The organism is Micropruina sp., assembly GCF_047602085.1.
GTDB lineage: Bacteria > Actinomycetota > Actinomycetes > Propionibacteriales > Propionibacteriaceae > Micropruina.
Genome location: NZ_JASGID010000007.1, coordinates 1 through 115,343, shown reverse-complemented (window position 1 = coordinate 115,343; position 115,343 = coordinate 1). Strand labels below are relative to the sequence as shown.

Here is a 115,343-nt window from a genome sequence, read left to right as displayed (position 1 = left end):
ACCTCGATCGGCACCTGGTAGGTGGCACCGCCGACGCGGCGGCTCTTCACCTCGAGCGTCGGACGGATGTTGTCGAGCGCCTTCTTCAGCGTCTGCACGGGGTCGACGCCGGTCTTGGCCCGGGTGCCCTCAAGTGCGGAGTAGACGATGTTCTGAGCGGTGGTCTTCTTGCCGTCCAGCAGGATCTTGCTGACCAGTTGGGAAACCAGGGGCGAACCGTAGACCGGGTCGACAACGACCGGACGCTTCGGGGCGGGACCCTTGCGAGGCATTACTTCTCCTTCTTCGCGCCGTAGCGGCTGCGAGCCTGCTTGCGGTTCTTGACACCCTGGGTGTCGAGCGAGCCGCGAATGATCTTGTAGCGCACGCCGGGCAGGTCCTTCACACGACCGCCGCGCACCAGCACCATCGAGTGCTCCTGCAGGTTGTGGCCGACGCCGGGAATGTACGCCGTGACCTCGACACCCGAGGACAGCCGGACGCGAGCCACCTTGCGCAGTGCGGAGTTCGGCTTCTTCGGGGTGGTGGTGTACACACGCGTGCACACGCCACGCCGCTGCGGCGAACCTTTGAGCGCGGGCGTCTTGTTCTTGCTGACCTTGTCAGTGCGGCCCTTACGGACCAACTGCTGAATGGTGGGCACCGGCTGGTATCACTTTCCGTCGTGGTTGAAGGCACGTCCTGGCGAACGTGATTCGCTGTTGGGGTGTCGCGTCACAGACGGAAGTCGTCGCGACGGGCACACACGGATGGTTCGGTCGCCCGAACACAACCACCAAGGTTACCCGCTGCCGTCCGTCAGCGCAAAAACGCGTGCTCCGCTATGCCGCTTGCATGGCGGTGAGGGGTGTGACTGTGGCGGCGCGTAGTGCGGGGATCAGGCCACCGAACAGACTGGCGGCGACCCCGCCCAGTGCGACGAGCCATGGCAACGGTGGCCAGACGATTAAGGTCCAACCCTGCTGCGCACACCAGATCGCGGCGGCGGCAAGGCCGACCGCAGCACCGATCAGGCCGGCGATCAGGCCCGCAAAGGCAGATTCGGTCAGGATCAGGACGCCGATGCGGCGCCGGCTCCAGCCCATCGCCGAGCGCAGGCCAAGCTCGCGGCGGCGGTTGTTCACCGCGAGCATCAACGTATTGGCGATCGCCACCATGCCGACCAAGCCGATGAATCCGCCGAGCGCGGCGCCGATCCGGCGCAGGTCGTCGGTCACATTGCCGAGCAACTGTTGCCCGTCGGGTGGCGTGACGTCGCGGAGTTGCAGGGTGTGGTCATAGTCCATGGCGGCCAGGGCGTAGGCAGCCACGGCGGCGGCAGACCCTGGCCGGACATGGATGAGGAGGCGAATGTTCGCGGCGCCGTCGGAGGGTAGTTCACCGGCGGCCTCGCGGGGGATCACGACCGAGTTGTCGACATAGTCGAAACCAGTCGCATTCGCCACGATCCCGGCCACGCTGAACGGTCGACCGTCGAGGACGACCTGCGCATCGGGAGTATTGGCGGTACCGTCGGCGGGACGCACCCCCAGATCGGCAGCGAGTTGGCGTCCGACCCAGGCCAGCGGGAGACGGCCCGCGGTCAGGAGTTGCGGCGCGGCACCGCTCAGCACGGTCGTCTCGCTTGCTGCCAGTCCGCCGGCATCGGCAACGATCACCGGCGCCGAAACCGGATGGGAGGCGAACGACCGGGTGACGTTCGTGCGCGTGCTCCACAACGAGAACTCCCCGGCTGCACTGACCGGTTCCAGCGCGGTCACCTGGTGAACCCGGTCAGGCGGGAAGCCGTCCGGAGCCTGCGCCTGGGACCACAGCACCACGTGTTGGGATCGCTGCAGGTCGAATCGCAGGTCAATCTGCGCCTGCTGGGTGTCGGCGATCACGACTGCGGCGGTGGCGCTGGCCACGCCGAGCAGGATGCCGGACATCATCCCGATTGCGTGCCAGGGCCGGGCGAGCAGCGACGCGCCGGCATCGGCTGCCACCACCCACAGCGGACGCAGCCGATCGCGCAGCCCAGACCACCACCGGCCCTGCCTGCCCGCGGGGGTACTGGCGGGGCTCGCCGCGCTCATCGGAGCCGTCCGTCCACGATCGACACCACCTGGTCGGCCATCGCAGCGGCTCGGGAGTCATGCGTAACAACGATCAGGGTGGTCCCGTCGTCGGTCAGGCTGCTGAGCAGATCGAGGATCGCCTGCCCGGTGGTCTGGTCGAGCGCGGCCGTCGGCTCGTCCGCGATCACCACCTCGGGTCTCTTCACCAGCGCTCGAGCCACCGCAACCCGGTGGCGTTCGCCACCCGAAAGGTGCGCCGCCTTGCGGCCAGCCAGCGGAGCGAGCCCGACGACATCCAGCGCATCGATGCAGCGTTGGACGCGGACCGCGCTCGGCATCCGGGGATCGGTGATGCCCAGGTCGACATTCGCCGACGCGGTGCGCTCGTCGATCAGGTGCGAGTTCTGGAAGACGAAACCGAGCCGTTCGGACCGGAACCGTGCCAACTGCCCCAGGGAACGTCCGGTCACCGGCTGCCCCGCGTAACGGTAGGTGCCTTCGGACGGCTGTTGCAGGGCACCGATCAACGACGCCAGGGTCGACTTCCCGGCACCGGACGGACCCACGATCGCGACCGACGATCCGGCCGCGATATCCAGGTCGAGAGGGTGCAGGATGCGCGTGGGAACGGGGGCGGTCACGGCGAAGCCGACCTGTCGGAGTTCGATCAGCGGTGAAATGACTGGTTCCGCGTGACCGCCGCCGACCCGGACGGGTGCCGGCTCGCTCACCGAGGGCCACTCGGGGTCGGGGTCGGCTCAGCGGGTGAACGGCCCGACGGCGCGGCGGAGGCCTGATCGGAGGATTCGAACAACAGCACCTGGACACCCGTGGCAATGCCGTCACCGGCGATCTCCACCAGGCCTTGTGCCGTCACGCCCAGGGCGACCGGGGTCTCACGCTGGGACTCCCCGTCGACGACGACCACCGCGGGCCGGCCACCCGCATCCACCCGGACCGCGCTGAGCGGCACTGCCAGCACAGGCTTGCCGCTGCCCGCTGATTGCACGCCGAGTCGGCCCTGACCCTCATCGACCGCCGTGCGCGGTATGACCAGCACGTAGCCCGGCTCGTCGTTCGTGCGCGTCCGAACGGTGACGGACGCCACTTTCACCGTTTTGTCGGCCACCATGAACGTGGTCGCTGCCGGCGTCACCTCGGATCCGGCGTTGGGCACCGCACAACGGAACTCCTTGGTACCGGCGTTGACCTCCAGCAGCACGGCGCCGGGCTTCACCACCTCACCCACCCGGACCTTGCGCACCCCCAACTCAGCCCCGTCCGGTACAGCCACGAGGCTCTGCTGCCGGACGCGGTCACGCGGACCGGTGGGATCGAACCGTCGCCAGGCCGCCAGGGTCGCCGCATCGAGCACCGCATTCGCCGTCCGGATCACCCCGGCGTGTTGCAGCGCCTTCTCGAATCCCCGGACGTCCGGTCCACGGTCTCCGACCCGAAGGTCGCGATAGAACACAGCATCGGTGACCACCGCGATCAGCGGAATGCCGGAGACCTGTGCCAGTTCCGTCCCGGTCCGAACCCGTACGACGGTGCCGGGCAGCCTGGTCACGACGGGACGTGACCCCTTCGGCACGCTCGGCGCCACGACGTTGACGGTCACACTCTGCTGGACACACGGAAACCAGGCCACCTGCCGCAACTCGACCTCCTGCACCACCGCCGTCGGCGGCGGCAGATCCGGCGCTGCCCGCCGTTGCGCCGCCTGCTCGGGCGACAGCGAGAACGCCAGCACGGCGACCAGCCACACCACTGAGGCAAGCGCCGCCCCGACGATCCCCCAGGCAAAGCGGCCGTTCAGGCTGGCCCATCTCGTCGAGCTACGGGACATACCCAGCCTTGACGATTCCCACGGCAAACTCGGTGAGCACCTCGCGGTTGCGTTCGATCTGCTCCGGGCGCTGCTTCAGCAATAGTTCACCGAGCTTCGCGAAGTACTCCTTGCCACAGTCGGCATAGGCCGCCGCGTACTTCTGTTCGCCCCCGGTCTCCCAATCATCGGTCTCCAGCATGGTGTCGTCAGCGATGCGCAGAAAGCTGACTGCCGGATCTGCGGGGTCGACGTCCTTGCCGATGCGGTCGGTCAGGCACCGGGCCATTGAATCCTTCGACTTCGCGAGCGTAGAATTCGCTGCGGCAACGTATGCATCCTTCTCCCAAGCTGCCTGAAGATTGTGCCAATCCTCCACACGAGGGATGCTTGGTATCAAATTGGGACAACTCGTGGGCAACCGCTCGATCCTTGCGTCTTCCTCAAGGCTCTCCTTGTTCTCAGCAAAGCCACGTTCTCGAATGAGTTCCAGATTCGGATAGAGGTGCTGCGCCGGCCTATTCATCGTCGCTTCGACCCGCCCAGGCTCTCCCCCGCACTTGCGGATTCCCTCATTGCGTGCAAACTGCTGCACTCGCATGCCGCGCAACACGCCATCCCCAGGAACCATGAATGTCGACTCGATCACGTCCTGCATAACTTGCGGATCGACAATAGTAGGGATCACTGGCTCAGGAGTGGGAGACACTCCGCTACATGCAGCCAGCGTCACGCACATCAGAAGGCACGCCACACGCGGCACAAGCCAGTTCACCCTAGCCCTGTTCTTTCAGCAGACGCGAGCACATTCCATACACTAAACCGACTACACGATCAGAACTCGTAGACTGCGTTCTGGTTGTAGTTTGCGGACTGTCCCTTGATGTCGCGTCCCGTAGTCGTATTGCCGACGATCTTCGGTACGGAAGCTCCCGACGGGTACACCCACTGCCATGAGTACGAACTCTTCTGCCACGTAGCGTCCTTATAGTACCAGCCGCGGATCTGGTCAGCGTAGGCCGACGTGTAATGCACCCACACGCCGTCGCACCCCGAATTGGCATCGAACTTCTGGGAACTCGAGAGTGTCGTCGAGGTCCACTTCAGTCCGAAGTCACAGCTGGCCGCCATTTACTGCGTAGCTGGCCCGAAGACGGGCAACAGCAGGGCGAGTGCTGCGGCCGAGGCCATCGACACTGTTCGTCGCTTCATGGAAGATCCCTTCATACTGTCCGAGCGGCCCGCACTCGAACCTCGTGAGTGCCGCTACCTCGAACGCATCGTCACGTCTCGAACGCATCGTCACGTCCGCGCCACTTGACGCTAGCCACACGGCTCGCTCCGTGGCCATTCTCAGGCCGCCAGTGCTTACTAAAGTCAGCACCGCTCCACAGTCGTAGCCAGGGTCGGAAGGGATGCCCTAGCCTCTGATCGCAGACAAGCCGGAAGGGTGTGTGCAGATGTTCGTACTTGCTCTCAGGAGCACTGCAGTCATACTGGCGCTCCTTCTCTCACGTGATGAGTCTGGTACTTGGCAACGAACGTGGGAGATGGACCCATTATGTGTGGTCTTCCCATGGCTCTGCGCCTAGTCTTCTGAAGTGGCGTCGTCTTCTCAAGTGGCGTCCAGGCTTCGCCGCCGTATCGGTCCATGGGAGATACCGGAATGGCTCGTGTGGCTATGGTCCACATTCTGGGCCCTCACCTACCTGAACGATGTTCGGGTGCTTTGGCTGCAACCAGAGCAGGCACACGTGTCACACGGGTACCCCGAGCTTCTGGTAGTCCAGTCGGTGTTGACGGGAGCCCAACTCTGCCTGATCGCGATCAGGCCCGCGTGGGGCGCCGCACTCGTCTGGTTGGTCATGGCGCTCGCGACGGTGACTCGGATCTCCACGGTGGCAGCAATGGGCCTACCGCTGGCCACGCTCGCACTGATCGTCTGGGGACGGCGAGCATGGCTGACAACCCACGCGGCTATGACCGTGGTGTGGCTTGCGATCGGGACGGTTCGCGACACCACCGGCATGTTCTTCTGGACGACAGCATTGCTACAACTGGTGGCGATTGCGATCGGTCTGCTACTGCGCTGGGTGCGGGCGAATCGGGCTCGGGAAGCGCTCGCCAAAGCGGAAGCGGAGCGGGCCCTTCGGGCAGAGGTCGAGCGGCGGGAGCAACTCATGCATCAGCTCGCCACCGAGCTCCACGACGCTGTTGCCAGCGAGTTGACCATGATATCGCTGGAGTCGTCGCATCGTGCGACCGTCGACGATCCGGCCGAGTTGCGCGAGGCACTCGCGGCCACCGGGGCCAGCGCGCGCTTGGCGCAGGCCGAACTCCGCGCCCTTCTGGGGCTACTCCGACAGCCTCAAACCAACGAGGAATCACCGACACCCGCGGAAGCTCTCGGGGAAGTGGAAGGCCTATCGAACGAACTCGCTCGCTTGGCCACGGTGCTGCGCGGCCATGGTTTCGTCGTGGAAGAGCACGTCGTCGCGCCTGATGCCGCAGCGGATCGTCGAGCTGCCGCCTCTCGTCCGGCTCACGGTGCAGCGCATCTTGCAGGAGGCCGTCGCGAACGTGATCCGGCACGCGTCAGCCGGTGCCGAGTGCAGGCTCGCCCTACGGCAGGACGAAGCGAACATCGAGGTCACGGTGAGCAATCGGGTCCGAGCAGCGGACGCAGCGCCCAGCCGCTCCGTCACCTCCGGCGGCATGGGCTTGGCCAGCCTTGCCGAGCGGGTCTCCCTGCTGTCGGGCACGTTGACCACCGGGGTGGAGCATGATGACTGGGTGGTGCGCGCGAACCTCCCGCTCACGACTCAGAGCTAGACGTGCCCGGCCGATCAGCCGCCGCAAGGCGGAGTTCGACGAGCCCAAGTTCGTGGCACCTGATCACGACCTGTACTCGATCGCGCACGCCAGTTTCGCCATCACCCGTCCGAGGGCAATCTTCACCGAGTTCTCCGTGATCGTCATCGCCTTGGCGATCAGGCGATTACTGAGGCCCTGCGCGAGCCATCCGACCAGTTCGAGTTCCCGCTCGGTCAAACCGCCGTCCACCGAACCGCCCACGAGCGGACGCTCGCCCAGGTTGGAGGTGACCAGATGCCGTCCGAGAGCGTTGACCACTCCTGGCGAGAGTGCGTAGGCGCCCTGCCGCTCAAGCACGGAGCGCAGCGCATCGAACAGCTCCGCCGGAGTGGACTCCTTCGCGAGGTAGCCGCAGGCCCCGGCGCGAAGCATGCGGACCAGCCAATCCGGATGGGCGAACGAGGTCAGCGCGACCACCTTCGTCCCCGGGAGCCGTTGCATGACTCGCCGGGTTCCCTCGATGCCGTCGACCGGCCGCATCACCACATCCATCAGCACAAGATCCGGGGTCGTCCGCTCACACACATCCGCCGCCTCGGCACCGTCAGAAGCCAAGCCAACCACCTGAAAGGCGGGGTTGGAATCAATGATGGCGGCAAGTAGCTCCCGGGTGCGGCCACGATCCTCCGCCAGAACTACTGTCCACGACACGCCAACCCCCTGCCTCCGGCGCTCACCCCAGCGTACCGAGCCCTCGAGTGCCTCACGGTTCACCCAACCACGCGGGCATCTTGACATGAGCATCCCCGCACCGACCCGATCCTGCACAGCAGGCCTGACCATACCAACAAGGTATTGTATTGGTATGACCGTACAGATCACCGTCCGGATCGCCGACGACGCCGCGGCATTCCTCGATCAGGAAGCCAGCGCTGCAGACATCAGCCGCGCGGCCGTCATCACACGCGCGCTGCGTCGTGAGGCGCGCCGGCGCCGGGCCGAGGCCGACGCCGCGATCTATGCCGCCGAGGGTGAGAGCACAGAGCTGGCCGGCTGGCAACAAGCGAGGGAGGACGCCGTCGGTGCGGTCTGGCAGGAACTGGACTGATGCACCCGATCCACCTCGCCGACATCCCCCATGACAAGGTCAGGCCAGTGCTCGTGCTCACTCGCGACGCCGTCCGGGAGCATCGCAGGTTCGTGACCGTCGCACCCATCACGTCGCGAGTCCGCGGACTGGCAAGTGAGGTTCTGGTGGGCCCTCGCAACGGTCTCGACCATGAGTCCGTGGTGAACTGCGATTCCATCGCGACCATCGACAAGGCTCTTCTCCGCCGGCGGGTCGGATCGCTTCATCGGGATCAGGAGGCCGATCTCGCCCGAGCCATCACCGAGGCGTTCGACCTCGATCTCGAGTTGCCCTCGGCCAGTTACCGGGGGTAGAGCAGCACCTGGCTGGCCTTGACCGAGAGCCACACGGCCAGGCTGGGGGTCAGCCCGAGTTCGGCGACGGCGGCGAGGGTCAGATCGACGGCCAGCGGGGGCTCTCGGCCCGGCAGCTGAGCCGGGCGGCGTCGCCCCGCGGTTCGACGCCGGTCACCACGGCCGGCCAGACGTTGCGCGGACTGCCCTCCGGACGTCCGAGATGGACGGCGATGGCCGCCGGATCGAGCAGCGCCAACGTGTCGTCCCCCCTGGTCAGCGGCGCGTCGCTGACCCCGTGCACGACCAGACCGCCGACCTGCAGAGCGTCCTGTTCGAGTGCCACACCGGCGATCAGATTGCGTCCGCGGAGGTGGGCCAGGAACTGGTTGCGGGGCCGGCCCAGGACGTCCGCGACCGTGCCGGACTCGACGATCCGTCCGTCGGAGAGCACCAACAGCCGGTCGGCGAGCCGCCACCCGGGACGGCCCGGCGCCCAGCGTCGCGGCCATCAGTTCGGCGTCCGGGTCGATGCTGCGCAGCGCCCCTTCGACCGCGACCACCAGGAACGGCATCGCCACGAAGGTCTGCGCGATCACCACCGCTGCGGTGGTGAAACCGATCTCGATCCCGCCCAGGCTGAGCACCTGGCCGACCAGCCCGCGGCGGCCGAGGGTGACCAACAGCGCCAGGCCCGCCACAACGGGCGGCAGCACCAGCGGCACTGTCGCCACCACCCGTCCGACCGCCATCCAGTGGCCGCGCAGCCGGGACAGCACCAGCGCCACCGGCAGCCCCAGCACCAGCGACAGCACCGTGCTGGCAAGGCAGGTCTGCAGACTCAGCGCCAGCGCGTCCCGGGCGGCGGCACCGGCTAGCAGAACCGGCACCCGCGACCACGGGACGCGCAACAACAGGCCCAGCAAAGGCACGCCGATCAGCAGGCCGCCCAGGACGGCGAGTGCCCCGATCCAGCGGGGCACAGGACGGGTCACGGCGTGATGAACCCCGCCGCGTTCAGCACGTCCTTGCCGGTCTGCGACGTGACGAGCGTCACGAACTCGGCGGCCAGCGCCGGCTCCGGCGCGCTCGCGAGCACAGTGATCGGGTAGTTGTTGACCACCTGATCGGCGTCCTTGATCGCCACCGTCTGGACCTTGTCGCCGGCACTCTTGGCGTCGGTGACCTAGACGATGCCGGCGTCGGCCTCACCCGAGGTGACCTTGCCGAGAACGTCAGTCACCTTGGTCTCTTCCGAGACCGGCTTCAGCTTCACATCCAACTTCTGGGCTAGCTGTTCGGTGGCTGTGCCACAGGGCACCGGCGTCGCGCAGATGACCAGCTTGACGCCGTTCAATGAGTCGTCCATCCCGGTGATCTTCTTCGGATTGCCGGGCGCAGTCACCAGGGTCAGGACGTTCTTGGCGAAGATGGTCTGCTCACCCGTGGTCAGCTTGGCGTTGACGGCCTTGTTCATGTTGTTCTCGTCGGCCGAAGCGAAAACGTCGGCCTTCGCCCCACCGGTGAGCTGGTCGACCAGGCCCGACGACCCGTCGAAGTTGAACTTCACCGTGACCCCCGGATGGGACGCCTCGAATTTGCTGCCCAGTTCGGTGAAGGTCTTGGTCAGGGACGCCGCGGCGAACACCTGCAGGGTCTTCTCGCTCGCAGCCGGCGTGGCACTGCTCGCGCAGCCGCTGGCCGCCAGGCCGAGCACGAGGGCCGCGATCAGCCCCACCCGTCGTTTCATCGAAATGCCTCCACTGTCACGTTGGTTGCCTTGACCACGGCGGTGGCCAAGGAGCCCACCTCAAGCCCCAGTTCCCGGACGGCCTCGGTGGAAATCAGCGACACGACCCGGAACGGCCCGCACTGCAACTCGACCTGGGACATCACGACGTCCGAGGTGACCTTGGTCACCAGGCCGGTGAATTGGTTGCGCGCCGAGCGATGACCGGCGGCCGGGTCCAGCGAATCGGTACTGCCGGCCAATTCCTGGGCCAGCGCGGCCAACTGCGCACCGGCGACGACCTGGCGTCCCGAGGCGTCCTGAGACAGGCCGAGGCGCCCCTGCTCGGCCCAGCGACGCACGGTGTCGTCGCTCACCCCGAGAAGAGAAGCCGCCTCCGAGATCCGCAAATTCGTCACGAGCAGGACAGTAGCGCCGTAGACACGGCACTCTCGGAGGGCGAAAACCCAGCTCGGCTCAGTCGGCCGGCCCCGCTCGGCCGGCGTCAGCCGCGCGCGGCGACACCCGCCCCACGCTCAGCCGCTGCAGGCCGGACCCATCTTCCGCAAGTCCTCCAGGCTGATGTCGCCGTCCAGCGCCTTCAGCATCTCGACCCGCTGCGCGTGGCGACCGCCGGCGGGCTCGGTGGTGAGGAATGCTTCGACGATCATCCGGGCCTCCCCCGGGCCGACCACCCGCTCACCCACCGCAACGATGTTGGACGCATTGTGCTGGCGGGAAAGCCGGGCCGTGTAAGGCTCGGAGCACACCACCGCGCGGGCCCCGGCCATCTTGTTCGCCGCCATCGAGATGCCGACCCCGGTGCCGCAGACCAGAATGCCCAGGTCGTACTCCCCCGCGGCAACCTTGTGTCCGACCACTGCGCCGGCGTACGGGTAGTCGACCTTCTCGCCCACCGCCGGACCGAGGTCGTCCACCTCGTGCCCCATCCCCCGTGCCTGCTCGACCATCTCCAACCGCAGCCCCACCCCGGCGTGGTCACTGTGCGCAACGATCTTCATGCCGCCCACCTTAGGCCGCCGGACGACGCCCCCACAGGCCCCCGTCCATCGCACCTGGCAGCGGCTCGTGCGTTGTCACGATGCCCCCGGCCAGCTCCCCCAGTTCACCGGGAAGCTGGAGGGGTTCCGCCCGGCGGCACAGTCGATCACATCGTGGTTGATGAGCTCGCTACCGTTGTCGAAGTCCAGCCCGACCACCCCAGGCAGACGATCACCGTTTCGCGGGCAACCGAATCGAGGCTCCAAGTGCGTTTCGCGGGCCTCTTTCGCGTCTCGTCGACTCGCACGCTTGACGGCAATGGGTGGCCTATCCGGCTCAGCCATAGGCCCAGCCCCACAGAAGCCGTGGTCGCCTGACCTTTCACATCAGGGAGGGCTTTTGGGGTGATACGGGGCGGACAACGGCGGACGGCCCCGGGGAATCCCCCGGGGCCGTCCGTCAGCGATCGCTCAGCGCAGATCACCGATGTCGAACTCGTCCAGCGACACCGCCATGCCCGCACCGGCCATGTCGTAGTCGTAGGGGTCGTAGCTGAGCTCGTACGCCGCGGCCCGGGCCTCGGCGGTGGGCTCGACCCGAATGTTGCGGTACCGCTCCAGGCCGGTGCCGGCCGGGATCAGCTTGCCCAAGATCACGTTCTCCTTCAGGCCCAGCAGGCTGTCGGACTTGGCGTGAATCGCCGCGTCGGTGAGCACCTTGGTGGTCTCTTGGAACGACGCCGCCGACAGCCATGACTCGGTGGCCAGCGACGCCTTCGTGATGCCCATCAGCACCGGACGGCCCTGGGCCGGCCGGCGACCCTCGGTGACCATCTGGCGGTTCTGAGTCTCGAAGGTGTTCCGGTCGACCAGCTCGCCCGGCAGCATCGAGGTGTCACCCGACTCGATCACGGTGATTCGCCGCAGCATCTGCCGAATGATGATCTCGATGTGCTTGTCGTGAATCGGCGCACCCTGGGTGGCGTACACCGCCTGCACCTCTTCGACCAGGTGCTCCTGCACCTTACGCAGGCCGCTCACCCGCAGCACGTCCTGAGGATCAGGGGTGCCGGCGTACAACTGCTGCCCGGCGGCGATGTGGTCGCCGTCGACGATCGAGTGTCGATCGCCGGCGTTGTCCTCCCACTCCAGGCGCACGCGCCGGGGCAGCAGGTACTCAACGTCCTCTTCGCCGTCATCGCGCACGATGACCAGCTTGCGGTTACGCTCGCCGTCCTCGATGCGCACCCGGCCGGCGGCCTCGGCGATCGGGGCCTTGCCCTTGGGCTGACGGGCCTCGAACAACTCGACCACACGCGGCAGACCCTGGGTGATGTCGTCACCGGCCACACCACCGGTGTGGAAGGTACGCATGGTGAGCTGGGTGCCGGGCTCGCCGATCGACTGCGCCGCGACGATGCCCACCGCCTCGCCGACATCGACCAGCTTGCCGGTGGCCAGCGACCGCCCGTAGCACATGGCACAAGTGCCGGAGGCCGCCTCGCAGGTGAGCACCGAACGTACCTTCACCTCGGTGATGCCGTTCTTCAGCAGCTTGCGAATATTCACATCGCCCAGGTCGACGCCGGCCTTGACCAGCACCTTGCCGTCGGCTGCGACCACGTCGGTGGCCAGCGTGCGGGCGTAGACGGCGGTCTCGACGTTGCCGGCCGCGACCAGCTTGCCGTTGCGTCCCTCGGCTGAGATCGGTTTGGTAAGGCCGCGCTCGGTGCCACAGTCCTCTTCGCGAATGATCACGTCCTGCGACACGTCCACCAGACGCCGGGTCAGATAACCCGAGTCGGCGGTGCGCAGCGCGGTGTCGGCCTGGCCCTTACGACCACCGTGGGTGGAGATGAAGTACTCCAGCACGCTCAGGCCCTCACGGAAGTTGGACTTGATCGGCCGGGCGATGATCTCGCCCTTCGGGTTGGCCACCAGGCCTCGCATGGCGGCGATCTGGCGCATCTGGGTCATGTTCCCTCGCGCGCCGGAGTGCACCATCATGAAGATCGGGTTGTCGCGGGTGAAGTTGGCCTCCATCGCGGCGGTCAACTCGGCCGTGGCGTCGGTCCAGAGCTGGATCAGCTCCTGATGGCGCTCCTCCTCGGTCACCTTGCCGCGCTCGTACTGCTTGGTGATCTTCGCGGCCTTCGACTCATAGGTGGCCAGAATCTCGGGCTTGCTCGGCGGGGTCTGTACGTCAGAGATCGACACGGTGACGCCGGAGCGGGTGGCCCACTTGAAGCCCAGATCCTTGAGCCGGTCAAGGGTGGCAGCCACCTCGATCTTCGGGTAGCGCTCGGCCAGGTCGTTGACGATCTGGCCCAGCTTCTTCTTGCCCACCTCGACGTTCACGAACGCGTAGTCGGTCGGCAGCGCCTCATTGAACAGGGCGCGGCCCAGCGTGGTGGCCAGCATGATGCTGCCGTCGGCACGCACCTCCTGACCCTCCGGCGGAACGATGTCGCGCAACCGGATGGTGATCGGCGCACCGATCGCCAGATCGCCGCGGTCGAACGCCATGATCGCCTCGGACACCGAGCCGAACACGCGCCCGGCGCCCACCTTGCCCTGCTGCTCGAGGGTGAGGAAGTAGTGGCCGATCACCATGTCCTGGGTCGGCATGGTGACGGGGCGCCCGTCGGCCGGCTTCAGGATGTTGTTGGTCGACAGCATCAGGATCCGGGCCTCGGCCTGCGCCTCCGCGCTCAGCGGCAGGTGCACGGCCATCTGGTCACCGTCGAAGTCGGCGTTGAAGGCGGTGCAGACCAGCGGGTGGATCTGGATCGCCTTGCCCTCGATCAGCTGCGGCTCGAACGCCTGGATGCCGAGGCGGTGCAGCGTGGGTGCGCGGTTCAGCAGCACCGGGTGCTCGGAGATGACCTCTTCGAGGACGTCCCACACCACCGGACGCTGCCGGTCGACCATCCGCTTGGCGCTCTTGATGTTCTGCGCCAGGTTCAGGTCGTCCAGCCGCTTCATCACGAACGGCTTGAACAGCTCCAGCGCCATCGCCTTGGGCAGGCCGCACTGGTGCAGCTTGAGCTGCGGGCCGACCACGATGACCGAACGGCCCGAGTAGTCGACGCGCTTGCCCAGCAGGTTCTGCCGGAACCGGCCCTGCTTCCCCTTCAGCATGTCCGAGATCGACTTCAGCGGACGGTTGCCCGGCCCGGTGACCGGACGCCCGCGGCGTCCGTTGTCGAACAGCGAGTCGACGGCCTCCTGCAGCATCCGCTTCTCGTTGTTCACGATGATCTCGGGAGCACCCAGGTCGAGCAGTCGCTTCAACCGGTTGTTCCGGTTGATCACCCGGCGGTACAGGTCGTTCAGGTCGGAGGTCGCGAACCGGCCACCGTCCAGCTGCACCATCGGGCGGAGATCCGGCGGGATGACCGGGACGGCGTCCAGCACCATGCCGGACGGGCTGTTGACGGTGTTGAGGAACGCCGACACGACCTTCAGCCGCTTCAGTGCCCGGGTCTTGCGCTGGCCTTTGCCGGTGGCGATGATCTCGCGCAGCAACTCCGACTCGGCCTGCAGGTCGAAGGTGGCCAGGCGGTTCTTGATCGCCTCGGCCCCCATGAAGCCCGCGAAGTACTTGCCGAAGCGCGTCTTCATCTCGCGGTAGAGGATCTCATCGCCCTCCAGGTCTTGCACCTTGAGGTTCTTGAACCGGCTCCATACCGCGTCCAACCGGTCCATCTCGCGCTGGGCGCGGTCGCGGATGGCCTTCAGCTCGCGCTCGGCACCGTCACGCACCCGCTTCTTGATGTCGGCCTTGGCGCCCTCGCTCTCGAGCTGCGCCAGGTCTTCTTCAAGCTTGGCCAGCCGGTTGTTCACGTCATTGTCACGACGCTGCTCCAACTGCTTGCGCTCCACCTCGACCTTCGCCTCGAGCGAGGGCAGGTCGCGGTGCCGCGCGTCGACGTCGACCTGGGTGATCATGTAGGCGGCGAAGTAGATGACCTTCTCCAGGTCCTTCGGCGCGATGTCGAGCAGGTAGCCCAGCCGGCTCGGCACACCCTTGAAGTACCAGATGTGGGTGACCGGCGCGGCCAGCTCGATATGCCCCATGCGCTCACGGCGCACGTTGCTACGGGTCACCTCGACGCCGCAGCGCTCACAGATGATGCCCTTGAAGCGCACCCGCTTGTACTTGCCGCAGTAGCACTCCCAGTCGCGGGTGGGGCCGAAGATCTTCTCGCAGAACAGCCCATCACGCTCGGGCTTCAGGGTGCGGTAGTTGATCGTCTCGGGCTTCTTGACCTCGCCGTGGCTCCATTCACGGATCTGATCCGCGGTGGCCAGACCGATGCGCAACTCGTCGTAGACGTTGACGTCCAGCACGTGGTTTCTCTCTTTTCTTCGAACTCTGTTGTTTCGAAAGTGGGTCTGAGTGGTGGGCGACTGAGCGTGAACTCAGACCTCGTCGAGTGCGGCGAACGAGTCGGCACCCGGGCGACGGGACAGGTCGATTCCGAACTCCTCGGCGGAGCGGAAATCGTCCTCGGAATCACGAAGCTCGACGACCTGGCCGTCGGAGGACAACACCTCGACGTTCAGGCACAGCGACTTCATCTCTTTGACCAGAACCTTGAACGACTCCGGGATGCCGGGCTCGGGAATGTTCTCGCCCTTGACGATCGCCTCGTAGACCTTCACCCGGCCGGGCACGTCGTCGGACTTGATGGTGAGCAACTCCTGCAGCGCCCAGGCGGCGCCGTAGGCCTCGAGTGCCCACACCTCCATCTCACCGAACCGCTGGCCACCGAACTGCGCCTTACCACCCAACGGCTGCTGGGTGATCATCGAGTACGGACCGGTCGAGCGGGCGTGGATCTTGTCGTCGACCAGGTGGTGCAGCTTCAACATGTAGATGTAACCGACACCGACCCGCTCGGGGTACGGCTCGCCGGAGCGTCCGTCGAAGAGTTGCGCCTTGCCGCCGGCATCGACCAGCTTGAGGCCGTCGCGCTGCGGCAGGCCGTGCTCGAGCAGACCGGCGATCTCGTGCTCGTTGGCACCGTCGAACACCGGAGTGGCCAACCGGGCATCGCCCTCGACCCGGCCCAGACCGACGTCCTTGAGCCGGTTGGCCCAAGACTCATCGACGCCGTCGATGTCCCAGCCGGTCTTGGCCACCCAGCCGAGGTGGGTCTCGAGCACCTGGCCGACGTTCATCCGGCTCGGCACGCCCAGCGGGTTGAGCACGATGTCGACGGGGGTGCCGTCCTCCATGAACGGCATGTCTTCGACCGGCAGGATCTTCGAGATGACGCCCTTGTTGCCGTGCCGGCCGGCGAGCTTGTCTCCGTCGCTGATCTTGCGCTTCTGCGCCACGTAGACCCGCACCAACTGGTTCACGCCGGGGGGAAGCTCGTCGCCCTCTTCGCGATCGAACACCCGCACGCCGATCACCGTTCCGGTCTCGCCGTGCGGCACCTTCATGGAAGTGTCGCGCACCTCGCGCGCCTTCTCACCGAAGATCGCACGAAGCAGCCGCTCCTCGGGGGTCAGTTCGGTCTCGCCCTTGGGGGTCACCTTGCCCACCAGGATGTCGCCGGTGCCGACCTCGGCGCCGATCCGGATGATGCCCCGGTCGTCGAGATTGGCGAGCATGTCCTCACCGATGTTCGGAATGTCGCGGGTGATCTCTTCGGCGCCCAGCTTGGTGTCGCGGGCGTCGATCTCGTGCTCCTCGATGTGAATCGAGGTGAGCACGTCGTCCTGCACCAAGCGCTGGCTGAGAATGATCGCATCCTCGTAGTTGTGGCCCTCCCACGGCATGAACGCGACCAGCAGGTTGCGCCCCAGTGCCATCTCGCCGGCGTCGGTGCACGCACCATCGGCCAGCGGCGAGCCGGCCTCGACTCGGTCGCCCTCGGCGACCAGCGGACGCTGGTTGATGCAGGTGGCCTGGTTCGACCGGGTGAATTTCTCGAGCCGGTAGCTGCGGTAGGTGCCGTCGTCGTTGGCCACGTCGATGATGTCGGCGCTCACCGAGGTGACCACGCCGGCCTTCTCGGCCACCGTCACGTCACCGGCGTCGACCGCACCGCGGTACTCCATGCCGGTGCCCACGAACGGGGCCTCATTGCGAATCAGCGGCACCGCCTGACGCTGCATGTTGGCACCCATCAGGGCGCGCGAGGCGTCGTCGTGCTCAAGGAACGGAATCAGCGCAGTGGCCACCGAGACCATCTGGCGCGGTGAGACGTCCATGTACTGCACGTCGGTGGGCGCCACCTCGTCGGCGTCGCCGTGCTTGGTGCGCACCAGCACCCGGGCCTCGGTGAAGTGACCGTGCTCGTCGAGCTGCGCATTGGCCTGCGCGATGACGTAACGGTCTTCTTCGTCAGCGGTCAGGTAGTCGATCTGGTCGGTGACCCGGCCTTCGACGACCTTGCGGTAGGGCGTCTCGATGAAGCCGAACGCGTTCACCCGGGCGAAGCTGGCCAGCGAGCCGATCAGGCCGATGTTCGGGCCCTCAGGGGTTTCGATCGGGCACATCCGGCCGTAGTGGCTGTGGTGCACGTCGCGCACCTCCATGCCGGCCCGGTCGCGCGACAGGCCGCCGGGGCCGAGCGCCGACAGCCGCCGCTTGTGAGTCAGGCCCGAGACCGGGTTGGTCTGGTCCATGAACTGCGACAACTGCGAGGTGCCGAAGAACTCCTTCAGCGCCGCCGACACCGGACGGATGTTGATCAGCGTCTGCGGCGTGATCGCTTCGATGTCTTGGGTGGTCATCCGATCGCGGACGGTGCGCTCCAGCCGGCCCAGGCCGATCCGGAGCTGGTTCTGGATCAGCTCGCCCACGGTGCGCAGCCGGCGGTTGCCGAAGTGGTCGATGTCGTCGGTCTCGGCCAACAGGTCGCCGACGGTCTCGCGACCCTCGTGCAGCGCGACCACATAACGAATCGCGGCCACGATGTCGTCGACGGTCAACACCTGCTTGTCGAACGGCTCCGACAGGCCGAGCTTCTTGTTGATCTTGTACCGGCCGACCTTGGCCAGGTCGTAGCGCTTCGGGTTGAAGTAGTAGTTCTCGAGCATCGCCTGCGCGGCCTCACGGGTCGGCGGCTCGCCCGGGCGCAGCTTGCGGTAGATGTCGAGCAGCGCCTCGTCGGTGTTGGCCGTGTGGTCCTTCTCGAGGGTGAGTCGAATCGACTCGTACTCGCCGAACTCCGAAAGGATCTGCTCAGTGGTCCAGCCGAGGGCCTTCAGCAGCACAGTGACGTTCTGCTTGCGCTTGCGGTCAAGCCGCACGCCGACCATGTCACGCTTGTCGACCTCGAACTCGAGCCAGGCGCCGCGCGAGGGAATGATGCGGCAGGTGAAGATGTCCTTGTCGGACGTCTTGTCGGGGGTCTGCTCGAAGTAGACGCCCGGCGACCGCACCAACTGCGACACAACGACGCGCTCGGTGCCGTTGATGATGAAGGTGCCCTTGTCGGTCATCAGCGGGAAGTCGCCCATGAACACCGTCTGGCTCTTGATCTCGCCGGTGTCGTTGTTCATGAACTCGGCGGTGACGAACAGCGGTGCCGCGTAGGTGACGTCGCGATCCTTGCACTCCTCGACCGAATGCTTGGGATCCTCGAAGCGATTGTCGCGAAACGACAGCGACATGGTCTGAGACAGATCCTCGATCGGCGAGATCTCTTCGAAGATCTCTTCCAGGCCGGACTTGGTGTTGACGTCCGTTCGGCCTTGAGCCAGTGCGGTGGCCACGCGGGCCCGCCAGGCTTCGTTGCCGATCAGCCAGTCGAACGATTCGATCTGCAGATCGAGCAGGTTCGGCACCTCGAGAGGTTCGGCGATCTTGGCGAACGAGATCCGCCCGGAGGCGGAGACGACGTTGGTGTTCTTCGACGCAGAGCGCGAGACGGCCAAGGTGATGGTCCTTCCAAGAAACCCGGCGTTCAGCCGGTTCTTTGCACGCAGAACGGCCCGCGTCAAATCACGGGTCGTTGGTGAGCGATGGGCAAATAAGCACTTTAGTACACTCAGGACGAACAGGCAAGTCAATCGAGCTGGCCACCTTCGACCCTGGCTCCAGGCGGTACTGATGAATGCCTCCACCGCTGGTGCAGCGTGTCGGAACCCCTAGTAGTGAGTGCACTCCGTTTGAGGTCTCGACAAGCTCGACCAGCGCATGCTGAAGTCTCGACACGCTCGACCAGCGCATCCTGAAGTCTCGACACGCTCGACCAGCGCATCCTGAAGTCTCGACACGCTCGACCAGCGCATCCTGAAGTCTCGACACGCTCGACCAGCGCATCCTGAAGTCTCGACACGCTCGACCAGCGCATCCTGAAGTCTCGACACGCTCGACCAGCGAAAGATCAGCGTTTCCCGACGTGCGCCATCGCCCCACGCTCGGCCGCCGATCGCCCGTTCACACCGAGGCAGGCCACCGAATCACAATCGTCATTCTTCGAGCCCGCCGACCCCACGGCCGCCATGCGCCATGCTTGCCGGGCCTGGTTCCGAACCTTCTTCGCACTCAATCCCCGCGCCACCACCCCGCACGCCTGGGCGCCGAAGCCTCCCAGGCGATCTCGGGCCACGCTCGCGCAGGCCCCGCGACAAAGGCCGGCCGGACAAATTTCGATGTCCACAAGACTCGATACCCACAGACTCGATACCCACAGTCATGACTTGACAGCCTCAACATGACTTGACAGCCGCCGCTCACCCCAACGCGGCCCGTCAAAACGGGGTAGCGGTAGGCAGCGGGCCCAGCTACACCCAGGAGTCGCGGGCAGATTCCTGGCCGGACTGGATCGAGAAATTGGAGGAGCCGCCGTCGGGGGAACGGCGGCTCAAACTCCGGGGGCGGGAAAACCCCTGTCACACCGAATCGGTGTTCGCCTCGGGCAACGGGAGGAAACTCACAAGGCGAACACCGATCAGCAGTGCCTATCAACGACGCTTTCGGGGGGTTGTGCCGTCGACAGGATTAATCACATCATCACTTGACGCCGTTGTCAACTATGCGTGCGATCCGTGTCCATATTGTGGACACGGATCTCTTCGAGGTCAGCCGCACGCTGCCAGCACTGGTTGGCCATGCGGTACTTCTCCTGCTTGCCATAGAGGCCCGCCGCCCGAATGAAGGCTGCCCGCGCTGCGTCAGGCCGACCCAGATCGAGCTCGATGTCAGCCAGCAACTCTTCTGCACGACCGTTGGTGCGCGTGGCCGGCCGCATGGCTGGATCGGCAAGCAGCCGCAGAACCAACTCACGCGCCTGGTGAGGATGCCCTTCGAGCAGGGTCAGCTTGGCCTCCGCATGGCGCCACTCGAAGAAGTCGAACGCGCTGCCGATCATCTTCAGCCCTTCCCGGGACGCCTCCAGAAGCTCCCGGACGCCGTCCACCATGCCCACCTCAAGCCGACAGGTGGCTGCCGATCGGTTGAGCCGGAGCCACATCCGAAGATCGCGGCGCGGGTTCAGCAACTCCATCGCCAACTCATACAGTTCCAAGCCCTTGCCAGCATTACCCGATCGGTACGCCACCGTGCCCAGCGTCCAGTAGATCACTCCCCTGGCCTGCCCTGACTCGACGCGCAGCGAGACCTCCTCGAGCCTGCGGAATAGCCGGTCGGACTCGGCCGTCGGACGCCCCGCTTCCATTACGGCGGTGATCAGGCACGTCAGCGCGTCAGCAAGCACGATCGGAGGGGCATCCTTGGCCAGCTCGACGGCCTGGCCTGCGTGAACCAAGGCCATCGGCAACTCGTCACCGACCCGGTGCGCAGTGGCCGAAAGACACAACGCCTGGGCGCGTAGGGTGGGCGATGCCGCTGCCACTTCGTGAGCGGCAAGTTGCTCCGCGAAGTGGATCGCGTCGCCGTAGTCACCCTCCGCGATTGCTGCCTGAGTACGCACATAGAGGGCCTGCCAGTGCCGCTCCGGCTGCCCGGCCTGTAGCGCCGCCGCCGCCGCGCGGGTCGCCAGCGTTCCCGCCGTCGCCCAATCGCGGTCGTACCAGGCTCGCTCGGCAACCAGCAGGTGCGCGAGGGCCTGAGCGTTGTCGGGGCCGTCAAGAGGCACCGTGAGGGTCGGTTCCATGCCCAACTCATCGCAGGTGACACCCAGCCGCATGGCCAGGAACTCAATAACGTCAGCCGACGCCGCCCGCCGCCCACTCTCCAGATGGGAGATGTAGCTGCCCGTAAAGCGATCACCGCCCAGTTCTGCCTGTGACATGCCGAGACGCTTGCGCGTCTCGCGCAACCGGGTGCCGAACCCACTCTGGGCTAGCGAAGCCGTCAAAGTACACCTCCTCGGAGAAAATCCAGTACCTATCTGACCACTAAGTTGACAGATTCGTCAAGTCTGCTACCTTGTTGTCAAGAGAACACAATCCACATTGATGGGGGAGATATGAACAAGACTTTCCGCAAGGTTCTGGTGGCTGCGGCGGCTCTGATTGCTGTCGTCATCGTGCCCGTCAGCACCGCAACCTCTGATCACGCCGGCGGCTTCGGCGAATACCCGTACGCCAAGCACCTGACGAAGTAAGCAGCACCACCGAGCTAGCCCCTCCCACCCCCGCAGACAGATCGGCGGCGGAACCAACGGTTCCGCCGCCGATTATTTGTGCCCGAATGGGGCGTCCGATGCGACGGGCGCGCATTCCCGAACACACCTCGTTGCGGGTGGAGTGCCAGCGAGCCGTGTGCGAGGCAGAGCTACACACAGGACGAGTTGCGCCCGAGGGTGACGCGGTGCAAACCAGTCGACGGCACCCAATGCAGTCAGAAGCATGCCGTCCGCGGTGAGGCAGGGCTGGACAAACTCCACCCCGAGGGCTGGATGGTGCGCAAACCGCTCCGCGGCGCCGCACAGCAATCAGAAGGCGCCAAGGCGCTTGCCAAGACCCCTCTTTAAGTGCTCTCACTAGGGGTTTTCGACAAGCTCAACCCGCGGTAGGCGCCTCGATCAGCAATTCCTTAGCCGCGCACGGCCCTTGCCAGGGCGTCCGCCCGGTCGGTGCGCTCCCAGGTGAACTCGGGCAGCTCGCGTCCGAAGTGGCCATAGTTGGTGGTCAGCGAGTAGATCGGCCGCAGCAGGTCGAGATCGCGAATGATCGCCGCCGGCCTCAGGTCGAACACCCGGAGCACGGCCTCGGTGATCTGGTCCAGCGGCACCTGCTCGGTACCGAAGCAGTCGGCGTAGAAGCCGACCGGGTGAGCTCGTCCGATGGCGTAGGCCACCTGCACCTCGCAGCGGGTGGCCAGCCCAGCCGCCACCACGTTCTTGGCCACCCAGCGCATCGCGTACGCCGCCGAACGGTCGACCTTGGAGGGATCCTTGCCCGAGAAGGCGCCGCCGCCGTGCCGCGCCATGCCGCCGTAGGTGTCGACGATAATCTTTCGACCGGTCACCCCGGCATCGCCCATCGGGCCGCCGATCACGAATTTGCCGGTCGGGTTGACGAACACCTTCTTCTGGCCCGCGGGCACGTCGTACTCGGCCAGCACCGGCTCGATCACCTCACGAACGATGCCGGGCCTGATATCGGCCTCGTGTGAAGCCTCGGCGACGTGCTGCGACGACACCACCACGGTGTCGACCCCGACCGGCCGGTCGTCGTCGTAGGCGATGGTGACCTGGGTCTTGCCGTCGGGCAGCAGAAACGGCAACGCGCCGTTCTGCCGCGCCTGGGTGAGTCGCTGCGCCAGCCGGTGTGCGATGTGAATCGGCAGCGGCATCAATTGCGGGGTGTCGGTGCACGCGTAGCCGAACATCAGCCCCTGGTCACCGGCCCCCTGGGCGTCGAGCGCGTCACCCGAGCCGCCCTCGCGGTGCTCGCCGGCGTCGTCGACACCCTGGGCGATGTCGGGCGACTGGGCGCCGATCGACACCAGCACGCCGCAGGAGGCCCCGTCGAACGACTTGTCGGACGAGTCGTAGCCGATGCGCAGAATCCGGTCGCGGGCCAGCCGCGCGATGTCGACGTAGCCGTCTGTGGTCACCTCGCCAGCCACGTGCACGGTGCCGGTGGTGACCAGCGTCTCAACCGCGACCCGGCTGGTGATGTCCTGGCCGAGCAGCGCGTCCAGCACGGCGTCCGACACAGAGTCGGCAACCTTGTCGGGGTGCCCTTCGGTGACGGACTCCGAGGTGAACAGGCGGCTCATCGGTTGCTCTTTCTGCTAGTGGCGACGGCATCGAGAATGCGATGCGCGACGATATTCTTATCCCCTGCGACAGTGTCGACCACACCGCGGGGGTCGAGGATGACGACCCTATTGTCGGCGGCTCCGAAGACCGCTCCCCCGCTGACGTCGTTCAGCACCAGCAGGTCGCAGCCCTTGCGGGCCAGCTTGGCGCGGCCCAGCTCCATCAGTTCGGACGCCGACCCGGCCGTCTCTGCGGCGAAGCCGACGATCACCTGATCCGGACGGCGCCGTCGCACCAGGCCCGCCAGCACATCGGTGGTCTGAGTGAACCTCACCGTCAGAGGGGCGTCGCCCTGTTTCTTCAGCTTGCCCTGGCTGGGCGAGGCCGGGGTGAAGTCAGCGGGGGCGGCGGCCATGATCAGCAGGTCGGAATCGGCCGCCGCCACGGTCATCGCCTCGGCTAGGTCGGCTGTGGAGACCACCTCAACCAGTTCTGCGCCGCCGGGCACGGCGGCAGTGATCGCTCCCGCGACCACGCGGACTTCGGCACCCCTCAGCAGCGCCGCCCGGGCCAGCGCCAGGCCCATTCGCCCCGACGACGCGTTGCCCAGGTAGCGCACCGGGTCGAGCGCCTCGCGGGTGCCGCCGGCACTGACGGTGAGCCGGACGCCCTCCAGGTCGCGCGACCGTGCCACCCCAGTCACCGACGAGTCGAGCAGCGACAGCGCCACCTGTTCGATCTCGGACGGCTCGGGCAGGCGCCCCGGGCCGGTGTCGGCACCAGTGAGCCGTCCGGAGTCGGGGTCGAGGACGATCACGCCGCGTGCCCGCAGGGTGGCGACGTTAGCCTGGGTGGCCGGATGCAGCCACATCTCGGTGTGCATCGCAGGCGCCATCAGCACCGGGCAGGTCGCGGTGAGCAGCACGTTGGTGAGCAGGTCGTCGGCCCGTCCGGACGCCGCCCGCGCAACCAGGTCGGCGGTTGCCGGAGCAACCACCACCAAATCGGCGGCACGGCCCAGCGTCACATGGGGGACGGCGTGCGCGTCGGCCCAGACCTGGGTGTGCACCGGACGGCCAGACAGCGCCGCCCAGGTGGTTTCGCCGACGAAGTTGAGCGCGTTCGGCGTGGGCACGACGGTGACCTCGTGCCCCACCTCGGTGAACCGCCGCAGCAGCAGGCACGCCTTGTAGGCGGCGATCCCGCCCGCAACCCCGAGCAGGATCCGGCTCATGGGTGGCTCAGGCCAGGTCGTCGCTGAACGGGTCGAGGCTGGTGAAGTCGGGGTCAGCCTCGGCCTCGGCGCGCGCGGCGGCCTCGGCCTCGGGGTCGATCTCGGTGCACTCCAGCACCCCGGCGTTCACCTCGCGCAGCGCGATCGACAGCGGCTTCTCTTGCACGCCGGTGTCGACCAGCGGACCGACGTTCTCGAGCAGGCCCTCGCCGAGCTGGCTGTAGTAGGCGTTGATCTGCCGGGCACGCTTGGCGGCGAACAGCACCAGGCGGTACTTGGAGTCGACCTGGGCCAGCAGCTCGTCGATCGGCGGGTTGGTGATGCCCTCGGGAATCTGTGTGCTCAAAGGATGACCTTCGGTTAGTGCGGCGCGGCCAGCAGTCGGCCAGGCAACGCCAGCGGTGGTGACAGCCTGCAAAAATCACAAGCCAAGCAAGCTTACCAACTCATCGACCGCCCTGCCCAAATCGTCATTTACCACGACGTGGTCGAACTCGTCGGCGGCGGCCAGTTCGATCTGAGCGGTGCGCAGCCGGCGTTCGCGTTGCTCGCTGGTCTCGGTGCCGCGACCGACCAGCCGGTTGACCAGTTCGTCCCAGCTCGGCGGGGCGATGAACACCAGGCGGGCTCCGGGTAGCCGCTGCCGCACCTGGCGGGCGCCCTGCAGATCGATCTCGAGAATCACCCGTTCACCCCGCTCAACGGCGGCCCGGACAGGCGCGGCAGGCGTCCCGTACCGGTCACGGCCATGCACCGTGGCCCATTCGAGCAGGCCATCGCTGGCGATCAACTCGTCGAACGCATCGTTGCCGACGAAACAATAGTGCACGCCGTCGACCTCACTGGGGCGCGCGGGACGGGTGGTGGCCGACACCGACACCCACACGTGCGGATGGCGCGCCCTCAGGGCCTGAACAACGGTGCCTTTGCCAACGGCCGTGGGGCCCGAGATGACGGTGACGTCACCGCTCACCGAACTCGGCCTTCAGGCCGGCGAGTTGGTGCCGTCCGAGCCCGCGGATCCGCCGGTTGGCGGCGATGTCGTAACGCTCCATCACCAGCGAGGCGCGCTTGTCTCCTACCCGGGGCAAGGCCTTGAGCAGGTCGACCACCTTGACGTGGGCCAGCACTTCGTCCTGGGCGGCCTCGTCGAGGGCCTGCGCCAAAGTCAGCTCGCCCGAGCGGACCCGGGCCTTAAGTGCCGCCCGCGAACGGCGAGCCTCGGTGGCGGCCGCCCGGGCCGCCTGCAACTGCTCCGTCGTCAGTTGGGGTATCGCCACGGTGACCTCCGGGACCGCTCGTTCAATGATTGCCACAATTTACAAGTAAACCAGAGCCCTGAAAACCCTTATGACAGGCCCATTCGAGGGTCAGCGCGAAACAGCGAGCAGCCGGTTAACCCGATCGTTGAGCGCGCCGGCGTCGGGCCCGGCGGCAATCACGTCGCGACTGACCGACGGCAGCGTCAGGTCGACCGCCGCCCCGAAAATACCCGGCAGCTCATCGATCCGGCCGCCCTGAAAGCCGATGCCGGGCACCAGAATCGACCCGTTGAACCCCGACACGTCACAGCCCAGATCGTCGTGGGTGCCCCCCACCACCAGCCCGATCGCGCCCAATCCGGTCTCGCTGTTGGTGCGCCGCGCCGCATCGATCACCTCTTGGGCCACCGACCCCTCATGGTCTTCGCCCAGCGCCAACTGCACCTGGTGCCCTTCGGGGTTCGAGGTACGGGCCAGCACGTAGACGCCCCGGTCGTAGCGGTGGGCCCGGTCGAAGGCGGGCTGCAGCGCACCGAAGCCCAGGTAGGGCGAGACAGTGATCGCATCGGCAGCCAGTGGCGAGCCGTCGGCCAGGTACGCCTCGGCGTAGGCGTCCATGGTGGAGCCGATGTCGCCACGCTTGACGTCGAGCAGGCTCAGCGCTCCGGCCGCCGCGATGTCGGCCAGCACCCGTTCGAGCACCGCGATACCGGACGAGCCGTGCAGCTCGAAGAACGCCGACTGGGGCTTGAACACGGCGATCCGCTCACCCAGCACCTCGACGATGCGCCGGGCCAGGGTTTCGACCCCGGACGCGTTCACAGCCAGACCCCAGGCCTTGAGCAGGCCGGGGTGCGGGTCAATGCCCACGCACAGAGCACCTCGCTGGGCGGTGCGCTCGTTCAGCCGTTGCCAGTAGGTCGTCATTGGTTGTGTCTCCTGGTCAGCGTGGGTTTCGGGTCACGGCGTTGATCCGAGCCGGCAGAGCCGGGCCGGCGTAGATGAAGCCGGTGTAGAGCTGCACCAGCGGCGAGCCCAGATCGAACATGGCCTGGGCGTCAGCCGCGGTCATGATGCCGCCGGCGGCGATCACCGGCAGCTCGGTGTGCCGGGTCAGGTAGCGCACCACCTCACGGGCGCGCACCGTCAGCGGGGCCCCCGACAGCCCGCCGGTCTGCTCGGCCAGCGCCTGGTCGGCCGGGTCGAGCCCGTCGCGGCGCAGCGTGGTATTGGTGGCGATCAGCCCGGCCACGCCCGCCTCGAGGCAGGCCGAAAGCACCTCGTCGAGTTGCGGCTCGGTCAGGTCGGGGGCGATCTTGACCAGCAACGGGAGCCGTCCGGCCGCCCGGTCGACCAGCGCGGTAAGCAGGGTGAGCAGCGCTCCCCCGTCCTGCAGGCTGCGCAACCCCGGCGTGTTCGGGCTCGACACGTTGATCGCCACATAGTCAGCGTGCGGTGCCACCAGGTCGAGCGAGGTGAGGTAGTCGTCGACGGCGTTCTCGACCGGCACCACCTTGGTCTTGCCGATCGAGATGCCGATCGGAATACCCGCCCCCTCGTTGCCGCGGTACACGCCGAGCAGTGACAGCTCGTGGTGCAGCCGGGACGCGCCGGCGTTGTTGAAGCCCATCCGGTTGATCAGAGCCTTCGACGGCTTCAACCGGAACACCCTCGGACGGTCATTGCCCGGCTGCGCCTGGGCGGTGACGGTGCCGAGTTCGGCGAAGCCGAAGCCCAGCGCCTGCCAGGCCAGCACCGCCCGACCGTCCTTGTCCATGCCAGCGGCCAGCCCGACCCGGCCCGGAAAGCGGATGCCGGCCACGGTGACCGGGGCGCCGCGGCTGCCGGCCAGCAACCGGGTGGCAGCCACCGCGAGGGGGGAGCGGCTGAACCGGGCCAGGTTCGCGATCATCACCTCGTGAATAGCCTCGGGGTCACCGTGGTACGAGCCGAACATCACCGGACGGACGATCGATCGATAGCCGGCATCAACCAGACTTACCCGCGGGTTCACGCTCATGCCGTCGTGCGCTCCCCCGCCAGTTCGCGGCGCATGCCGGCGCTCCACTGCTGCAGCGGACGCACCGTCAACCCGCCCCGGCGCAACGCCTCGATGCCTTGGACGGCCGCCGACAGCCCGGCCACCGTGGTGACGCAGGGCACGTCGCACAGGATCGCGGCCGAACGGATCTGCCAGCCGTCGCGCCGGGGGTCACCACCCTCGCTGACCCCCAGCGGGGTGTTGAAGATCAGGCTGATCTCGCCGTCGGTGATGGCCTGAACCACCGTCTTGGTGCCGTCTGCGCCGGGCCCCTGAGTCTCTTTGCGCAGCACCGTGACCTCGACGTCGTTGCGCCGCAGCACCTGCGCCGTGCCCTCGGTGGCGTATACCCGAAAACCCAGGTCGGCAAGGCGTTTCACCGGAAAGATGGCGTGCCGCTTGTCGCGGTTGGCGACCGAGACGAACACCGACCCCTCGGTCGGCACATCGCCGTACGAGGCGGTTTGGCTCTTGGCGAAGGCGACCCCGAAGGTCTTGTCGAGGCCCATCACCTCGCCGGTGGACTTCATCTCAGGGCCCAGCAGGCTGTCGACCCAGGCGCCGTCGGCGGTGCGGAACCGGTTGAACGGCATCACCGCCTCCTTGACCGCCAGCGGGGCCGACTCGAGGTGGGCCGTGCCGTCGACGCCGCTGCGCAGGGTGCCGTCGGCCCGCAACTCGGCGATGCTGGTGCCGAGCATGATCCGGGCGGCGGCCTTGGCCAGCGGGGTGTCGGTGGCCTTCGACACGAACGGCACCGTGCGAGAGGCCCGCGGGTTGGCCTCAAGCACGTACAACACGTCGCCGAGCAGGGCGAACTGAATGTTGATCAACCCGCGAACCCCCACACCGCGAGCGATCGATTCGGTGGCTGCCCGAATCCGGTCGACGGTCTCGTTGCCCAGGGTGATCGGCGGGAGCGCACAGGCCGAGTCTCCGGAATGGATGCCGGCCTCCTCGATGTGCTCCATCACACCGCCCAGGTACAGCTCGGTGCCGTCGTACAGGGCGTCGACGTCGATCTCGATCGCGTCGTCGAGGAACCGGTCGACCAGCACCGGCGAGTCGGGCGTGATGTGGGTGGCGCGCTCGATGTAGCCGACCAGCGCGGTGTCGTCGTAGACGATCTCCATGCCGCGGCCGCCGAGCACGTAGCTGGGGCGGACCAGCACCGGATAGCCGATCTCGTGGGCGATCTCGAGAGCATCGGCAGCCGAGGTGGCCATGCCGTAGCTGGGCGCGGTGAGGCCGTTGTCGGTCAGGATCTGGCCGAAGGCGCCGCGTTCCTCGGCCAGGTGGATCGCCTCGGGCGGAGTGCCGACGACCGGCACCCCGGCGTCCTTCAGCGCCTGGGCGAGCTTCAGCGGGGTCTGCCCGCCCAGTTGCACGATCACCCCGGCCACCGGCCCGGCAGCGGCTTCGGCATGGTAGACCTCGAGCACGTCCTCAAGCGTGAGCGGCTCGAAATAGAGCCGGTCTGAGGTGTCGTAGTCGGTGGAGACAGTCTCGGGGTTGCAGTTGACCATCACGGTCTCGTAGCCGTATTCGCTCAGGGTGAGCGCGGCGTGCACGCAGGAGTAGTCGAATTCGATGCCCTGGCCGATCCGGTTCGGGCCCGAGCCCAGAATCAGCACCGCGGGCTTCGTGCGTGGCGCAACCTCGGTCTCGTCGTCGTAGGACGAGTAGTGGTAGGGGGTCCGGGCGGCGAACTCGGCGGCGCAGGTGTCGACGGTCTTGAACACCGGACGCACCCCGAGCGCCCAGCGCAAGCCGCGCACCACGTCGGTACTCAGGTGCCGCAGCCGGGCAATCTGCTCATCGCTGATGCCGTGCCGCTTGGCCAGCTTCAGCACATCGGTGGACAAGTCGGGGGCCGTGCGGACGCGCTCGGCGACCTCGGCGATCAACTGCAATTGGTCGAGAAACCAGGGGTCGATCTTGGTGGCGTCGAACATTTGCTGCGCGGTGGCGCCAGCCCGGAACGCCTTCAGTACCAGCCCGAGCCGACCGTCGTGCGGGCGGGACGCGGCTGCCAGCAACTCGTCGACCGACTGCGTGATCTCGCCGGTGAAATCGAAGGTCGACTTAGGGTCCTCCAGGGAGCGCAGCGCCTTGCCGAGCGCCTCGGTGAAGTTGCGGCCGATCGCCATCGCCTCGCCGACGCTCTTCATGTGCGTGGTGAGGGTGTTCTCGGCCGTGGGGAACTTCTCGAAGGCGAACCGCGGGGCCTTGACCACCACGTAGTCGAGGGTGGGCTCGAAAGAGGCCGGGGTCTGTTCGGTGATGTCGTTGGGAATCTCGTCCAGGGTGTAGCCGATGGCCACCTTGGCGGCGATCTTGGCGATCGGAAAGCCGGTCGCCTTGGACGCCAGCGCGGACGAGCGAGACACCCGCGGGTTCATCTCGATGACGATCATCCGGCCGTTATCGGGGTTGATCGCGAACTGGATGTTGCAGCCGCCGGTGTCGACGCCGACCGCCCGGATCACGCCGATGCCGACGTCGCGCATCGCCTGGTACTCGCGGTCGGTGAGCGTCATGGCGGGGGCAACGGTGATCGAGTCGCCGGTGTGCACGCCCATCGGGTCGAGGTTCTCGATGGAACACACGATCACGACGTTGTCGGCCTTGTCGCGCATCACCTCGAGCTCGTACTCCTTCCAGCCCAGGATCGACTCCTCGATCAGCACCTCGGTGACCGGGGACGCCGACAGGCCAGTGCCGGCGATCCGGCGCAGCTCGTCCTCGTCGTGGGCGAAGCCGGAGCCGACGCCGCCCATGGTGAAGCTGGGCCGCACCACCAGCGGGTAGCCGAGGTCGGCGGCGGCGGCCAGCACGTCGTCCATCGAATGGCAGATGCGGCTGCGCGCCACCTCCGGGTTGGTGCCGGGAATGTCGAGGGCCTCGACGATCTCTTTGAACTTCTCCCGGTCCTCGCCCTTCTGGATCGCCTCGAACGAGGCGCCGATCAACTCCACGCCGTACTTCTCCAGCACACCGTTGTCGTGCAGGGCGACGGCCGCGTTGAGCGCGGTCTGCCCGCCCAGGGTGGCCAGCAGCGCATCCGGACGTTCGGCGGCGATCACCTTCTCCAGAAAGTCGGGCTGGATCGGCTCGATGTAGGTGGCGTCGGCAAACTCCGGGTCGGTCATGATCGTGGCCGGGTTGGAGTTCACCAGGATCACTCGGTAACCCTCTTCGCGCAGCACCCGGCAGGCCTGGGTGCCCGAATAGTCGAACTCGCAGGCCTGGCCGATCACGATCGGGCCGGAGCCGACCACCAGGATCGAAGAGATGTCGGTACGTTTCGGCATCAGTTCTCCTGCGTGCTGGGTTGATCGGCGTGGACGTCGGAGGCCGGGGCGGCCCGGCCCTCGCGGCGGCGTTGCATCACCTCGACGAACCGGTCGAACAGGTAGGCCGAATCGTGCGGACCCGCCGCCGCCTCGGGGTGGTACTGCACCGAGAAGGCCAGCAGGTTGTCGGCGTCGTCGGTGAGCTCCAGGCCCTCGACCACGTCGTCGTTGAGACAGATGTGGCTCACCTTGGCGTTGCCCCAGCGGGTCGGGGTGGCGGCATGCAGCGGGGCGTCGACGGCAAAGCCGTGGTTCTGCGCGGTGATCTCGACCTTGCCGGTGCGCAGGTCTTTGACCGGCTGGTTGATGCCGCGATGGCCGTACTTCAGCTTGTAGGTGCCGAAGCCGAGGGCGCGGCCGAAGATCTGGTTGCCGAAGCAGATGCCGAAGTACGGAATGCCCGCGTCGAGCACGCCCTGGAGCAGGTGCATCGGGCCGTCCGCGGTGGCCGGGTCGCCGGGGCCGTTGGAGAAGAACACGCCGTCGGGGTTCACCGCGCGGAGGTCGTCCAGGGTGACAGAGGCAGGCAGCACATGCACCTCGATGCCGCGCTGGGCCATGCGAGTGGGGGTCATGTCTTTGATGCCCAGGTCTACCGCGGCCACGGTGAACCGCTTGTCGCCCACCGGCGGCACCACGTCGGCCCGCGGCACGGTGACGTCAGCCACCAGGTCGGAACCAGCCATGGCCGGGGTGTCGAGCACCTTGGCCAGCAGGCTGGCCGGGTCGAGGTCGACAGTCGAGATGCCCACCCGCATGGCGCCACGCTCACGCAGGTGCCGGGTGAGCGCCCGGGTGTCGATCTCGGCGATACCGACCACACCCTGGCTACGCAATTCGTCGTCCAGGGAGCGGTTGCTGCGCCAGTTCGACCGGACCCGCGACAGGTCACGCACGACATAGCCGGCCACCCAGATGCGTGACGACTCGTCGTCCTCGTCGTTCCAGCCGGTGTTGCCGATGTGCGGCGCAGTGGCGACCACCACCTGACGGTGATAGCTGGGGTCGGTCAGGGTCTCTTGGTAGCCCGACATGCCGGTGGAGAACACCGCCTCACCGAAGGTCTCACCGGTGGCCCCGAAAGACACGCCGCGAAAGGAACGTCCATCTTCGAGAACCAATAATGCCGAGGTGTGGTCGCGATCGAAGAAGCCTGAAGGCATGGGCGTCCTTTCCCCGCCGGGGCGGGATCAAACTTCACCGAGACTATCAAGGCCGCCAGGGTGCTCCGACCATCGACAGCCATTGGACGGGCCTGGTCTCTGGCTGGGTGCGGCAGCCGCAGCCGCAGCCGTCTTCGCTACGCTCGATCGATGAGTTCGGACGCAGCATCGCAGACCACACCGGCAATCCCCGAGCCCGGGCCACTACCCGAGGGAATGGTGGTGCGCGAGGCCGCCAAGGCGGACGTGCCCGCGCTGTTTGCGTTGCTGCAGGCCGAAGATCTGGCCGCCACTGGTGAGTCCTCGCTGGTCGTCGCAACGGTGCAGCACTGGTTCGACAGCGAGCGGGCGCGGCGGCGTGGCGTGACCCGGGTGCTAGAACGCGAGGGCGAGTTCGTCGGCCTGTGGCGGGTGTATCGCAACTTCGACGACAAGTACTGGGTGCAGGTGGCGGTTGACCGGCGATTGCCCGGCGCAACCGTGGACGCCCTGTGGCGAGCCGGTCTGCACTGGGTCGAGGTCACCGCGCTCGCCATCGCCGATTCGCTGGGCGTCGACCGTCCCCGCCTCGACGCGTGGGTGTGCTCCGACGATGCCCTCACCCGCCGGCACGCCGAGGCCGCCGGGTACGAACAGACGCGAGCCTTCATCGAGATGCAGCTCGAGCTGGCCGACTACCGAGGGCCGGCGCCAGACCCACAGGTGACGATCAGGCGGGCCGACATCGACGGGCCCGACAGCCCCGACCTGCGCCTGATGCATGCGTTGGTCACTGCGTCATTTCGCGACCATTTCGACTTCATCGAGCGCCCTTACGACGAATGGGTGCAGAACCGGCTGGACGACCCGCTGAACGACTTCACGCACTGGTACATCGCCGCTCATGACGGTGTCGACGTGGGTGCGCTGATCGGTCACAACGGCTACATCGAGGTCGACAACGCCGGCTACATCGCCAACCTTGGCGTGCTGCGCGAGGGTCGTGGCAAGGGCGTGGCCAAGGCGCTGCTGCACACCAGCTTCGCCCGCTACGCAGCCGACGGGCGGGTCGCGGTCAAGCTGGAGGTGGACGCCGAGAGCCCGACCGGCGCCACCCACCTGTACGAATCGGTGGGCATGTACCGGCGGATGGTCGGTTTCGACTTCTTCAAGTGGCCGCGAGGCAAGGGCTAGGAAAACGTTGGTCGAGCTTGCCGAGACCCCGAACACGCCACTTCGGTACCAGGTTTCGACAAGCTCAACCAGCGGTGGTTGCGACGATCGAGCTTGCCGAGACCCCGAACACGCCACTTCGGTACCAGGTTTCGACAAGCTCAACCAGCGGTGGTTGCGACGATCAGCGCTTCCTGGGATCCGGCTGGCTAGAATGCCCGCCATGCCCTCCATCACCATCGGCTTGCCGCGCGCTGCGGGGCGGCGGTGGCTGCTCGCGGCTCTCGCGGTGGGATTGATGATCGGCCTGGTCGCCCTGTTGGGCGGCTTTCAACGCAGGCAGGCCGAGGCGGTCAGCGTGCCCGCAGGCACCGAAATCGACGCCCGCAACCTGGTCTTCCGGCTCGATTCGGCCACCCTGCAATACCTGGCCAAGACCAGCAGCGAGCCTTGGGAAGTGGTCGTCTCGGGCAGCGTCCGCAACCCCCAGAACGAGACCCTGGCGCCGATCACCGGTAGCTACGGCAACCTGGTCGCTATTGTGGAACAGGCCGAGCCTAGGGCCACCGGCGATTTCACCGCCCGACTCGGACCGGAGAACCCCGACCTGTTCTCCAGTGACCGGCGCGTGGTGCCACCGAACGACCAGTGGATGACCTTCACGGCGACCTTCCGCTTCGACGAGTTCCCCGAAACCGACACTCTCGACGTGCGGGTAGTGCCGATGGAGTTCACCGCCAACACGGTGCTGGGGCTGAGCGATACCCCCCGCTGGAACGTCGACTCCTACGCCCTGCCGAGCTCGGTCATGCTGCCGCTGACCCGCATCCCCGACGGCGACTACTAAGCCTTCACCTCGCCACCGAGAATGAGCGTCTCGCCGCCGCCGCGGACCCGGATGCCGCGGATCTCGGCCACCGCGGAGGTCGGGATCTCGAAGAACTTCAGGACGGTGCCGCTGCTCCCGGTGCAGTTGGACTCGTAGCCCCAGTCCCTCACCGAGGCGTGGCGGTAGGTCGTCCAGTACCGATCCTCGCCGAGCAATTCGATCAGGCAGATCACCTCGTCGTCAGCGGCGGCGGCGGTGTACTCCAGCTTCACGGCCACGAAGCTGGCCCCGGCCATGGGTGGCTCCCCGTCCCCGCCGTCGGGAAGCACCTCGGTGGTGGTCATCCCCTTCAGCATGTAGGTGGCCTGGACGCCGACGGCTGCCTGGCCGGCCGCAACCGGCTCGGGGTCTGTCTCGTACTGCACCGTCGAACGCAGCAGCCACAGCGCGCTGAAGACCCCGGCGACGACGATGGCGACCGTCAGCGTCAGCCAGGGGCGCTCCAGGAAGCGGACTCGTCGGCTCATGGCACCCACTGGGTCTGTCCTTTCCGATAGTCGACCTGGGCGGCCACCTGGGGCGCGGGTAGCGCCACGCGGCCGATCAGTTCGCCCAGCTTCAACGGTGCGCTTGGTGCTAGTTGCAGGGTCAACTCACCGGCCAGGTCCGCCTCGTCGATCTCGAAGACCAGATCGTAGGCGGTGGCGAAGCCTGGATCTGTGCCCAGGGAAGAGTGCTCGTCCCACGGGCTGTAGCTCCGCGATCCGGCCAGCAGCTTGGGCGTCACCGATACCGAGCCACGCTGCTTGGCCACTGTGAGCGGAACCACCACGAAGACCAGGTCAGTTGGGCGGGTGACGCCACGGTCGTCCACGAGTTCACGGCCGGCGCGTGGCTCACCTACCGTGACCTGCGCTTCGAACAGTGCCAGCCCGGTATTCACCGCGCCGGTCTTCACCCATTGCCCGGAGTCGGGCCGGATCGCCAGGCTGGACAAGGCCAGCGCCAAGCAGACAGCGAACACCGTGATCGCTTCGCCGATTCGATGCTGCGGCGGCTCTGAACCGGACCTTTCCGCCACCCGAGCGACGGTGACCCCGAGTAGGGCCAGCCGCAGGCTCATCACCAACACCAGATCGATGAGGTCATAGAACGGCATCACCTGCATCGCGGCCCTGCCGTACTGCGGGCCGATTAGCTGGTCGGCACCCCACCCCACCACCTCGCCGACCAGGTCGATGGTGGTGAAGGCCAGTACGTAGCCGCCGAGCAACGGCAGGCCGCCGCGGGCCACGAATCGCACCGCCTGCCACAGCGGGACGAATTTGTCGTCCAGATCACCTGCGAAGAAGCCGTTGGCCACCTTCGCCAGATTCGCGGCCCGGGCACCCCGGGCCTGCTCGAGCAGCTCGGCGGAGGTCACCACCCGGATTCCGGCGACCACGCCGGCCAGGGCCAGCCAGGCCAGGGGCTGAGCGATCACATTCCACAGCGCCGGCCAGGCGTGGGCAGCGACGAACTCCCAGACGGTCAGCCAGACCCCGGCCAACTCCATCCAGCCGAACAGCGACTCCTGCAGCCGGTTCCACCAGGCCACGAGTTCCAGCCCGTACAACCACAGCTTCAGCAACTCGACGATGCGGACCACGCTGAACAGCGCAACCAGCAACCAACTGGCTTCGATCACGGCACCGACCAGCCCGATCCAGGAGCGCTGGCTTCGTCCGGCCAGCCAATCCAGACCGCGCCGGGTGAGGTACAACCCCGCCATGATCCCCACAACCAGGGCGAAGGATTCCAGCGACCGGGTCGGATTGAGCGCGCTCAGGAAATCCGCGCTGCCCAACCCGTAGCGACCGGTCATCGCCAGCACGACGTTGCGGGCGTAATCGTCGACAAAACCGAAGGCAGCATAGATGGCGAGAAAGGGGAGCAGTGTCTGGGCGACCAGGCGCAGCGGAGCAGACGGCGGCTCCCCAGGTGTCTGCTGCACCGATCCAACGCCCACCCCGATCCGCTCCATTACCAGGCGCAGCGCAATCGTGATCGCCGCCAACTGGGCGACCGCGCCGATCGAGAGGCCGAGAATCACCAGCCACGGCGCCCAGAAGGTCAGTTCGGTGCCCAGCAGCACCGCGCCGTAGTGACCGACCCAGCCGAGCAATGCGAACCCCAGCAGCCACGGCGCGAACTGCCACCAGGTAGCCCCGGCGCGCCGCAACAGACCGGCGAATTCGTCCCAGGTGCCACGTAGGGGGTCGATAACCACCGGTGCTACCTCTGCCGGGCGACCACCGCGCCGAGCACTCCGTTGAGGAAGGCGGCCGAGTCGTCGGTGGAGAGTTCCTGCCCCAGCGCGACGCATTCGGCGATCGCGATCTGGTCGGAGACTTCGGTGTGGACGATCTCGTAGACGGCGATCCGGGCCAGGTTGCGGTCTACCCGAGGCATCCGCTGCAGCGTCCAGCCGGGGTTCAATGACGCCTCGACGAACTCGTCGATCTCGGCCTGGTGGGTGACAACGCCTTGAACGAGTTCGCCGGTGAACGCACGCACCGGGGGCTCGTCCAACTCGAGGTGGGCGGCCAGCACAGCCAGCGGGTCGGCCTGCCGCAGGTCGGCCTCGAACAGAATGTCCAGCGCCCGCTTGCGGGCCTTGGTGCGGGCCGAGCCGCGCTCGGGCAAGGGCGACGGCACGGTCTCGATCAACTCGGCCACCGTGCCGTCGGGGGTGGTGATGCGCTTGCGCGGAACGTCCGCGATCGCGGGGTCGGTCAAGGTTCAGACCCGGCCCAGGTAGCTGCCGTCGCGGGTGTCGACCTTGACCCGCTCACCGGTGGTGATGAAGAGCGGAACCTGAATCTGCACCCCGGTCTCTACGGTGGCCGGCTTAGTGCCGCCGGTAGAACGGTCGCCCTGCAGCCCGGGCTCTGTGTAGGTCACCTCAAGCTCGACCGAGGCCGGCAGGTCGATGTAGAGCGGGTTGCCTTCATGCAGCGCCACAGTGGCGGTGCCGTTCTCGAGCAGGTAGCCCTTGGCGTCGCCGACCGTGTCGTCAGAAATGGTGAGCTGGTCGTAGGTGGCGGTGTCCATGAACACGTAGCCGTCGCCGTCGTGGTAGAGGTACTGCATCTCACGACGATCGACGGTCGCGGTGTCGACCTTGGTGTCGGAGTTGAACGTGCGGTCGACCACCTTGCCGCTCAGCACATGCTTGAGCTTGGTGCGCACCACCGTGTTGCCCTTGCCCGGCTTGTGGTGCTGAAACCACAGCACCTGCCAGAGCTGACCATCGAGGTCGAGCACCATGCCGTTCTTGAGATCATTGGTCGAGGCCACGTCAAAACCCTTCATTCACCGCGTGCGAGCCGACCGCCCAGTCTAGCCTCCGCCCCCTGACCAGCGCCAAACCAACAGGGTGAACCATCCAGGGGACGGTTCCCAGCGGTTCAAGGGACGGTTCCACGAACCAAAGAGAACCGTCCCCTCATCGTGGGGTGGCAGTTCCGATCGTTCGTCCGGGCCGGTGCCTCGCCGCAACGTCCGCAATCAGGTCGGCCCGCCGTTGGGCGGCCGGCAAAGCGTACTGCTCGACCAAGCCTGCCAGTTCGTCCGCGCCCGCTTGCTGCAAACCCTCGATCACGCCCTGGACGTCGAGTGGCGTGCGGTTCTGGCTCAGCTTCGCCTTCGCCTCCATGCGGGTCACCTCGAGTTGCAGCCCGACGATCGCCCGCAGTTGGCCGCCGAGGTAGTCCTCCGGCATGTCGGCCAGCCCCACTCGGCTCTCGTGCAGGCCCATCAGCCGCTGCGCCGCCATTGTGGTCCAGGCCACGTCATCGTGGGCGATCAGCCGCCCATAGATGTGCAGCGTGACGTAGTCCCAGGTCGGCACGTACTTGCCGGACGACTCGGCCGAGGGGTACCACAGCGACGATATGTAGTCGCTGGCGGCGGTGATGATGAACAGCGCTTCTCCCTCGACGGTCTCGCGCCACTGCTGGTTCGGACGGGCCACATGCAGCAACACGCTGCCGTGCTCGCCCATCGTGTCGTCGAAAAAATAGGGCAGGTGGGTGGCGAGCAGCCCGCTCGGCCCGTGGGTGATCAGGTCACCGGCCCCAGGAGCGGCCAGCAGCCGGCGCTGCAACTCCGGCGGCATCGCAAAATGTCGCGGCGTGTACATCAGCCCGCACTCAACGAGCGGAACGCCGCCTCGAGTTCGTCCTCGGACGGGCTCTCCAGAATCGCCGCCTTGGCAAGGGCGTCGAGAATGACGAACCGCAGTGCCGAGGCGCGCGTCTTCTTGTCGAGGTTCATCGCCTCGCGCAGCGCGGGCCACGCCGCAGCCGGGTACGTGGTGGGCAACCCGAGCGCACTGAGCAGCCGGGCATGGCGCGCCGCGGTGTCATCGTCGAGCCTGCCCAGCCGCCGGCTCAGCTCGGCCACGAACACCATGCCGACGCTGATCGCCTCGCCGTGCCGCCAGGTGAAGTTCTCGTTGCGTTCGATCGCGTGGCCCAGAGTGTGGCCGTAGTTGAGAATCTCGCGGCCCAGGTCTCGGCCCACCGACGTGCGCTCGCGCAGGTCGGCACCCACGACCGCGGCCTTGACCGCGATGGCCCGCTTGACCAGGGCACAGATCACGTCACCGTGCGGGTTGAGCGCCTCGGCCGGATCGTCCTCGATGATCGACAGAATCGCCGGGTCGGCGATGAAACCGGCCTTGACCACCTCCGCCATGCCGGACGACAGCTCGGCCGGCGGCAGGTCGGCCAGGAAGAGCGTGTCGCACAAAACCGTGAACGGCTCGTAGAAGGCCCCGACGAGGTTCTTGCCAGCCCGCAGGTTGATACCGGTCTTGCCGCCCACCGCGGCGTCGACCATGCCCAGCATGGTGGTCGGCACCGAGACGTAACGCACCCCGCGCAACCAGGTGGCGGCCACGAACCCGGCCAGGTCGGTGGTCGCTCCCCCGCCCAGACCGATGATCGCGTCCGACCGGGTGAAGCCGGCCTGTGCCAGTACCTCCCAGCAGCGCTGCAGGGTCTCGCCGGTCTTGGCGCTTTCGGCCGTCGGTACCTCGATCAGCAGCACCTCGGTGTCGCAGCCCTTGCCGATCCGGGCGGCCGACTCGCGCAGCACCGGCGGGTGGATCACAGCGATCCGCCGCACGTCCGCCACGTACTGGGGCAGGAATTCGAGAGCGCCGACGCCGACGACGACCTGATACGGCCGTTCGGCGGTGACGTCGATCGTGCTGATCCTCACTCGTCGACCCCCTTCAGTTGCCTGATGATCTGGTCCACGATGGCCCGGACTTCGGTGCGATCGGTGTCCACTGTGATCGTGGCCAGATTCTGGTACACCGGCGTGCGTTGCGCGAGAAGTCTTATCAAAGTCGCCCGCATATTGCCCAGCAACAGCGATGAAGCCTGGTTCAGCCCGACCCGGCGACTGGCTTGGGCGACCGACACCGATAGCCACACCACGCTCGCCTGGCGCGAGGCGTCGGCGACCTCAGGAGTCATCACGGCACCGCCCCCCAGCGCCACCACACCCGGGCTCCCCAGTGCCTCGAGGCTCGCCGACCGCTCCAGTTCGCGGAAGTGGTGCTCGCCCTCGTCGGCGAAGATCTCACGAATCGGCTTGCCCTGCTCGGCCTCGATGCGGGCGTCCACATCGGTGAACGGCAGCCCGAGCCGATCGGCGAGCTGGCGCCCGACCGTGCTCTTGCCGGCACCCGGTGCGCCGATCAACGCGATGGTGGACGCGTCGGTCACCTCAGCCCTCGCTGGGCCAACCGGTCACGGTAGGCGGCAAGGTTGCGCCGGGTCTCGGCCAGGGAGTCGCCACCGAATTTCTCCAGCACCGCCTCGGCGAGCACCAGAGCGACCATCGCCTCGGCCACCACTCCGGCGGCGGGAACGGCACACACGTCGGAGCGCTGGTGATGCGCCGCCGCGGCCTCACCGGTAGCCACGTCGACGGTGCGCAAGGCACGCGGCACCGTGGCGATCGGCTTCATCGCGGCGCGCACCCGCAGTGTCTCGCCGGTGCTCATGCCACCCTCGGTGCCACCGGAGCGATTGCCCAGCCGCACCACGCCGCCCGGCCCGGGCGCCATCTCGTCGTGCGCCAGGCTGCCGCGGGTGCGGGCCAGGTCGAAGCCGTCGCCCACCTCGACACCCTTGATCGCCTGAATGCCCATCAGTGCGCCGGCCAGCCGGGCGTCCAGCCGGCGGTCGCCCTGAGAATGCGAGCCGAGCCCGGCCGGCACACCGTGCGCGACCACCTCGACAACGCCGCCCAGGGTGTCACCGGCCTTCTGGCATTCGGCGACCTCGGCCTGCATGGCAAGGCTGGCCGCGGGGTCGAAACAGCGCACCGGGTCGGCGTCGATGGCATCCCGGTCGGCAAACGACGGTACCGTCACCCCAGCCCGGATCGACCCGAGTTCGACCACGTGGCTGACGATCGCGACATCGCAGGCCTGCTGCAGAAAATTGGACGCCAGCCGTCCGATCGCAACCCGGGCCGCGGTCTCACGGGCCGAGGCACGCTCCAGAATCGGACGGGCCTCGGCCCAGTCGTACTTCTGCATGCCGGCCAGGTCGGCATGACCGGGCCGCGGACGGGTCAGCGGTGCATTGCGCGCCTGGGCGGCCAACTGCTCGGGGTCGACCTCGTCGGGCGCCATCACCGTCGACCATTTGGGCCATTCGGTGTTGCCGATCATGATCGCCACCGGCGAGCCGACAGTCTCGCCGTGCCGGACCCCGGCCAGTAGGGTGACCTCGTCGGCCTCGAACTTCATTCGAGCCCCACGCCCAGCGCCCAACCGCCGCCGGGCAAGCGCTTCGGCAATCTCGCCGGTGCTCACCCGCACATGTGCCGGAAGGCCCTCGATGGTGGCCACCAGTGCGCGTCCGTGTGACTCGCCTGCGGTCAGGTAACGAAGCATGATCGGGAGTGTTTCACGAGGCACCGCGCCGTTGCAGTTCTGCCCGTACGGCAGACATCAGCACCGCGACGGGCACCTCGCTGCCGGTGAACAGCCGCACCTGGTGCGCCGCCTGGTGCACCAGCAGGTCGAGCCCACTCAGCACTCTCAGGCCTGCGGAAGCGGCTCGCCCGGCCAGTGGGGTCGGCCAAGGGTGGTAGATCACGTCGAAGACGACGCGCAGCGCCGGGCAGAACTCCACCGCCAGGGTGTCGAGGTGGGTGTTCAGGGCGGCAGAGGGCACCGTCGACACCAACACCTCTGTGGCCGGATCGAGCGGTGCTCCCAGACTGCGCGGCTGCACCTCGACGCCCAGCGAACCCTCGGCCCAATCGCGAAAGGCCCGCAACCGCTCAGGGTTACGGCCCTGCACCTCGATTAGCCGGACGCCCCCGCGCGCCAGTGCGACCGCGACCGACCGGGCGGTGGCACCGTTGCCGATCACCGTGCCCACCCGCACGGCGAGACCCTCAGCCGCCATCGCGTCGACCAGGCCGAGGGTGTCGGTGTTGTACACCCGGCGCTGCTCGCCGAACACCACCGTGTTGGCCGCGCCGGTGAGCACCACGTCGTCATCGGGCAGGCCGCAGGCCGCCGCCCGCTCCTTCAAGGGCATGGTGACGCTGAGCCCTCGCCACGAGTCGTCCAGGCCGTCGATGAAGCCGTCGAACTGGTCGGGGCGCAGTTCGATCCGCTCGTACCCCCAATCGAGCCCGAGGTGGGCGTAGCCGGCCAGTTGAATCACCGGCGACAGCGAATGCGCGATCGGTGAGCCGACAACGGCGGCCCGGGGGCGGTTGTGCCCTGGGGTCACGAGCACTTCTTCTTGTTCTCGGCCGACTGCAGGCACCAGTTCTCGAGCTGTGCCCGTGCCTTCAGGTGGTCTTCGTAGGTGGTCGAGAACACGGTCTCGCCGGTGTCGAGGTTGATCGGCACGAAGTACAGCCAGTCGCCCTCTTCGGGGCTCACCGCCGCCTCAAGGGCTGCCTTGGCGGGAGCCGTGATCGGCCCCGGCGGCAGGCCCTTGTGTTTGTAGGTGTTGTAGGGCGAATCGACCTTGCGTTCGGCAGAGGTGGTCCAGATGGTGCCGGTCTTCTTCACCGCGTACGCCACAGTGGCGTCGGACTGCAGCGGCATGCCCTTCTTCAACCGGTTGTAGAACACCCGGGCCACCTTGGCCCGGTCTTCTGACCGGAACACCTCGCGCTCGATGATGCTGGCCACGATCAACACGTCGTAGGGCTTATAGCCCAACGCCTTGGCGCGATCTTCGAAAGCCAGATCGTCCAGGACCTTCTTGAACTGGTTGATCGGCAGCTTCAGCACGTTCGCGGCGGTGGGCTTGAGCGGCAGGTTGTAGGTGTCGGGGAAGATGAAGCCCTCGTTGCTCGTGCCGATCCAGCTCGGCAGGCTGAACTGCTCACGTTTCTTCAGCGCGGCTTTGAAGTCCGTCTCTGACACCTTGGTGGCCTTGGCCAGCGTGGCGATCACCTGCGAGAGCCGCAGGCCCTCACTGATCTGGAACTGGTTCTTGATCTGGTTGCTCGCATCGAGCAGCATCTCGAGCGCGGTCTTGGCCGGAATCTGGGTGCGCAGCCGGTACAGCCCGTACTGAATCTTGCGGACGTTCGGGTCGTTGCTGGCTGCGGACTGAAAGGCCTTGGCAGTCTTGATCACGTCGGCGGCGACCAGAATGTCGGCGATCGTGTTGGTCGAGGCGCCCTGGGGAATCTCGACGGTGACGTCGGCGGCACCCTCGGGGTCGATGTAGTCGTCGATGGTGCGGTAGGCCATCCAGGCATCGTGCACCTTGCCGTAGACGAGCCAGCCGCCGCCGAGCAGCACCGCCAGCGACAGCAGCACCGCGACCGCACCCCGCACCCGGTACCAGACCTCCTTGGGCACCCAACGGCCCGTCTCGGGGTCTCGCAGTTCACGGAACAGCTTCGCCATTACAACAATCCTTTGCTCATCGCCCCGGTTCACCCGGCGCCGTGCCGGTGGCACGCTCGACGGCCAACGCCTGCTCCAAGATTGCCACGGCCGCCGCCTGGTCGATGACGGCGCGCTGGCGGCGGGCGTCTCGGCCTGCACTGCGCAACCGCCGGCCGGCCTCGACGGTGGTCAGCCGCTCGTCACTGAACCGCCAGCTGACCTGCGGGTTCGCCTCGATCAGGGCGGAGGCCTGGGCGCGCACGTAGCCGGCGGCCGGGCCCTCGTCACCGGCCAGGGTGCGCGGCAGGCCGACGATCACCTCAATCGGTTCGTATTCGGCGAGCAGTTGCGGCAGCCGTCGGGTGGCCGCCTGGGTGGGGACGGTCTCGACCGGGTAGGCCAGGGTGCCGTCCGGGTCGCAGGCGGCGACCCCGATCCGGGCCTTGCCCCAGTCCAGCGCCAGCCGGACGCCGCGGCGAAAGCCCCGCTGATCGAGCCTGCCGACACCCTCGGCACCCACTCGGTCGAGCCTGTCGAGACCCTCGGCCGGCCGTGGATCGAAGCGGTCGAGACTGCCGGCACCCGCGACAGAAGTCTCGACGAGCTCGGCCTCAGACGGCCCAACCTCCGACGGCTCGCCCGGCGTGGACGTGAGCTGTGGTTCGTCCCCGGTCAAAGGGCCGCCACCGCAGCCCGGACGGCCCGGACGGCCTCCGCCGCCGCGGCGCCGTTGCTGCCACCACCCTGCGCGAAATCGTCCTTGCCGCCGCCGCGACCACCCAACTGGGCCGCGCCGATGCCCACCAGCGCACCGGCCTTGGCTCCGTGCCCCCGGGCCGCCTCGTTGGTGGCCACCGCGATCACCGGCTTGGCATCGGTGCCGCCGACCAGGGCGACCACGGCCGCCTCCGAGCCCAGCGCCGAACGGATGTCGAGGACCATCGTCCGCAGGTCGCCACCGCTGATACCGGCCACCTGCTCAGCGACCACCCGGATGCCGTCGGCCACCGTGACCGCCTTCGCGGCCAGCGTGGCAGCGGCAGCCAGCAGTTCGCGGGTGCGGTAGGTCTCGATGGTCTTCTCGGCCGCCTTGAGCTGCGCCAGTAGTTTCTCGACCCGGTCGGCGAGTTGGTCGGGCTGAGTCTTCAGGGTGTCCGACAGCGTCGCGACCAGGGCCCGTTCGGACGCGAACCGGTCGAAGGCGTCGGCGCTGACCAGCGCCTCGACCCGCCGGATGCCGGAGCCGACCGACTGCTCGCCGAGCAGGTTCACCAGGCCGATCTGCGCGGTACGCCGCACGTGCGTGCCGCCGCACAGCTCGCGCGACCATGGGCCGGCCAGTTCGACCATGCGCACCACGTTGCCGTACTTCTCGCCGAACATCGCCTGGGCGCCGAGTGCCTTCGCCTCATCGAGCGGCAACTCGCGAGCGGTCACCTCGAAGTCGTCGCGGATCGCGGCATTCACGATGCTCTCCAACTCGCTGCGCATGGCCGGCGACAGCGCCTGGTTGGCGTTGAAATCGAAGCGCAGGTAGCCGGGCTTGTTGTACGAGCCGGCCTGGTGGGTGCCCTCGCCGAGCATCTGGCGCAGGCCCGCGTTGACGATGTGGGTAGAGGTGTGCGCCTGGCTGGCGGCGAACCGCGCGGACGCGTCAACCTGGGCCAGCACCTGCTGGCCGGCGGTCAGCTCGCCCTCGTTGACCAGCACCTTGTGCACCACCAGGCCCTGAATCGGGCGTTGCACGTCGAGCACGTCCAGTTGCAGGCCGGTGCCGCTCAGCACGCCGTGATCGGCGTCCTGGCCACCCGCCTCGGCGTAGAACGGGGTCTGGTTCAGCACCACCTCGACCACGTCGCCCGGCCGGGCGACGTCGACCAGCGTGCCGCCGGAGACGATGCCGCGTACCGCCGACTCGACCGACAGCTCGGTGAACCCCAGAAACGGCGTCTCACCCAACGAGCGCAGGGTGCGGTACGCCTCGGTGCTGACCGCGCCGCCCTTCTTGGCCCGGGCGTCGGCCTTGGCCCGGTCCTTCTGCTGCTGCATCAGGGTGCGGAACTGCCGCTGGTCAACCTCGAGACCCGCTTCGCCGGCCATCTCGAGGGTCAGGTCGATCGGGAACCCGTAGGTGTCGTGCAACTGGAACGCCTTGTCACCGGCCAATACCCCCGAGCTGCCCTGTTTGGCGTCGGATGCGGCGAGGTCGAAGATCCGGGTGCCGGCCTCAAGGGTGCGGCGGAACGCGTCCTCTTCGCCGTAGGCGGTTTGCGAGACCCGTTGCCACTGGGTGCCGATCTCGGGGTAGCTGGCCTCCATCAGCGACTTCGACAGTGGCAGCAGTTCGGGCAGCACCGGGTCGTGCACGCCGAGCAGCCGCATTGACCGGATCGACCGGCGCAGCAGCCGCCGCAGCACGTAGCCGCGCGCCTCGTTGCCGGGGGTCACACCGTCGGTCATCAGCATCAGTGCCGAACGGACGTGGTCACCGACGACGCGCAGTCTGATGTCGGCCTGGGCATCGGCTCCGTAGCTAGTGCCGGCCAACTCGGCCGCCCTGGTGATCACCGGAAAGATCTCGTCGATCTCGTACATATTGGCCACGCCCTGCAACAGGTACGCGGTGCGCTCCAGGCCCATGCCGGTGTCGATGTTCTTGGCCGGCAGCGGTCCGGCGACGTCGAAATCGTCCTTGGCCCGGACGGCGCGCAGTTCCTCGGTCTGAAACACCAGGTTCCAGATCTCGAGAAACCGGTCCTCGTCGACGACCGGGCCACCCTCGGCGCCGAATTCGGGGCCGCGGTCGATGTAGATCTCGCTGCACGGCCCGCCCGGGCCGGGAACGCCCATGTGCCAGTAGTTGTCTTTCAGCCCGCGCCGTTGAATGTGCGCCGCCGGCACCCCGACCCCGCGCCACAGCGACTCGGCCTCGTCGTCGTCGAGGTAGACCGTTACCCAGACCTTGTCGGGGTCGAAGCCGTAATTGCCGTCGTCGACGCTGCCGGTGACCAGTTGCCAGGCGAAGGCGATGGCGTCTGCTTTGAAGTAGTCGCCGAAGGCGAAGTTGCCGTTCATCTGAAAAAAGGTGCCGTGCCGGGTGGTCTTGCCCACCTCTTCGATATCGAGAGTACGCACGCACTTCTGCACGCTGACCGCGCGCTTGAACGGGGCGTCCTCGGCACCGGTGAAGTAGGGCTTGAACGGCACCATGCCGGCATTGACGAAGAGCAGGGTGGGGTCGTTGTAGACCAGGGACGCCGACGGCACCTCAGTGTGGCCATTGCGCACGAAGAAGTCGATGTAGCGACGCCGGATCTCGGCGGTTTTCATGTTGTTGTCCGATCGGGTGTGCCGGCGGGTGCCGACGGGTTGGTCAGCTTCGGTCGCTCTCCTGGACGGGAGTGCCCTCCTGCGCGGGAAGGCCGGTCTCGTCCAGGCTCAGAGCCTCGCGCAGTTCGGCTTCGCGTTCGTTCATTGCGCTACTCAGGGTGTCGAAGAACTCGGTGACCCTGGCCTGGGCGCTGCGGGCCGTCTTCTCAACCTGCTCAGTGACGCCCTTGGGGGTGAACCGCTCATAGATTTCGCGGCCCTTGACCACCAGCAGGGCGGTGACCCCGACGCCGACGGCGAACCAGAACAATCGGCGGCGCATCAGCGCTTCACCCTGCGGGCGCCCTTGACCGCCTGGCGCACGCCAAAGGTGAAGGCGGCGGTCTTGACCAGGGGGCCACCCAGGGTGGCCGAGAACAGGGTGGAGAGCTGCGCTGCATTCTCGCTCACCACCACAGCCTGCCTCGTGACCTTCGATGCGTCCTCGGTGACCAGACTCAGCTTGCTCAGTTCATCGTTGGTCGCGGTGACGGTGCTCTTCAGCTCGTGCAGGATCGGCACCGAGGAGTGCCCGAGATCACGCACGGCGAGCCGCAGTTCTTCGAGCACCCGGCCGAGCTTGAGCAGCGGAACCGCACAGAAAGCAACCAGCGCCACAGCGGCGATGGCTGCGATCAAGCCGGCGATCTCTCCAACAGACATGGTGGGTTCCTTCACATCGTGATGGTGTCTGACGCAGCCTAACGCACCTGCCGCAGCCCTCCACCCGGACGGGCCAGCTCGCACGCCGGCCGGACGGCGATCAGCGCCGCCCCTGCTCACTGGTCTCCGCTTGCCTGGGAAAACACTGACCAATCGCCGGTCGAACTCGTCCAGACCCAGACCAGCCACTGCGGCAAGGGTTTCGACACCCTCAGCCAGCGATGGGCACGTTGATCAGCGCTTCCCTACGCTGGGCGCATGAAGCTCACCATCGTCGGCGGCGGCGGCTTTCGGGTGCCGCTGGTGCACGCCGCCCTACTGGCCGACGACCTGATCGACGAGGTGGCACTGCTCGACGTCGACCCGAACCGGCTGGCCGTCATCAATCGGGTGCTCACCGCCCAGGGCGGCCCGAAGAGCCGCCTGCGACACACCCTGCACACCGACCCCGCCACGGCGCTAGCGGGCAGCGATTTGGTGTTCTCGGCGTTGCGGTCGGGCGGTGTCGAGGGCCGGGTGCTCGATGAACGCATCGCGGCCGAGCACGGCGTGATCGGCCAAGAGACGGTGGGAGCCGGCGGAGTCAGCTACGCGCTGCGCAGCATTCCGGCGTCGTTGGAGCTCGCCCGCACGGTGCGCGCGGTCGCTCCACGCGCCTGGCTGATCAACTTCACCAACCCGGCCGGCATGGTCACCGAGGCGCTGGCGGCGGTTCATGCGCGGGTGGTGGGCATCTGCGACTCGCCGATCGCCCTGGCCCGCCGCGCTGCTGCGGCGCTCGACCTCGACCCGTCGGACACCGTGCCCGACTACGTGGGCCTCAACCATCTGGGCTGGCTCACCGCGCTGCGCTGTGGTGGCGTCGACCGGCTGCCCGAACTGATCGCCGATCCGGCCCGGCTGGCGAGGTTCGAGGAAGGTCGGCTTTTCGGCCCCGAACTGATCGCCGACCTGGGTGCGCTGCCCAATGAGTACCTGCACTGGTTCTACTTTCGGCGCGAAGCGCTGGCCGCAGGCCGGCCCCGGCCTGCGGCCGAACCCAGGGACGGTTCCACTTCCAGAGGCGCGTTCCTGGCCGCACAGCAGCGCCGCTTCTACGCCGACTGCCCCGCCGACCCACCGGCGGCCCTGGCCGCCTGGCAGGCCGCGCGCCTGGAGCGCGAACGGACCTACGGCGCAACGAACCGGGCCGCTGCCGGCGGCTTCGAGCGAGACGCCATCGACCTGGTCTCCGGCGGCTACGAGGGGGTGGCACTGGCCATTATGCGAGCGGTCGCCACCGATCGTGGGACCACCCTGATTCTCAACACCCCCAACGCCGGGCGGCTGCCGTACCTGCCCGACGATGCCGTGATCGAGGCGCCCTGCCGGGTGGACGGCGGCGGCGTGCACCCGCTGCCGCTCGGGTCGCTGCCCGGCCACGCCCAGGGGCTGGTCACCACCGTCAAACAGGTCGAGCGCTGGACGATCGAGGCGGCCACCACCGGCTCGGCGCGCGCCGCCCGGCTGGCCCTGACCCATCACCCGCTGGTCGACTCGGCGGCGGTGGCGTCGGCCCTGCTGGCGGCCTACCGCACCGCTTTCCCACAACTGGCCTACCTGCGCTAACGATCAAAACAGCCACCGCTGGTTGAGCCTGTCGAAACCCCTAGTGAAGGCACGCAATCTGAGGTCTCGACACGCTCGACCAGCGAGAGACCGACGCTTCCCTAGGGAAACGCTGATCGACACCTCCACCGCTGGTTGAGCTACGTCGAAACCCCTCGTGAGAGCAATCCGTTCGAGGTCTCGACACGCTCGACCAGCGAGAGACCGACGCTTCCCTAAGGAAACGCTGATCGACACCTCCACCGCTGGTTGAGCTACGTCGAAACCCGTCGTGAGAGCAATCCGTTCGAGGTCTCGACACGCTCGACCAGCGTTCGACCTGACCACCACCGGTTGAGCTACAGCGAATACCTGGTCCGGGCGGTGCGTCCAAGGTCTCACAAGCCCAGCAAGAATCAGCGCTGCATGAGGAGATCGCTCAGGCCGGGGACGGTTCTCTTCGGTTCAGCGGCGTGCGAGAACCGGCGCTCAGACTCACGACTGCCGCCCGAGCAGATTGTCGAGGGTGGCCATCCGGTCGCCCAATCCCGCCTCAGCGCCATGGTCGGTGGGCCGGTAGTACTGGGCACCGGCCAACTCGTCGGGCAGGTACTGCTGGGCGGCGACCCCGTGCGGGTGATCGTGGGCGTATTGGTAGCCCTTGCCGTGACCGATGCTCTTGGCCCCCGGGTAGTGCGCGTCGCGCAGGTGTGCGGGCACCTGGCCGACCCGCCCGGCCCGCACGTCGGCCAGGGCGCCGTCGACGGCCACGATCACCGCGTTCGACTTGGGTGCCAGTGCGCAGGTGATCACCGCCTGGGCAAGGTTGATCCGGGCCTCGGGCATGCCGATCAACTGCACGGCCTGCGCGGCGGCCACGCAGGTCTGCAGCACCGATGGCGCAGCCAAACCGATGTCTTCACTGGCCAGAATCACCAGCCGGCGCGCGATGAACCGGGGGTCTTCGCCGGCCTCGAGCATGCGAGCCAGCCAGTGCAGGGACGCCTGCGCGTCCGAGCCCCGCATCGACTTGATGAAGGCGCTGATCACGTCGTAGTGCTGGTCGCCGTCTTTGTCGTAGCGCACCGCTGCGCGGTCGACGGCACGGCTGATCGCCTCGGACGTGATCTCGGCAGCGCCGTCGGTGGTCGCCCCCGCCGCAGCCTCCTCCAGGTAGGTCAGCACCCGCCGCGCATCGCCGCCAGCCAGCCGTAGCAGGTCAGCCCGGCCCTCGTCACTCAGCGTGACACGCCCTCCCAACCCGCGCTCGTCGGTCAGCGCCCGATCGATCAGCGTGCCCAGGTCGGCATCGGTGAGCGGTTTGAGGGTGAGCAGCAGCGAGCGCGACAACAGCGGCGCAATCACCGAGAACGACGGGTTCTCGGTGGTGGCCGCGATCAGCGTGACCAGCCGGTTTTCCACCGCCGGCAGCAGCACGTCCTGCTGCGCCTTGCTGAACCGGTGCACCTCGTCGACGAACAACACCGTCGAGCGACCACGCGCCAGCTCGCGCCGGGCCGCGTCGAGCTCGGCCCGCACCTCTTTGACGCCTGCGGTGACCGCCGAGAGTTCGACGAAGCGCCGGTTGCCCGACTGCGACACCACCGAGGCGATGGTGGTCTTGCCCACCCCCGGCGGCCCCCACAGAAAGACCGACATGGCCGCGTCGCCTTCGGCCAGCCGCCGCAGCGGCGAGCCCGCCGCGAGCAGGTGCTGCTGCCCGACGATCTCGTCGACGGTGCGCGGGCGCATGCGTACGGCCAGCGGCGCGTCGGCGCTGGGCGTGCTCAGCGAACCGCCTGGTTTGGCCGGCGTGTCGTCGTGCCCGAACAGATCCTCCACCGCGCCGAGTGTACGGGTGGCCGGCCAGACCCCGGTGTGAAAAGTTCGCACGCTTGGCGATGCGCACGCCTCAGCCAGGCGCCAACGATGCCACGCGTGCGAACTTTTCACACTCACTTGCAATACAAACACTCGCGATATATCGTTGACGCAACGCAACACTTACGGAAGGAGTTCCGATCATGAGGAACGACGAATTCAATCAGAACGGTCCGCGCCAGCGTCGCGGACATCAGGGCCGCCCCCAGCGCGGCCCCTTCGGCCAGGGGCCTGCCCGCGGCGGCTTCGGCTTCGGTGGCCCCGGTTTCGGCCCCGGTTTCGGAGGCCCCGGCCCCGGCTTCGGCGGCCCGATGGGTCGTCGTGGGCGCGGCCGCGCCCGCCGTGGCGACGTACGGCAGGCCGTACTAGCCCTGCTAGCGGACGAGCCACTGAACGGCTACCAGATGATCCAGCGACTCGCGGAGCACACCGAGGGCGGATGGAAGCCGTCCCCCGGCGCGATCTACCCCGCACTGGCCCAGCTTGAGGACGAGGGCCTGATCGAGCAGTTCGACAACGAGGGCACCAAGGCCTACCGGCTCACCGAGGTAGGACGGTCCGCCGCCGCCGAGATCGGCCAGAAGCCGTGGGAGACCTTCAACGCCGAGAACGCACCACTGCACCCCGAGGCCATGAAGGCACTGTGGGGCGAGTTCCGCGGACTCGCGATGGCGGCCCAGGAACTGACCCGCAACGGCAGCCCCGCCCAGCAGGAGCGGGCTGGTCAACTGCTGGCCGAGACCAAGCGCAAGCTCTACGGGCTGCTGGCCGAAGGCGAGATGCACAACGGTGACGACCTGCGCTGACCCTCCAGCCCGAACCCGAGGGGCCGTCCGAGCGATCGGACGGCCCCTCGTCGTTGCGTCGGCGTTGCTACCGGCGCCGGGCGCCCGCCTGGTCAGCACCGTTCGGCCCGCCGGGAGGCTCGCTGGCCACCTGCGTCCGAAGGAACTGGGCCTGCGTGACACCGCCAGCATGATCTGCCTCCTCGTCCGTCCAGACCAGCAGGTCGTAGGCGTGTGGGTCGTAGCGGTAGACGTGGACGACAGGCTTCTCGTTCACCTGCACGGGAAGCCGCAACGCGCTCGCCGCCCGCCCCCGCGCGTTGCCCCCGCTTGCTCCGTGGCCCCGCCACGCGCGCGATCACGCCGATCAGCAATTTGCGGTGGTCGCCGTCAGGGTTGCCCACCATCAGGGCGTCGGCTCAAGCGAGCCGGTGACTCTCGTACGCCGGCTCGAGACCCTGATAGAACCAGCACTCGGAGCCTCGCTGCGGTCCCGGCCTCGCCACGAGGCACTATGCGGCGCTGACGCCGGCCGGCGCCGGGAGACGTTCGGGCCGGCGATCGATTCGCCCGATACAACGCCGCGAACGCAGCGGCGGTCGAGGGTGCTGCTGCGCTGAGGACGTACTGATCGATGCGCCAACCGGTGGGTGAGCTTGCCGAAACCTCTTGCCAGGGCGGCATATTCGGGGTCTCGACACGCTCGACCAGCGAAAGCGAGCGCTTCCGCAACATCTCGCAATCGTTAGGCGGGCCGGAGTATTGCCGTTGGTGTGCCAGCAATCTAGGCAGCGTCGCAGACCCGCCGAACGAAGCGAATCGAACCGACCCGATCAGGGGTGAGCGGGCTCGGCTGTCGTCGGGGTCGAGGGCTGGACGACCGGGCTGGCGGTGGGCTTGGCGTCCACGCCGGCCTCCTTGCGCTGCTGCACCGAGATCGGTGCCGGCGCACCGGTCAGCGGGTCGTAGCCGCCGCCGCTCTTGGGAAAGGCGATCACGTCGCGAATCGACTCCGACTTCGACAGCAGTGCCACGATCCGGTCCCAGCCGAACGCGATGCCGCCGTGCGGGGGCGCGCCGAACTTGAACGCGTCGAGCAGGAATCCGAACTTCTCCTGGGATTCTTCCTCACCCAGCCCCATCACCTTGAACACCCGCTCCTGAATGTCGCGGCGATGGATACGAATCGAGCCGCCGCCGATCTCGTTGCCGTTGCACACCATGTCATAGGCCCACGCCAGCGCATTGCCGGGGTCGGTGTCGAAGGTGTCGAGGTTCTGCGGCGAGGTGAAGGCGTGATGGACGGCCGTCCAAGCGCCGGCACCCACGGCAACGTCGCCCTCGGCGACCGCATCGCCGGCGGGCTTGAACAGCGGCGCGTCCACCACCCACACAAACGACCAGGCATTCTCGTCGATCAGGTCGCAGCGCTTGGCGATCTCGTTGCGCGCCGCGCCCAGCAGCGCCTGCGAGGACGACCTGGCGCCGGCGGCGAAGAAGATGCAGTCACCCGGGTTCGCCCCCACGGCGGACGCCAAGCCGGCGCGTTCGCCGTCGGCGATGTTCTTGCTGACCGGGCCGCCCAGGGTGCCGTCCTCGGCGATGGTGACGTAGGCCAGGCCGCGGGCGCCGCGCTGCTTGGCCCACTCCTGCCAGGCGTCGAAGGTGCGCCGCGGCTGGGACGCCCCACCGGGCATCACCACCGCACCGACGTAGGGCGCCTGGAAGACCCGGAACGGGGTATCGGCGAAGAACGCGGTCAGCTCGGTAAGCTTCACTTCGAAGCGCAGGTCGGGCTTGTCGGAGCCGTAGGAGTCCATCGCCTCGGCGTAGGTGAGCCGCGCGAACGGAGCATCCAGGTCGACGCCGATCAGCGACCAGATCTCCCTGGCCAGCGCCTCGCCGAGGGCGATCACGTCCTCCTGATCGACGAAGGACATCTCGATGTCGAGCTGGGTGAACTCGGGCTGCCGGTCGGCGCGGAAGTCCTCGTCCCGGTAGCAGCGGGCGATCTGGTAATAGCGCTCCATGCCGGCCACCATCAGCAGCTGCTTGAACAGCTGGGGCGACTGCGGCAGGGCGTACCACGAGCCGGGCGCGAGCCGGGCCGGCACGATGAAGTCGCGGGCACCTTCGGGGGTGGAGCGGGTCATCGTCGGGGTCTCGATCTCGACGAAGTCGCGGGCCTCGAGCACCCGGCGGGCGGCGGCGTTCACCTGGGAGCGCAGCCGGATCGCCCGGGCCGGGGCCGGACGGCGCAGGTCGAGGTAGCGGTATTTGAGCCGGGCCTCCTCGCCGACGCTGACCCGTTCGTCGATCTGGAACGGCAGCGGCGCGGACGGGTTGAGCACCTCGAGTTCGCGGATCGCGACCTCGATCTCACCGGTCGGCAGGTCGGGGTTGGCGTTGCCCTCGGGGCGCGCCTCGACCTCGCCGATCACCTGAATGCAGTACTCGTTGCGCAGTTCGTGGGCGCCGGACGCCGCCAGCACCTCGTCCCGGACGACGACCTGGACGACGCCCGAGGCGTCCCTGAGATCGATGAAGGCGACACCGCCATGATCGCGACGCCGGCCCACCCAGCCGGCGAGAGTGACGGTCGCTCCGATGTCGGAAGCGCGCAGGGTTCCGGCGGTATGGGTCCGCAGCATGACGATGTTCCTTTCTCTGCCCCCGCATAGACGGTGCGAGGCGCGACCTCAGATTGTAGGTCGCCGGTCGCGCGCGAGGCGAAACGGCGCGAGGCGAAACGGCGCGGCGCCCTCGCACAAGGAGGTGCTGATCAATGCGCCAACCGCTGGTTGAGCTTGCCGAAACTCCTTGCCGGAGCGGCATATTCGAGGCCTCGACAGGCTCGGCCAGCGAAACAGCCAGCGTTTCCTCAAGCGACCGCCCACACCCTGAGGAAACTGATTGTCGCTGGTCAAGCTTGTCGAGACCTCGGAAATTGGCCTTGGCAAGGGGCTTTCGCCGTAGCGCGCAACAAGTGCAGGTTGCGTTGCTCAGCACACGTGGCGGGTGCATTGATCGGCACTGCCGGGCCCGGCCCATGCGCTGCGGAGGCTTCGCGAAACTACGTCCGATTTACGGGTGTCCTCGCCTCGACAAGGCGAAGCGACCCGGATCTGTGACGTAATCTCGCGAGCCAACCCGCGTCCGAGTCCGGCCACGGTCTCGGACGCACCCGGCGAGGCGTCGAGCGGAACCTGTTCAGATCAGGCACCGGTGACCGCGGGCCGCCGGTCGAGCGCCGGCGGCGTCCAGACATCGGGATCGGCGGCCACCTGTTCGCCCGAACGGATGTCTTTGACCTCCCCCGATGAGAACCAGACGAACGGAATGCCCCGCCGGTCGGCGTAGCGGATCTGCTTGCCGAACCGGTCAGCCTTTGGGGCCACTTCGGTGGCGATGCCGCGGGCCCGCAACCGGGCAGCGACGGCGTCCGCCTCGCCGCGGGTCTCTTCGGCGTCCACGGCCACCAGCACACAGGTGGGCACCGAGCGGGACGCCGTCAACGTGCCGCGAGCCAGCAGCGGCACCAGAATGCGCGATACCCCGATCGACAGCCCCACGCCCGGGTAGGTGGTGCGGCCGTCGGAGGCCAGCGAGTCGTAGCGACCCCCGGAACAGATCGAGCCCAGGTGCTCCAGGCCCTGCATCTCGGTTTCGTACACGGTGCCGGTGTAGTAGTCGAGGCCACGTGCGATCTTCAGGTCGGCCATGATCCGTCCCGGGGCCGCCTGCGACCCCGCCCGCACCACGCCGGCAAGCTGTTCCAGGCCCTCGTCGAGCAGCTCGTGCCGCACCCCGAGTGCCCGGACCCGTTCGACGAACGAGTCGTCCGGCGCCGAGATGGTGGCCAGCTCAAGGCAGGTGGCCGCCACCGTCTGGCTCAGCCCGAGTTCGCCGACGAGCAGTTGCTGCACCTTGGCCGGCCCGATCTTGTCGAGCTTGTCGACGCGCTGCAGCACGGCCAAGTGGTCGTCGATACCGAGACCGCGGTAGAACCCTTCGGCCAGCCGGCGGTTGTTCACCCGCAGCAGCACCGGCGGAACTCCGAACTCCACGTGCAGCCGCTCCAGCGCCGCCAGCACCACCAACGCCACCTCGACGTCGTGGTGGGCGGCCAGCACGCCTTGACCGACCACGTCGAGATCGGCCTGCAGAAACTCCCGGTAGCGCCCCTCCTGCGGCCGCTCGCCACGCCACGCCTTCTGAATCTGGTAGCGCCGGAACGGAAAATTCAGATGACCCGAGTTCTCCAGCACATAGCGCGCGAAGGGAACGGTCAGGTCAAAGTGCAGGCCGAGTTCGGCCTCGGCGGTGCCTTCGGCGTGCAGCCGCCGCACCACGTACACCTCTTTGTCGATCTCGCCCTTACGGGCGAGTTGGGTCATCGGTTCAAGCGCCCGGGTCTCGATCGAGCCGAACCCATGCAGCTCAAAGGTGTCGATCAGCGCGGCCAGCACCCGCTGCTCGACGATGCGCCCGGCAGGCAGAAACTCGGGGAAACCGCTCAGCGGCTTGGGACGGCTCATCGGGTGAGTGCACCACCTAGATAGTCGGCTTGCAGGTAGGGATTGGTCGCGCGTTCGGCGACCATCAGGCTCTGCTGCCCGTGCCCCGGCAGCAGCGCGGAGCTGTCACTGAGCCCCAGCACCGGCCCCCGCAGGGTCTCCAGCATCACCGCGTGATCGCCGCCGGGCAGGTCGGTGCGTCCGATCGACCCGGCGAACAGCACGTCGCCGGTGAACACCACCTGGTCGGCGTGGTCGTGCCCGGCCAGCGGGGTGCGCAGCATCACGCAGCCCGGTCGGTGCCCCGGGGCGTGCAGCACCTCGAAGCTGAGCCCGGCCACGTCGAGACCGCTGTCGAACAACCGCAGGTCGGACGGCTCGGCCAACCTCGTATCACCGAGCACCTGACTCAGCAGCCCCCGCCCGGACGGCCCCAGCCCGGCGGCCGGGTCGGTGAGCAGTTCGCGGTCGTCGGCATGAATCCAGGCCGGGACGTCCCACTCGTCGGCCAGTTCGGCGGCCGAGGCGATGTGGTCGATGTGGCCGTGGGTCAGCAGCACCCCGGCCGGAGTCAGGCCGTGCGCCGCAACCAATTGCCGGACGCCGGCCGCGGCCCCCACACCCGGGTCGACGATCACGCACTCACGCCCAGCCGCGACGGCGGCCAGATAACAGTTCGCCTGCCACGGCCCGCTCGGAAAACTGGCCAGAAACACGCTGTCCAGCCTATCGGCCGAGTCGGTGGGCATAATCCACAAACCAGCGGGCATGAGGCAAGATGGTCGCCATGACTTCTTCCAGCCCGGCTGATTTCGGCCGCGTTGACCCTGACGGCACCGTTTACGTCCGCACCACCGAGGGCGAGCGCAGCGTGGGCCAGATACCTGACAGCACCGAGGCCGAGGCGCTGGCGTTCTACGTCAAGAGGTTCGAGGCGTTGGAGCTCGAGGTCAGCCTGCTGGAACGCCGGATCAGCTCCGGAGCTCTCTCGCCCGAAGAGGCACGGCACAGCATCACCACCGTCACCGCCAACGTCACCGGCGCCAACGCCGTGGGTGACCTCGATGGTCTCGCCGCCCGGCTGCAGGCGCTCGCTCCCGTGCTCGCACAGGCCACCGAGGCGCGGCGGGCCGATCGGGCCAAGCAGGCCGAGGCGACCAAGGCCACCAAAGAGGCGATGGTCGCCGAGGCGGAGCAGTTGGCGCTGGGCAACGACTGGCGCGGCGGAGTCAACCGGTTTCGCTCGCTGCTCGATGATTGGAAGGCACTCCCCCGCATCGACCGGGCCACCGACGATGCCCTGTGGCACCGGTTCTCGGCCGCCCGCACCACCTACACCCGCCGCCGCAAGACCCAGTTCGCCGAACAGGCCGAGAAGCGCGAGGGTGCCCGTCAGCTCAAGGAACAGATCATCGCCGAGGCCCGTCCGCTGGCCGAGTCGACCGACTGGGGCACGACCTCGGGGGCGTTCCGCGACCTGATGGCGCGGTGGAAGGCCGCTGGCGCCGCCCCGCGTGACGTGGACGACGCCTTGTGGGCCGAGTTCCGAGGGCTGCAGGACCAGTTCTTCAACGCCCGGCAGTCGACGCTGTCGCAGCAGGACCAGGAGTTCAAGGCCAACCTCGACGCCAAGGAGTCGCTGCTGGTGAAGGCCGAGGCCGAGATCGTGCCGGTCACCGACCTGGCCCAGGCGCGGGCCGCGTTCCGTAGCTTCGCCGAGCAGTTCAACGCATTGGGCAAGGTGCCGCGCGAGGCGATGCGCGGGCTGGACAATCGCGTGCGGGCGCTCGAGAACGCCGTTCGCCAGGCCGAGGACGCCGAGTGGAAGCGCACCGACCCCGAGGCCCGGGCCCGCGCCGAAGAGACCGTGGCGATGCTCAGCAACGAGATCGACAAGCTGACCGAGAAGATCGTCAAGGCCGAGGCCCGTGGTGACAATCGCGCCGCCGACAAGGCGCGGGACTCGATCGCCACCTACCAGACCTGGCTCGACCAGGCCCGCGAGACGCTGGCCGACTTCTCCCGCTGACCGCGATGCCGCATCGCGTCTTCTCCTACGGCACGCTGCGGCAGGAGAACGTCCAGACGGCCTTGTTCGGCCGTCCGGTCGTCACAGTCGACGACACCCTGCCCGGCTACCGGCTCGACTGGCTGACCATCACCGACCCCGAGGTGATCGCGACCAGCGGCTCGGACCGGCACCCGATCCTGCGTCCCGGCTCGGCATCCGATGTCGTCGCCGGCGCCTATCTGGAACTCGACGACCGCGAACTCGCCCAGGCGGACGCCTACGAGGTGGACGACTACGTCCGCACCGCCGTCACCCTGGGCTCGGGGACGCCGGCCTGGGTCTACCTCGCCGCCGACTGACCCCCAACCCGGACCGCGGGGACGGTTCTTCTCGCGCGAATTCCGAATGTCGAGGGGACACGCTTGGCCCAGGGTCCGTCCCCGACATGGTGCGAAGTTCCCAGGCCGAAGAAGCCATCCCCGAACGTCGCGTCCCGGCCGCCGGGATCTCTCTGGCTGGCGTGCCCTGCCGGCCAGGTCACGACTTCACCCGATGGGCGTCGTACACCCCCGGTATGCGCTTCAGCGCATTGGTCAGCGACGCCAGGTGAGTCGGGTCGGGCGTCTCGAACTGCAGCCGCATGGTGAACACCCGGTCTTTGTTGGTGGTGGCCGCCATCGACAAGATGTTGCTGTGGTGCTCGGTCATCACCCGGCTGACATCGCTCAGCAGCCCTGCACGGTCGAGACCCTCGACGTGCACCGCGACCAAGAAGCTCGAATCGGCGGACGGCGTGGCCCAGGTCACCTCGACCAGCCGGTCGGGCTTCTGCCGCAGGTTGTCGGCGTTGGTGCAATCGGCACGATGCACCGAGACGCCTTCTTCGCGGGTGATGAAGCCGAGGATTTCGTCGCACGGCACCGGCATACAGCACTTGGCCAGCTTCACCCGCAGGTCGCTGTGGCCCTCCACCACGATGCCGGTGTCGTTGGGACGCCGCTGCCGCCGGCGCGGTGAGCCGCTGATGGCCGGATGATCCTCGATGCTCGCCTCGGCCGCCGCTTCGGCCCCACCCTCGGCTGCGATCAGTCGTTCGACGACGTTCTGGGCACTGATCGTGCCCTCGCCGATGGCGGCATACAGGGCGTTGACGTCGGGCACCCTGAAATGCCGGGCCAGTCCAGCAACGTGTTCCGCCGACAGCAGCCGGTGCACCGGCAGTCCGGTGCGGCGCAACTGCTTGGCCAGCGCCTCTTTGCCCTGCTCGATCGACTCTTCGCGACGCTCCCGCATGAAGTACTGGCGAATCTTGTTGCGCGCTCGCGGGCTGGCCACGAAGTTCAGCCAGTCGCGGCTAGGGCCGGCGTTGGGCGATTTGGACGTCAGCACCTCGACCTGGTCGCCGTTGTTCAACTGGTACTCCAGCGGCACCAGCCGTTGGTTCACCCGGGCACCGATGGTCCGGTGCCCCACCTCGGTGTGCACCGAATAGGCGAAGTCGACCGGCGTGGCCTTCGCCGGCAGCGAGATCACGTCGCCCTTGGGGGTGAACACGAACACCTCGGTGGTGTTGATCTCGAAACGCAGGGTGTCGAGAAACTCGCCCGGGTCTTCGGTCTCGCGCTGCCACTCGGTGATCTGCCGCACCCAGGCCAGGTCGTTGCCGGCGCTGGGGGCTTTGCCCTCTTTGTACTTCCAGTGTGCCGCCACTCCGTATTCGGCTTGGCGGTGCATCTCGTGGGTGCGAATCTGAAACTCCACCGGTTTGGTGTCGGGGCCCAGCACGGTGGTGTGCAGCGACTGGTAGAGGTTGAATTTGGGCATGGCGATGTAGTCCTTGAACCTGCCCGGCAAGGGGTTCCAGCGAGCGTGCAGCACCCCGAGGGCCGCGTAGCAGTCGCGCTGGGAGTCGACCAGAATGCGCAGCCCGACCAGATCGTAGATCTCGAAGAAGTCCCGGCCGCGCACCACCATCTTCTGGTAGATCGAGTAATAGTGCTTGGGCCGTCCGTAGACCGTGGCCTTGATCTTCGCGTCGGTCAGGTCGTCGCGCACCTGGTCGATCACCAGGCGAAGGTAGTTTTCGCGCAGCGGAGCACGGGCAGCCACCATGCGCACGATCTCGTCGTAGATCTTGGGGTGCAGGGTGGCGAAGGCGAGGTCTTCGAGCTCCCACTTGATGGCGTTCATGCCCAACCGGTGTGCCAGCGGAGCGAAGATCTCGAGGGTCTCCTTGGCGATCACGGCCTGCTTGTCTTGCCGCAGAAAGCCAAGCGTTCGCATGTTGTGCAGCCGGTCGGCCAGCTTGATCACCAGAACCCTGATGTCGCGGCTCATGGCCAGCACCATCTTGCGCAGGGTCTCGGCCTTCGCCGACTCGCCGTAGGTGACCTTGTCGAGTTTGGTGACCCCGTCGACCATGGTGGCCACCTCGGGGCCGAAGTCGACCGTCAACTGCGCCATCGTGTACGAGGTGTCTTCGACCGTGTCGTGCAGCAGGGCGGCGCACAACGTGGTCTCGGTCAGCCCCAGCTCGGCCAGGATCGTGGCGACCGCCAGCGGGTGGGTGATGTAGGGGTCGCCGCTCTTGCGCGTCTGGCCGGCGTGGTAGTGCTCGGCGGTGCGGTAGGCCCGCTCGATCACGGCGATGTCGGCCCGTGGGTGGTTGGCCCGCAGCGTCTTGACCAGCGGATCAAGCACGGCGGCCTGCGAACTCTTCGGTGCCCCGAGCCGGGCCAGCGCATGCCGCATCCGCATCCGGGGCTGGTCGGACGGCTCCGACTGGGTCAGCGCACGCGGCTCGCCGGGCAGGCCGTTACCTGCTCCGTACGGCCCATGAACGCTCTCGCTCACCCGTTCCCCTTCGGCAGGTCTGCATCATACTGCTGAGACTGCACCGTCCTCGACGAACGGAACCATGGCACGGCTATGGAACAGCCGTCGCAGCGTGCTCAGACAGTGACCACCGCGGAGTAGTTGTCGATGCCGAGCTCGGCGAGCTTCTCACGCCCGGGCAGCATGCCGAGTTCCATCAGCACCGCCACATGCACCAGTTCGGCGCCGAGCCGGTTGATCAGGGCGGCGGTGGCCCCAATCGTGCCACCGGTGGCCAGCACGTCGTCGACCACCAGCACCCGCGCACCGGGCAGTATGGCGTCGGTCTTCACGCTCAGCGTCTCGTGGCCGTACTCGAGGGCGAACTGTTCGGTGAACAGCTCGCCGGGCAGCTTGCCCGGCTTGCGGACGGGCACGAACCCGGCACCCAGTTCGAGAGCGACCGGGGCGGCCAGAATGAAGCCGCGGGCCTCCATGCCGACCACCACGTCGATGTTCGGCGGCGCCAACGCGACCAGCCCCTCGATCGCCGCACGCAGGCCGACCGGCGAGGCCAGCAGCGGTGTGATGTCTTTGAACACGATCCCCGGCTTGGGAAAGTCCGGAATGTCTTGAATCAGTTCGAGAATCAGCCGCTGGTCGTCGCTGCCAGCCACGGTTACTTCTTTCGCTGGGCGCGGGTGCTGCGATTGGGTTGCGTGCGACTCTGCCGGGCCAGCTCGCTGGCGCTGACCAGGCCCAACCGCTCGGGCTCCACCTCGGCGGTCTCGGCCAGGGGCCCCTCGCCGTCGGCGATCAGCACCGACTTCGACTTCGCGGTGGACGCCTCTTTGGCCGAGTGCCGCAGCGCCCGGCGGGCCAACTTCTCGCGATGCTCGCGCATCTCGGGTTCGGCCTCCTTCAACTGCGCGAGCAGTGGCGCCGCGATGAAGATGGACGAGTAGGCGCCGGCGATCATGCCCACCAACAGCGCCAAGCCGAGGTCTTTCAGCGGGCCGGTGCCCAGAATGAACGTGCCGGCGAAGGTCAGCGCGGCCACCGGCAGCACGCCGATGATCGTGGTGTTGATCGACCGGATCAGCACCTGGTTGACCGCGGCGTTCGCCGCCTCCGAATAGGTCAGGCGGGTGTTCTTCAGGTCGGCCACGTTCTCGCGCACCTTGTCGAACACCACCACCGTGTCGTAGAGCGAGTAGCCCAGAATGGTCAGCACACCGATCAGCGTGGCCGGGGTGACGGTGAATCCGACCAGTGCGTAGATGCCGATCGTGATGACCAGGTCGTGCAGCAACGCCACGATGGCCGCGATCGCCATCTTGTAGTTGCGGAAGTAGGCCCAGATCAGCAGTGACACCAGCACCAGGAACACCGCCAGTGCGATCAGCGCCTGTTGGGTGATCATCGATCCCCACGACGCTCCGATCAGGCTGTAGCCCACCTCGTCGACCGCAATGCCGCCGGCAGCGGTGGCCAGGGCCTGCTTCACCGCGGTGACCTCTTCGACGCTCAGCGAACGGGTCTGTACCCGCGCCTGTCCCTCGCCGACCGAGATCACCTGAATGTCATCGTTGTCGGGTAGGTTCAGCGCCTCGACGGCACCGCGCAACTGGTCGGGAGTCTCGGCGGTGACGGTGATCGGCACAGTGAAATCGGCGCCACCCTTGAACTCGATGCCCAGGTTCAGCCGTAGAATCGACAGTGCCAAGATCGAGATGCCGAGCAGCACCGCCGACACGATGTACCAGCGGTTGCGCTTGCCGACGAAGTCGTACTCGATCTCGCCGGTGTACAGCTTGTGCGCGAAGCTGGCCTTCTTGGCCTTGGGCGGTGTGACCGGAGCATCCGGCTTGTTGTCGGCAGCGGTGGTCTCGGTACTCATCACGCCTCCTCGGCCGTCGTCTCGGCAGCGCTGTCCTTGGTGTCCGATGCCGGCACCTTCGCTTTGCTGGCTGCCGCCGGCTTGCCGGAGGCTGCCCCGGCCCGGGCCGGACGGCGCCGGTGCAGCGGCGGCTGGTGCTTGGCCCCCAGGTGGTCGGGTTCGAAGCCCGAGAATTTGCGGCCCTCACCGAAGTACCGGGTCTTGCCCAGCAACGACACCAGCGGTTTGGTGAACCAGAACACCACCGCGATATCGATCAGCGTGGTCAGCCCCAGGGTGAAGGCGAAGCCCCGCACCGAGCCGATTGCGAGAATGAACAGCACGATCGCTGACAGCAACGACACACCGTCGGCGATCAGAATCGTCTGCCGGGAACGTTCCCAGCCGACCTCGATGGCGCTACGCAGCGAGCGTCCGTCGCGCACCTCGTCACGAATGCGTTCGAAGTAGATGATGAACGAGTCCGCGGTCACGCCGATCGCGACGATGAGGCCGGCCACGCCGGGCAGGTTGAGCGCGAAGCCCATCGCCTGGCCGAGCAGCACCACGAACGCGTAGGTGACGCCGAAGGCGACCACCAGGCTGCTGACCACGACGATCGACAGGGCTCGGTAATAGACCACGCTGTAGGCCACCACCAGGAGCAGGCCGACGATGCCGGCGATGATGCCGGCCTCAAGCTGCTCGCCGCCCAGCTTGGCCGACACGTTGTCGACGCTGGAGACGTCGAAGGCCAGCGGCAGCGCGCCGTATTTGAGCACGTTGGCCAACTGTGTGGCGGACTCCTGGTTGAACGAACCCGAGATCTCGGCCTGCCCCCCGGCAATCGCCGCGCTGACGTAGGGGCTGCTGATCACGTTGCCGTCGAGCACAATGGCGAACTGGTTCTGGGGGCTGGTCTTGGTCGAGATCGCCTTGGTGACGGTCTCGAAGGTGGTTGCCGCCGTGCTGTTGAAGGCCAGGTTCACCACCCAGCTCACCCCGTTCTGCGGAATTCCGGCGGTGGCCGAGGTGAGGTCCTTGCCCGAGATCACCGCGGGCGACAGCAGGTACTTGGTGCTGCCCGCCTCATCACAGGTGATCAGCGGCTGATCGGAGACGTCCGGAAAGTCGTCCCCACACTGAAAATTCGTGAAATCGCTCTGGTCGCGGTCGCTCGGCGTCCAGTCGAGCACCTCTTGGGTGGTCGGCTGGACGGCGGCCGGGGTGGTCGGACGCGGGCTGGGCACCGGTGTCGGTAGCGCGGGCAACGGCCGCTTGTTCACGCTGGGCGAGGTGGTGACGCTGGGAGCGGCCGATTCGGCGGGCTGGGCGGACGTCGTCGGCGCGACGGTCTCGGTGGCGGCCGGTTCGGTAGGGGCCTCGGTCGCTTCGACGGTGGGTTCGGTGGTTGCCGTCGACGACGTCACCTGCTCGCTGGCGTACACCAGCCGGAAGTAGAGCTGGGCGGTCTGGCCGACCATGCGCACCAGTTCGTCCTGCTGCACGTTCGGCACGCTGACGATGATCTGGCGGTCGCCCGAGGTGGTCACCTCTGACTCGCCGACGCCGATCGCGTCGACCCGCTGCTGAATGATGGAGCGAGCCAACTCGAGGCTGGCCGGGTCGACCGATCCCTCGCCGGTGGTGTTGCTGGCGGTCAGGGTGATGGTCGTGCCGCCGCGCAGGTCGAGCCCCAGCTTGGGGGTCCAGACTCCGCCCAGCGCCATCAGAGCGAACAGGCCGGCGGTGACCACCAGAAAGACGATCAGCGTGCGCAGGGGATGGCTGTGATGCCTACTTGTCGTTGCCACGTGCAGTTACGCCTCAAGGGTCACTTCTGGGAGTTCTCGCCGGGCACGTCGTCGTTCGGCGTGACGGCAGGGGTTTCGGAATGGTCGGCCGGCTGCGGGTCGTTGAAGTCCGAGGGCTGAATGTTCTCGAACGGGTTCTGCGCTGCGTTGCCGAAGTCGGACGACTCGGTGTCGTCCGGCTCGGAGCCGTCTGCGTCGTCCGCGTACTCGAACTCGTCGTCGGCCGAGGTCACGGTCTTGACGATCGCCTGCTTCAGCACCGTCATCTCGATGCCGGGCGCGATCTCGATGATGGCCTGGCGCTCGCCCAGGTGACGAATGGTGCCAAACACGCCCGAGGCCAGCATCACCCGCGCGCCGGGCGCGAGGGCGTTGGTCATCTCCTGCTGCTGCTTGGCGCGCTTCTGCTGCGGACGGATCAGCAGAAAGTAGAAGGCGGCGCCCATCAGCACAAGCATCAGGACGGTGCTACCCATGTCACCCATGTGGAGTTACTTTCGTTTCGATGGCGAAGCGGCGGCACGACCGCCGACGCACAACTCTAGCCGAGGCGATCACAAAGCCCGACTGCGACGCGGATCGGACCCGCACGGTGATGCGAATCCGGACGGTGCCGCTCAGCCTTCGGTCGAACCGAACAGGTCTGGCTCGGCGGAACTCGGCATCACCAGGCCCAGGTGCGCCCAGCCGCGGGCGGTCGCCACCCGCCCGCGCGGCGTGCGCATCAGAAAGCCCTGGCGCACCAAGAACGGTTCGGCCACCTCTTCGACAGTCTCGCGTTCCTCCCCCACCGCCATGGCCAGGGTGGCCACGCCGACCGGGCCGCCGCCGAACCGTTCGCACAGTGCTGACAGCACCGAACGGTCCAACCGGTCGAGGCCCAGTTCGTCCACCTCGTACAGCTCCAACGCCGCTTTGGCGACTGCGGCGCTGAGCCGTCCGTCAGCGCGCACCTGCGCGTAGTCACGGACCCGACGCAGCAGCCGGTTCGCGATCCGGGGTGTGCCGCGGGAACGGGAGGCGATCACCTCGTCGGTACCGGGTTCGAGGGTGATGCCGAGCAGCCCTGCGGAGCGTCGGACGATCGAGCGCAGCGCGGCGGTGTCGTAGAAGTCGAGCTGGGCGGTGAACCCGAAGCGGTCTCGCAGCGGGCCCGGCAGCAGCCCGGCACGGGTGGTGGCGCCGACCAGGGTGAAGCGCGGGATCTCCAGCGGGATCGCGGTGGCACCCGGCCCCTTGCCGACCACCACGTCAACCCGGAAGTCCTCCATGGCCAGGTAGAGCATCTCTTCGGCCGGCCGTGACATGCGGTGAATCTCGTCGAGAAAGAACACCTCTCCCTCGGTCAGCCCCGACAGGATCGCGGCCAGGTCGCCGGCGTGCTGAATCGCCGGACCGGAACTGATCCGGATCGGGACCCCCACCTCGGCGGCGATGATCATGGCCAGCGTGGTCTTGCCCAGCCCGGGCGGGCCCGACAACAGCACATGGTCGGGCACCGAGCCCCGGTGCCGGGCGGCGTCCAGCACCAGGCCCAGCTGGGCGCTGACCCGAGGCTGGCCGGCGAACTCAGCCAGGCTGCCCGGACGCAGCGCCGACTCGGCCAGCGCCTCGCCGTCGTGGACGTGCGGGTCCATCACCTCGTCGGATTCGTGCGTCACGTCACCACGCTCTCAGTCATTTGGCCAGACTGCGCAGCGCGGCGCGCATCAGCACCGCCACGGGCGTGGCCGGATCGTCCTCGACAAGCGGCGCCACCGCGTCACAGGCCCTTTCGGAGTCGCGCGACGACCAGCCCAGCCCTTCCAGGCCCCCCTTCACCTGATCGCGCCACTGGGCGGGCACGTCCGCCGCCGAGGTGGCCGGGTCGGTGATCGCGGCGAGCGTGTTGATCTTGTCCTTGAGCTCGATCACCAGACGTTGCGCGCCCTTGACGCCGATGCCGGGCACCTTGGTCAGCGCCGGAATATTCTCCGACGCGATCGCGGCCCGCAAGGCGTCCGGGCTGAGCACCGAGACCACCGCCTGGGCGATCTTGGGGCCGATCCCGCTGGCCGACTGGACCAGCTCGAAGCAGTCCCGCTCGTCGGCCTCGGCAAAGCCGTAGAGGGTGAGCGAGTCTTCGCGCACGACCAGCGAGGTAGCCAGGGTGGCGGGCTGGCCGACGCGCACGGCCGCCGCCGTGGCCGGCGTGCACTGCGTCCGGACCCCGAAGCCGTTCAGATCGAGCACCACCCAGGTGGCGCCGACGGCGATCACGGTGCCGCTGAGCTGGGCGATCATGCGCCCATCCTGCGCCGCTGAGCCTCGATTGCGGACGCCAGCCGGGCCTGCCCGGCACCACGCCACAGGTGGCAGACGGCCAGCGCGACGGCGTCGGCGGCGTCGGCGGGCTTCGGGGCCTCGGTGAGCTTCAGCACCCGAGTGACCATGACCCCGATCTGGGCCTTGTCGGCACGGCCCGAACCGGTGATGGCGGCCTTCACCTCGCTGGGGGTGTGCTGCCGCACCGGGAGCCGGTGCCGGGCCGCGACCAGCAGCGCCACCCCGGCCGCCTGCGCGGTGCCGATCACGGTCATCGTGTTGTGCTGGCTGAATACCCGCTCGACGGCAACCACATCGGGCCGGTGCCGCCCGATCCACTCCTCCAGACCGGCCTCGATGGCCAGCAGCCGCAGCGGCAACTCGGCATCCGCCGGGGTGCGGATGACGCCGGCCTCCACCAGGGTCGGGGTGCGTCCGACGACGCCGTCCACGACGCCGACGCCGCACCGGGTCAGGCCCGGGTCGACCCCCAGAACACGCATTCCGATGAACTCCCCGGTCAGCCGAACAGATGTTCGGATACTAGTGGACGCCGACCACTCGGCCGGGCAATCGGCCGGGCGTGCCGCACGGCTGATTGAGCTGGTTACAAGCACGCGGGGTCTCGACAGGCTCGACCAGCGAAGACAGCAGGCTCAACACGCTCGACCAGCGGAGACAGCAGTCTCGACCAGCGGGGAAAGGGTTTACTCCAGTTCGGCCAGGACCGTCTCAGGAATGTCCTCGTTGCTGTAGACCGTTTGCACGTCGTCGACGTCCTCGATCGCGTCGAGCAGCTTGAACAGCTTCTCGGCAGCGTCCTTGGCGTCGATCGCCTGGGTGTACTGGGGCACGAACTGCACCTCGGCCGACTCATAGTCGTAGCCGGCGGCCTGGACGGCCTTGCGCACGTCGACCACGGCGCTCGGGTCGGAGACCACCTTGAAGGTCTCGCCCTCGTCAGAGACGTCCTCGGGGTCGGCGTCCAGGGTGGCCTCGAGCAGGTCGTCCTCGTCGAGTTGCTTGCCGCCCTGGGCCTTGGCCACCTCGACGATGCCCTTGCGATCGAAGATCCGCGACACCGAACCCACGTCGGCCATGGTTCCGCCGTTGCGGGTGACCGCAACCTTGACGTCGGAGGCCGACCGGTTGCGGTTGTCGGTCAGGCATTCGATCAGGATCGCCACGCCGGCCGGCCCGTACGCCTCGTACATGATCTCGGTGTAGTCGACGGTCTCGCCGCCGATGCCGGAGCCGCGCTTCACCGCGCGGTCGATGTTGTCGTTGGGGACCGAGTTCTTCTTCGCCTTCTGAATGGCGTCGTACAAGGTCGGGTTTCCGCCGGGGTCACCACCGCCGACGCGTGCCGCCACCTCGATCTTCTTGATCAGGTTGGCGAACAACTTGCCGCGCTTGGCGTCGATCGCCGCCTTCTTGTGCTTGGTGGTGGCCCACTTGGAGTGCCCGCTCATCTACGTCCCATCTGCGTCGTCGGATTGCGCGGCCCCGATTGTATCGAGGCTGCGCCGGTGCACGTACCAGACCATCGTGTCGACGCTCTGGTACCCGAGTTCGAGGTAGGGCCGTGCCCCCTGGTCGGAGTCGGCCTCGACGCCGATGCCGGCCAGTTCGAACCCGTGCGCCCGAAACGCGTCGTGGCTGCGGCCCAGCAGCGCGGGGTAGAGCCCACGGTTGCGCCATTGCGGGGTGGCGCCGAGGTATTCGGTCCAGCCCACCCGCGCGCCGGCCAGGTCCATCACACCGTTGAGCGCCCAGCCAACCGGCCGCCCGCCCTGGAGCGCCACCCACGACAGATCGTCGCGAATGCCGGACGCCTCCAGCCCCCATTCCCACCCCGTCCGGTCGAGGCTGTCGGAGGCTCGACTGAGGGTCTGGTTGTACAACTGCCGAACGGGCTCGCTCCAAGAGGCATCGAAGGGCGTGAACCCGACGCCGGGCAGGTCACACCGCAGCCCCTCGGTGAGCGGACAGCGCAACGCGTGGTACCAGCGTTGAGGCAGGAAGCCCCGGGCGGGCAACAGCTCGGCCAGAATGTGATTCGCCGCCGAAGTGACCATGACCAACTCAAGCGCGTCCAGTTGACCGGGCCGCTCGAGGTGCCATTCGGTAGCGCGTTCGACCTGCCAGTCCACGAGGGTGGGTTGCACGCCCTCGTGCCGCCAGGCCGGGTGGCAGCCGCCGTGCAGGTAAAGCCGCGCGTCGGTGGACTTTCGGGCCGGCACCTGCACCCAGCCGTAGGCGATCAGCGTGCCACTGGGCTTGCGGAGCACCACGCCGTTGTTGCCGACCAGATCAGGGGTTTCGATCAGCGCGACGCTGAGCGCACGAAGGTCGTGATGATGGGTCGCATCGCCCAGGTACTCCTCAGCCTCGATCAAGCTCTCGATCTCGGGCAGGTCATCGGTGGTCAGCCGATTCCACAGACACCCGTGGGTCTTGGCCGGTGTGGGCATCATTGCCTCCTGCCACCAGAGTAGTGCCCCGGGGAAGCGTTGATCAACGCAACTCTCGCTGGTTAAGCGTGTCGAAACCCCTAGCGAGAGCACTCTATGCCAGGTCTCGACACGCTCGACCAACGAAAAATCAGCACGTCCCTCGGGAAGCCCCGATCAAAGCAACCCTCGCTGGTTGAGTGTGTCGAAACCCCTTGCCCGAGCCGGATATCCGCAGTCTCGACAAGCCCGACCAACGAAAATGAGTGCTTCCCTAGCCCGGTTGGCCGCAGGCCACGGCGAGAGCGTCGGGCAGGGTGAAATTGCCCACGTACAGCGCGGTGCCGATAATCGCGCCAGTGACGCCGAGCGGCACCAGCTCACGCAGGGCCCGTAGGTCGTCGAGGCGCGCAATGCCGCCCGACGCGATCACCTGCGCGTCGGTTCGGGTGGCAACCTGGCGCAGCAGATCGAGGTTCGGCCCGGACAGCATGCCGTCGGACTTCACGTCGGTGACCACGAACGTGGCGCAGCCGGCCGCCGACAACCGATCAATCGCCTCGGCCCAATCCCCGCCCTCACGCACCCAGCCGCGAGCTGCGAGCCGCGAGCCCTTGACGTCGATGGCGATGCCGATGCGGTCACCGTGCTCGACGATGGCACGCTCGCACCACTCGGGGTTCTCCAGAGCGGCCGTGCCGATGTTCACCCGTCGGCACCCGGTGGCCAGAGCGCGCTGCAGCGCGGCGTCGTCGCGAAGCCCGCCGGAGAGTTCGACCTTCAGGCTCAGTCGTTCGATGATGGCCGCGATCAACTCGGCATTCGAGCCACGTCCGAAGGCGGCGTCCAGGTCGACCAGGTGCAGCCACTCCGCGCCGGCGTCCTGCCAGCGCAGCGCTGCCGTCAGCGGGTCGCCGAACACCTTTTCGGAGCCGGCCAAGCCCTGGGTGAGCTGGACGGCCTGGCCGTTTTGGATGTCGACGGCGGGGAACAGGGTCAATGCGGTCACGATCCTCGACCCTAGCGGTGGCCACGGCGTCACGGCGTGGCCACCGTCGTTGTGGACTTCCCCCACCCCCGGCGACCGAACGAACGGATCCGTCCGTCTCTGGTTCAAATGCCACACCCCAACTGGACGGTTCCGCTCGGTTCAGGGGACGGTTCCGCGAACCAAAGAGAACCGTCCCCTGAACCGTCGAGAACCGTCCCCTGAACCAAAGAGAACCGTCCCCAGCAGATCGGCGAACGCCGTCCGGAACGCCCGCACGCTGTCTTCGGCGTTGCGTTCCCCGGCAGTGACCGTGCCCCGGTTGGACAGCGGGGCCGTGATCGTCCTGGGTATCGCCGCACCGACGCTCGACGGTGTCTGCGTGTCGCCGGAACCGTCGAAGTAGGCGATGCCCGAGGCCAGGGGACGGAGAACCAGCACGCAGCGCTGCGACATCGAGAAACACCTGGCTCCTGTTCGAACAGACCGAATTCAGCAGGCTCGCCACCATCAACGTCGCCGGTGCTCCGCCCATCCATTGTCGGCGACGATCAGCTTGTCGAGACCCCGGATAGGTGCCGCGGCAAGGGGTTTCGACAGGCTCAACCAGCGGTGGGTGCGTCGATCGGCGCTGGGCCACTCGACGGGTCGACGACCTCGGGGTTTTCGACGTACAGCTCAACCAGCGTGGTCGCTCGGCTCAGCTCGCCTCACCGAGCAGTTCGCGCCGCCGGTCTCTGCGCCGAGCCTGTTCCCGCGGGTCGGGTACCGGCACGGCCGCGATCAGTCGCTGGGTGTAGGGATCTTGCGGTGAGGTCAGCACCTGAGCGGTCGTGCTCGTCTCGACCAGCTTGCCGTGGCGCAGCACCGCGATGCTGTCGGCCACGTGCTCGACCACGGCCAAGTCGTGCGTGATGAACAGGCAGGCGAAGCCCAGCTCTTCCTGCAGTTCGGCGAACAGTGCCAGCACCTTCTCTTGCACCGAGACGTCCAGTGCCGAGGTCGGCTCGTCCACAATCAGCAGGCTGGGCTCCAACGCCAGGGCGCGGGCGATGCCCACCCGCTGCCGCTGACCGCCCGAGAGCTGGTGCGGGAAGCGGTTGCGCAGGCTGCGGGAGAGTTCGACCCGGTCGAGCAGGTCAGACACCCGGGCGTCGCGGGCGGCAACGTCCAGATCGGTGTGCAGCAGAAGGGGCTCGGCGATCGCTTGACCGATCGGCCAGCGTGGGTTCACCGAGGCGCCGGCGTCCTGAAAGACCATCGCCACCCGGCGGCGGGCGTCCCGCAACTGCGCGGCGCTGGCGGTGGTCAGGTCGATACCGTCGATCCGCATATTTCCGCCGGCCAGCGGCAGCAGTCCGACGGCTGCCCGCCCGATAGTCGACTTGCCCGAGCCGGACTCGCCGACCAGGCCCATCACCTGCCCGGCGCCGAGCTGCAGCGTGACGTCGTCGATGGCCCGGAAGGGCTTGCGGCCCCGGCCTGCGGGGTACTCGATGACACCATGATCGAGGTCGAAGACCGGTGTCTGCTCCGGTTCCGAAACGGGCACCTCGGCGACCGCCGGCTCGAGGCTGAGCGAGAGCACCGCCTTCAGCAGCCGCTGGGTGTACGGCTGCTGCGGATCATAGAAGATCTGTTCGGAGTCGCCCTGCTCGACGATCGCGCCGTCCTTCAGCACCACGATGCGGTCGGCCAGGTCGGCGACCACGCCCATGTCGTGGGTGATCAGCATGACGGACGCGTCGATCCGGCCCCTCAGGTCGTGCAGCAGTTCCAGGATCTCACCCTGCACGGTGACGTCGAGGGCCGTGGTGGGCTCGTCGGCGATCAGCACCTTCGGGTCGAGCGCCAGCGCCTGGGCGATCATCGCTCGCTGCCGTTGCCCGCCGGAGAGTTGGTGCGGGTAGGAGTCCACTCGGCGTTCGGGTTCGGGTATGTCGACCAAGCTGAGCAACTCGATGGCCCGCTCCCGCGCCTGCTCTTTGGTGAGCTCGCGGTGAGCCTGCAGCATCTCGCGAATCTGCCAGCCGATCGTGTAGACCGGGTTGAGCGCCCGCATCGGCTCCTGGAAGATCACCGCCACCTGCTGGCCACGAATCTTGCGCAGCGTGCCCGCCGAGGCGCCGATCAGTTCCTGGCCGTTCAGCTGGATGCTGCCAAAGTTGCGTCCGTTGCTCGGCAGCAGACCCGGCACCGACATGGCGATGGTGGACTTGCCCGAACCGGACTCGCCGACCAGGGCGAGCACCTCGCCGCGGGCAAGATCGAGAGACACCCCGTGGACGACCTCACGCCAGTCCTTCTTCTGCCGGAACTCCACCCGCAGATCGCGAATCTGAAGGATGGGAGAGGCGGATTCGTTCATGGTCAGCTCCGATCGGGGTCGAGTGCATCACGCAGCGCGTCGCCCATCAGCATGAACGCCATCACGGTCAACGACAGGAACAGCGCCGGGAAGAACACCAGATAGGGCGCTGACGAAAACCGGGACTGGCCGACGTTGATCTGCAAGCCCCAGGAGATCTCCGGCGCCTGCAGGCCGATGCCGAGAAAGGTCAGGGTGGCCTCCGAGGCGATGAAGCCGCCCATCGCGATGGTCATGAACGACACCACCGGTGAGATCGCGTTCGGCATGATGTGCCGGGTCAGGATCTGTTGGGTGGTGGCGGCCAACGCCTGGGCGGCGGCCACGAAGTCGGCGCTCTTCACCGTGATCACACTGGAGCGAACCAGCCGCATCGCGGTCATCCAGCCGAAGATCGACAGCGCCAGCGCGACGGTGAACACCGAACGCTCCTCAGTGACGGTGAGCAGAATCATGGCTCCCAGCAGCAGCGGAACACCGTAGAAAATGTCGGTGAAGCGAGACAGCAGCGAATCGGTGAGGCCCCCGAAATAGCCGGCCAAGGTACCCAGGATGACTGCCAGCACCATGGTTCCCAGCACCGACAACAGGCCGATCGACAGCGAAATCCGGGCGCCGTGTATCACGTTGGCGTAATAGTCGCAGCCCTGCAGGTCGGTGCCGAACCAGTGGGCGGCGCTGGGCCACTGCCGAGCGTCGGTGAGGTCGCAGTCGCGCGGGTCGACGCCACCGGCGAACAGGCCCGGAAAGAAGGCGATCAAGGTCATCAACACCGCGATCACGCCGCCGGTGAGGAATATCGGGTTCTGGCGGAGCGTCTTCCAGGCCTCGCCCCACAGGGTGGCCTGCTCAATGTTCTCCTCCGCGAGATCGAGCAATTCGTGCTCGGTACCCGAATCGGGCCCTCCCGGACGCACTCCGGTAGCGGTGGGCAGTTCGTCACTCATAGCGAATCCTTGGATCCAGGACGCCGTACAAGACATCGACGACGAGATTGAAGAAGACGAAGAAGAAGACCATCATCGTGACGATTCCGACCACGACCGGCCCCTCTTGGTTACGGACGGCGTCGAACACCGCCCGTCCGATGCCGGGAATGTTGAAGACGCTCTCGGTGACGATCGCGCCGCCCATCATGGCGCCCAGATCGGCGCCGATGAAGGTGACCACCGGGATCAACGCGTTGCGCAGCCCGTGCCGGGTGACCACCCGCAACTCGGTGATGCCCTTCGACCGCGCCGTGCGGACGTGGTCAGCGCCCAGCGTTTCGACCATCGAGGTGCGGGTCAGCCGGGCCACGTAGGCCATCGACAAGGCGGCCAGCACCATGCCGGGCAGGATCAGCGAGAACCAACCGTTCGCAATGCCGGCCACCGGGAACCAGCCGAGCTGGAAGCCGAACAGCCACTGAGCCAGGAACGCCAGCACGAAGACCGGAACCGAGACCACCATGGTGGTGCTGACCAGCACCAGGTTGTCGAACCATGAACTCTTGTACAGCGCGCACAACACACCGGCGGTGATGCCGATGACGATCTCGAAGATGATCGCCACGATCGCCAGCCGCGCAGTGATCGGTAGCCGCAAGCCGATCGTTTCGGCGACCGGGTTGCCGGCGAAATCGGTGCCGAGATTGCCCTGCAGCAACTGCCCCAGATACTTCACGTACTGCACCAGGAACGGGTCGTCCAGGTTGTGCTCGGCCCGCAACTGGGCGACCACCTCGGGCGGCAAGGGCTGGTCGCCGGCCAGCGCCCGAATCGGGTCGCCGGGCAGTGCGTACACCATGGCGTAGATCAGCAGCGAAGTGCCGAGCAGCACCGGCAGTGCCATCAGCAGCCGGCGACCGATGTAGCGGATCATCACTCCTCCAGCAATTCGACGTTGACGTAGTCGATGCCACCGAACGGGGTGATGCGCACCCCGCCCACCCGCGTGGTGTGCACCGCCTGAGTGACGCCGATGAAGATCGGCGCTTGCGGCAGATCCGCGATCAGCAAGTCCTCGGCGGCCTGATAGCCGAGGTTGGCCGCCTCGATCGACTCGGCCCCATCTGCCTTGACCACCGCGTCATCGAACGCGTCGCTGGCGTAGAAGGAGGAGTTTGACCCGTTGGGCGGCTGGGCCGCGGCGGCGAACCGGGGCGCCAGGTAGTACTGAATGGACGGATACACCATCGACCAGGCGGTCCGGAACGGGCCGGTCATTCCCTTCTCGTCCTGTAGTGGCAGGAACTGGGCGAACTGCAGGTGACCCCGCAGCCGGAAGTCGACGCCCAGGTTGCGGCGCAGCATGTTGCCGACCGCCAGCATCCACTGGTCATGACCCGAACCCGCGTTGAACCACAGGTCGATGGGCTGGGACCGGTCGAACCCGGCCTCGTCGAGCAGCGCGTTGGCAGCAACCGGATCGAAGCTGCACGACTTGCCGCACGGGTCTTCCCGGAAGCCGTCCACCACGGGGGTGGCGAAGCCGTGGGCCGGGGTGACCGAGCCGTCGAAGATGATGTCGGCCAGCAGGTCACGGTTGATCGCCATCGAGATCGCCCGCCGGACCCGAACGTCGGCGTACCGCTTGTCATAGAGCGGGAACGCCAGTGACGTCAAAGATGAGGACGGGCGGCTCAGGTAGCGGTCGCCGAAGGTGGCGGGCGCCGACCCCCGGGCGTCTTCGGGCAGGCCGACCATGATGTCCAGCGATCCGGCCAGCACATCGGTGTACCCGGTGCTCTGCTCGGTGTAGACCCGGAACGCCATGCCCGGGGCCTTGGCCTTGCCGCCGGCGTAGGCGTCGAAGCGCGCCAGGGTCATGCCACGGCCTCGAACCCATTCGGAATCGGCCCGGAACGGTCCGTTGCCGATCGGCTTGCGACCGAACGCCACCGGATCGGCGTAGAACGACTCCGGCAGCGGGCTGAACGCCCGCGCCCCCAGAGTGAGCGGAAAGACCGCGAACGGGGCCGCCAAGGCGACAGTGAAGGTCTGGTCGTCGATCACCCGCAGGCCTGACATCGCGGTGGCGCGCGGACGTCCGTTCGTCAGTGTGTGCACATCGGCGTAGCCGGCGATGTTCGCGAAGAAGAACGAGTTCACATAGCCGTTGGTGGCCAGCGCGTTCCAGTTCCACGCCTTGACATACGACTCGGCGGTGACCGGAGTGCCGTCGTGGAACGTCCAACCGGGCTTCAGCTTCACCGTCCAGGTCACCCGGTCGCCGGACGTGACCGATGCCGCGACGCCGTCGTAGGTCGGTTCGAGAGTCTTGTCGTCGAACGTGACCAGCGGTGCGAACAGGGCATCGATGACGTTGCCGCCGTTGGTCTCGTTGGTGTTGCCGGGGATCAACGCGTTCTGCGGTTCACCGACATACACGGTGAATACCCCCGGCGTCGTCTGAGCCCAGGACCCCGAGCAACCCGAAGCCGCCAAAATACCGAGCACCAGCGCCGCAATGACCAGCCACCGTCGGAGCCTTTTCACGTCACACCCCACCACTTCTCGGAACGTAAGTGGATGTTAGCCGACCGGCTCATGTTCATAGTGACAGGTTGCGAATATTAATGGTGACGTTTTCATTACGACAGCGCCCTGGGCGGTAAATGTCCAAGGCCGCCAACCGAGTCCGGCCGTACCGAGGCCTCTCGACCCGCTGACCGAAAGGGTCGCGGGAGCGAAACCGCCCTTGCGACGGACCTACCTGATGGCCTGACCGCCACGGTGATGTCACCGTGTTTGCCGATGGCCCCGATAACTGCCTCGAAGATTCGCGGCCACCGCCCACCTGGCGGACCCGACGTAGCCCCGAATTGCCGAATCGACGACAGAAACTCTCGCCCGCCTTCGATTGAGCACCCGAGGCCCCGGCCCTGCCCCGAATCACCTACGACTACGCCCTGAATAAATGGGCGGATTGTGCACCGCGCGTGAACTGCGGGCAATAGTGTCCCTCATAAATGATGGTGCCCCAGCTCCGGCCATGATCGAAATAGGCCCCGCAGGCGTACGGGTGCATTCAACGTCGAGGCAACGCGAAGCCCGATGTTTGAACGCGCGAAGAGAATCGAAGTCAGAAGCCGACCGCTTCAGCGACCCGGTGGCCGTGTTGCGACCCATCGGCCGTGCTGCCCACGCCGCTGGTCGGGCAACGCGTGGCATGTGCCACCAGCCCCGCCGGGGCCTGATCGTGCCCGGCTCGGAACTCGGCCGGGCCAGAAAGCGTCAACCCTCAAGGGTGCGCTGATCAACCCAGCAGCCGCTGGTTGAGCGTGTCGAAACCCCTTGCCGCGGCGCCGGATCCGAGGTCTCGACACGCTGTCTCGGCCAACGAGCGTCAGCGCTTCCTCAGGCGTACGGCACGCCCTCGCGCCACAGCCGCAGGTGCCGCATCACCGGCCCGGCCTTGTCGGACTCGTTGGCCAGAACCGTCCAGGTGAGATCGAGGGCCGCTACGTGCTCGCTCATCATCTCGACCCCGGCGTCGGCACCCACCATCGCCCACACCCCGCCGGGCGTCGGCAGCCAGAGCCCGAGACCGTAGGGCCAACCCGGGTCGTGGGGCGTTGCGGGAGTGGTCATCTGCTCGACCAGTTCGGACGGCACGATCGCCCCCGCGGCGAGCGCAAGCCAGAACCGCCGGATGTCGCCGACGGTGGTGTAGGCCCCGCCGTCCGCGCTGCCCTCGATCGGCAGGTGAAAGATGTTGCTGCGCTGGCTGTCGGGGTACAGGTAACCGAGGGCAGCCGACCCGGGCAGTTCGTCGCTGCGCAGAAAGTCGGTGTGCGCCAGGGCCGCCGGGCCGAACACCCGCTGGCGCACCAGGTCTTGGTACCTCGTGCCCGCGGCCCGCTGGGCGACCAGACCGAGCAGCACGAAACCACCGTTGCTGTACTCGAAACGGCTGCCGGGCGCGGCCAGCATGGGCACGTCCAGCAAAGCGATGAAGTCCTCCGGGGAGGTGTAGCTGTGCATGCTGCCGGGCATCAGGTATGCGTCGGCGTCCGCGTCGTCATTGAGGTACTCCCCCACCCCAGCGGTGTGCCCGAGCAGGTGCCGGAGCGTGACCGCGTCGTCGACCTGTGGCACGTCCTCCCGCAGCCACCGGCGCACCGGGTCGTCAAGGGCCAGCACGCCCTCGGCAACCAGCGACAACACAGCCAGTGCGGTGAAGGTCTTCGACCCGCTCGCCATGGCGAACCGGGTCTGCGTGGTATTCGGTATGCCGTGCGCCCGGACGGCCAGGCCGAACGCGTCATCGAACAGGCGGCGATCGCCGACCTGCACCCGGATCGCCCCGGTGAAACCGTTCTCGGTCGCGACGCCAGCCAGTGCCTCAGAGTCGAAGTCCATGACACATTGTGCCGCTGCCCGAGCGGGGCGCTCCACGTCACCGAAGACAGGTGCGGTCGCCGTTGAGCCGCCCGGGCCAGTCCGCGGCGACACCCGTTGCGACGCCCCGCCGCGCGACCAACGCCAGCAGCGCCTCCGTCGGCCATAACCGATCAGCCCAGAGTGGCGATCCAGTTACGCAGCAGCGCGGCCCCGGCCGAGCCCGATTTCTCGGGGTGGAACTGGGTGCTCGACAACGGTCCCCGCTCGACGGCCGCGATGAACCGGTCACCGCCGTGCTCGGTCCAGGTGACGAGCGCGTCGGGGGCCAGATCGGCGCTCGAACGGACGCCGTAGGAGTGCACGAAGTAGAACCGTTCGCCGCCCAGACCGGCGAACAACACTGAATTTGCCGGGGCTTCGACGGTGTTCCAACCCATGTGCGGCAGCCGGGCGCTGTGCAGCCGCTCGACCACTCCGGGCAGAACGCCTACTCCTGCGGCGTCCAGGTCGTGCTCGACGCCGTGGCCGAACAGCACCTGGTGACCCACGCAGATGCCCAGCACCGGACGATCCGCGGCGAGCCGCTGCGCAATGATCGCCGGCCCCCCCACCGCGTTCAGGCCGTCCATGCAGGCGGCGAAAGCACCCACACCCGGCACGACCAGGCCGTCGGCCGCCAAGGCTGCGTCGGCATCGGCGGTGAGCACGACCTCGGCGCCGGCGGCCCGCAGCGCGCGGGTCGCCGAGTGCAGGTTGCCCGAGCCGTAGTCGAAAACGACCACCCGGGGATCGGTCACAACGAGCCCTTGGTGGACGGGATGGCGTCGGCCACCCGCGGGTCGATCGCGACCGCGATCCGCAGCGCCCGGGCGACCGCCTTGAACTGGGCCTCGACGATGTGGTGCGGGTCACGTCCGGCCAGCAGCCGCAGGTGCAGACAGATGCCGGCGTTGATCGCGAACGACTCCATCAGGTGGTAGGTCATCGAACCCGCGTACGGGACGCCGGAGCCGCCGATCAGCGCGTAGATCTGGCCGTCCGGTTCCCCCGAGCAGACCGCATAGGGACGCCCGGCGACGTCCACCACCGCGTGCGCCAGCGCCTCGTCCAGCGGCACCGTGGCGTCGCCGAACCGGACGATGCCGCGCTTGTCGCCGAGCGCCTGCTTCACCGCCGCGCCGAGCGCGATGGCAGTGTCCTCGACGCTGTGGTGGCCGTCGATGTGCAGGTCACCGGTGGTGGCGACCTCAAGGTCGATCAGTGAGTGCTTGGACAGCGCGGTCAACATATGATCGTAGAACCCGACCCCGGTGCTGATCGTCGAGGCGCCGGTGCCGTCGAGGTTCACCGCCACCCGCACCGTCGATTCGCTGGTGCTGCGCTCCACCACCGCGGTGCGTGCCGTCATCGAATCTCCTCCAGTACCTCGGCCAGCGCCGTGTAGAACGCCTCGGTCTCGTCCGGCGTGCCTACCGAAACCCGTAGCCAGCCCTGCGGCCCGGTCTCTCTGATCAGCACGCCGCGATCGAGCAGGCGCTGCCACACATCATGCCGGTCGGCGAACGGACCGAACAAACAGAAGTTGGCGTCCGAATCGATCACGCCGACGCCGAGCTGCGGCAACCGGAGCAGCATCTTGTCGCGGGTGCGGCGCAGTTGGTCGACCTGGCCGAGCAGGAACTCCGCGTGGCTGAGTGCCACTTCGGCGACGATCTGGGTCTGGGCCGACAGGTGGTACGGCAGCCGGACGATGCGGCAGGCGTCCACGATCGCGGGGGCGGCGGCGAAGTAGCCCACCCGTCCGCCGGCCAGGGCGAATGCCTTGCTCATGGTGCGGCTGACGATCAGGTTGCCGAACCGTGGCAGCAGGGTGAGCGCGGTGGCCTCGGGGTGCCGGGAGAACTCCTGGTAGGCCTCGTCGACCACCACGATCGCGTCGGTGCCGGCCAGCACCCGCTCGATCACCTCCAGCGGGGTCGGGGTGCCGGTGGGGTTGTTCGGCGTGGTGATGATCACCACGTCGGCGGCGTGCTCGGCGATGGCTGCGAGCACCAGGTCGGCGTCGAGGGTGTAGTCGTCGTGCCGGGCTGCGGTGACGTAGGCGGTGTGGGTGTTGCGGGCGTACTCGGGGTACATCGAGTAGGTCGGAGTGAAGCTCAGCAGGGTGCGACCCGGCCCGCCGAAGGCCCCCAGCACATGGGTCATCACCTCGTTGGAGCCGTTCGCCGCCCAGATGTTCTCGATGGTCAGCCCGTGCCCGAGATACGCGGCCAGCGCGGTGCGCAGCCCGGTCGCCTCGCGGTCGGGGTAACGGTTCATCCCGGTCGCGCCGGCGGTGACCGCAGCGGCCATGTCGGCGGCGATCTCGGCACTGGGCGGGAACGGGTTCTCATTGACGTTCAAGCAGACCGGCACGTCGAGTTGCGGCGCACCGTAGGGCTGCTCGCCGACGAGCTCGGGACGCAGCGGCAGGTCGGCCAGCGTCGGATTGGGTTTCATCGCGACACCCCCGCCGGGCGTGCCGCTTCCGCCGCTGGAGCCTGCCGAGGCCCCTGGCCGCGCCGCACTGTGACGGCCGCACCGTGCGCCGGCAGGTTCTCGGCCGCGGCGAAGGTCTCGACGACGCTCGCCACCGCCAGCAGTGCCTCACGCGAGTAGTCGATGACGTGCACGAACTTCAGAAAGCTGTTCACGTTCAGCCCGGACGAGTGGCAGGCGCAGCCCGCTGTGGGCAGTACGTGGGTGCTTCCGGCGCTGTAGTCGCCGAGCGATACCGGCGACCAGGCGCCGACGAAGATCGCCCCGGCATTGCCGATCCGGTCGGCGACGGTTCGGGCGTTGCGGGTGTGGATCTCCAGGTGCTCGGCGGCGTAGGCGTTGACCACGGCCACACCCTGGTCGAGGTCGTCGACCAGCACGATCGCCGACTGCTCACCGGCCAGTGCGGTGCGGATCCGCGCGGCGTGCCGAGTGGCTTCGACCTGCGGTTCCAATTCGGCGCGAACAGCGTCCGCCAGGGTCTCCGAGTCGGTGACCAGGACGGCTCCGGCCAGCGGATCGTGCTCGGCCTGCGAAATCAGGTCGGCGGCCACGAAGCGCGGCTCGGCGCTGTCGTCGGCGAGGATGGCGATCTCGGTGGGGCCGGCTTCGGAGTCGATGCCGACCTTGCCGCGCAGCAGCCGCTTGGCTGCCACCACGTAGATGTTGCCGGGCCCGGTGACCAACTGGACCGGCTCGCACAGTCCGGCCACCCCGTGGGCGAACATGGCGATCGCCTGCGCGCCACCGACGGCATAGACCTCGTCGACGCCGAGCAGTGCGCACACCGCCAAGATGGTCGGGTGCGGCAGGCCGCCGAATTCGGCCTGCGGCGGGGACGCCACCGCGATCGAGGGCACCCCGGCCACCTGCGCCGGGATCACGTTCATCAGCACCGAGGACGCCAGCGGCGCCAGCCCGCCCGGGACGTACAGCCCGACCCGCTCGACCGGGATCGCCCGGGACTCCACGACCGCACCGGGAGCCGGCTCGGCGCGCAGCGTGGCGGCGCGGGCCTCGACCTCGGCGACGGCGCGCCTGCGCCGGATCGACTCGATCAGCGCCGAACGCAGTTCGTCGCCGAGCCCGGCCTCGGCGTCCGCGATCGCCTGGGTCGGCACCCGCAGGTGGGCCGGCTCACAGCCGTCGAAGCGCGCCGAGAACTCGCGCAGGGCGTCCGCCCCACGCTGCGCCACCGCGTCGCAGATCGGCCGCACCAGCTCGACCGCATGCTCGACGTCCATCGGGGCCCGAGGAACGACGGTGCGGTAGTCGACGACCTGCCCACGCAGGTCAAGGGTGCGGATCACGGCTGTGATTCTACTGGCTGGACCGCCGGCGCTGCTGCCGGCTGCGGCGTCCGGACGGCTCGCGAGATTACGTCCGATCGGAGCCTCTGCCACGCGCAATCAGGCGGGCGACTGGTCAGATCGGACGTAATCTCGCGAGCGTGAGCGATGGCGGGGAACCGTCGATCTTGTCGAGACCTCGGACATCCCACTTGGGCAAAAGGTTTCGACGTAGCTCAACCAGCCGGGGGGCGCGCTGATCAGCGCTTCCTCAGCGACCTTCCGGCGGACGGGCGCCGTGAACCGATGAGTGGTCTGTGCGATGGTGGTGACATGACCTACGAGAAGCCCGAAGTCGATTTTCCCGGCGAAGCCCCCGCCGATCTGACCATCACCGACATCACCGTGGGTGACGGCGCCGAGGCAGCCGCCGGCAACACCGTGGTGGTGCACTACGTCGGGGTCGCCCACTCCAGCGGCGAGGAGTTCGACGCCTCCTACAACCGCCGCGAACCGCTCAGCTTCCGCCTCGGCATCGGCCAGGTCATCGCCGGCTGGGACCGTGGCGTGCAGGGCATGAAGGTCAGCAGGCCGCCGCCAACTGGTCATCCCGCCCCACCTGGGCTACGGCGACCGAGGCGCCGGCGGTGTCATCGCCCCGGGCGAGACCCTGATCTTCGTGGTGGACCTGCTCGCCGTCCGCTGAACCTCGAACTTTCTCAGACGCGCTGATTCTCGTTGGTCGAGCTTGTCGAGATCTTGGACGACCCGGCGTCGGCAAGGGGTTTCGACAAGCTCAACCAGCGTGCTCAGCACTTCTTGTTCGGCCCTGGAGCAGACGCCAGGCCGCGCGGACGTCGTCCAGGGTGGTGCTGCGGGCACCGATCGAGAAGCGGAGCGCAACCCGGTCGCCGAGCACGGTGCGGGTGAACAGCGCTCGACCGGTGGCGTTGACCCGCTCGATCAGGTCGGTGGTCGCCTCGTCACCGGCCCGCAGTGCCAGGCACAGGAGATTCAGTGGGTGCGGGGCGAGGATCTCGAAGCGATCGTCGGCCGCCACCCATTCCGCCAGTTCGGACGTCCACGCGAGCTGGTCGCGGATCATCCGCTGAGCCGGGGCAACGCCGTCGGTGCGCAGGGTGAACCACAGCTTGAGCGCGCGGAACCGGCGGCCCAGCGGCACTTGCCAGTCGCGGTAGTCGATGACCGCGCCGGACTCGGCAGCGGCGGTGCGCAGGTATTCGGGCAGGATGCTCAACGCGCCCAGCAGGCTGGCCCGGTCGGCGGTGTAGAACAGGTTGCAGTCGAAGGTGACGCCCATCCACTTGTGTGGATTCGTGCCGTAGCTGTCGGCCAGTTCGAGGCCGTCGTTGAGCCAGCGTAGTTCGGGGCACAGGGTGGCGATGCCGGCCATCGCCGCGTCCACGTGCAGCCAGAGTCCCTCCGCCCGGGCAACCTCGCCGACCGAGCGCACTGGGTCGATCGCGAGCGAGTTCGTGGTGCCGATGGTGGCGCAAACCCAGAACGGCACCAAGCCGGCGGCGCGGTCGGCGGCGATCGCTTCGGCGAGGAAGTCCGGACGCATCGCGAAGTTCTCGTCGTGCGCCACCACGCGCAGGTTGTCGGTGCCGATGCCTGCAATCCGCAGCCCCTTCTCGATGGATGAATGGGCTTGTGAGGTGGTGTAGGCGACGAGCTTGGTGGTGTCCGAATCGTGGTTGACAGCACCCTTAGTGGCCCGGTGCCGCGCCGCCAGGATCGACGTCAGGGTGGCCTCGCTGGCCGATCCCTGAATGACGCCGCCGCCGTTCGCACTGGTGCTGCGGAAGGCGTCCGGCAGGCCGAGCAGGTCGATCATCCAGTCCATCATCCGGGTCTCTACCTCGGTGACCGCGGGGCTGCTGGCCCAGCTCATGCCCTGCACACCCAGCCCGGCGGAGACCAGCTCGGCCAGAATCGCCGGGTACTCGCTGTTGGCCGGGAACCACGCGAAGAAACTCGGATGCTGCCAGTTGGTCAGGCCGGGCAGCACCACGTCGTCGAGGTCGGCCAGCAGGGCCTCGAAGCCGTCCGGTTCGCCCGGGTGCTCGGGCAGCTTGGCAGCCGTCTCGCCGGGCTCGACCTGCGCCTGCACCGGCAGCGTGCAGACACGCTGACGGTAGTCGATGATCCAGTCGATCAGCCGGTGGCCATGTGCCCGGAATTCCTCTGCTTCCACAGCCACCAAACTAGTAGTGTGTCGTGTCTAAATATTTGGGTATAGGTGTCGGAGTTTGATGCGGGCGTCGTTTGTCGTGAACTGCCAGTCGACTTGCCGTTGGTCGTCGTTGGTCGCTTTCTGCCAGGCGGCGAGTTCGGCGTTGAGGACGTCGAGGTCGTCGATGCGGCGGGTGAGGCATTGCCGGCTGAGGGCGGACAGCTCGATCTCGGCGATGTTGAGCCAGGAGCCGTGCTTGGGTGTGTAGTGGATCTCGAGCCGTTCGGCGAGAGCGCGGGCCTTCGCGGGCTCGAACGCCTCGTAGAGCGAGCCGAGGGTATGGGTGTTGAGGTTGTCCATGACGAGGACGACGCGTTTGGCGTCGGGGTAGTCCATGGTCAGTAGCCGGTCCACGCCCGCGGCCCAGTCGATCCGGGTCCGCCGCGGCTTCGCGTCGACGTGGCGGTGTCCGGCGAGCGGCTCGACCCAGACGAAGATCGAGCAGGTGCCGTGACGGACGTACTCCGAGTCCTCTTTGAGATCGTGGCCGGGGCGCGCCGGGATCGGGTCACGAGCGTGGCCGAGCAGCTGGTACGGCTTCTCGTCCATGCACACCACCGGCACTGCCGGGTCGAAGGGCCGGTGGTAGACCTCCAGAACATCCTCCATCCGCGCCACGAACTCGGCGTTGGCTTTCGGCGGGATCGTCCAGCACTTCTTTAAGTGAGGACGAAGCCCCCCTTTTTCAGGGCCCGCCCAATCGTGGAGTGATCCAGAGGCGGCAGCCCGTCGGTAAGGGCCACGTGTTTCTCCAGCAGCCGCAACGACCACCGGTCGAACCCCTCCGGCGGTCTCGTGCACGCCAGCGCGATCACCCGCGCCTCGACATCCCCGGTCACCTTCGGTGGCACCGGCGGCGTGACCCGTTTGCGACGGCGAATCACCTCATCGGCATCCCCACCGGACTCGACGAACCGCTTCGCGATCAAATACACCGTCTGCTCGGACACCCCGACACGCTCCGCGACAACCCGCCGACCCGGCACGACCCTCGCGTTCTCATCCAGCTCAAGCAGAACCCTCGCCCGCGCAATCATCCGCGCCGGATGCGTCCCCCGCGACACGACCCTCGTCAACTTCACACGATCCTCAGCCGTCAACGCGACGACATGATCCTTCAGCCTGGGCACGATACGACTCCTCCCGATCAAGCATCAATCAGGACAAGCCAATCCCACCCATTACCAAACTATTAGGAGCGACACTCCACTAGCTACTTCAACGTGAAGAGCGATGCTGGTTTTCGTCGGTCTACGTCGAGACCTCGGATGTGCCGTTGCGGAAGGAACTTCGACAGGCTCAACCGGCGGTGGTTGCGCCGGCCGGCGTTTCCCTGTCGGCCACTACGGTGGTCTCGTGGCTGGCAAACCTGCGGGCGGGACACCCGCGACCGAGGCGCTCAGCGCGGCAGGTATCGCCTTCACGCTGCGCCCATACACCCACCACGACGACAGCCGGGACTTCGGCGCCGAGGCGGCGCGCGAGCTGGGCGTTGACGAACTGCGGATCTTCAAGACGCTGGTCGTCGACGTCGGCCTCGGACGCCCGCCGCTGGCGGTCGGCGTCGTGCCGGTGGCCGGTCAGCTCGATCTGAAGGCGTTCGCCGCGTCGGTGGGCGCGAAGAGGGCGACGATGGCGAAGCCGGCCGAGGCGTCCCGCAGTTCGGGGTACGTGGTCGGCGGCATCTCGCCGATTGCCCACCGGACGCCGCTGCGCACCGTTGTGGACGAGACCGCACAACTGTTCGACACCATCTACGTGTCGGCAGGCAAACGCGGCCTGCAGGTCGAGTTGGCGCCCGACGACCTGCTCGCGATCACCGGAGCAACCTGGGGCGACATCGCCCGCTGACTTTGGCTGGTCACGCTCGTCGAGGCGGTTTCGGGAGCAGACGGGGCGTTGCAGGCACGACTTCGCGCCGAGGCTGAACAGCAGGGCACGTGGGGAATCGTGCCCCCCCACACACACAAACAGCTCCTTCGCCTTCGATCGTTCTGGCGCTCAGTCGCCGACGACTACCTCACTCATCCCAAACCATCGATCGCCGATATCTACCTCCCCTTGGACGCCACCCGGCGCGAGGCATCTGCGCTACTGACTCTCGACCAACGACTTGCCCGCCAGGTTGAGGGAACCGGACTCGCTGAACCCAGCGAATCGACGACACCGCGGGGGCCGCCGGTTTGGGCTGCCGACAAGGTCTCGCCGGGCTCAGCCAGGAACGCCGATGCTCAGCGATCCAGGTAGCGGACCAGCCGGTCGATCCCCTCGGTGATCTCGTCGGACATCCCGCAGAACGACAGTCGCATGAACCGGTGCCCGCCCACCGGGTCGAAGTCGATCCCGGGCGCCAGCGCCACCCCCGTGGCGGCCAACACCTCGGCACACCAGCGCTGCGAGTCATCGGTGAGATGCCCGATGTCGCACCAGGCGTAGAAGGCGCCGTCGGGTGGCGCAAAGCTGGTGATGCCCAGTTCGGGCAGCCTCGCCAGCAGGATGTCCCGATTGGCCGCATAACGGTCAACGTGGGCGTCCAACTCGGCGCGGGCGTCCGGCCCGAAGGCGACGCAACCGGCGGCCTGCGAGAGTGCCGGAGCACAGATGGCGAGGTTGCCCTGCAACAGCTCGACCGGACGCCGCAAAGCGTCCGGCAACAGCAGCCAGCCCACGCGCCAGCCGGTCATCGACTGGTATTTGCTGAGCGATCCGACGACCACGCAGTCGCGGCTGAATTGCCAGGCGCTGTCGTTGGAGCGACCGAAGCTGATGCCGTGGTAGATCTCGTCGCTGATCAACAGCACGTCGTTGGCAGCGCACCAGCGGCTGATGGCGGCCAGTTCGGCAGGCTCGATGATGGTGCCGGTGGGGTTGGCGGGGCTGGCGATCACCAGCCCGGCGGGCTTCTCGGGCAACGCCTCAAGCATCGCGACGCTGGGTTGATACCGTGTGCGGGGCCCGCATTCGAGCTCGATCAGCCGGCAGCCGACGGCCACGATGTCGTTACGGTAGGCCGGGTAGCCGGGGCGGGCCATCGCCACTAGGTCGCCGGGGTCGAAGGCGGCCAGCAGGGTGAGCAGAAACCCACCTGAGGAGCCCGTGGTGACCAGCACCGCGTCGGGGTCGACGCTCAGCTCGTACTGGTCGCGATAGTGGCCGGCGATCGCCGAGCGAAAGGCCAGCGTGCCCACCGCTTCGGTGTAGCCCAGCACATCACTGCCTAACGCCCGCGCGGCCTCGGCCAGCACCGCCGCCGGGGCGGGGGTCGACGGCTGCCCGACGCACAGCGCGATCACGTCGTCATGGGTGCGCCGACGCTCGGCGACGGCCTTGAGCACCTCCATGACGTGAAAGGGCTCGACTCCGCCGCGCACCGACGGTGGCCGTGGAGTCACTTCTTGCCCACGGCGCGCGAAAGCCAGCCGGTGACGACCGCGACGATCGCCCCGACGCCTACACCGGTGGCAGCACCAACCAGGTAGCCGGTACCCATTCCCACCTTCACGGCCCGCTGCGCGATGGCCTCACGCACCATCGGCACGGGCGGTTCGGCAAAATCGGCCGGAGGATCGCCGACGTCCTGGGCCAGCGGTGAACGGACGACCGGCTCGGTCTGCGCCGTGGCCATCCAGGCCGCGATCATCAGAATCAGCGTGGCGAAGATGTTGAAGAACAGCATCATGATGATGATCGGCCCGAAGATCGAGGCTGCTGCGTTACCCGAGAACATGCCCCAGATCAGGGTGGCCGAATACTGCAGCACGGTCAGCGCGATCGACCCCATCAGCGCTCCACCCAGCCAGATTCGCCGCGCGATGTGCTGTTGGTACGACACGTGGTAGATCAGAGCGAACAGCGCGAAGCCGACGGCGATCGAGACCGGAATCGGGGCGGCGTACACCACGAATGTGGCGAAGGGTCTGCCGTCGAGGTCCAGCCAGGCCAAAATCAGCTCCGAAAAGGTCGTGGCCGCGGCGGCCAGAGTAAACATGATCAGCACGGTGAGCAGCACCACCAGCAGCGTGCCCAGGTTGGCCAGGGTCTCGACGACGATGTTGCCCTTCTTCTCGGGCTCGGAGAAGTCGGTGCGCATCTGGGCCCGGATCGCGCTCTTCAAGTTGGCCATCCACGAGGCGCCCGACCACGCGAAGATGCCGACGGCAACCAGTGTGGTGGTGGCCCAACTACTGAAGGCCCGTTCCATCACGGCGATCACCTGATCGCCGAGCGGATTGTTGTCGAACTCGTGCTTGATCAGCGCGCTCACCCAGTCGAGCAGGTCGGGACGGAACACCGTCAGCACCATGCCGAGCATCGAGAACGCCAGCAGCAGCACGGGCACGATCGAGAGCACCGAGAAGTACGTGACGGCGGCCGCGAACTGGTTGCCCAAACGCTGCGTGAAGCGCTCCTGCATGCGCAGCAGATGAGCGATCCACGGCTTGGCCTTCAGCTTCTCCAGCCATTGCGGCATCGATCGTCCCTTCGTCGAACGGGCGCGTTCAGCCTAGCCGCGGGGACTCATCGCGAGATGCACCGAGACGGGTGCGTCCAGCACCGCAGCCGTGCCTGAGGAAAGCGCCCATCATTTCGTCGGTCGAGCTTGTCGAGACCACAGTCAGCTTCTCGAGACCACAGTGACAGTGGGTTTCGACGCTCGAACCAGCCGAAGCCGCGATGACAGACTCCCCATGACGATCAGGCAGCGTGAGCGCTGCCCCGCCCCGTGTGCTACTACTCGGCAAAGCTGTCGAGCGGCGGGCACGAGCAGACCAGATTGCGGTCGCCGTAGGCGCCGTCGATGCGGGCGCTGGCCGGCCAGTACTTGTCAGAGGAACCCGTGCCGATGCTGCCCAGCACAAGCCCACCCGGGTAGGCCGCCAGCCGACGCGAGTACGGGTACGTCCAGTCGTCTGCCACCACCCGATGCTGGGTGTGCGGCGCGTTGCGCAACGGGTTGTCGTCGGCGGGCCACTGCCCCGCCCCAACAGCGTCGGCCTCGGCCCGAATCGCGATCATGGCGTCGCAGAACCGGTCGAGCTCGGCCTTCGATTCGGACTCGGTGGGCTCGATCATCAGCGTGCCAGACACCGGAAAGCTCATCGTCGGCGCATGAAACCCGTAGTCGATCAACCGTTTGGCAACGTCGTCGACGGTCACCCCGGTGGCCTTGGTGAGCGGACGCAGGTCGGCGATGCACTCGTGGGCCACCAAACCGTGGGCGCCGGTGTACAGAATCGGGTAGTGCTCGCCGATCCGTTTGGCGACGTAGTTCGCGGCCAGCACCGCCGACTGGCCGGACTGCTTCAAGCCGTCCGCGCCGAGCATGGTGATGAACGCGTAGCTGATCGGCAGCACGCCGGCCGAACCGAACGGTGCCGCGCTGACCGGGCCGTAGGACGTCACCGGGCCGGCCTCGGCCAGCAGCGGATGGTTGGGCAGGTAGGGCGCCAAGTGGGCGCGCACGGCCACCGGCCCCACTCCGGGGCCACCGCCGCCATGCGGAATCGCGAAAGTCTTGTGCAGGTTGAGATGGCTGACGTCGGCCCCGAAGCTGCCCGGCTGGGCCAACCCGAGCAGCGCGTTGAGGTTGGCCCCGTCGACGTACACCTGGCCACCCGTCTCGTGCACCAGAGCACACAACTCGGTGATCGTGTCTTCGTAGACGCCGTGGGTGGACGGATAGGTCACCATGATCGCGGCCAGAGTGTCGGCGTTCGCCTCGATCTTGGCCCGCAGGTCGGCCAGGTCGATCGACCCGTCGTCGGCGGTCTTCACCACCACGACCTTCATACCGGCCATCACCGCGGACGCCGCGTTGGTGCCGTGCGCGGACGCCGGGATCAGGCACACGGTGCGCTGATCGTCGCCGTTGGCAAGGTGATAGGAACGAATTGCCATCAGCCCGGCGAACTCGCCCTGGCTACCGGCATTGGGCTGAACCGAGACCCGGTCGTAGCCGGTGATCTCGGCCAGCGCAGCACACAGCAGATCGATCAGCCGCAGGTAGCCCTGGGCGTCGGCGGCCGGGGCGAACGGGTGCAGGTCGGCGAAGCCGGGCAGGCCGATTGCCTCCATCGAGGTGGTCGGGTTCAGCTTCATGGTGCACGAGCCGAGCGGGATCATGCCGCGGTCGAGGGCGAAGTCACGATCGGACAGCGCACGCAGGTAGCGCAGCATCTCGGTCTCGCTGTGCCGGGTGTTGAACACCGGGTGGCTCAGGTAGTCGATCGCGCGGTCGTGCCCGGCCAGGTCGCCCAGCGTGGCCTCCCCCGGGGCTCCCACCGCAAAGGCGGCGGCGACCGCGGCCAGATCGGCCTCGGTGGTGTCTTCGCCGACGCTGACGCCCACGTGGTCGGCGTCCACCAACCGCAGGTGCACGCCGCCCTGGGCCGCGGTCTCGACGATGCCGGCGGCCCGTCCGGGAACCGAAAGCGTGAGGGTGTCGAAGAATGATTCGTGTGCCAACGGGGCCACCGACGCCAGCGCGGCTGCCAGGCGTCGTGCCTTGTGGTGGATGCCCGCGGCGATCGCCCGCAGGCCGTGCGGGCCGTGGTAAACGGCGTACAGCGATGCGGTGACGGCCAGTAGTACCTGGGCGGTGCAGATGTTGGACGTGGCCCGGTCGCGCCTGATGTGCTGCTCGCGGGTCTGCAAGGCCAGACGGAGCGCCGGGGTGCCGTCGGCGTCGACCGAGAGGCCGACCAGGCGTCCGGGGAGTTGCCGCTCCAGGCCGTGGCGCACGGCGATGTAGGCCGCGTGCGGCCCGCCGTAGAACAGCGGCACACCGAAGCGCTGGCTGCTGCCCACCGCGATGTCGGCCCCCCACTGGCCGGGAGCGGTCACCATGGTGAGGGCGAGCAGGTCGGCCGCGGCGATCACGGTCGCGTTGTTGTCGTGCGCGGTGGCTGCGATCGCTCGCAACTCCTCGGCGCTCCGCACCCCACCGTCTGCGCCCGGCACCTGCACCACGACCGCGAATGCCTCGTGGTTCTGCAGCGCCTCGACCAGATCGCCCTCGACCACCACCACGTCGATGCCGGTGGCCAGGGCCCGGGTGCGCACCACGGCGAGCGTCTGCGGCAGCACCTGGGCGTCGACCAGGAACACCGCGCCCTTGCGGGTGACCCGCCGGGCGATCGCCATGGCCTCGGCCACCGCGGTGCCCTCGTCGAGCAGGCTGGCCCCGGCGGTCGGCAGGCCGGTGAGGTCGCCGATCATGGTCTGGAAGTTAAGCAGCGCCTCGAGCCGGCCCTGGCTGATCTCGGGCTGGTACGGGGTGTAGGCGGTGTACCAGGCGGGGCTCTCAAGCACGTTGCGGCGAATCACCGGCGGGGTGATGGTGCCGTGGTAGCCCAGGCCGATCATCGCCCGCCGCGGACGGTTCAGGGCCGCCAGGCCGGCGAGTTCGGCCGCGGTGGCGGCCTCGTCGAGCGCCGGAGGCAGGTTCAGCGGGGCATGGAGCACGATGGCGCCCGGCACGGCAGCCTCGGCGAGCGCGTCCAATGAGTCGAACCCAACCGTTTCGAGCAATGCGGCCCGATCGTTGCCCACGGCGCCGATATGACGGTTGGTGAAGGCAGCCATTCGCTCTCCTGTGGTTGTGTTTCGCGCGCCTCGTGAGCGCACCCTCAACCTATCCCGCCCCCAATCGAGGACGACAGCAGTGACCAGGCGTCCGAGCCCGTGAGATTACGTCACAGATGGTGGACGGCTTGCCTCCGGAGGCTCGGGCCGTGGCTGACTGTGACGTAATCTCGCGCGCCGTCATGGTGCGCACCGGGGCAATCAGGGCGTCCTGCTGGCCACCCACACCGCGCAGGGGTGGGTCATTGCACGTAGCTGCGTGCGTGAACGGGTGCAATCGGGTGAGGCGGTGGCGACCGACGGGGGCGCTCAGCCGGCGGCGCGAGCCCGGCGACGCTTCGACAGTTCGTCGGTGGCGGACGCGGGCGCGGCGACCTCCTGGTGGGCGCGCTCGCTGGGCAGGGTCGACAAGCTGCCTTCGATGTCGCGCCAGACACCGCCCAGCGCGATGCCGAACATGCCTTGACCGCCGCGCAGCAGGTCGATCACCTCGTCGTCAGAGGTGCACTCGTACACCGACACGCCGTCGCTCATCAAGGTGACCTCGGTGAGGTCGTCCACCCCCCGCGCGCGCAGGTGATCGATAGCGGTGCGAATCTGCTGCAACGAGATGCCGGCGTCGATCAGCCGCTTGATCACCTTGAGCAGCAGAATGTCGCGAAAGCTGTAGAGGCGCTGGGTTCCCGAACCGCCGGCCGAACGAACCTCGGGCACGACCAGACCGGTGCGTGCCCAGTAGTCGAGTTGCCGGTAGGTGATCTCGGCCGCGCCGCAGGCCACCGGCCCACGGAAGCCGAGATCTTCGGGCAGCGGCGAGAAGTCGCCGTCGAACAGCAGGTCTTGGGTGTTCACCGGCTGATCCGCCGCCTCGTCCAGACCGTTCACGTTGCCCGCCTTCGCTACCAGATGGTGTGTGCCCCGGGCCGCGCCGAGGTGTTGACCTCCACGACGCTAGAACCGGCGTGCTGCGATGGTCAACGACACGCCGCGGTGGTAGCCGACAGCCTACCAACCCTCCAGCTTTACCTCAGGGTTGAGATCAGGCGACGCCGGGCCCTCCCCACCCTCAAAAATCGTCCGGGTTCACCGAGTCGAGGAACTGCCGGAACTGCTCGACCTGATCCTCACCGCCCGGTTCGTCGGCCTCCTGGTCAAGCACCACGCCGACCGCGTCGAGCACCGCCTCGGCCACCCTGATCGGCACGCCGGCCCGCAATGCCACGGCGATGGCGTCCGAGGGACGGGCCGTGACCGGACGTCCATCGACGATCAGCTCGGCGTAGAACACGCCCTCCTGATGGCCGACGATGTGCGCCACCGAGACCTCGCCGCCCAGCGATTCGACCAGTGACAGCATCAGCTCATGACCGGAGGGATGATCGTGATCTGCATCCTGCATGGCCTCGAGAATGCCCGCGGCACCGGCGGCACTCATCCAGATCGCCAACTGCCGCGGCCCTTCGACCTCGGCGAGGATCAGTACCGGCGAGCCGCCCTCTTCTTCAAGCCGCACCTCGACCACCGTCAGCTCGCGCATCGTCGCCGTCCTACTGCGGCATCGTCGAGCGCATGATCGCGGCGTGGGCGTGCATGACCAGTTGCATGACCTCTTGGGCCAGTTGCTGCGGCGACTGGCTGCGGCGCAGGTGCGGCGCGATCGCCTGTTCGATCAACCCGACTTCACGCTCGGCGGCCTGCTTGACCACGCGCAGGTGCCGCGCATCCATGCCGTACGCGGCCAGTTTGCGGGCTGCGACAGCAACGGTGAGTGCATCGCGTCCGTAGTAGACGGTGCCGCGGCGCGGGCTGACCAGCGCGTGTCGCTCGAGTTCGGCCAGGCTCACCTCAGACAGCCCGCTGAGTTCGAGCAGTTCGCGCCGGGTGATGCGAATCGGCCGCTTCGAGCTGCGCTGCGCCGGGCCGGCGGGCGTGGCGTTCGGCAACGGCACATCTGTGGCCGCCGCCGCGCCGGTCAACGGCTCCAGCCGGGGCGGGTCCTCGCCGCGATCCATCGCCTCGAGGTGCTCACGAATCACCTTCAACGGCAGGTAGTGCGACTTCTGCACGGTCAAGATGTAGCGCAGCCGCGCGATGTCGGATTCGGCATAGCGCCGGTAGCCGGACGGCGCTCGCTCGGGCGCGATCAGCCCCTCGCTCTCGAGAAAGCGGATCTTGCTGATGGACACATCGGGGAAGTCCGCCTTCAGGACGGAGAGAACCTGCCCGATGCTGCGAAGTCCGTAAGCCATATGCCGTCAGCCCGCATGGTTGAAGAACAGCATGCGGAACTTGCCGATCTGCACCACATCGCCACGGCGCAACGCCACCGGACCGTTGATCAGGGTGCGGTTCACGTAGGTGCCGTTGAGGCTGTTCTCGTCCTCGACCCAGATGTGACCGTCATGGCGGGTGAGTCGGGCATGATTACGCGACACCGTGACGTCATCGAGAAAGATGTCGCAGCGCGGGTGACGCCCGGCCGTGGTCACGTCGGAGTTGACCAGGAACCGGGCACCGGCAGCCGGGCCCTCCCGCACCATGAGCAGCGCCGAGTTGGCCGGCAGGTGGCTGATCGCCGACAGGTCGTCTGCGCTCAGGTCGTCACCGACGCCGTCGCCGACGCCATCGTCGGGGTTGTCGACCGCAGCCACGACGCGAGTGGTGTCGCCAGACGACCCCTGGCCGGCCAGCGAATGGCCACAGTGTGCACAGAAGTTGTTGGTTTCAGCGTTCTCGTGTCCGCAGGCGGGGCACCTGATCATCGTCCAGACCTTTCTGCACGCATGCCCTTGCGAGCTGGGTAACGGTTGGTGAACTTCAGGCTAAGCCAGAGGTTGATGGTTCGCCTACTCTCCCACCAATTCCGCGTACGCGTCGGCATCGAGGGTTTCGTCGAATTCGGACGGATCGCTGACCTCGAGCTCGAACATCCAGCCGTCGCCGTAGGGGTCGGCGTTGATCACCTCGGGGGTGCTGTTGAGCATCTCGTTCACCGATGTGATCACACCGGAGGCCGGCGAGAACACGTCTGAGACGCTCTTGGTCGATTCGACCTCGACGCACGCGTCGTCCTTGGCCACCTCTTCACCCACCTGCGGCAGTGATACGTACACCACATCGCCCAGCGCGTCGGCGGCGTAGCCGGTGATCCCGACCCGCACGGTGGAACCGTTCCCGCTGCGCACCCACTCGTGCTTGTCGGTGTACTTCAGATCCTCGGGATACACGGGCGGACTCCTCAACAACGGACGGACGCGGGCAAGGATGCTGGGCACCCTGCGCAAACACTACCCACATCGCATGACCGCACGGTGTGTGTGGCTCAGGCCGGCTTCGCGAACTTGTTGACCGGCGCCTTGACCACCACCTCGATGGTGACCTTCTCGTCGCTGACGATGGTGACGGTTCCGCCGATGCTTGAACTCTGCACCTCGCTGACCAGCCCCCCGGAGAATCGCAGCGCCTCGGTGAGGGCATGCGGCTCGCCGATCACGTCGATCGAGATCGGCACCGACACGGTCTGGTTGTCGACCACGATTCCGCCCCGGCCGCTGGCGAACCAGGTGGAGGCGACGACCCGTACGGTGTTGTTGATCGCCATCACCTCGGCACCGGCGTCGCGCAGTTCTTGAACGGTGTTGAGCAGCAACTCGGGGGTCACCTTGCGGTTCGGGTCGTCGATCGTCACCCGAATGCCTGGGCCCTGCGCCGGCGCGGTGCCGCCCAGAATCGCCAGCACGTCAAGCCGGCGCTGGGCCTCTTCGCGGGCCACCCGTTGGCGGTCGGCCCCACCTTGCAGTTGACGTTTGGTCTCTTCGAGCTGGGCGATCTCGGCCTCCAGCCGGCGGCTCTCGGAGTTGAGGTCGTCCAGCATCTGCACCAAGTCGGTGCGACGCAGCGTGGAGTAGTCGGTCTGCTGGGCCTGCGTCCGCACCTGCATGGCTACCCCCAGGCCCAGCACCAGCAGAATCGCGGCGAAGATCACCTGCGCGCGTCCAGGCTTGACGAAGTCACTGACGAGTTCACGCCAGCCGATCGGCCCACGCCGGTCGAGTTCGTCGATAGCCCGGTCGGGCTGGTCGGGCTGGTCGGGCTGGTCGGGCTGGTCAGATTGATCGGGCCCGTCGGGCCCGTCGTCAGCCACCTCGGGCCGGTCGTCGCTGGTCAGGCCCTCGCGGTCAAGCATGGAACAACGCCCTTCTGATCGCCGCCGCGTTGGTGAAGATGCGAATGCCGAGCACCACCACGACCGCCGTCGACAGCTGGGCCCCCACTCCGATCTGGTCGCCCACCCACACGATCAGCGCGGCGATCAGCACGTTCGAGGTGAACGACACCACGAACACCTTGTCGTCGAAAACCCGCTCCAGATAGGCGCGAAAGCCGCCGAACAGGGCGTCCAGCGCCGCGACGATCGCGATCGGCAGGTATGGCTGCAGGCCCACCGGCAACGTGGGCTCCAGATAGATGCCGAGGGCGATGCCGAGAATCAGGCCGACGATGGCGAACAACGCGGCACCTCCTCAACGCTTCTGCCCGGCGACCCGAACACCCAGGCCGGGGTCTGCCTCCAGCCGCAGACTACCCGCCGTGTTGAGGTCGTACCGAATGCCGTAGTTCTGTTTCAGATAGGTCCACCACGCTCCCCCGGCGGTGCCCGGAAAGGAGCGCAGCAGTCCGTTCGGGTCACCGATCGCCTCGATGCGGTACGGCCGGGTGAGCGACCGGTAGTCGACGGTGATCGCGTCGCCGGCCCCTCTGATGGCGGTGCGCGACGACAGTCGGTGCCCGTTCACCGCAATCGCCTCGGCGCCGGCCTGCCACAGCCCGTTGACGGCCTGGCGAACGTCGACGTCGACCACCTTGCTGCCGCTGCGGTCGGTGTCTTCGGCATCGTCGGCGACCAGCACCACCCCGGGCCCGGTGACCGCACGCATGCCGGTGACCGGGTCCAGGTCGGCGATCTGGCGCTGCACGTCGACGGCCGCGGGGTCTTTGGCCAGCGCCTGGTCGGACAGCGCCCGGTTCTCGACCCCGAGCTGTGCGATTCGGGCACGCAGGGCGTCCGAGTCGGTGTTGGCCTGTTCGATGCGCTGCACGAGTTGGTCACGCTCGGACGCCTCGGCCGGGGCTGCTCGCAGCCGGTCGCCGATCGAACCGCCGATCATCAGCCCGATGGCGAGCATGGCGCAGGTCACCAGCCAGCGCCGGCGCCGGCGCGGGCCGGCGGTTCGATACGTCGGCTCAAGGGCGTCGCGAGACAGGTCGGTGAGCAGGTTCATGCTCTCGTCGACGCGACGCGCCCTACGCCGGGCTGCAGCCTGCGGACTCATCCCGACCCGGTGACCGCTGCGGTGGTCGAGGGGCGTTCGTGCTTGCCCACCGGTGGAAAGCGGCGCAGCACGTCCAAGGTCTGGCCGAAGTACATCAGGCCTGCGCACCAGTACAGCCCGGCCCCCCACATGGCGAAGGCCCAGCCGATGATGCGGCACCACAACTGCCAGGGCTCAGGGCCGGCACCCAGCAGCACCATGGGAAAGGCGTAGAGAAGGCAGAACGTAGCGGTCTTGCCCAGAAAGTGCACCGGCAGGGTGATGAAGCCCCTGGTGCGCAACAGCGGCAGCACGACAGCTGCCATCAGCACGTCACGCGAGAGCAGCAGCAGCACCAGCCACCACGGAATGATGCCGCGAATCGCGAGCCCGATCAGCGTGGCCAAGATGTAGAGCCGGTCGGCCAGCGGGTCGAGCACCTGGCCCAGCCTGGAGCGCTGGTTGTACTTGCGGGCAAGGTAACCGTCGACCCAGTCGGTAGCACCCAGAAAGGCCAGCGCCGCCACGGCGAGCAGGTCGTAGTGGCGCGCCAGTAACAGCCACAGGAACAGTGGCACACCGAGCAGGCGAATGAAGCTCAAGACATTCGGCAGGGTGAAAATGCGCTCGGTGTCGTAGGGCTCGCCGGTTGACACCCTGCCAGACTAACGGGCGGCTCGGGTCAGTCGTCGCGCCACGCGTCGGCGAGCAGCGCACGGGTGTCGGCCAGCAGTTGCGGCAGGGCCTTGGTCTGTGCCACCACAGGCAGGAAGTTCGCGTCGCCGAGCCAGCGCGGCACAACATGCTGGTGCAGATGGGCCGCGATGCCCGCGCCGGCCACCTCACCTTGGTTGATGCCCAGGTTGAACCCGGCTGGTTTACTCACCGAACGGATCACCGTCATGGCCCGCCGGGTGAGTGCGGCGATCTCGTGCAATTCGGCGTCCGTGACCTCGGTGTAGTCCGAGATGTGCCGGTACGGGCAGATCAGCAGGTGGCCCGGTGAGTAGGGGTAGAGGTTCAGCACCACGTAGGCGACCCGGCCGCGGCGAACGATCAGTGCGTCGGCGTCGTCACGCTGCGGCGCCAGGCAGAACGGACACTGGCCCGCGGTGTCGTCGGCCGGCTTGTTCTCGCCGCCGATGTAGACCATGCGGTGCGGCGTCCAGAGCCGCTGAAAGGCGTCCGGCGCCCCAGGACGTTCGCCGTCGGATTCGACGACGACGTCCGCGGGGAATTCCGGCATCTGCTCAGGCCGCGGTCGGGTCGGCGTTGGACCGGCTGGCGATGTGATCGACGATCCGAGCGACGGCCTCGTCGATGGCGACCCCGTTGCGTTGCGACCCGTCCCGGTACCGGAACGACACCGCCCCCGCGTCACGGTCGGCCTCGCCGGCGATCAGCACGAACGGCGCCTTGCCCTTCGAGGCGTTGCGGATCTTCTTGCCGAACCGGTCGTCCGAGGCGTCCAGCTCGACCCGGACGCCCTTGCCGCGCAACTGCTCCAGCACGCCGCCCAGATAGTCGTTGAACTCTTCAGCCACCGGCAGCCCGACCACCTGCACCGGGGCCAGCCACGCCGGAAACGCCCCCGCGTAGTGCTCGGTGAGCACCCCGAAGAAGCGCTCGATCGAACCGAACAGCGCGCGGTGGATCATCACCGGACGTTTGCGGCTGCCGTCCGCGGCGGTGTATTCGAGCTCGAACCGCTCGGGCTCGAAGAAGTCGAGTTGAATGGTCGACATCTGCCAGGTGCGGCCGATGGCGTCGCGCGCCTGCACCGAGATCTTCGGGCCGTAGAAGGCGGCGCCGCCCGGGTCGGGCACCAGGTCAAGACCGGAGCGCTCGGCCACCTCGCGCAGCGTGTCGGTGGCCACCTCCCAGGTCTCGTCGTCGCCGATCGACTTGTCGGGGTTGCGGGTCGACAACTCCAGGTAGAAATCGTCGAGGCCGTAGTCGGCCAGCAACTGCAGGACGAAGGTGAGCAGCCGCTCCAGTTCGGGGCCGACCTCCTCTTGCGTGGTGAAGATGTGCGCGTCGTCCTGGGTGAATCCGCGAGCCCGGGTGAGCCCGTGCACCACGCCGGACTTCTCGTAGCGATACACGGTGCCGAACTCGAAGAGCCGCAACGGCAGTTCACGGTATGACCGCCCCCGGTTACGGTAGATCAGGCAGTGCATAGGGCAGTTCATCGGCTTCATGTAGTAGTCCTGCCCCTGCCGGCGGACGTTGCCGTCGGCGTCCCGCTCCTCGTCGAGGTGCATCGGCGGGTACATGCCGTCGGCGTACCAGTCGAGGTGACCGGAAGTCTCGAACAACTGCGCCTTGGTGACGTGCGGGCTGTAGGCGAACTGGTAGCCCTCCTCGACGTGCCGGCGCCGGCTGTAGTCCTCCATCTCCATGCGCACGATCGCACCCTTGGGGTGAAAGACCGGCAGCCCGGAGCCGATCTCGTCGGGAAAGCTGAACAGGTCGAGTTCGGTGCCCAGCTTGCGGTGATCACGCTTGGCCGCTTCTTCGAGCCGGAATTTGTAGGCCTTCAGGTCGTCGCGGGTCGGCCACGAGGTGCCGTAGACCCGCTGCAACTGCGCGTTGCGCTGGTCGCCGCGCCAGTAGGCGGCGGACGTCCGCATCAACGAGTAGGCGTTCAGGTAGCCGGTGTGCGGCACGTGCGGGCCCCGGCACAGGTCCTTCCAGGCGACACTGCCGTCGCGGCGCACATTGTCGTAGATGGTCAGCTCGCCACCGCCCACCTCGACACCGGCACCCTCGGTGCCTTCGGTGTTGCCCTTGATGCCGATCAGCTCCAGCTTGTGCGGCTCGGAGGCCAGCTCGGCGCGAGCCTCGTCGTCGCTGACCACGCGCCGTACGAACCGCTGCCGTTCGCGAACGATCTGACCCATCTGCTTCTCGATCGCCGCCACGTCGTCGGGGGTGAACGGACGCTCGGTGTCGAAGTCGTAGTAGTAGCCGTCGGTGATGAATGGGCCGATGCCGAGCTTGGTGTCGGGGTACAGCGCCTGCACGGCCTGAGCGGTGACATGGCCGGTGGAGTGGCGCAGAATGTTCAGCCCGTCGGGGCTGTCGACGGCGACCGGTTCGACGACGTCGTTTGCGCCGAGTTCACGGGCCAGGTCGCGCAGCTCGCCGTTGACCCGCATGGCGACCACGGTTCGATCCTGACCGAACAGGTCGAGCCCGGTGGTGTGGGTCTCAACCGCCCGGGCTTCGCGCGAATCGGGGCGCACCACGGTGATGGAGACAGACACGACGAGACTTCCTTCCGGAGCGGGAATATGCGCCCGGACTCGGGTGCGACCCCATTGTGCCGCAATCCACCCGTCGCATGGGCGCCCGGCCGCCACAGCTTGGCCGCCGTCGTCGGCGGCGCCCCGGTTCGCGTTGGCGTTGCTGCACGGCAACGCCACGACACCCGTGGACGAACACAGCGAGACCGGGTTCCGATCCCCCCGGTCGGAACCCGGTCTCGCACAAGTCAGGATTCAAGACTCCTTGTCAGAGCCTCTCCCCTCCCCTTATTGGCAACCGCCTTACCTTCGAATCCCCCCGGTGAAGGTTTGGTGGCTGTCCCCCGGGAAGAAACATTACGGCGGCGCCAATCGGGGTTCCACTCAAAACTGTCCCCCCCATGGGTGACTTGGCTGCCCGCTGACCAGGAGCCGTCGCCGCTCCTCGGGGGAGCACTGATCAATGCGCCCACCGCTGGTCGAGCCTGTCGAAACCCCTTACGCCAGCGTGATGACCGAGGTCTCGACAAGCTCGACCAAGACAGACCAGCGTTTGCTTGGCCTCGATCCATCGATCGGTGGCTGCTGGGCGCCTGCCGCGAAATGGGCGTATTGATCCACGGCAGCGTCACAATTCTGTCCCGACGCGCCGAAATGAGCGTTATGACCTGCCGCCATGGCAGACATAACACCCATTTCGGCGCGCAGGGCTGCGCAACGGGCGCCGACCGACGCCATAACTCCCGAATCGCCGCACACCCACCCACCCACGAGCAACACGCAACCCGGGCTGCCACGACCAGAGTCACAACCACCATGACCCCACGCCACGGCCCCCCACACACCACGGGAAGACACACTCACCGGAGTAACGGGCTCACCGAAAGCCGGATCCACCCACGCAGCCACACCCGCACTCACCTGCTCATCTCCCCACGGGGAAGACCAAATGATCGACGAGCCCCACCCACCGAACCCCGACCCGACACAGGCCCTGCAACCAGCCGATACCCCTCGCCAAGCCGGCCATCGGTGGATCGAAGCTTGGACAAGCTCAACCAGCGGTGGTTGGGTCGAACAGCGCTTCTTCGGCGGTCCGTTCTGAGTCGAACCTCACCTGGACATCAACCGGAACCACATGCCGGCCGGGCCGAACAACCCACACCCGGAAGCGTCATGTATCACACCACCCACCCGGACCCTCTCTCGGGTGTCCGCCGGGGACGCCTGCGGCGGCACCGCACGATCGGTGCAATGACCGGAGGAGCCGTGATGGCCGAAGCCACAGAGCCGAAGAATCTGGTGTCGCTGCCGGGCGGCGGCAAATTGCGTGCCGACGCAGCAGCGTCGTACCTACGCATGCGCGCCGAGGGTATGCCTGCCGGCGGGGTGGCCGTGTTCTACCGCAGCCTCGCCAAACAGGCCATGTTGTACCAGCTCTACAAGCAGGGCAAGGGCAACCTGGCCGCGCCACCCAACCCGAACGCTCCGCACGTGCGCGGCGTCGCCATGGACTTGCAGACCGGCGGTACCGGTGCCTACCGCCCGTCCGACGCCCATCTGTGGCTGACCAAGGGCGGCAAGGGTGGGCAGAAGCCGCAACCGGGCGAGAAGCTGCGGGCGCACAGCTTCGGCTGGAGCCGCACCGTGCCATCGGAACGCTGGCACTTCGGCTACTCCCCCGCCGCCGACACGCGGCGCGCGGCCGACCTGAACGCCCGCCTCACCCTGCTCGGCTTCGAGTCGGTGACCAACTTTCAGCGCGAGCAGGGCCTCACCGTGGACGGCAAGGACGGTCCGGCCACCTGGCAGGCCCTGCTGGCACTGACCGGCACCGGGGTGGTTGCTGCGATGCAACCCACGGAACTCAAATTCCGCTTCGGCCAGGCCGGGTTCGCCACCACCATCGGGCCACCGGACGACGGAACTACCGCAGGCGCACTGCTGGCCACCCGGTTCGACTGCTCGGTCTACACCCTGACCGGGGCGTCCGAACCAGTGCGCACGGCGATCCGCGAGGCGTTGGGCGGCCAGACCCGCTGGCTGGTCTACCCCATCGGTGACACCGCCGTGCTGTGGCACACCGCCGATTGGCTGCACACGGGCCGCGCCGACGTCAGCTTCGGCGAGACCGGCCCAGCCGGGGCGGTGCGGGCCCAGCTCACCTCGCGGACGAACGGCCGGACGCTGGACGTGATCGCGGTGCAGGTGCGCGATGGTTTCGCGACCCTCGACGAAGCGGTGACCGCGCAGCGAGCCGACCTGAAACTGGCGATCGACACACTGCGACGCACGCAGCAGCCCACGATCGTCGCCGGTGACCTCGGCTCGGAGCAGTCGGCCTTGGTGCTGGAAGACCTCGGCCTCACCCACGTGTCGGGCAACGCTGGGGCCGGCCAGAGCACTGGGCAGCAGGCCTGGGCCTCGCCGGGGGTGGTGCTGCGACTCGCGGAGCAGATCGACGAACCGGGCCCGACTCAGCCGGGGTGGCGACTGAAGCTGACCCTCACCAAGGGGCTGTCGATCAGCCCGACCAGCACTGGTTGATCGTGTCGACCCTGAGGAATTGCTAATCCATGCGCCTACCGCTGGTTGAGCGTGTCGAGACCCCTAGCGAGATCGCTAGAAGCGAGGTCTCGACACGCTCAACCAACGAAAACTCAGCGCTTCCCCAGTGAGAGCATGAAATTTGAGGTCTTCACACGCTCGACAAGCGGAAATCAACACTCCTCACGCCCGGGGTGGCGCGCTGATTGTAACCGGTGGCGCCCCACCCCGGCGGGGCGTTCCGCGCTGCCGTCTTAACGCCATGGTTACCTTCGCTCAGGCAAAGTCGTCGGTGATCGGTGATGCCGCCGTTCACCTCACCGACGGCCGGTCGGTGGGCCGATGCTCCCGAGGCGGGGTGTCGCGCTCGTGAACGCCGGCCACCTCGGCCGCGGCCTGGGTCGCGGCCGGTCGGTCGGTGAAAGTCGGCTTGAACACCGGTCAGAGCCCCCCCCCGATAGGACTCCACCATGCCCCCCATCACCTGTGCCAGCCATCGAACCCTCCACACCCACCGACGACGACGGCGCTGCACCGCGTTGCTCATCACCATGCTCACCCTGCTCGCGGTGACCGGCGTCGCACCGGGCAACGCACGGGCCGCGACGGCCACCTTGCCGGTCACGATCCGCAACACCACCGACGCCGAGGGTCCGGTCTATCTCTACATACTCGGAGTCGACCTCACCTCGGCCGACCGTGACACCCTGGGCTACGTCGATGCCGCGGGCAGCTTTCACGCCTGGCCCCAAGCAGCCGCAGGAGCCCCGCAGGCCGCGCCGAACGTGGCCCTGCCCGGTCCGTCCGACCAAGCGTCCACCACGGTCGGGATTCCCCAGGGGCTCTCGGGCCGCATCTACTAGATGACCAAGTCCCAGGGGGTGTTAGTGGTCGTAGGCGACCAGGTTTCTTCTGGCTAGGGAGTTTGCTTGGTGGTTGTGCCAGATGGCGGTCGTGAGGGCGAGGATGCGTTGCGCGACCCGGGCGGCGACACCGGCCGGGGTGCGTCCGCCGTGGGCTTCGAGGTCGAGTTGGCCTTTCAACGTGTCGTTGACCGATTCGATGATTTGGCGCAGTGGCTTGAAGAACCGCTGCCCGGGTCGGGGCTTCTCTCCTTTACGGGCCGGGCGGAGCAGATCAATCCCGACCTCGGTCAGTCCGGTTTCGAACTCGCGACCGCTGTAACCCTTGTCCGCGATGATGATCTGGCGTCGCCGGGTGGGCCGGTCCTGCAACGCCGCAGTGGAATCGAGCAGGTGCTCCACCACGTCACGTTCGTTGGCTTTCGCGCCGGTCAACGCCCACGCCAACGGCAATCCGTGCAGGGTGCACACCAGATGCAACCTGAGCCCCCAAAAGTAACGGGAATGGGACGCGCAATAGCCGTACTCGGCCCATCCGGCCAAGTCAGAGCGTTTCGCGGTCTCCCGAGACCGGCCACACTCCACCGGGGTGGAGTCCACCACCCACACATCATCACTCGCGACCGGCACATGTCGGGCCAGCTCGGCAGCGAGCCACGCCATGGTGCCGTTCAGCTTCCGCAACCGCTTGTCGTAGCCGGACTGACGCGGCAGATACGGAAACATGCCGGTGAGATGCCGGTGGGCGTACCGCAACCAGCGGGCCTCCGAGGTGTAACCCAGGAACGCCTGCATCACCGCCAACACGATCAGCTCAGCATCACTGATCCGCTCCACGAACCCGACCTCCGGCCGGGCAGGAACCTGTTCGGGATGAGCCTTCAACAGATCATCAGCAGTCACGTAGAGTGCAATCGCGAGGGTGTCCAGATCGGTGTCCATCAAAGCCTCCAGAGCTTGACATGGGTTAGCAACACCGACTCTGCGACACCCTCCCCTTCAACCCCCAGACGCCACACCGACCTTGGACTTACTCATCTAGTCCGTCGGATCGCCGCTCGACTTCAAACTGGTGCGCGACGACACCGGCAAGACGCGGTTGGTGCAGCCCGCACCCTGGGTGACCGGCGACCCCAACTACGGCAAGCTCTTCGACTGGACCGAATTCACCTACGACGGCGGCCTGTGGATCAACTCCACCCAGGTCGACCAGTTCGCACTGCCCGCGACGGTCACCGTGACCGGCACCGCCGGCGAATCGACCACCGGACGACTCGTGACCGGCGGCCGCCAGCAGGTGATCGATGCCATGGCGAGCGACTCAGAGCTGGCCGCTTCGGTGATCACCGACGATTCGGGCCGGGTGCTGCGGGTGCTGGCCGCCGGTCATGCCACTCGCGAGGGACTGATCCCGGCCAACTACCTGAAGGCCGCCATCGACGATGCGTGGTCGGGGTTCGCCTCGACCCCGCTGGCCGTGCGGCCGTTCGAGAATCAGCCGTCGGTGCAGTACAGCGGACGCACCGTCGGGTCACAGTTGGTCTTCACCGATGCCTCAGGGGCTCACGTGGCGAGCTTCGAGAAGCCCTCGTCGGTGGACGTGTTCGAGTGCGCGGGCGCACTACTGGCCCCCAACGATCTCGTGCTCGGGCCGATCGCCCGCACGCTGTGCGCGGCGCTCAACCGGGGCACCCTTGGTGGCGGTGCCGTCGAACCGGTGACGGACGCGTCCGCCTTCTACCGGCGCACCCCGTCGAACGCCTACGCGAAGGCGGTGCACGCCGCGATGAAAGACACCAGGGCCTACGCGTTCCCGTTCGACGACGTCGCGCAGCAGGAATCGCTGGTGCACGACACCGATCCGTCGGCGGTGACGATCACCATTCCGACCATCGATGGCGCGACCGAACCGGCGAGCGTCACCACACCGTCGGCCATTGCGACGACCCAGCCGTCGCCGTCCGCGACGCTGAGCTCGGCGTCCCCTGAGCCATCGACGACCGACAGTGTGGCGTCGGCCTCGCCCGAACCGTCGGTGGACGGGAGCCTGGCGTCGTCGCGCCTGGTGAGCCTGAACCTACCCGTGGGGCACCCGGGCTACGGCATCGTCACGTTCGGCGCCGGCACCCAGCCAGGATTGGTCAGCGTGGCGGTCTCGGACGGCAGCACGGCCACGATCGCGATTGACGGCCCCTCGGTCGTGCGCGTCGATCTGCAGGGCGCACCAGGGCCGCACTCGGTGACGGTGTCGGCGGCGAACGGGTTGGGAGCGGTAGCGATCGCCCTGCCCTGACTGCCTGCGCGGCACCGGGCGCGACTCAAGGAAACGCTGATTGTCGCTGGTCGAGCTTGTCGAGATGCCAGCCACAGTGCTCCGGCAAGGAGTTCCGCCAGGCTCAACCGGCCAGGGTTGGGTTGATCATCGCCTTCTTAACCGAAAAGAGGCTCTGACTGGGTATGTCACCTAGTCAGAGCCTCTATTCGCGGTGGGCGATACTGGGTTCGAACCAGTGACCTCTTCGGTGTGAACGCGGTCAGGAGGCCGTTTCCCCTGATTCTACGGGGCCGTGAGGCTCCTCTGAGGCCCCTGAATCCGTCCTCGGGGTGATTTTGGGGTGAGCGGTTCAGCGCCCGATCGAGGGCGGCTGAGGGTCGTTCGACCGCCCCGAGTCGTGGCCGAATGACTCGGGCGGCGCGAGCTTGGATCGCCGGTCCTCGATCGCCTGCGCGAGAGGGTCGGCCTGCTGAGGCTCGGGGCTCTGAGACGCGCGGCGGGCGGCGGCGCGCTCGGCCACGTCCTGCACGACGTAGCGGTGCCGGGGCAACAGCCGGTCCGTCGGGTAGATGCTCGTGAGCAGGTCGATGCCCTGCTCAGGGGTCGTGTAGCCGAGTCGGGTGAACAGGATCGCGGCGTCGTCCAGGTCGCGCTCGTCGCGGGAGGCGTGCAGCTTCATCGCCAGCAGGTACTCGGGTGAGGCGACCTGCACCAGCAGCGCCTCGGACTCGAACACGGTGGCCGGGTGCTCGTCCTGGCCGGGCAGGAATCCCTTGGCGGCGTCGTTGAGCCAGTCGGGTTCCAGCCCGCGGTCGGCGCCGATCGCCTCGGCCGCCTGCCGGACCTCGGGAGCGGGCACGAACAGGGCGTCCACGTCACGGGTGAGGCGGCCCTGCTCATAGGCGAGTGCCATAGCCGCCCCGCCTACGACGAAGAGCTGCGCGTGAACGCCGCTGGCGGCGAGGCGGTCGGAGAGTTCCTGGAACAGACCGCGCACGGCCTCGGCGTCGAGTTCCATGCCGTGCTCGTTCATGCGCGGTCCAGGGACCGCCCGGTGACGAGAATCCCACGCTGGCGGAACGCCCGCGGGCTGTCCTGCTGAGCCTCGGCGCGGAAGATCGCCGGCACCGCCGGATACCATCCATCCGCGCAGCGGGTCGGGTCGAGCGCCCAAGTGGGCGCCGTCCAGCCGTCGCGCTCGGCCAGGTGGTCGGCCAGCGCCGCGAACGCGGCGTCGAGCTGCACCGAGCCCGTGGGCGCGGGCTCGGCCGCGAACACCTCGGCGGCGAGGGCAACCCCTCCGCGGCGGAGGGTCGAGGCGTAGTCGTCGAGGGTCTGGAGGATGCCGAACCGCCAGCACGCCTCGGGCGTGTCCTCGGCGGCCAGGAGCACGGCGCAGCGGGCCGCGTTGTCGGCCGCGGTGTGGCGCACGCCGACACCCGCGCCCGGCATGGTGACTGGCGCGGTTTGCGCGCGCTCCAGCAGCGCGCCGATCGGCAGCACCTCGCCCTGGAACACCACGACGACCTCCATTCCTCGGCCTCCATTCTCCCAGAGCCCCGGCCGAAAGTCCCGAGTGGGGTGGGCCGCTTACCGCCCGAGGCCGCGGTCGGGCGGCCTCGGCCCGGCCTCGTCGCGGCGGCGAGTGAAGTCGTGGAGCTGTGCGGCGCGGGCCTCGCGTGCGGCCAGAGCGCGCTCGGTCGCCTCGCGCTGGGCCAGCTCCTGCTCGGTGCGCGCTTGGATCAGGGCCGCCGCCTCGACGGGGGTAGGGCCTCGATCGCGGTCAGGTCGCGCCGGGCGGCCTCGGCCTGTTCCCGCCACTGGACGGCCTCGGCTCCCGCCCGGCTCGGTGCGCGATCCCCGAGGAACCGTCGCCGGAGGTTCCGACGCTCCTGCGCCTGACGCGCTGTAAGGCGCCGCCGCTCCTGCCGGGCGGCGTCGGCGTGTTCGCGCGTCTCGGCCACGCGCGGATCACTGTCGGCTTCGTGTCCAGCGACCGACGCCGCCCACGGCTCGACGCTCTCGGGCGTCTCCGGCAGGCGGCCCCAGCGTCGCCGCCCGGCCGTCTCGATGCTGTGGTGCTCGTCGGTGGCCGTGGTCAGCGCGCGGGCGGCGCTGCGCTTTCGGAGGCCGCGCGCCGCGCGCTGCGCGGCGGCGGCGTCCTTCATGCGCTCGCGCGCGTCGAGGTAGGCGGTTCCGTCGGCGGCGGCCTGGTCGATGAGAGGGGCGACGACCTCAGCGCGCACGCGCTCGGCGTCCGCCTCGGCCGCGGTAAGAATCGCCTGTCGCTCGTCGGCCTCGGCCCGATGCTGCTGCGCCTGGCGATCCAGCGCGGCGACGGCTCGCTCCCACTTGCCGGCCTCGCGCTCGGCGCGCTCGATCCGCTCCGTCAGTCGGGCGCGCTCGGCGTTCACGACGGCCACCGGCCCGTCTGCGACGAGGCCCGCGACAGCCTCGCGCGCCGCTTGGGTCGCGGCGACGAGTCCCCGGTCGGCGCGGTCCCGCCCGAGCGTGGCGGTGAACTGCTCCCGCGCATCGTCCACGCCCCCAGCGACGATGTGAAGTCGGTTCGTGTCCTGCCCGCGGGTCATGCCGACGTAGACGCCGGAGGCGTCGAGCGCATCCGAGAGGACCGTGTGCGATCTAGGGACGGTCGCGCCCTGTACGCCGTAGGCGGTCGAGGCGTAGGCGAGGTGCGTGTGCTCGGCGACGTACTCGGCGGGGAGCCGCACGGTGCGCTGCCGTTTGCGGCCGGTGCCGTTCTCGATCGCCCATACCGTCCCGTCGTCCCCGACGCTCTGGACGGTCCAGGTCTGCCGGTTCGCCACCTGCACGTCGGCGTCGTTATGCCGGGTCTGGATCACATCGCCCCGGCCGATCGGTAGTCCGTCGCTGCCGCTGGTGGTGCGTTGGTCATCGACCACGCCGCCGCGCACCCTCGTCTCTCGGATGCGCTCGTTCAGCTCGCGCGCCTCGTCGTTGGTCGCGGTCGTGATCGCGTCGCCGTCGCGCGCATCGCGGGCGATCGTCTCTTGCACATCCTCGGTGCTCTCATGCAGCACCACGAGCCCGAGGGCGTGCAGCCGGTCGAACAGCAGCGCCGGATGCTCCCCGCGGCGCATCTGCACCGTCAGGGCGGCGTACTCAGGATCGGCGAAGCGATGCACGGTCGTCATGTCGTAGGTGCGACCCGCGAGTTGCGCGGCGATGTCGAGCACCCCACCGCGCCCCACGGCGGGGAGCTGGGCCCGGTCGCCGACGAGGGCGAGGATCGCACCGTGCTCGTCGGCGACGGTCAGCAACGCGAGGGCGGTGTCCTGGTCGAGCATCCCGGCCTCGTCCACGACGATCCGCTCGCCGCGGGTCAGCCGCGCCTCCGACGAGGGGCCGGTATAGGTACTCCCGTTCTCGGCGTCGGTGTCGCCGACCGCGAGGCGGGTCCATACGCCGTCCTGGTTCCAGCGCCAGCCGTGCTCGTGGACGAGCTTCGCCACGCTGTCGGCGCTCACGCCGAGTTCCTGCGCGGCCACCTCCGCGGCCTTCTTCGTCGGCGTTACGACCCGCGTGCGCCGCTCCTGGGTGGTGGCCGCTTCGATCGCCGCGCCGAGCATGGTGGTCTTGCCCGCGCCGGCGGCGCCCTCGACCACCACCAGCGGATCGGTCCCCGCGACCGCGGCGGCAGCCTGCGCCTGCTCCACGTCGAGGCCGGCCTTGCCCGCCATTCGGGTCACGTCCGGCACCCGGCCGGTGCCCGCCGTTGCACGCACCTGGAGCATGTCGCGCAGCTGCGTCTCCACTGCGACGACGTGCAGCGAGGTCAGGTGCGCGACGTGCTCCGGCTGCACCGCCTCGGGCGACAGCACCGACAGGCAATCCGACGCGGCCAGCCGGGTCGTGAGCGCAACGAGATCGTGCAGAGCCTCGGGGGTTGCGCGCACGCCCGCCTCGGTGATGATCCGGGTGACCTGTTCCTGGATGTCATGCACTGTCCACGTCGCGGCGGCGGCCGCGCAACGGTCAAGGGCGCGCGACGCGACCTGTTGCACGCGCAGCTCGTCCAGCGTGCGCGGGGGTTGCACGGTGGCGCGTGGCAGGTTCGGGGTGTAGCCGGCCTCCTCCAGCTCGTGCCGCCAGCCAGCCTCGCTGCCGAGGGAGGACGGTTTCTTGTTCGGCCGTCCGTGGTCCCATGCCTTCGCCTGCAGCCGGGCGCGCACCACCGGCCCCGGCTCCTGGCCGGGATGCGCCGCCTCCCACTCGGCGTCGAAGCGCGCCAGGTTGCGCGCAACCTGCGCGCCGCGCTTCGACATGAGCGCGTTCCACGGTTCCAGCTCGGCCACCTCGCCGGTCACCGGGTCGAGGGTCAGCCCGTGCGCGTCGAGCACCGCGGCGAGCTGCGGGTGCGCGGCAATGACGGCCGTGCCGAGCGCCCGGATCGCGCCCTGCTGCCGGAACAGCGCCGCTGTGTCCAGCCCGCGCCAGGCGCCGGCCGCCCACACGCGCGTCCCGATCTGGAAGTGGATGTGCCGGTGCGGGTCACCGGAGCGGGACGTCTTGTGAGAGACAGCGACCGTCTCCAACTGCTCGACCGGCACGACCTCCTGCCGCCCACGCGGCCCGACGCGGGTAACCGAGTGCTGGCCGAGCCAGGAGCGAATCTCGGCCACCGCATCCCGCTGCGCCGCATCCAGGGCCACGGACACCTCCGGGTGCAGCGCGGCCGCGACCGAGAGGGACTTCGGAACATTGACGACCATCTCCGCGAACCGCGGGCTACCGCGCCGATCCGGACCTGGCATTCGAGGTCGGCCCATCGACTCCCCGGTGAGCGGGTTCGTCCAGTCGACCCATTGGCGGTACTCCTCGGCAGTCAGGCCCAGCTCGCCGATCACCCGGCCTTGCCCGTCGACGGCGGTGAACTCAGCCAGGGCGGTGCCGCCCTCCAGGTAGTAGTCGTCCGCCCGCGAGCGGTCGGACTCCAGGTAGCGCAGGGCGTCCGAGCCGGTGCCCCGGAACAGGATCACACCGCCCTTCATCGTCCACCTCCCGCTCACTCATGTAGTGGCAACTACCGCAGGTAACATACGTCCATTCAGGTAGGAAAGGGAAGTTTGAGGAGGCGAGAGGTGCATTGGAGATACAGGCATGGGCGGGACGGGGCCGGAAAGGGAGAGGGACCCGGGCTGGTGTAGGTGGTTAGCGGAGAGTTGGGGGCAGTTAGCCGGTCCCGACTCCGGCATCGCGGGCGAGCGCGACGGCCGCGGCGCGCGTGGGCGATCCGAGCTTCAGGAGGATGGCGGAGACGTTGTTGCGGACGGTCTTCTCGCTCAGCACGAGCCGGGTCGCGATCTGTGCATTCGACAGCCCGCCGGCGAGGAGTTCGAGCACCTCGGTCTCGCGAGCGGAGAGCTGCGGGAAGGCGGGCGCGATGGCGCGGCTCTGGCTGCGGGTGAAGTAGCGGTCCATGCGTCCCGCGATGGGGGAGGCGAGGATGGCGCGGCCGCTTGCGACGATGCGGATGGACTCCACGATTTCGGGGCCGGGTGCGCCCTTGAGCACGTAGCCGGTGGCCCCGGCGCGTAGCGCCGCGTAGAGGCTGCCGTCGTCATCACTCATCGTGAGCACGAGCACGGCGTGGGCCACTCCACTGTTCAGGATGCGGCGGGTGGCCTCGATGCCATCGACGCCGGGCATCGTGAGGTCCATGAGCACGACGTCGGGGTGCAGCCGTTCCGCGGCGGTGATCGCCTCGTCGCCGTCGCCGGCCTCGCCGACGAGCTCGAGCCCGTGGGTGTCGGTGATGAGGTTTCGCAGGCCGTCGCGGAAGAGCGGATGATCGTCGGCCACCAGCACGCGGATGTTGGTTTCGCTCATGCGCTGAGTGCCCATTCTGCGAGCACCAGCGTTCCTCGCGGGCGCAGCGGGCGGATGTCGAGGGTGCCGCCGAGTTCGGCTGCACGTTCCCGCATGGAGTCGATGCCGACGCCGGCCGTGTAGTGCTCCGGCAGGCCGGGGCCGTCGTCGTGTACCTCGAGCCGCAGCCGTTCCGCCGCGTCCAGCCGCACCCGGAACGGGGCGGGCCGGGCATGGGTTGCCGCGTTCTTCATCGCCTCGAGCGCGATGAGGTAGACGCCGATCTCGAGCGTCTCCGGCAACTCGGGCAAGTCCATGATGTGGACGGATTCTGCGCCGAGGCGTCCGGCCTGCTCGCGGATGGCGCCGGCCAGTCCCAGCGAGTCGAGCGCGGGCGGGCGGAGCGCGTAGACGATGCGGCGCACCTCCTGCACGGTGCCCTGCCCCGCCTCGCGCAGCCGGAGGAGTTCGGCGCGGGTGCGGTCGGGGTCGTCGAGGTGGCGTTCGACGTGCTCGATGCCGAGCACGAGGCCGGCGAGGGTCGGGCCGAGGCCGTCGTGCAGGTCACGGCGGATGCGGCGGCGCTCGTCGTCGCGGGCGTCGATGAGCAACTGGTGGGAGTCGCGCAGCGCCTGCTCCAGCCGCCGGGCGTGCGCGGTGGCCGGGTCGGTCGCGCTGCCGTAGACGATGAGGTTCGCGACAGCTTGCAGCGGCTCGCGCAGCAGCAGCGCGACGAGCGCGGCGACCACCGCGCCCGCGGCCGCGCCGAAGCCGCCCGCGACGACCGTGCCGAGCGTCGCGGCCGTCCCCGCAGCGAGGCCGGCGACCAGGGCGGAGGCGAGCAGGTACGGCAGGGCGCCGGCGATCACGGCCCGCACGTCGAGGAGCCGGTAGCGAACGATCCCGACCCACGCCGCGACGGCGAACACGAGCCCCGTCTGATCCGCGACGGCGCCGAACCACGCGGGCAGGGTGAGGAGGGCCGACAGCGCGCCGCACACGAGGAAGGCGACCGCGTTGATCCAGGCGACCGCTTCGAAGCCGCGCAAGCCGCGCCGCGCGTCCCCCGTTGCAGCCCGGCGACGGAGCGTCGCGGTCACGGCCGCGAGCGCGGTGAGCGGCAGGATGAGCGCGAAGCCGCCGAGGAGGAGAACATCCGCCACCTCCGCAGCGACGCCGACGAGCGGTCCGACGCCGCCATCGGAGCCGAGCGGCGAGCCGAACCCGCCGAGACCGAGCAGGGCGAGGGCGACCGCGGCGACCGGCACGAGCACGCGGCCGAGCCGACCGTGGGCGCGACCGTCGGGGAAAAGCAGCACGCCGAGCGTGAAGAGCCCGAACATCCCGACGCCCGACGCGGAGCCGAGCACCGTGAGGGCGACGAGGGCGATCCCCGACGCGCGCGGCACGAGCACATCCAGGATCGGAAGGAGGGCGCCGCCCACCGCGCTCGCGAGCAGCAGCCAGCCGACCGCGTTCCCCCGCTCCCGCGCGAGCAGGAGACCGAGCAGCCCGAGGCCGAGTCCGACGATCGCGGCGCCGGCGTCGACCCACGTCGTCATGGTCGCGGCGCTCGTCGCCGCGAGGGCGATGCCGAGCGCCGCGAACACGGCGGCCAGGGCGAGCAGCAGGCGCGCGGCCCACGGGACCCGGCTCGCTGCATCCATTTCGCGCACCTCCTGCCGCGATGCTACATGCGACGCCGCAGCAGCGGGATGCCGAGGGCGAGCAGCAGGGCCGCCGGCACCATGGGCTGGAAGAACAGGAACGGCACCGTGACGAGGAAGATCGCGCCGCCGATGATCGCGACGACGAGGCCGATGCGTCCGAGTACTCGGATGCGCCACAACACGACGCCGATCAGCGGCACGGCGAGGTCGATGGCGCCCCAACCGATCCCGTTGAGCAGCGTGTTCGTGTCGGGCTCGGCGAGCGCCGCGACCCAGCCGGGCAGCGCATCCGGCGGCGTGGTGAGCAGACCGATGAAGTCGGCCATCCCGGCCAGCTCGACCACGAGGGCTGTGAGGCCGAGCACGACGGCGATCGCGGCCGGTGCGCGGAGTTGCCCGAGTCGCCAGACGGCGGCACCGAGCAGCGTCGGCGCGAGGGTGAGCAGCAGGATCGCGACGACCGAGAGGAGGGCGAAGACCCAGGCGGCGGCGAGGTTGTCCTGGTAGTAGGCCGCCTGCTGGGCGGGTGTGACCACCCCCGTTACGTCGGACTTGACGCCGTAGCCGAGGGTCAGCGCGACGAAGGTCGAGAGCCACGCAGGCAGGGCGAGGACGGAGAACCAGGAGCCCAGGCGGCCGGGAGGCACGAGGGCGGTTCTGGGCGGGGTGGTGGTGGATTCGGGCACGATTGCGGCGGACATGGCGGGTTCCTCTCGAACGGGAGAATCTGACTTTCCGACCCTCGCGCGCCTCCCCGTCCCGCCACGAGGGACCCCGGTCCCCGGATTCGGGACATCCGTCTGAGCCGATGCCGTTCTGCACGCCCGGCCGATCGGGACGATTTCCCGGCACGGTCGGGACATCGCGCTCTGTCGGCACGGGTCAGCGGATTCGTAGCGTCGGGGCATGACGACTACCAGCGCCGCCCCCGGCTCACAGGGGACTGTCTCGGTCACGGGCTCCGGTCCGTGGCGAATCCTGCTTGCGATCGGCTCGCTCGTCGGCCCCGTCCTGCTCGCCGTCGGCACAGCCCTGGACTGGACAGGCAGCGGCGCCGATCCGCTGGAGTATCTCGGGAGGCTGGCGGATGCCCGCTCGGTCTATCTCGCCGCCGGCCTGCTGATGATGCTCGGGATGGCCTTCCTGCCGTTGACCGCGGTAGGCGTGTTCCGCGCCGCCGCGGGGCGCCAGCGGGCGACCCTGCTGCGGGTGGGCGGTGTCCTGCTCGGCGTCTGGGGTGTGTTCGGCACGGCCGGCATCGGCGGCGGCTACACCGCCGGGATCGTCTCGGTCGACCTGGTCGGCACGGTTCCGGACGATGTCGTGGCCCAGGTCTACAACGCGACCACCTACGGCCCGTTCACGACGATCGGCGCGAGCGTCGGCGGCGCCGGGTTCTTCCTCGGCGCGCTCGTGACCGGCATCGGCGTCCTCGTCGCGCGGGGCCTGCCGATGTGGTCCGGGATCGTCGTGCTCGCCGCGATCCCCGTCTCGCTGCTGCAGGGCACCGGCATCCACTGGCTCGGGGCCGCCGCGTTCGGCCTGCTCGCCGTCGGCATCGCCGGACTCATCCCGGTCATGCTCCGCTACCGCACCGCATCGGCGCTCTGATCGAATAGTCCCATGCATATCAGGATCGATCGCCGGGTATCGGCGACGGAGCGCGGCGAACCCGCCTCCGCCGTCGCCCGGTGGTCGATCCTCGCCGGCACGCTACTCGTCGCTCTGCTGGCCGCCGTCGACCTCGTCGGCGAGTGGTTCGCGGTCGCTGACGTGTGCGTGGTGCCATCGTGTTCACCGCCGGAGCTCACCCTTGCTGCGGCGACCGAACTCACGCGTCAGGGCATCTCACTCCCGGTCTGGGCGACGGCGTCGGTGATCGTCATCGGGATCACGACCCTGGTCCCGCTGCTGCTGGCGCCGCTCGTCGGGTGGCGCGGTACCCGGCCTGCCGCACTCACGATCCCTCCGGTCTTGCTGCTGACGGCGCTGGGACCGGCTGCGGCGTTCGCCCCGGCCCCGTGGCTCGCGAGTGTGCTGGGCACCCTGTCGCAGCTCGCGCTGTTCGCGCTGCTGGCCCCCTACCCCGGCGGCCGGTTCCGACCGTGGTGGAGCGCGGTGCCGGTGATCTTCGCGGCGGCGTGGGCCTCGGTGATGGCAGCGCCGCCCATCCCGGCGGCGGTGGCC

The 115,343-nt window shown here is 67.9% G+C and carries 101 protein-coding genes and 4 pseudogenes (1 of these 105 running past the window's edge); 18 read left to right on the top strand and 87 right to left on the bottom strand.

The annotated features are described in order from the left end of the window. The 6 genes from rpsG to QM721_RS13015 form a co-directional block, all read right to left on the bottom strand. Nucleotides 1–272, bottom strand: partial view of a 30S ribosomal protein S7 gene (rpsG, locus tag QM721_RS13040; RefSeq protein ID WP_415122674.1) — the 5' portion only. 199 nt of this gene lie to the left of the window's left edge; only the first 272 of its 471 coding nucleotides appear in the window; it begins with the start codon at nucleotides 270–272; its stop codon lies beyond the left edge, outside the window. Then, nucleotides 272–643 carry a 30S ribosomal protein S12 gene (gene rpsL / locus QM721_RS13035; protein ID WP_020488528.1) on the bottom strand — a complete coding sequence of 124 codons (372 nt, stop codon included), beginning with the start codon at nucleotides 641–643 and terminating at the stop codon, nucleotides 272–274. The genes rpsG and rpsL overlap by 1 nt, the downstream gene beginning before the upstream one ends. 178 nt (nucleotides 644–821) lie before the next feature. Then, complete coding sequence (locus QM721_RS13030; RefSeq protein ID WP_415122672.1) at nucleotides 822–2,075, bottom strand: ABC transporter permease; 1,254 nt, start codon at nucleotides 2,073–2,075, stop codon at nucleotides 822–824. After that, entirely contained in the window at nucleotides 2,072–2,788 is a 717-nt protein-coding gene (locus QM721_RS13025) for an ABC transporter ATP-binding protein (protein ID WP_415122670.1), read from the bottom strand. Before QM721_RS13025 ends, QM721_RS13030 begins: the two co-directional genes overlap by 4 nt. Beyond that, the gene (locus QM721_RS13020; RefSeq protein ID WP_415122668.1) at nucleotides 2,785–3,906 is read right to left on the bottom strand and encodes a hypothetical protein; all 1,122 of its coding nucleotides are present in this window, start codon (nucleotides 3,904–3,906) and stop codon (nucleotides 2,785–2,787) included. Before QM721_RS13020 ends, QM721_RS13025 begins: the two co-directional genes overlap by 4 nt. Beyond that, on the bottom strand, nucleotides 3,896–4,543 hold the full coding sequence (locus tag QM721_RS13015; RefSeq protein WP_415122666.1) for a hypothetical protein: 648 nt from the start codon (nucleotides 4,541–4,543) through the stop codon (nucleotides 3,896–3,898). Before QM721_RS13015 ends, QM721_RS13020 begins: the two co-directional genes overlap by 11 nt. 1,207 nt (nucleotides 4,544–5,750) lie before the next feature. On the opposite strand from QM721_RS13015, the pseudogene QM721_RS13010 reads away from it, so the two are divergent. Beyond that, nucleotides 5,751–6,242, top strand: a pseudogene (locus QM721_RS13010) (histidine kinase); the annotation flags it as partial. 109 nt (nucleotides 6,243–6,351) lie between these two features. Beyond that, nucleotides 6,352–6,717, top strand: a complete 366-nt coding sequence (locus QM721_RS13005; RefSeq protein WP_415122664.1) for a sensor histidine kinase — start codon at nucleotides 6,352–6,354, stop codon at nucleotides 6,715–6,717. A 63-nt stretch (nucleotides 6,718–6,780) separates the two neighbouring features. Here the strand turns inward: QM721_RS13005 and QM721_RS13000 are convergent, their stop codons facing one another. Next, nucleotides 6,781–7,410 carry a response regulator transcription factor gene (locus tag QM721_RS13000; RefSeq protein WP_415122662.1) on the bottom strand — a complete coding sequence of 210 codons (630 nt, stop codon included), beginning with the start codon at nucleotides 7,408–7,410 and terminating at the stop codon, nucleotides 6,781–6,783. 154 nt (nucleotides 7,411–7,564) lie between these two features. Here QM721_RS13000 and QM721_RS12995 point away from each other — a divergent pair, with 154 nt between their 5' ends. Together QM721_RS12995 and QM721_RS12990 are read left to right on the top strand one after the other, a co-directional pair. Further along, nucleotides 7,565–7,807 carry a hypothetical protein gene (locus QM721_RS12995; protein ID WP_415122660.1) on the top strand — a complete coding sequence of 81 codons (243 nt, stop codon included), beginning with the start codon at nucleotides 7,565–7,567 and terminating at the stop codon, nucleotides 7,805–7,807. After that, nucleotides 7,807–8,142 carry a type II toxin-antitoxin system PemK/MazF family toxin gene (locus QM721_RS12990; protein ID WP_415122658.1) on the top strand — a complete coding sequence of 112 codons (336 nt, stop codon included), beginning with the start codon at nucleotides 7,807–7,809 and terminating at the stop codon, nucleotides 8,140–8,142. Before QM721_RS12995 ends, QM721_RS12990 begins: the two co-directional genes overlap by 1 nt. On the opposite strand, the gene QM721_RS12985 is transcribed toward QM721_RS12990, so the two are convergent. The 7 genes and pseudogenes from QM721_RS12985 to QM721_RS12955 all read right to left on the bottom strand — a co-directional run bounded on the left by QM721_RS12985 (nucleotide 8,130) and on the right by QM721_RS12955 (nucleotide 21,098). Then, nucleotides 8,130–9,116, bottom strand: coding sequence for a molybdate ABC transporter permease subunit (locus QM721_RS12985; protein WP_415122656.1), 987 nt, complete (start codon nucleotides 9,114–9,116; stop codon nucleotides 8,130–8,132). The two genes, QM721_RS12990 and QM721_RS12985, sit on opposite strands and share 13 nt — an antisense overlap. After that, nucleotides 9,113–9,871 (bottom strand): annotated as a pseudogene (gene modA / locus QM721_RS12980) (molybdate ABC transporter substrate-binding protein). The gene QM721_RS12985 and the pseudogene modA overlap by 4 nt, the downstream one beginning before the upstream one ends. Then, nucleotides 9,868–10,269, bottom strand: a complete 402-nt coding sequence (locus QM721_RS12975) for a TOBE domain-containing protein (RefSeq protein WP_415122654.1) — start codon at nucleotides 10,267–10,269, stop codon at nucleotides 9,868–9,870. The pseudogene modA and the gene QM721_RS12975 overlap by 4 nt, the downstream one beginning before the upstream one ends. Nucleotides 10,270–10,386: 117 nt before the next feature. Continuing rightward, nucleotides 10,387–10,872, bottom strand: a complete 486-nt coding sequence (rpiB, locus tag QM721_RS12970) for a ribose 5-phosphate isomerase B (protein WP_415122652.1) — start codon at nucleotides 10,870–10,872, stop codon at nucleotides 10,387–10,389. Nucleotides 10,873–11,322: 450 nt separating this feature from the next. Next, nucleotides 11,323–15,204, bottom strand: a complete 3,882-nt coding sequence (locus QM721_RS12965; RefSeq protein WP_415122650.1) for a DNA-directed RNA polymerase subunit beta' — start codon at nucleotides 15,202–15,204, stop codon at nucleotides 11,323–11,325. Nucleotides 15,205–15,276: 72 nt separating this feature from the next. After that, nucleotides 15,277–18,750, bottom strand: a complete 3,474-nt coding sequence (gene rpoB / locus QM721_RS12960; protein WP_415122648.1) for a DNA-directed RNA polymerase subunit beta — start codon at nucleotides 18,748–18,750, stop codon at nucleotides 15,277–15,279. A gap of 1,097 nt (nucleotides 18,751–19,847) precedes the next feature. Then, nucleotides 19,848–21,098, bottom strand: coding sequence for a helix-turn-helix domain-containing protein (locus QM721_RS12955; RefSeq protein WP_415123434.1), 1,251 nt, complete (start codon nucleotides 21,096–21,098; stop codon nucleotides 19,848–19,850). Nucleotides 21,099–21,248: 150 nt separating this feature from the next. On the opposite strand from QM721_RS12955, the gene QM721_RS12950 reads away from it, so the two are divergent. Next, on the top strand, nucleotides 21,249–21,386 hold the full coding sequence (locus tag QM721_RS12950) for a hypothetical protein (protein ID WP_415122646.1): 138 nt from the start codon (nucleotides 21,249–21,251) through the stop codon (nucleotides 21,384–21,386). Between the two features lie 431 nt (nucleotides 21,387–21,817). On the opposite strand, the gene metK is transcribed toward QM721_RS12950, so the two are convergent. The 9 genes from metK to carA form a co-directional block, all read right to left on the bottom strand. Further along, a complete protein-coding gene (gene metK, locus QM721_RS12945) occupies nucleotides 21,818–23,008 on the bottom strand; it encodes a methionine adenosyltransferase (RefSeq protein ID WP_415122644.1) in 1,191 nt (396 codons plus the stop codon). Further along, nucleotides 23,005–24,225, bottom strand: a complete 1,221-nt coding sequence (coaBC, locus tag QM721_RS12940) for a bifunctional phosphopantothenoylcysteine decarboxylase/phosphopantothenate--cysteine ligase CoaBC (protein WP_415122642.1) — start codon at nucleotides 24,223–24,225, stop codon at nucleotides 23,005–23,007. The genes metK and coaBC overlap by 4 nt, the downstream gene beginning before the upstream one ends. Before the next feature lie 7 nt (nucleotides 24,226–24,232). Further along, nucleotides 24,233–24,571, bottom strand: a complete 339-nt coding sequence (gene rpoZ, locus QM721_RS12935; RefSeq protein WP_415122640.1) for a DNA-directed RNA polymerase subunit omega — start codon at nucleotides 24,569–24,571, stop codon at nucleotides 24,233–24,235. A 75-nt stretch (nucleotides 24,572–24,646) separates the two neighbouring features. Beyond that, complete coding sequence (gene gmk, locus QM721_RS12930; protein ID WP_415122638.1) at nucleotides 24,647–25,198, bottom strand: guanylate kinase; 552 nt, start codon at nucleotides 25,196–25,198, stop codon at nucleotides 24,647–24,649. Then, nucleotides 25,188–25,505 carry an integration host factor, actinobacterial type gene (gene mihF / locus QM721_RS12925; RefSeq protein ID WP_415122636.1) on the bottom strand — a complete coding sequence of 106 codons (318 nt, stop codon included), beginning with the start codon at nucleotides 25,503–25,505 and terminating at the stop codon, nucleotides 25,188–25,190. Before mihF ends, gmk begins: the two co-directional genes overlap by 11 nt. A gap of 90 nt (nucleotides 25,506–25,595) precedes the next feature. After that, nucleotides 25,596–26,414, bottom strand: coding sequence for an orotidine-5'-phosphate decarboxylase (gene pyrF / locus QM721_RS12920; RefSeq protein WP_415122634.1), 819 nt, complete (start codon nucleotides 26,412–26,414; stop codon nucleotides 25,596–25,598). Nucleotides 26,415–26,430: 16 nt separating this feature from the next. Continuing rightward, entirely contained in the window at nucleotides 26,431–27,507 is a 1,077-nt protein-coding gene (locus QM721_RS12915; protein ID WP_415122632.1) for a quinone-dependent dihydroorotate dehydrogenase, read from the bottom strand. Continuing rightward, nucleotides 27,504–30,842 carry a carbamoyl-phosphate synthase large subunit gene (carB, locus tag QM721_RS12910; protein WP_415122630.1) on the bottom strand — a complete coding sequence of 1,113 codons (3,339 nt, stop codon included), beginning with the start codon at nucleotides 30,840–30,842 and terminating at the stop codon, nucleotides 27,504–27,506. Before carB ends, QM721_RS12915 begins: the two co-directional genes overlap by 4 nt. After that, on the bottom strand, nucleotides 30,842–32,047 hold the full coding sequence (gene carA, locus QM721_RS12905) for a glutamine-hydrolyzing carbamoyl-phosphate synthase small subunit (RefSeq protein WP_415122628.1): 1,206 nt from the start codon (nucleotides 32,045–32,047) through the stop codon (nucleotides 30,842–30,844). Before carA ends, carB begins: the two co-directional genes overlap by 1 nt. A gap of 150 nt (nucleotides 32,048–32,197) precedes the next feature. Between carA and QM721_RS12900 the strand changes: the two genes are divergently transcribed. Beyond that, nucleotides 32,198–33,220, top strand: a complete 1,023-nt coding sequence (locus tag QM721_RS12900; RefSeq protein ID WP_415122626.1) for a GNAT family N-acetyltransferase — start codon at nucleotides 32,198–32,200, stop codon at nucleotides 33,218–33,220. A 202-nt stretch (nucleotides 33,221–33,422) separates the two neighbouring features. Then, complete coding sequence (locus QM721_RS12895) at nucleotides 33,423–34,046, top strand: hypothetical protein (RefSeq protein WP_415122624.1); 624 nt, start codon at nucleotides 33,423–33,425, stop codon at nucleotides 34,044–34,046. Here QM721_RS12895 and QM721_RS12890 read toward each other — a convergent pair. The 14 genes from QM721_RS12890 to QM721_RS12825 form a co-directional block, all read right to left on the bottom strand. Next, nucleotides 34,043–34,555: a hypothetical protein gene (locus tag QM721_RS12890; RefSeq protein ID WP_415122622.1), complete on the bottom strand. Its 513-nt coding sequence runs from the start codon at nucleotides 34,553–34,555 to the stop codon at nucleotides 34,043–34,045. The genes QM721_RS12895 and QM721_RS12890 overlap by 4 nt on opposite strands. After that, nucleotides 34,552–36,297 (bottom strand): hypothetical protein, encoded by a 1,746-nt coding sequence (locus QM721_RS12885; protein ID WP_415122620.1) that lies wholly within the window; start codon nucleotides 36,295–36,297, stop codon nucleotides 34,552–34,554. The genes QM721_RS12890 and QM721_RS12885 overlap by 4 nt, the downstream gene beginning before the upstream one ends. A 5-nt stretch (nucleotides 36,298–36,302) precedes the next feature. Continuing rightward, nucleotides 36,303–36,806: a transcription antitermination factor NusB gene (nusB, locus tag QM721_RS12880; RefSeq protein ID WP_415122618.1), complete on the bottom strand. Its 504-nt coding sequence runs from the start codon at nucleotides 36,804–36,806 to the stop codon at nucleotides 36,303–36,305. 3 nt (nucleotides 36,807–36,809) lie between these two features. Further along, nucleotides 36,810–37,382, bottom strand: coding sequence for an elongation factor P (gene efp, locus QM721_RS12875; protein ID WP_415122616.1), 573 nt, complete (start codon nucleotides 37,380–37,382; stop codon nucleotides 36,810–36,812). A gap of 133 nt (nucleotides 37,383–37,515) precedes the next feature. Then, the gene (locus QM721_RS12870) at nucleotides 37,516–38,211 is read right to left on the bottom strand and encodes an FMN-binding negative transcriptional regulator (RefSeq protein ID WP_415122614.1); all 696 of its coding nucleotides are present in this window, start codon (nucleotides 38,209–38,211) and stop codon (nucleotides 37,516–37,518) included. Then, nucleotides 38,211–39,296, bottom strand: a complete 1,086-nt coding sequence (gene aroB, locus QM721_RS12865; protein WP_415122612.1) for a 3-dehydroquinate synthase — start codon at nucleotides 39,294–39,296, stop codon at nucleotides 38,211–38,213. The genes QM721_RS12870 and aroB overlap by 1 nt, the downstream gene beginning before the upstream one ends. Beyond that, nucleotides 39,293–39,808 carry a shikimate kinase gene (locus tag QM721_RS12860; RefSeq protein ID WP_415122610.1) on the bottom strand — a complete coding sequence of 172 codons (516 nt, stop codon included), beginning with the start codon at nucleotides 39,806–39,808 and terminating at the stop codon, nucleotides 39,293–39,295. Before QM721_RS12860 ends, aroB begins: the two co-directional genes overlap by 4 nt. Next, nucleotides 39,805–40,989: a chorismate synthase gene (gene aroC, locus QM721_RS12855; RefSeq protein ID WP_415122608.1), complete on the bottom strand. Its 1,185-nt coding sequence runs from the start codon at nucleotides 40,987–40,989 to the stop codon at nucleotides 39,805–39,807. Before aroC ends, QM721_RS12860 begins: the two co-directional genes overlap by 4 nt. Nucleotides 40,990–41,002: 13 nt before the next feature. Further along, complete coding sequence (locus QM721_RS12850) at nucleotides 41,003–41,842, bottom strand: shikimate dehydrogenase family protein (protein WP_415122606.1); 840 nt, start codon at nucleotides 41,840–41,842, stop codon at nucleotides 41,003–41,005. Further along, nucleotides 41,839–42,981, bottom strand: a complete 1,143-nt coding sequence (gene mltG / locus QM721_RS12845) for an endolytic transglycosylase MltG (protein WP_415122604.1) — start codon at nucleotides 42,979–42,981, stop codon at nucleotides 41,839–41,841. The genes QM721_RS12850 and mltG overlap by 4 nt, the downstream gene beginning before the upstream one ends. Nucleotides 42,982–42,997: 16 nt before the next feature. Continuing rightward, a complete protein-coding gene (gene ruvX, locus QM721_RS12840; RefSeq protein WP_415122602.1) occupies nucleotides 42,998–43,483 on the bottom strand; it encodes a Holliday junction resolvase RuvX in 486 nt (161 codons plus the stop codon). Between the two features lie 152 nt (nucleotides 43,484–43,635). Further along, nucleotides 43,636–46,293, bottom strand: coding sequence for an alanine--tRNA ligase (gene alaS / locus QM721_RS12835; protein ID WP_415122600.1), 2,658 nt, complete (start codon nucleotides 46,291–46,293; stop codon nucleotides 43,636–43,638). 43 nt (nucleotides 46,294–46,336) lie between these two features. After that, nucleotides 46,337–46,615: a DUF6167 family protein gene (locus QM721_RS12830; RefSeq protein WP_415122598.1), complete on the bottom strand. Its 279-nt coding sequence runs from the start codon at nucleotides 46,613–46,615 to the stop codon at nucleotides 46,337–46,339. Then, nucleotides 46,615–46,995, bottom strand: coding sequence for a DUF948 domain-containing protein (locus QM721_RS12825; protein WP_415122596.1), 381 nt, complete (start codon nucleotides 46,993–46,995; stop codon nucleotides 46,615–46,617). The genes QM721_RS12830 and QM721_RS12825 overlap by 1 nt, the downstream gene beginning before the upstream one ends. A gap of 258 nt (nucleotides 46,996–47,253) precedes the next feature. On the opposite strand from QM721_RS12825, the gene QM721_RS12820 reads away from it, so the two are divergent. After that, nucleotides 47,254–48,603 (top strand): 6-phospho-beta-glucosidase, encoded by a 1,350-nt coding sequence (locus tag QM721_RS12820; protein ID WP_415122594.1) that lies wholly within the window; start codon nucleotides 47,254–47,256, stop codon nucleotides 48,601–48,603. Between the two features lie 474 nt (nucleotides 48,604–49,077). Here the strand turns inward: QM721_RS12820 and QM721_RS12815 are convergent, their stop codons facing one another. Beyond that, complete coding sequence (locus QM721_RS12815; RefSeq protein ID WP_415122592.1) at nucleotides 49,078–50,424, bottom strand: replication-associated recombination protein A; 1,347 nt, start codon at nucleotides 50,422–50,424, stop codon at nucleotides 49,078–49,080. Between the two features lie 182 nt (nucleotides 50,425–50,606). Here QM721_RS12815 and QM721_RS12810 point away from each other — a divergent pair, with 182 nt between their 5' ends. Beyond that, nucleotides 50,607–51,269 (top strand): PadR family transcriptional regulator, encoded by a 663-nt coding sequence (locus QM721_RS12810; RefSeq protein ID WP_415122590.1) that lies wholly within the window; start codon nucleotides 50,607–50,609, stop codon nucleotides 51,267–51,269. A 67-nt stretch (nucleotides 51,270–51,336) separates the two neighbouring features. On the opposite strand, the gene QM721_RS12805 is transcribed toward QM721_RS12810, so the two are convergent. The 4 genes from QM721_RS12805 to QM721_RS12790 form a co-directional block, all read right to left on the bottom strand. Further along, nucleotides 51,337–51,525, bottom strand: a complete 189-nt coding sequence (locus QM721_RS12805) for a hypothetical protein (protein ID WP_415122588.1) — start codon at nucleotides 51,523–51,525, stop codon at nucleotides 51,337–51,339. Between the two features lie 556 nt (nucleotides 51,526–52,081). Next, on the bottom strand, nucleotides 52,082–53,899 hold the full coding sequence (aspS, locus tag QM721_RS12800) for an aspartate--tRNA ligase (protein WP_415122586.1): 1,818 nt from the start codon (nucleotides 53,897–53,899) through the stop codon (nucleotides 52,082–52,084). A 564-nt stretch (nucleotides 53,900–54,463) separates the two neighbouring features. Further along, nucleotides 54,464–55,786 (bottom strand): histidine--tRNA ligase, encoded by a 1,323-nt coding sequence (gene hisS, locus QM721_RS12795; RefSeq protein WP_415122584.1) that lies wholly within the window; start codon nucleotides 55,784–55,786, stop codon nucleotides 54,464–54,466. Continuing rightward, a complete protein-coding gene (locus QM721_RS12790; protein ID WP_415122582.1) occupies nucleotides 55,783–56,535 on the bottom strand; it encodes an MBL fold metallo-hydrolase in 753 nt (250 codons plus the stop codon). The genes hisS and QM721_RS12790 overlap by 4 nt, the downstream gene beginning before the upstream one ends. Nucleotides 56,536–56,543: 8 nt before the next feature. On the opposite strand from QM721_RS12790, the gene QM721_RS12785 reads away from it, so the two are divergent. Together QM721_RS12785 and QM721_RS12780 are read left to right on the top strand one after the other, a co-directional pair. Further along, nucleotides 56,544–57,794 (top strand): DUF349 domain-containing protein, encoded by a 1,251-nt coding sequence (locus QM721_RS12785; protein WP_415122580.1) that lies wholly within the window; start codon nucleotides 56,544–56,546, stop codon nucleotides 57,792–57,794. Nucleotides 57,795–57,799: 5 nt separating this feature from the next. Next, nucleotides 57,800–58,135: a gamma-glutamylcyclotransferase family protein gene (locus QM721_RS12780; protein WP_415122578.1), complete on the top strand. Its 336-nt coding sequence runs from the start codon at nucleotides 57,800–57,802 to the stop codon at nucleotides 58,133–58,135. A 178-nt stretch (nucleotides 58,136–58,313) separates the two neighbouring features. On the opposite strand, the gene QM721_RS12775 is transcribed toward QM721_RS12780, so the two are convergent. The 21 genes from QM721_RS12775 to hisD form a co-directional block, all read right to left on the bottom strand. Next, nucleotides 58,314–60,527, bottom strand: a complete 2,214-nt coding sequence (locus QM721_RS12775) for a RelA/SpoT family protein (protein WP_415123432.1) — start codon at nucleotides 60,525–60,527, stop codon at nucleotides 58,314–58,316. Nucleotides 60,528–60,727: 200 nt separating this feature from the next. Then, complete coding sequence (locus QM721_RS12770; RefSeq protein WP_415122576.1) at nucleotides 60,728–61,267, bottom strand: adenine phosphoribosyltransferase; 540 nt, start codon at nucleotides 61,265–61,267, stop codon at nucleotides 60,728–60,730. Nucleotides 61,268–61,269: 2 nt separating this feature from the next. Further along, complete coding sequence (gene secF / locus QM721_RS12765) at nucleotides 61,270–62,490, bottom strand: protein translocase subunit SecF (RefSeq protein WP_415122573.1); 1,221 nt, start codon at nucleotides 62,488–62,490, stop codon at nucleotides 61,270–61,272. Beyond that, a complete protein-coding gene (gene secD / locus QM721_RS12760; protein ID WP_415122571.1) occupies nucleotides 62,490–64,283 on the bottom strand; it encodes a protein translocase subunit SecD in 1,794 nt (597 codons plus the stop codon). Before secD ends, secF begins: the two co-directional genes overlap by 1 nt. 20 nt (nucleotides 64,284–64,303) lie before the next feature. Continuing rightward, nucleotides 64,304–64,759 carry a preprotein translocase subunit YajC gene (gene yajC / locus QM721_RS12755; protein WP_415122569.1) on the bottom strand — a complete coding sequence of 152 codons (456 nt, stop codon included), beginning with the start codon at nucleotides 64,757–64,759 and terminating at the stop codon, nucleotides 64,304–64,306. 141 nt (nucleotides 64,760–64,900) lie between these two features. Then, nucleotides 64,901–65,920, bottom strand: coding sequence for a Holliday junction branch migration DNA helicase RuvB (ruvB, locus tag QM721_RS12750; protein WP_415123430.1), 1,020 nt, complete (start codon nucleotides 65,918–65,920; stop codon nucleotides 64,901–64,903). A 40-nt stretch (nucleotides 65,921–65,960) separates the two neighbouring features. Then, nucleotides 65,961–66,566 (bottom strand): Holliday junction branch migration protein RuvA, encoded by a 606-nt coding sequence (gene ruvA, locus QM721_RS12745; RefSeq protein ID WP_415122567.1) that lies wholly within the window; start codon nucleotides 66,564–66,566, stop codon nucleotides 65,961–65,963. Then, nucleotides 66,563–67,081, bottom strand: a complete 519-nt coding sequence (ruvC, locus tag QM721_RS12740) for a crossover junction endodeoxyribonuclease RuvC (RefSeq protein WP_415123428.1) — start codon at nucleotides 67,079–67,081, stop codon at nucleotides 66,563–66,565. The genes ruvA and ruvC overlap by 4 nt, the downstream gene beginning before the upstream one ends. A gap of 213 nt (nucleotides 67,082–67,294) precedes the next feature. Beyond that, nucleotides 67,295–68,059 carry a YebC/PmpR family DNA-binding transcriptional regulator gene (locus tag QM721_RS12735; protein ID WP_415122565.1) on the bottom strand — a complete coding sequence of 255 codons (765 nt, stop codon included), beginning with the start codon at nucleotides 68,057–68,059 and terminating at the stop codon, nucleotides 67,295–67,297. Beyond that, nucleotides 68,060–69,061 carry a GNAT family N-acetyltransferase gene (locus QM721_RS12730; protein WP_415122563.1) on the bottom strand — a complete coding sequence of 334 codons (1,002 nt, stop codon included), beginning with the start codon at nucleotides 69,059–69,061 and terminating at the stop codon, nucleotides 68,060–68,062. 253 nt (nucleotides 69,062–69,314) lie between these two features. Next, on the bottom strand, nucleotides 69,315–70,049 hold the full coding sequence (gene priA, locus QM721_RS12725) for a bifunctional 1-(5-phosphoribosyl)-5-((5-phosphoribosylamino)methylideneamino)imidazole-4-carboxamide isomerase/phosphoribosylanthranilate isomerase PriA (RefSeq protein WP_415122561.1): 735 nt from the start codon (nucleotides 70,047–70,049) through the stop codon (nucleotides 69,315–69,317). A gap of 141 nt (nucleotides 70,050–70,190) precedes the next feature. After that, entirely contained in the window at nucleotides 70,191–70,484 is a 294-nt protein-coding gene (locus QM721_RS12720; RefSeq protein WP_415122559.1) for a hypothetical protein, read from the bottom strand. Nucleotides 70,485–70,728: 244 nt separating this feature from the next. Further along, nucleotides 70,729–72,396 (bottom strand): ABC transporter ATP-binding protein, encoded by a 1,668-nt coding sequence (locus QM721_RS12715; RefSeq protein WP_415122557.1) that lies wholly within the window; start codon nucleotides 72,394–72,396, stop codon nucleotides 70,729–70,731. A gap of 2 nt (nucleotides 72,397–72,398) precedes the next feature. After that, nucleotides 72,399–73,343 carry an ABC transporter permease gene (locus QM721_RS12710; RefSeq protein WP_415122555.1) on the bottom strand — a complete coding sequence of 315 codons (945 nt, stop codon included), beginning with the start codon at nucleotides 73,341–73,343 and terminating at the stop codon, nucleotides 72,399–72,401. Beyond that, complete coding sequence (locus QM721_RS12705; protein WP_415122553.1) at nucleotides 73,336–74,259, bottom strand: ABC transporter permease; 924 nt, start codon at nucleotides 74,257–74,259, stop codon at nucleotides 73,336–73,338. The genes QM721_RS12710 and QM721_RS12705 overlap by 8 nt, the downstream gene beginning before the upstream one ends. After that, nucleotides 74,259–75,767 carry a peptide ABC transporter substrate-binding protein gene (locus QM721_RS12700; RefSeq protein WP_415122551.1) on the bottom strand — a complete coding sequence of 503 codons (1,509 nt, stop codon included), beginning with the start codon at nucleotides 75,765–75,767 and terminating at the stop codon, nucleotides 74,259–74,261. The genes QM721_RS12705 and QM721_RS12700 overlap by 1 nt, the downstream gene beginning before the upstream one ends. Nucleotides 75,768–76,736: 969 nt before the next feature. Next, nucleotides 76,737–77,741, bottom strand: coding sequence for a serine hydrolase domain-containing protein (locus QM721_RS12695; protein WP_415122549.1), 1,005 nt, complete (start codon nucleotides 77,739–77,741; stop codon nucleotides 76,737–76,739). A gap of 152 nt (nucleotides 77,742–77,893) precedes the next feature. After that, nucleotides 77,894–78,520: an imidazole glycerol phosphate synthase subunit HisH gene (hisH, locus tag QM721_RS12690; RefSeq protein ID WP_415122547.1), complete on the bottom strand. Its 627-nt coding sequence runs from the start codon at nucleotides 78,518–78,520 to the stop codon at nucleotides 77,894–77,896. Next, nucleotides 78,517–79,131, bottom strand: coding sequence for an imidazoleglycerol-phosphate dehydratase HisB (gene hisB, locus QM721_RS12685; RefSeq protein WP_415122545.1), 615 nt, complete (start codon nucleotides 79,129–79,131; stop codon nucleotides 78,517–78,519). Before hisB ends, hisH begins: the two co-directional genes overlap by 4 nt. Continuing rightward, nucleotides 79,128–80,222, bottom strand: a complete 1,095-nt coding sequence (locus QM721_RS12680; protein WP_415122543.1) for a histidinol-phosphate transaminase — start codon at nucleotides 80,220–80,222, stop codon at nucleotides 79,128–79,130. The genes hisB and QM721_RS12680 overlap by 4 nt, the downstream gene beginning before the upstream one ends. Beyond that, entirely contained in the window at nucleotides 80,219–81,571 is a 1,353-nt protein-coding gene (gene hisD, locus QM721_RS12675) for a histidinol dehydrogenase (RefSeq protein ID WP_415122541.1), read from the bottom strand. The genes QM721_RS12680 and hisD overlap by 4 nt, the downstream gene beginning before the upstream one ends. A gap of 312 nt (nucleotides 81,572–81,883) precedes the next feature. Between hisD and QM721_RS12670 the strand changes: the two are divergent. Beyond that, nucleotides 81,884–82,256, top strand: a pseudogene (locus QM721_RS12670) (FKBP-type peptidyl-prolyl cis-trans isomerase). Between the two features lie 90 nt (nucleotides 82,257–82,346). Here the strand turns inward: QM721_RS12670 and QM721_RS12665 are convergent. From QM721_RS12665 to QM721_RS12655, 3 genes are read right to left on the bottom strand one after another with little or no spacing between them, the layout of a single operon-like run. After that, nucleotides 82,347–83,768 (bottom strand): pyridoxal-dependent decarboxylase, encoded by a 1,422-nt coding sequence (locus QM721_RS12665; protein WP_415122539.1) that lies wholly within the window; start codon nucleotides 83,766–83,768, stop codon nucleotides 82,347–82,349. Nucleotides 83,769–83,795: 27 nt separating this feature from the next. Continuing rightward, nucleotides 83,796–84,425, bottom strand: coding sequence for an IS630 family transposase (locus QM721_RS12660; RefSeq protein WP_415117916.1), 630 nt, complete (start codon nucleotides 84,423–84,425; stop codon nucleotides 83,796–83,798). Nucleotides 84,426–84,466: 41 nt separating this feature from the next. After that, nucleotides 84,467–84,757 carry a helix-turn-helix domain-containing protein gene (locus tag QM721_RS12655; RefSeq protein ID WP_415117914.1) on the bottom strand — a complete coding sequence of 97 codons (291 nt, stop codon included), beginning with the start codon at nucleotides 84,755–84,757 and terminating at the stop codon, nucleotides 84,467–84,469. Between the two features lie 406 nt (nucleotides 84,758–85,163). Here QM721_RS12655 and ybaK point away from each other — a divergent pair, with 406 nt between their 5' ends. After that, on the top strand, nucleotides 85,164–85,658 hold the full coding sequence (gene ybaK, locus QM721_RS12650; protein WP_415122537.1) for a Cys-tRNA(Pro) deacylase: 495 nt from the start codon (nucleotides 85,164–85,166) through the stop codon (nucleotides 85,656–85,658). A gap of 380 nt (nucleotides 85,659–86,038) precedes the next feature. Here ybaK and QM721_RS12645 read toward each other — a convergent pair whose 3' ends face one another. The 14 genes from QM721_RS12645 to thrS form a co-directional block, all read right to left on the bottom strand. Beyond that, complete coding sequence (locus QM721_RS12645) at nucleotides 86,039–87,199, bottom strand: pyridoxal phosphate-dependent aminotransferase (protein ID WP_415122535.1); 1,161 nt, start codon at nucleotides 87,197–87,199, stop codon at nucleotides 86,039–86,041. Next, nucleotides 87,196–88,278, bottom strand: a complete 1,083-nt coding sequence (locus tag QM721_RS12640) for a YhjD/YihY/BrkB family envelope integrity protein (protein WP_415122533.1) — start codon at nucleotides 88,276–88,278, stop codon at nucleotides 87,196–87,198. The genes QM721_RS12645 and QM721_RS12640 overlap by 4 nt, the downstream gene beginning before the upstream one ends. Before the next feature lie 260 nt (nucleotides 88,279–88,538). Further along, nucleotides 88,539–91,391, bottom strand: coding sequence for an aminomethyl-transferring glycine dehydrogenase (gene gcvP / locus QM721_RS12635; protein WP_415122531.1), 2,853 nt, complete (start codon nucleotides 91,389–91,391; stop codon nucleotides 88,539–88,541). A 309-nt stretch (nucleotides 91,392–91,700) separates the two neighbouring features. Further along, nucleotides 91,701–92,276, bottom strand: coding sequence for a MerR family transcriptional regulator (locus QM721_RS12630; protein WP_415122529.1), 576 nt, complete (start codon nucleotides 92,274–92,276; stop codon nucleotides 91,701–91,703). Between the two features lie 181 nt (nucleotides 92,277–92,457). Then, the gene (locus tag QM721_RS12625) at nucleotides 92,458–92,928 is read right to left on the bottom strand and encodes a bifunctional nuclease family protein (protein ID WP_415122527.1); all 471 of its coding nucleotides are present in this window, start codon (nucleotides 92,926–92,928) and stop codon (nucleotides 92,458–92,460) included. Between the two features lie 10 nt (nucleotides 92,929–92,938). Then, nucleotides 92,939–93,640, bottom strand: coding sequence for a MerR family transcriptional regulator (locus QM721_RS12620; RefSeq protein WP_415122525.1), 702 nt, complete (start codon nucleotides 93,638–93,640; stop codon nucleotides 92,939–92,941). Nucleotides 93,641–93,646: 6 nt separating this feature from the next. After that, complete coding sequence (locus QM721_RS12615; RefSeq protein ID WP_415122523.1) at nucleotides 93,647–94,153, bottom strand: FHA domain-containing protein; 507 nt, start codon at nucleotides 94,151–94,153, stop codon at nucleotides 93,647–93,649. 84 nt (nucleotides 94,154–94,237) lie between these two features. After that, entirely contained in the window at nucleotides 94,238–94,618 is a 381-nt protein-coding gene (gcvH, locus tag QM721_RS12610; protein ID WP_415122521.1) for a glycine cleavage system protein GcvH, read from the bottom strand. Nucleotides 94,619–94,713: 95 nt separating this feature from the next. Then, nucleotides 94,714–95,577, bottom strand: a complete 864-nt coding sequence (locus QM721_RS12605) for a DUF881 domain-containing protein (protein ID WP_415122519.1) — start codon at nucleotides 95,575–95,577, stop codon at nucleotides 94,714–94,716. Next, the gene (locus QM721_RS12600) at nucleotides 95,570–95,902 is read right to left on the bottom strand and encodes a small basic family protein (RefSeq protein ID WP_105185492.1); all 333 of its coding nucleotides are present in this window, start codon (nucleotides 95,900–95,902) and stop codon (nucleotides 95,570–95,572) included. The genes QM721_RS12605 and QM721_RS12600 overlap by 8 nt, the downstream gene beginning before the upstream one ends. A 12-nt stretch (nucleotides 95,903–95,914) precedes the next feature. Then, the gene (locus QM721_RS12595; RefSeq protein ID WP_415122516.1) at nucleotides 95,915–96,673 is read right to left on the bottom strand and encodes a DUF881 domain-containing protein; all 759 of its coding nucleotides are present in this window, start codon (nucleotides 96,671–96,673) and stop codon (nucleotides 95,915–95,917) included. Between the two features lie 47 nt (nucleotides 96,674–96,720). After that, nucleotides 96,721–97,359: a CDP-alcohol phosphatidyltransferase family protein gene (locus tag QM721_RS12590; protein WP_415122514.1), complete on the bottom strand. Its 639-nt coding sequence runs from the start codon at nucleotides 97,357–97,359 to the stop codon at nucleotides 96,721–96,723. Between the two features lie 26 nt (nucleotides 97,360–97,385). Further along, nucleotides 97,386–97,949 carry an HIT family protein gene (locus QM721_RS12585; protein ID WP_415122512.1) on the bottom strand — a complete coding sequence of 188 codons (564 nt, stop codon included), beginning with the start codon at nucleotides 97,947–97,949 and terminating at the stop codon, nucleotides 97,386–97,388. A gap of 4 nt (nucleotides 97,950–97,953) precedes the next feature. Continuing rightward, nucleotides 97,954–99,972, bottom strand: coding sequence for a threonine--tRNA ligase (gene thrS, locus QM721_RS12580; RefSeq protein ID WP_415122510.1), 2,019 nt, complete (start codon nucleotides 99,970–99,972; stop codon nucleotides 97,954–97,956). A 1,251-nt stretch (nucleotides 99,973–101,223) separates the two neighbouring features. On the opposite strand from thrS, the gene QM721_RS12575 reads away from it, so the two are divergent. After that, a complete protein-coding gene (locus tag QM721_RS12575; RefSeq protein ID WP_415122508.1) occupies nucleotides 101,224–102,498 on the top strand; it encodes a peptidoglycan-binding protein in 1,275 nt (424 codons plus the stop codon). Nucleotides 102,499–102,968: 470 nt separating this feature from the next. Next, nucleotides 102,969–103,361, top strand: a complete 393-nt coding sequence (locus QM721_RS12570) for a beta-1,3-glucanase family protein (protein WP_415122506.1) — start codon at nucleotides 102,969–102,971, stop codon at nucleotides 103,359–103,361. A gap of 21 nt (nucleotides 103,362–103,382) precedes the next feature. Here the strand turns inward: QM721_RS12570 and QM721_RS12565 are convergent, their stop codons facing one another. Continuing rightward, nucleotides 103,383–104,303: an IS982 family transposase gene (locus QM721_RS12565; RefSeq protein ID WP_415122504.1), complete on the bottom strand. Its 921-nt coding sequence runs from the start codon at nucleotides 104,301–104,303 to the stop codon at nucleotides 103,383–103,385. A gap of 112 nt (nucleotides 104,304–104,415) precedes the next feature. Between QM721_RS12565 and QM721_RS12560 the strand changes: the two are divergent. Then, nucleotides 104,416–105,654 (top strand): annotated as a pseudogene (locus tag QM721_RS12560) (beta-1,3-glucanase family protein); the annotation flags it as partial. A gap of 331 nt (nucleotides 105,655–105,985) precedes the next feature. On the opposite strand, the gene QM721_RS12555 reads toward QM721_RS12560, so the two are convergent. The 6 genes from QM721_RS12555 to QM721_RS12530 form a co-directional block, all read right to left on the bottom strand. After that, nucleotides 105,986–106,669, bottom strand: coding sequence for a DUF6036 family nucleotidyltransferase (locus tag QM721_RS12555; protein ID WP_415122502.1), 684 nt, complete (start codon nucleotides 106,667–106,669; stop codon nucleotides 105,986–105,988). Beyond that, on the bottom strand, nucleotides 106,666–107,169 hold the full coding sequence (locus tag QM721_RS12550) for a hypothetical protein (RefSeq protein WP_415122500.1): 504 nt from the start codon (nucleotides 107,167–107,169) through the stop codon (nucleotides 106,666–106,668). Before QM721_RS12550 ends, QM721_RS12555 begins: the two co-directional genes overlap by 4 nt. Before the next feature lie 209 nt (nucleotides 107,170–107,378). After that, nucleotides 107,379–110,669 carry a MobF family relaxase gene (mobF, locus tag QM721_RS12545; RefSeq protein ID WP_415122498.1) on the bottom strand — a complete coding sequence of 1,097 codons (3,291 nt, stop codon included), beginning with the start codon at nucleotides 110,667–110,669 and terminating at the stop codon, nucleotides 107,379–107,381. 181 nt (nucleotides 110,670–110,850) lie between these two features. Next, nucleotides 110,851–111,507, bottom strand: coding sequence for a response regulator (locus QM721_RS12540; protein WP_415122496.1), 657 nt, complete (start codon nucleotides 111,505–111,507; stop codon nucleotides 110,851–110,853). Continuing rightward, entirely contained in the window at nucleotides 111,504–113,153 is a 1,650-nt protein-coding gene (locus QM721_RS12535) for a sensor histidine kinase (RefSeq protein WP_415122494.1), read from the bottom strand. The genes QM721_RS12540 and QM721_RS12535 overlap by 4 nt, the downstream gene beginning before the upstream one ends. A 23-nt stretch (nucleotides 113,154–113,176) precedes the next feature. Continuing rightward, nucleotides 113,177–113,857: a hypothetical protein gene (locus tag QM721_RS12530; RefSeq protein ID WP_415122492.1), complete on the bottom strand. Its 681-nt coding sequence runs from the start codon at nucleotides 113,855–113,857 to the stop codon at nucleotides 113,177–113,179. Nucleotides 113,858–114,062: 205 nt separating this feature from the next. Here QM721_RS12530 and QM721_RS12525 point away from each other — a divergent pair, with 205 nt between their 5' ends. Together QM721_RS12525 and QM721_RS12520 are read left to right on the top strand one after the other, a co-directional pair. After that, nucleotides 114,063–114,767 (top strand): hypothetical protein, encoded by a 705-nt coding sequence (locus QM721_RS12525; RefSeq protein WP_415122490.1) that lies wholly within the window; start codon nucleotides 114,063–114,065, stop codon nucleotides 114,765–114,767. 12 nt (nucleotides 114,768–114,779) lie between these two features. After that, nucleotides 114,780–115,343, top strand: a 564-nt coding sequence (locus tag QM721_RS12520; RefSeq protein ID WP_415122488.1) for a hypothetical protein, incomplete at its 3' end; no start/stop codon positions are given.

What these genes read in the sequence shown, in the direction of transcription:
- QM721_RS13030 (WP_415122672.1), bottom strand. Translation starts at nt 2,075, where the DNA reads ATGAGCGCGGCGAGCCCCGCCAGTACCCCCGCGGGCAGGCAGGGCCGG.
- QM721_RS13020 (WP_415122668.1), bottom strand. Translation starts at nt 3,906, where the DNA reads ATGTCCCGTAGCTCGACGAGATGGGCCAGCCTGAACGGCCGCTTTGCC.
- QM721_RS13015 (WP_415122666.1), bottom strand. Translation starts at nt 4,543, where the DNA reads ATGCAGGACGTGATCGAGTCGACATTCATGGTTCCTGGGGATGGCGTG.
- QM721_RS13005 (WP_415122664.1), top strand. Translation starts at nt 6,352, where the DNA reads ATGGTTTCGTCGTGGAAGAGCACGTCGTCGCGCCTGATGCCGCAGCGG.
- QM721_RS12995 (WP_415122660.1), top strand. Translation starts at nt 7,565, where the DNA reads ATGACCGTACAGATCACCGTCCGGATCGCCGACGACGCCGCGGCATTC.
- QM721_RS12990 (WP_415122658.1), top strand. Translation starts at nt 7,807, where the DNA reads ATGCACCCGATCCACCTCGCCGACATCCCCCATGACAAGGTCAGGCCA.
- rpiB (WP_415122652.1), bottom strand. Translation starts at nt 10,872, where the DNA reads ATGAAGATCGTTGCGCACAGTGACCACGCCGGGGTGGGGCTGCGGTTG.
- QM721_RS12950 (WP_415122646.1), top strand. Translation starts at nt 21,249, where the DNA reads ATGAACAAGACTTTCCGCAAGGTTCTGGTGGCTGCGGCGGCTCTGATT.
- metK (WP_415122644.1), bottom strand. Translation starts at nt 23,008, where the DNA reads ATGAGCCGCCTGTTCACCTCGGAGTCCGTCACCGAAGGGCACCCCGAC.
- coaBC (WP_415122642.1), bottom strand. Translation starts at nt 24,225, where the DNA reads ATGAGCCGGATCCTGCTCGGGGTTGCGGGCGGGATCGCCGCCTACAAG.
- pyrF (WP_415122634.1), bottom strand. Translation starts at nt 26,414, where the DNA reads ATGACGACCTACTGGCAACGGCTGAACGAGCGCACCGCCCAGCGAGGT.
- QM721_RS12915 (WP_415122632.1), bottom strand. Translation starts at nt 27,507, where the DNA reads ATGAGCGTGAACCCGCGGGTAAGTCTGGTTGATGCCGGCTATCGATCG.
- carB (WP_415122630.1), bottom strand. Translation starts at nt 30,842, where the DNA reads ATGCCGAAACGTACCGACATCTCTTCGATCCTGGTGGTCGGCTCCGGC.
- carA (WP_415122628.1), bottom strand. Translation starts at nt 32,047, where the DNA reads ATGCCTTCAGGCTTCTTCGATCGCGACCACACCTCGGCATTATTGGTT.
- QM721_RS12900 (WP_415122626.1), top strand. Translation starts at nt 32,198, where the DNA reads ATGAGTTCGGACGCAGCATCGCAGACCACACCGGCAATCCCCGAGCCC.
- QM721_RS12895 (WP_415122624.1), top strand. Translation starts at nt 33,423, where the DNA reads ATGCCCTCCATCACCATCGGCTTGCCGCGCGCTGCGGGGCGGCGGTGG.
- QM721_RS12890 (WP_415122622.1), bottom strand. Translation starts at nt 34,555, where the DNA reads ATGAGCCGACGAGTCCGCTTCCTGGAGCGCCCCTGGCTGACGCTGACG.
- efp (WP_415122616.1), bottom strand. Translation starts at nt 37,382, where the DNA reads ATGAAGGGTTTTGACGTGGCCTCGACCAATGATCTCAAGAACGGCATG.
- QM721_RS12870 (WP_415122614.1), bottom strand. Translation starts at nt 38,211, where the DNA reads ATGTACACGCCGCGACATTTTGCGATGCCGCCGGAGTTGCAGCGCCGG.
- aroC (WP_415122608.1), bottom strand. Translation starts at nt 40,989, where the DNA reads ATGCTTCGTTACCTGACCGCAGGCGAGTCACACGGACGCGCACTGGTG.
- mltG (WP_415122604.1), bottom strand. Translation starts at nt 42,981, where the DNA reads ATGGCGAAGCTGTTCCGTGAACTGCGAGACCCCGAGACGGGCCGTTGG.
- alaS (WP_415122600.1), bottom strand. Translation starts at nt 46,293, where the DNA reads ATGAAAACCGCCGAGATCCGGCGTCGCTACATCGACTTCTTCGTGCGC.
- QM721_RS12830 (WP_415122598.1), bottom strand. Translation starts at nt 46,615, where the DNA reads ATGCGCCGCCGATTGTTCTGGTTCGCCGTCGGCGTCGGGGTCACCGCC.
- QM721_RS12825 (WP_415122596.1), bottom strand. Translation starts at nt 46,995, where the DNA reads ATGTCTGTTGGAGAGATCGCCGGCTTGATCGCAGCCATCGCCGCTGTG.
- QM721_RS12820 (WP_415122594.1), top strand. Translation starts at nt 47,254, where the DNA reads ATGAAGCTCACCATCGTCGGCGGCGGCGGCTTTCGGGTGCCGCTGGTG.
- QM721_RS12810 (WP_415122590.1), top strand. Translation starts at nt 50,607, where the DNA reads ATGAGGAACGACGAATTCAATCAGAACGGTCCGCGCCAGCGTCGCGGA.
- aspS (WP_415122586.1), bottom strand. Translation starts at nt 53,899, where the DNA reads ATGCTGCGGACCCATACCGCCGGAACCCTGCGCGCTTCCGACATCGGA.
- hisS (WP_415122584.1), bottom strand. Translation starts at nt 55,786, where the DNA reads ATGAGCCGTCCCAAGCCGCTGAGCGGTTTCCCCGAGTTTCTGCCTGCC.
- QM721_RS12790 (WP_415122582.1), bottom strand. Translation starts at nt 56,535, where the DNA reads ATGCCCGCTGGTTTGTGGATTATGCCCACCGACTCGGCCGATAGGCTG.
- QM721_RS12785 (WP_415122580.1), top strand. Translation starts at nt 56,544, where the DNA reads ATGGTCGCCATGACTTCTTCCAGCCCGGCTGATTTCGGCCGCGTTGAC.
- QM721_RS12780 (WP_415122578.1), top strand. Translation starts at nt 57,800, where the DNA reads ATGCCGCATCGCGTCTTCTCCTACGGCACGCTGCGGCAGGAGAACGTC.
- QM721_RS12775 (WP_415123432.1), bottom strand. Translation starts at nt 60,527, where the DNA reads ATGCGGCATGCGCTGGCCCGGCTCGGGGCACCGAAGAGTTCGCAGGCC.
- secF (WP_415122573.1), bottom strand. Translation starts at nt 62,490, where the DNA reads ATGAGTACCGAGACCACCGCTGCCGACAACAAGCCGGATGCTCCGGTC.
- yajC (WP_415122569.1), bottom strand. Translation starts at nt 64,759, where the DNA reads ATGGGTAGCACCGTCCTGATGCTTGTGCTGATGGGCGCCGCCTTCTAC.
- ruvB (WP_415123430.1), bottom strand. Translation starts at nt 65,920, where the DNA reads ATGGACCCGCACGTCCACGACGGCGAGGCGCTGGCCGAGTCGGCGCTG.
- ruvA (WP_415122567.1), bottom strand. Translation starts at nt 66,566, where the DNA reads ATGATCGCCCAGCTCAGCGGCACCGTGATCGCCGTCGGCGCCACCTGG.
- QM721_RS12735 (WP_415122565.1), bottom strand. Translation starts at nt 68,059, where the DNA reads ATGAGCGGGCACTCCAAGTGGGCCACCACCAAGCACAAGAAGGCGGCG.
- QM721_RS12730 (WP_415122563.1), bottom strand. Translation starts at nt 69,061, where the DNA reads ATGCCCACACCGGCCAAGACCCACGGGTGTCTGTGGAATCGGCTGACC.
- QM721_RS12720 (WP_415122559.1), bottom strand. Translation starts at nt 70,484, where the DNA reads ATGTCGCAGCGCTGCGTGCTGGTTCTCCGTCCCCTGGCCTCGGGCATC.
- QM721_RS12715 (WP_415122557.1), bottom strand. Translation starts at nt 72,396, where the DNA reads ATGAACGAATCCGCCTCTCCCATCCTTCAGATTCGCGATCTGCGGGTG.
- QM721_RS12710 (WP_415122555.1), bottom strand. Translation starts at nt 73,343, where the DNA reads ATGAGTGACGAACTGCCCACCGCTACCGGAGTGCGTCCGGGAGGGCCC.
- QM721_RS12705 (WP_415122553.1), bottom strand. Translation starts at nt 74,259, where the DNA reads ATGATCCGCTACATCGGTCGCCGGCTGCTGATGGCACTGCCGGTGCTG.
- QM721_RS12695 (WP_415122549.1), bottom strand. Translation starts at nt 77,741, where the DNA reads ATGGACTTCGACTCTGAGGCACTGGCTGGCGTCGCGACCGAGAACGGT.
- hisB (WP_415122545.1), bottom strand. Translation starts at nt 79,131, where the DNA reads ATGACGGCACGCACCGCGGTGGTGGAGCGCAGCACCAGCGAATCGACG.
- QM721_RS12680 (WP_415122543.1), bottom strand. Translation starts at nt 80,222, where the DNA reads ATGAAACCCAATCCGACGCTGGCCGACCTGCCGCTGCGTCCCGAGCTC.
- QM721_RS12640 (WP_415122533.1), bottom strand. Translation starts at nt 88,278, where the DNA reads ATGCCGCAATGGCTGGAGAAGCTGAAGGCCAAGCCGTGGATCGCTCAT.
- gcvP (WP_415122531.1), bottom strand. Translation starts at nt 91,391, where the DNA reads ATGGCTGCCTTCACCAACCGTCATATCGGCGCCGTGGGCAACGATCGG.
- QM721_RS12625 (WP_415122527.1), bottom strand. Translation starts at nt 92,928, where the DNA reads ATGCGCGAGCTGACGGTGGTCGAGGTGCGGCTTGAAGAAGAGGGCGGC.
- QM721_RS12620 (WP_415122525.1), bottom strand. Translation starts at nt 93,640, where the DNA reads ATGGCTTACGGACTTCGCAGCATCGGGCAGGTTCTCTCCGTCCTGAAG.
- QM721_RS12615 (WP_415122523.1), bottom strand. Translation starts at nt 94,153, where the DNA reads ATGATCAGGTGCCCCGCCTGCGGACACGAGAACGCTGAAACCAACAAC.
- QM721_RS12605 (WP_415122519.1), bottom strand. Translation starts at nt 95,577, where the DNA reads ATGCTTGACCGCGAGGGCCTGACCAGCGACGACCGGCCCGAGGTGGCT.
- QM721_RS12595 (WP_415122516.1), bottom strand. Translation starts at nt 96,673, where the DNA reads ATGAACCTGCTCACCGACCTGTCTCGCGACGCCCTTGAGCCGACGTAT.
- QM721_RS12585 (WP_415122512.1), bottom strand. Translation starts at nt 97,949, where the DNA reads ATGCCGGAATTCCCCGCGGACGTCGTCGTCGAATCCGACGGCGAACGT.
- QM721_RS12575 (WP_415122508.1), top strand. Translation starts at nt 101,224, where the DNA reads ATGGCCGAAGCCACAGAGCCGAAGAATCTGGTGTCGCTGCCGGGCGGC.
- QM721_RS12570 (WP_415122506.1), top strand. Translation starts at nt 102,969, where the DNA reads ATGCCCCCCATCACCTGTGCCAGCCATCGAACCCTCCACACCCACCGA.
- QM721_RS12565 (WP_415122504.1), bottom strand. Translation starts at nt 104,303, where the DNA reads ATGGACACCGATCTGGACACCCTCGCGATTGCACTCTACGTGACTGCT.
- QM721_RS12555 (WP_415122502.1), bottom strand. Translation starts at nt 106,669, where the DNA reads ATGAACGAGCACGGCATGGAACTCGACGCCGAGGCCGTGCGCGGTCTG.
- QM721_RS12550 (WP_415122500.1), bottom strand. Translation starts at nt 107,169, where the DNA reads ATGGAGGTCGTCGTGGTGTTCCAGGGCGAGGTGCTGCCGATCGGCGCG.
- mobF (WP_415122498.1), bottom strand. Translation starts at nt 110,669, where the DNA reads ATGAAGGGCGGTGTGATCCTGTTCCGGGGCACCGGCTCGGACGCCCTG.
- QM721_RS12540 (WP_415122496.1), bottom strand. Translation starts at nt 111,507, where the DNA reads ATGAGCGAAACCAACATCCGCGTGCTGGTGGCCGACGATCATCCGCTC.
- QM721_RS12535 (WP_415122494.1), bottom strand. Translation starts at nt 113,153, where the DNA reads ATGGATGCAGCGAGCCGGGTCCCGTGGGCCGCGCGCCTGCTGCTCGCC.
- QM721_RS12530 (WP_415122492.1), bottom strand. Translation starts at nt 113,857, where the DNA reads ATGTCCGCCGCAATCGTGCCCGAATCCACCACCACCCCGCCCAGAACC.
- QM721_RS12525 (WP_415122490.1), top strand. Translation starts at nt 114,063, where the DNA reads ATGACGACTACCAGCGCCGCCCCCGGCTCACAGGGGACTGTCTCGGTC.